Annotated in this window: 110 protein-coding genes and 1 tRNA gene (2 of these 111 cut by a window edge); 59 read left to right on the top strand and 52 right to left on the bottom strand. The window is 71.2% G+C overall.

What is annotated here, in order from left to right:
• Positions 1 to 193: the 5' portion of a hypothetical protein gene (locus ACTOQ1_RS09735; RefSeq protein WP_440065936.1), read on the bottom strand. Its footprint begins 107 nt before the window's first position; 193 of the gene's 300 nt are visible here — the first part of the coding sequence; it begins with the start codon at positions 191 to 193; its stop codon lies beyond the left edge, outside the window.
• Positions 194 to 724: 531 nt separating this feature from the next.
• Between ACTOQ1_RS09735 and ACTOQ1_RS09730 the strand changes: the two genes are divergently transcribed.
• From ACTOQ1_RS09730 to ACTOQ1_RS09720, 3 genes are all read left to right on the top strand, one after another.
• Positions 725 to 1,366: a nuclease-related domain-containing protein gene (locus ACTOQ1_RS09730; protein WP_440065935.1), complete on the top strand. Its 642-nt coding sequence runs from the start codon at positions 725 to 727 to the stop codon at positions 1,364 to 1,366.
• Between the two features lie 614 nt (positions 1,367 to 1,980).
• The gene (gene ilvD / locus ACTOQ1_RS09725; RefSeq protein WP_440065934.1) at positions 1,981 to 3,819 is read left to right on the top strand and encodes a dihydroxy-acid dehydratase; all 1,839 of its coding nucleotides are present in this window, start codon (positions 1,981 to 1,983) and stop codon (positions 3,817 to 3,819) included.
• A gap of 81 nt (positions 3,820 to 3,900) precedes the next feature.
• Positions 3,901 to 4,383, top strand: coding sequence for a helix-turn-helix transcriptional regulator (locus ACTOQ1_RS09720; protein WP_440065933.1), 483 nt, complete (start codon positions 3,901 to 3,903; stop codon positions 4,381 to 4,383).
• A 165-nt stretch (positions 4,384 to 4,548) separates the two neighbouring features.
• Here ACTOQ1_RS09720 and ACTOQ1_RS09715 read toward each other — a convergent pair whose 3' ends face one another.
• The 3 genes from ACTOQ1_RS09715 to ACTOQ1_RS09705 all read right to left on the bottom strand — a co-directional run bounded on the left by ACTOQ1_RS09715 (position 4,549) and on the right by ACTOQ1_RS09705 (position 6,269).
• Positions 4,549 to 4,770: an FmdB family zinc ribbon protein gene (locus tag ACTOQ1_RS09715; RefSeq protein WP_440065932.1), complete on the bottom strand. Its 222-nt coding sequence runs from the start codon at positions 4,768 to 4,770 to the stop codon at positions 4,549 to 4,551.
• Between the two features lie 32 nt (positions 4,771 to 4,802).
• A complete protein-coding gene (locus ACTOQ1_RS09710; RefSeq protein ID WP_440065931.1) occupies positions 4,803 to 5,624 on the bottom strand; it encodes a GNAT family N-acetyltransferase in 822 nt (273 codons plus the stop codon).
• A gap of 135 nt (positions 5,625 to 5,759) precedes the next feature.
• Positions 5,760 to 6,269, bottom strand: a complete 510-nt coding sequence (locus ACTOQ1_RS09705; protein WP_329084484.1) for an HNH endonuclease — start codon at positions 6,267 to 6,269, stop codon at positions 5,760 to 5,762.
• Positions 6,270 to 6,587: 318 nt separating this feature from the next.
• On the opposite strand from ACTOQ1_RS09705, the gene ACTOQ1_RS09700 reads away from it, so the two are divergent.
• The 3 genes from ACTOQ1_RS09700 to ACTOQ1_RS09690 all read left to right on the top strand — a co-directional run bounded on the left by ACTOQ1_RS09700 (position 6,588) and on the right by ACTOQ1_RS09690 (position 10,069).
• Positions 6,588 to 8,660, top strand: a complete 2,073-nt coding sequence (locus tag ACTOQ1_RS09700) for a prolyl oligopeptidase family serine peptidase (RefSeq protein ID WP_440065930.1) — start codon at positions 6,588 to 6,590, stop codon at positions 8,658 to 8,660.
• A gap of 180 nt (positions 8,661 to 8,840) precedes the next feature.
• Positions 8,841 to 9,647 carry a helix-turn-helix domain-containing protein gene (locus ACTOQ1_RS09695; RefSeq protein ID WP_440065929.1) on the top strand — a complete coding sequence of 269 codons (807 nt, stop codon included), beginning with the start codon at positions 8,841 to 8,843 and terminating at the stop codon, positions 9,645 to 9,647.
• Positions 9,648 to 9,721: 74 nt separating this feature from the next.
• Positions 9,722 to 10,069, top strand: coding sequence for a VOC family protein (locus ACTOQ1_RS09690; RefSeq protein WP_440065928.1), 348 nt, complete (start codon positions 9,722 to 9,724; stop codon positions 10,067 to 10,069).
• Positions 10,070 to 10,112: 43 nt separating this feature from the next.
• Here ACTOQ1_RS09690 and ACTOQ1_RS09685 read toward each other — a convergent pair whose 3' ends face one another.
• A complete protein-coding gene (locus ACTOQ1_RS09685) occupies positions 10,113 to 10,697 on the bottom strand; it encodes a hypothetical protein (protein ID WP_440065927.1) in 585 nt (194 codons plus the stop codon).
• Positions 10,690 to 11,103 (bottom strand): hypothetical protein, encoded by a 414-nt coding sequence (locus ACTOQ1_RS09680; protein ID WP_440065926.1) that lies wholly within the window; start codon positions 11,101 to 11,103, stop codon positions 10,690 to 10,692. Before ACTOQ1_RS09680 ends, ACTOQ1_RS09685 begins: the two co-directional genes overlap by 8 nt.
• A 169-nt stretch (positions 11,104 to 11,272) precedes the next feature.
• Between ACTOQ1_RS09680 and ACTOQ1_RS09675 the strand changes: the two genes are divergently transcribed.
• Both ACTOQ1_RS09675 and ACTOQ1_RS09670 read left to right on the top strand, forming a co-directional pair.
• A complete protein-coding gene (locus tag ACTOQ1_RS09675) occupies positions 11,273 to 12,643 on the top strand; it encodes a sensor histidine kinase (RefSeq protein ID WP_440065925.1) in 1,371 nt (456 codons plus the stop codon).
• Positions 12,640 to 13,242 (top strand): response regulator transcription factor, encoded by a 603-nt coding sequence (locus tag ACTOQ1_RS09670; RefSeq protein WP_440065924.1) that lies wholly within the window; start codon positions 12,640 to 12,642, stop codon positions 13,240 to 13,242. Before ACTOQ1_RS09675 ends, ACTOQ1_RS09670 begins: the two co-directional genes overlap by 4 nt.
• Positions 13,243 to 13,329: 87 nt before the next feature.
• On the opposite strand, the gene hypF is transcribed toward ACTOQ1_RS09670, so the two are convergent.
• Positions 13,330 to 15,807, bottom strand: coding sequence for a carbamoyltransferase HypF (hypF, locus tag ACTOQ1_RS09665; RefSeq protein ID WP_440065923.1), 2,478 nt, complete (start codon positions 15,805 to 15,807; stop codon positions 13,330 to 13,332).
• Between the two features lie 296 nt (positions 15,808 to 16,103).
• Here hypF and ACTOQ1_RS09660 point away from each other — a divergent pair, with 296 nt between their 5' ends.
• The 16 genes from ACTOQ1_RS09660 (at position 16,104) to ACTOQ1_RS09585 (ending at position 28,523) form a co-directional block, all read left to right on the top strand.
• Positions 16,104 to 16,886, top strand: a complete 783-nt coding sequence (locus ACTOQ1_RS09660; protein WP_440065922.1) for a hypothetical protein — start codon at positions 16,104 to 16,106, stop codon at positions 16,884 to 16,886.
• Complete coding sequence (locus ACTOQ1_RS09655; RefSeq protein ID WP_440065921.1) at positions 16,883 to 17,161, top strand: HypC/HybG/HupF family hydrogenase formation chaperone; 279 nt, start codon at positions 16,883 to 16,885, stop codon at positions 17,159 to 17,161. The genes ACTOQ1_RS09660 and ACTOQ1_RS09655 overlap by 4 nt, the downstream gene beginning before the upstream one ends.
• The gene (locus ACTOQ1_RS09650) at positions 17,148 to 17,897 is read left to right on the top strand and encodes a D-sedoheptulose-7-phosphate isomerase (RefSeq protein WP_440065920.1); all 750 of its coding nucleotides are present in this window, start codon (positions 17,148 to 17,150) and stop codon (positions 17,895 to 17,897) included. The genes ACTOQ1_RS09655 and ACTOQ1_RS09650 overlap by 14 nt, the downstream gene beginning before the upstream one ends.
• A 73-nt stretch (positions 17,898 to 17,970) precedes the next feature.
• The gene (locus ACTOQ1_RS09645) at positions 17,971 to 19,047 is read left to right on the top strand and encodes a hydrogenase expression protein HypE (protein WP_440065919.1); all 1,077 of its coding nucleotides are present in this window, start codon (positions 17,971 to 17,973) and stop codon (positions 19,045 to 19,047) included.
• Between the two features lies 1 nt (position 19,048).
• Entirely contained in the window at positions 19,049 to 20,830 is a 1,782-nt protein-coding gene (locus ACTOQ1_RS09640; protein WP_440065918.1) for a nickel-dependent hydrogenase large subunit, read from the top strand.
• A gap of 39 nt (positions 20,831 to 20,869) precedes the next feature.
• Positions 20,870 to 21,526, top strand: coding sequence for a NifU family protein (locus ACTOQ1_RS09635; RefSeq protein WP_440065917.1), 657 nt, complete (start codon positions 20,870 to 20,872; stop codon positions 21,524 to 21,526).
• Complete coding sequence (locus ACTOQ1_RS09630) at positions 21,523 to 22,188, top strand: DUF5947 family protein (protein WP_440065916.1); 666 nt, start codon at positions 21,523 to 21,525, stop codon at positions 22,186 to 22,188. The genes ACTOQ1_RS09635 and ACTOQ1_RS09630 overlap by 4 nt, the downstream gene beginning before the upstream one ends.
• Positions 22,181 to 22,813 (top strand): DUF6084 family protein, encoded by a 633-nt coding sequence (locus ACTOQ1_RS09625; protein WP_440065915.1) that lies wholly within the window; start codon positions 22,181 to 22,183, stop codon positions 22,811 to 22,813. The genes ACTOQ1_RS09630 and ACTOQ1_RS09625 overlap by 8 nt, the downstream gene beginning before the upstream one ends.
• Complete coding sequence (locus ACTOQ1_RS09620; RefSeq protein ID WP_440065914.1) at positions 22,810 to 24,255, top strand: hypothetical protein; 1,446 nt, start codon at positions 22,810 to 22,812, stop codon at positions 24,253 to 24,255. The genes ACTOQ1_RS09625 and ACTOQ1_RS09620 overlap by 4 nt, the downstream gene beginning before the upstream one ends.
• Positions 24,252 to 24,755, top strand: a complete 504-nt coding sequence (locus tag ACTOQ1_RS09615) for a hydrogenase maturation protease (RefSeq protein ID WP_440065913.1) — start codon at positions 24,252 to 24,254, stop codon at positions 24,753 to 24,755. The genes ACTOQ1_RS09620 and ACTOQ1_RS09615 overlap by 4 nt, the downstream gene beginning before the upstream one ends.
• Positions 24,749 to 24,853, top strand: a complete 105-nt coding sequence (locus ACTOQ1_RS09610; protein WP_440065912.1) for a DUF6893 family small protein — start codon at positions 24,749 to 24,751, stop codon at positions 24,851 to 24,853. The genes ACTOQ1_RS09615 and ACTOQ1_RS09610 overlap by 7 nt, the downstream gene beginning before the upstream one ends.
• Before the next feature lie 237 nt (positions 24,854 to 25,090).
• On the top strand, positions 25,091 to 25,483 hold the full coding sequence (locus ACTOQ1_RS09605; RefSeq protein WP_440065911.1) for a hydrogenase maturation nickel metallochaperone HypA/HybF: 393 nt from the start codon (positions 25,091 to 25,093) through the stop codon (positions 25,481 to 25,483).
• On the top strand, positions 25,458 to 25,709 hold the full coding sequence (locus ACTOQ1_RS09600; RefSeq protein ID WP_440065910.1) for a HypC/HybG/HupF family hydrogenase formation chaperone: 252 nt from the start codon (positions 25,458 to 25,460) through the stop codon (positions 25,707 to 25,709). The genes ACTOQ1_RS09605 and ACTOQ1_RS09600 overlap by 26 nt, the downstream gene beginning before the upstream one ends.
• Positions 25,710 to 25,715: 6 nt before the next feature.
• On the top strand, positions 25,716 to 26,843 hold the full coding sequence (gene hypD / locus ACTOQ1_RS09595) for a hydrogenase formation protein HypD (protein ID WP_440065909.1): 1,128 nt from the start codon (positions 25,716 to 25,718) through the stop codon (positions 26,841 to 26,843).
• Positions 26,840 to 28,120 (top strand): hydrogenase expression/formation protein HypE, encoded by a 1,281-nt coding sequence (gene hypE / locus ACTOQ1_RS09590; protein ID WP_440065908.1) that lies wholly within the window; start codon positions 26,840 to 26,842, stop codon positions 28,118 to 28,120. The genes hypD and hypE overlap by 4 nt, the downstream gene beginning before the upstream one ends.
• Before the next feature lie 28 nt (positions 28,121 to 28,148).
• Entirely contained in the window at positions 28,149 to 28,523 is a 375-nt protein-coding gene (locus tag ACTOQ1_RS09585) for a hypothetical protein (protein WP_440065907.1), read from the top strand.
• A gap of 72 nt (positions 28,524 to 28,595) precedes the next feature.
• Here the strand turns inward: ACTOQ1_RS09585 and purU are convergent, their stop codons facing one another.
• Positions 28,596 to 29,450, bottom strand: coding sequence for a formyltetrahydrofolate deformylase (gene purU, locus ACTOQ1_RS09580; RefSeq protein ID WP_440065906.1), 855 nt, complete (start codon positions 29,448 to 29,450; stop codon positions 28,596 to 28,598).
• A gap of 188 nt (positions 29,451 to 29,638) precedes the next feature.
• On the opposite strand from purU, the gene ACTOQ1_RS09575 reads away from it, so the two are divergent.
• Positions 29,639 to 30,097: an NUDIX hydrolase gene (locus ACTOQ1_RS09575; RefSeq protein WP_440065905.1), complete on the top strand. Its 459-nt coding sequence runs from the start codon at positions 29,639 to 29,641 to the stop codon at positions 30,095 to 30,097.
• 291 nt (positions 30,098 to 30,388) lie between these two features.
• Here the strand turns inward: ACTOQ1_RS09575 and ACTOQ1_RS09570 are convergent, their stop codons facing one another.
• Together ACTOQ1_RS09570 and ACTOQ1_RS09565 are read right to left on the bottom strand one after the other, a co-directional pair.
• The gene (locus tag ACTOQ1_RS09570; protein ID WP_440065904.1) at positions 30,389 to 30,883 is read right to left on the bottom strand and encodes a GNAT family N-acetyltransferase; all 495 of its coding nucleotides are present in this window, start codon (positions 30,881 to 30,883) and stop codon (positions 30,389 to 30,391) included.
• On the bottom strand, positions 30,880 to 31,950 hold the full coding sequence (locus ACTOQ1_RS09565) for a hypothetical protein (protein ID WP_440065903.1): 1,071 nt from the start codon (positions 31,948 to 31,950) through the stop codon (positions 30,880 to 30,882). The genes ACTOQ1_RS09570 and ACTOQ1_RS09565 overlap by 4 nt, the downstream gene beginning before the upstream one ends.
• Before the next feature lie 30 nt (positions 31,951 to 31,980).
• Between ACTOQ1_RS09565 and ACTOQ1_RS09560 the strand changes: the two genes are divergently transcribed.
• The 5 genes from ACTOQ1_RS09560 to ACTOQ1_RS09540 all read left to right on the top strand — a co-directional run bounded on the left by ACTOQ1_RS09560 (position 31,981) and on the right by ACTOQ1_RS09540 (position 36,724).
• Positions 31,981 to 32,421, top strand: a complete 441-nt coding sequence (locus ACTOQ1_RS09560) for a hypothetical protein (RefSeq protein ID WP_440065902.1) — start codon at positions 31,981 to 31,983, stop codon at positions 32,419 to 32,421.
• A 370-nt stretch (positions 32,422 to 32,791) separates the two neighbouring features.
• Positions 32,792 to 33,076: a hypothetical protein gene (locus tag ACTOQ1_RS09555; RefSeq protein ID WP_326643182.1), complete on the top strand. Its 285-nt coding sequence runs from the start codon at positions 32,792 to 32,794 to the stop codon at positions 33,074 to 33,076.
• A gap of 480 nt (positions 33,077 to 33,556) precedes the next feature.
• Positions 33,557 to 34,582, top strand: a complete 1,026-nt coding sequence (locus ACTOQ1_RS09550; RefSeq protein WP_440065901.1) for a mechanosensitive ion channel family protein — start codon at positions 33,557 to 33,559, stop codon at positions 34,580 to 34,582.
• Between the two features lie 19 nt (positions 34,583 to 34,601).
• Positions 34,602 to 35,000: a globin gene (locus ACTOQ1_RS09545; protein WP_440065900.1), complete on the top strand. Its 399-nt coding sequence runs from the start codon at positions 34,602 to 34,604 to the stop codon at positions 34,998 to 35,000.
• A 182-nt stretch (positions 35,001 to 35,182) separates the two neighbouring features.
• Positions 35,183 to 36,724: a glycoside hydrolase family 13 protein gene (locus ACTOQ1_RS09540; protein ID WP_440065899.1), complete on the top strand. Its 1,542-nt coding sequence runs from the start codon at positions 35,183 to 35,185 to the stop codon at positions 36,722 to 36,724.
• A 289-nt stretch (positions 36,725 to 37,013) separates the two neighbouring features.
• Here ACTOQ1_RS09540 and ACTOQ1_RS09535 read toward each other — a convergent pair whose 3' ends face one another.
• The 14 genes from ACTOQ1_RS09535 to ACTOQ1_RS09470 all read right to left on the bottom strand — a co-directional run bounded on the left by ACTOQ1_RS09535 (position 37,014) and on the right by ACTOQ1_RS09470 (position 56,598).
• A complete protein-coding gene (locus tag ACTOQ1_RS09535) occupies positions 37,014 to 37,454 on the bottom strand; it encodes an acyl-CoA thioesterase (RefSeq protein WP_440065898.1) in 441 nt (146 codons plus the stop codon).
• Between the two features lie 176 nt (positions 37,455 to 37,630).
• The gene (ettA, locus tag ACTOQ1_RS09530) at positions 37,631 to 39,295 is read right to left on the bottom strand and encodes an energy-dependent translational throttle protein EttA (protein ID WP_362837122.1); all 1,665 of its coding nucleotides are present in this window, start codon (positions 39,293 to 39,295) and stop codon (positions 37,631 to 37,633) included.
• Between the two features lie 60 nt (positions 39,296 to 39,355).
• Positions 39,356 to 40,654: a GGDEF domain-containing protein gene (locus ACTOQ1_RS09525; RefSeq protein ID WP_440065897.1), complete on the bottom strand. Its 1,299-nt coding sequence runs from the start codon at positions 40,652 to 40,654 to the stop codon at positions 39,356 to 39,358.
• A gap of 536 nt (positions 40,655 to 41,190) precedes the next feature.
• Positions 41,191 to 42,123 carry a single-stranded DNA-binding protein gene (locus tag ACTOQ1_RS09520; RefSeq protein WP_440065896.1) on the bottom strand — a complete coding sequence of 311 codons (933 nt, stop codon included), beginning with the start codon at positions 42,121 to 42,123 and terminating at the stop codon, positions 41,191 to 41,193.
• Positions 42,124 to 42,448: 325 nt separating this feature from the next.
• Entirely contained in the window at positions 42,449 to 44,089 is a 1,641-nt protein-coding gene (locus ACTOQ1_RS09515) for a GTP-binding protein (protein ID WP_440065895.1), read from the bottom strand.
• Positions 44,086 to 46,998 carry a GTPase gene (locus ACTOQ1_RS09510; protein WP_440065894.1) on the bottom strand — a complete coding sequence of 971 codons (2,913 nt, stop codon included), beginning with the start codon at positions 46,996 to 46,998 and terminating at the stop codon, positions 44,086 to 44,088. The genes ACTOQ1_RS09515 and ACTOQ1_RS09510 overlap by 4 nt, the downstream gene beginning before the upstream one ends.
• Before the next feature lie 995 nt (positions 46,999 to 47,993).
• Positions 47,994 to 49,226 carry a uroporphyrinogen-III C-methyltransferase gene (cobA, locus tag ACTOQ1_RS09505; protein ID WP_440065893.1) on the bottom strand — a complete coding sequence of 411 codons (1,233 nt, stop codon included), beginning with the start codon at positions 49,224 to 49,226 and terminating at the stop codon, positions 47,994 to 47,996.
• A gap of 153 nt (positions 49,227 to 49,379) precedes the next feature.
• Positions 49,380 to 50,483 carry a nicotinate-nucleotide--dimethylbenzimidazole phosphoribosyltransferase gene (cobT, locus tag ACTOQ1_RS09500; protein ID WP_440065892.1) on the bottom strand — a complete coding sequence of 368 codons (1,104 nt, stop codon included), beginning with the start codon at positions 50,481 to 50,483 and terminating at the stop codon, positions 49,380 to 49,382.
• 95 nt (positions 50,484 to 50,578) lie between these two features.
• Positions 50,579 to 51,406, bottom strand: coding sequence for a sirohydrochlorin chelatase (locus tag ACTOQ1_RS09495; protein WP_440065891.1), 828 nt, complete (start codon positions 51,404 to 51,406; stop codon positions 50,579 to 50,581).
• Entirely contained in the window at positions 51,406 to 52,365 is a 960-nt protein-coding gene (locus ACTOQ1_RS09490) for an RRXRR domain-containing protein (protein ID WP_440065890.1), read from the bottom strand. The genes ACTOQ1_RS09495 and ACTOQ1_RS09490 overlap by 1 nt, the downstream gene beginning before the upstream one ends.
• Positions 52,366 to 53,054: 689 nt before the next feature.
• Positions 53,055 to 53,597 carry a GNAT family N-acetyltransferase gene (locus ACTOQ1_RS09485; RefSeq protein ID WP_440065889.1) on the bottom strand — a complete coding sequence of 181 codons (543 nt, stop codon included), beginning with the start codon at positions 53,595 to 53,597 and terminating at the stop codon, positions 53,055 to 53,057.
• An 81-nt stretch (positions 53,598 to 53,678) separates the two neighbouring features.
• Positions 53,679 to 54,377, bottom strand: a complete 699-nt coding sequence (locus ACTOQ1_RS09480; protein WP_440065888.1) for a LutC/YkgG family protein — start codon at positions 54,375 to 54,377, stop codon at positions 53,679 to 53,681.
• Positions 54,374 to 55,780 (bottom strand): lactate utilization protein B, encoded by a 1,407-nt coding sequence (locus tag ACTOQ1_RS09475; RefSeq protein WP_440065887.1) that lies wholly within the window; start codon positions 55,778 to 55,780, stop codon positions 54,374 to 54,376. The genes ACTOQ1_RS09480 and ACTOQ1_RS09475 overlap by 4 nt, the downstream gene beginning before the upstream one ends.
• Positions 55,777 to 56,598: a (Fe-S)-binding protein gene (locus tag ACTOQ1_RS09470; RefSeq protein WP_440065886.1), complete on the bottom strand. Its 822-nt coding sequence runs from the start codon at positions 56,596 to 56,598 to the stop codon at positions 55,777 to 55,779. The genes ACTOQ1_RS09475 and ACTOQ1_RS09470 overlap by 4 nt, the downstream gene beginning before the upstream one ends.
• 70 nt (positions 56,599 to 56,668) lie before the next feature.
• Between ACTOQ1_RS09470 and ACTOQ1_RS09465 the strand changes: the two genes are divergently transcribed.
• Entirely contained in the window at positions 56,669 to 57,424 is a 756-nt protein-coding gene (locus tag ACTOQ1_RS09465; RefSeq protein WP_440065885.1) for a FadR/GntR family transcriptional regulator, read from the top strand.
• Here the strand turns inward: ACTOQ1_RS09465 and ACTOQ1_RS09460 are convergent.
• On the bottom strand, positions 57,353 to 58,846 hold the full coding sequence (locus ACTOQ1_RS09460) for a sulfatase family protein (protein ID WP_440065884.1): 1,494 nt from the start codon (positions 58,844 to 58,846) through the stop codon (positions 57,353 to 57,355). The two genes, ACTOQ1_RS09465 and ACTOQ1_RS09460, sit on opposite strands and share 72 nt — an antisense overlap.
• 110 nt (positions 58,847 to 58,956) lie before the next feature.
• On the opposite strand from ACTOQ1_RS09460, the gene ACTOQ1_RS09455 reads away from it, so the two are divergent.
• Positions 58,957 to 59,976: an LLM class F420-dependent oxidoreductase gene (locus tag ACTOQ1_RS09455; RefSeq protein WP_440065883.1), complete on the top strand. Its 1,020-nt coding sequence runs from the start codon at positions 58,957 to 58,959 to the stop codon at positions 59,974 to 59,976.
• Between the two features lie 191 nt (positions 59,977 to 60,167).
• Here the strand turns inward: ACTOQ1_RS09455 and ACTOQ1_RS09450 are convergent, their stop codons facing one another.
• On the bottom strand, positions 60,168 to 61,355 hold the full coding sequence (locus ACTOQ1_RS09450) for a hypothetical protein (RefSeq protein WP_440065882.1): 1,188 nt from the start codon (positions 61,353 to 61,355) through the stop codon (positions 60,168 to 60,170).
• Positions 61,352 to 61,870 (bottom strand): RNA polymerase sigma factor, encoded by a 519-nt coding sequence (locus ACTOQ1_RS09445; protein WP_440065881.1) that lies wholly within the window; start codon positions 61,868 to 61,870, stop codon positions 61,352 to 61,354. Before ACTOQ1_RS09445 ends, ACTOQ1_RS09450 begins: the two co-directional genes overlap by 4 nt.
• Before the next feature lie 131 nt (positions 61,871 to 62,001).
• Here ACTOQ1_RS09445 and ACTOQ1_RS09440 point away from each other — a divergent pair, with 131 nt between their 5' ends.
• Positions 62,002 to 62,652 (top strand): response regulator, encoded by a 651-nt coding sequence (locus tag ACTOQ1_RS09440; RefSeq protein WP_440065880.1) that lies wholly within the window; start codon positions 62,002 to 62,004, stop codon positions 62,650 to 62,652.
• An 83-nt stretch (positions 62,653 to 62,735) separates the two neighbouring features.
• The gene (locus ACTOQ1_RS09435) at positions 62,736 to 63,521 is read left to right on the top strand and encodes a DUF4328 domain-containing protein (RefSeq protein ID WP_440065879.1); all 786 of its coding nucleotides are present in this window, start codon (positions 62,736 to 62,738) and stop codon (positions 63,519 to 63,521) included.
• 44 nt (positions 63,522 to 63,565) lie between these two features.
• Here the strand turns inward: ACTOQ1_RS09435 and ACTOQ1_RS09430 are convergent, their stop codons facing one another.
• From ACTOQ1_RS09430 to ACTOQ1_RS09420, 3 genes are all read right to left on the bottom strand, one after another.
• The gene (locus ACTOQ1_RS09430; RefSeq protein WP_440065878.1) at positions 63,566 to 63,832 is read right to left on the bottom strand and encodes a DUF6504 family protein; all 267 of its coding nucleotides are present in this window, start codon (positions 63,830 to 63,832) and stop codon (positions 63,566 to 63,568) included.
• Positions 63,833 to 63,901: 69 nt separating this feature from the next.
• A complete protein-coding gene (locus tag ACTOQ1_RS09425) occupies positions 63,902 to 64,657 on the bottom strand; it encodes a GntR family transcriptional regulator (RefSeq protein WP_440065877.1) in 756 nt (251 codons plus the stop codon).
• Positions 64,654 to 64,839: a hypothetical protein gene (locus ACTOQ1_RS09420; protein WP_440065876.1), complete on the bottom strand. Its 186-nt coding sequence runs from the start codon at positions 64,837 to 64,839 to the stop codon at positions 64,654 to 64,656. The genes ACTOQ1_RS09425 and ACTOQ1_RS09420 overlap by 4 nt, the downstream gene beginning before the upstream one ends.
• Before the next feature lie 277 nt (positions 64,840 to 65,116).
• On the opposite strand from ACTOQ1_RS09420, the gene ACTOQ1_RS09415 reads away from it, so the two are divergent.
• The 7 genes from ACTOQ1_RS09415 to ACTOQ1_RS09385 all read left to right on the top strand — a co-directional run bounded on the left by ACTOQ1_RS09415 (position 65,117) and on the right by ACTOQ1_RS09385 (position 72,833).
• Complete coding sequence (locus ACTOQ1_RS09415; protein WP_440065874.1) at positions 65,117 to 66,286, top strand: ABC transporter substrate-binding protein; 1,170 nt, start codon at positions 65,117 to 65,119, stop codon at positions 66,284 to 66,286.
• The gene (locus tag ACTOQ1_RS09410) at positions 66,283 to 67,164 is read left to right on the top strand and encodes an ABC transporter permease (RefSeq protein WP_440065873.1); all 882 of its coding nucleotides are present in this window, start codon (positions 66,283 to 66,285) and stop codon (positions 67,162 to 67,164) included. The genes ACTOQ1_RS09415 and ACTOQ1_RS09410 overlap by 4 nt, the downstream gene beginning before the upstream one ends.
• Entirely contained in the window at positions 67,152 to 68,006 is an 855-nt protein-coding gene (locus ACTOQ1_RS09405; protein ID WP_440065872.1) for an ABC transporter permease, read from the top strand. Before ACTOQ1_RS09410 ends, ACTOQ1_RS09405 begins: the two co-directional genes overlap by 13 nt.
• Positions 68,003 to 69,148: an ABC transporter ATP-binding protein gene (locus tag ACTOQ1_RS09400; protein WP_440065871.1), complete on the top strand. Its 1,146-nt coding sequence runs from the start codon at positions 68,003 to 68,005 to the stop codon at positions 69,146 to 69,148. The genes ACTOQ1_RS09405 and ACTOQ1_RS09400 overlap by 4 nt, the downstream gene beginning before the upstream one ends.
• Positions 69,138 to 69,860 (top strand): HAD family hydrolase, encoded by a 723-nt coding sequence (locus ACTOQ1_RS09395; protein ID WP_440065870.1) that lies wholly within the window; start codon positions 69,138 to 69,140, stop codon positions 69,858 to 69,860. The genes ACTOQ1_RS09400 and ACTOQ1_RS09395 overlap by 11 nt, the downstream gene beginning before the upstream one ends.
• A 37-nt stretch (positions 69,861 to 69,897) precedes the next feature.
• Positions 69,898 to 71,790, top strand: coding sequence for a serine/threonine protein kinase (locus ACTOQ1_RS09390; RefSeq protein WP_440065869.1), 1,893 nt, complete (start codon positions 69,898 to 69,900; stop codon positions 71,788 to 71,790).
• An 80-nt stretch (positions 71,791 to 71,870) separates the two neighbouring features.
• Complete coding sequence (locus ACTOQ1_RS09385) at positions 71,871 to 72,833, top strand: quinone oxidoreductase family protein (RefSeq protein ID WP_440065868.1); 963 nt, start codon at positions 71,871 to 71,873, stop codon at positions 72,831 to 72,833.
• A gap of 139 nt (positions 72,834 to 72,972) precedes the next feature.
• Here ACTOQ1_RS09385 and ACTOQ1_RS09380 read toward each other — a convergent pair whose 3' ends face one another.
• From ACTOQ1_RS09380 to ACTOQ1_RS09370, 3 genes are read right to left on the bottom strand one after another with little or no spacing between them, the layout of a single operon-like run.
• Complete coding sequence (locus ACTOQ1_RS09380) at positions 72,973 to 74,109, bottom strand: PucR family transcriptional regulator (RefSeq protein ID WP_440065867.1); 1,137 nt, start codon at positions 74,107 to 74,109, stop codon at positions 72,973 to 72,975.
• Positions 74,109 to 74,912: an ABC transporter permease subunit gene (locus tag ACTOQ1_RS09375; RefSeq protein ID WP_440065866.1), complete on the bottom strand. Its 804-nt coding sequence runs from the start codon at positions 74,910 to 74,912 to the stop codon at positions 74,109 to 74,111. The genes ACTOQ1_RS09380 and ACTOQ1_RS09375 overlap by 1 nt, the downstream gene beginning before the upstream one ends.
• Positions 74,893 to 75,810, bottom strand: a complete 918-nt coding sequence (locus ACTOQ1_RS09370) for an ABC transporter ATP-binding protein (RefSeq protein ID WP_440065865.1) — start codon at positions 75,808 to 75,810, stop codon at positions 74,893 to 74,895. The genes ACTOQ1_RS09375 and ACTOQ1_RS09370 overlap by 20 nt, the downstream gene beginning before the upstream one ends.
• Positions 75,811 to 75,939: 129 nt before the next feature.
• On the opposite strand from ACTOQ1_RS09370, the gene ACTOQ1_RS09365 reads away from it, so the two are divergent.
• Together ACTOQ1_RS09365 and ACTOQ1_RS09360 are read left to right on the top strand one after the other, a co-directional pair.
• A complete protein-coding gene (locus tag ACTOQ1_RS09365) occupies positions 75,940 to 76,773 on the top strand; it encodes a patatin-like phospholipase family protein (protein ID WP_440065864.1) in 834 nt (277 codons plus the stop codon).
• Positions 76,774 to 76,949: 176 nt separating this feature from the next.
• Positions 76,950 to 77,984 (top strand): 1-acyl-sn-glycerol-3-phosphate acyltransferase, encoded by a 1,035-nt coding sequence (locus tag ACTOQ1_RS09360; RefSeq protein WP_440065863.1) that lies wholly within the window; start codon positions 76,950 to 76,952, stop codon positions 77,982 to 77,984.
• 15 nt (positions 77,985 to 77,999) lie between these two features.
• On the opposite strand, the gene ACTOQ1_RS09355 is transcribed toward ACTOQ1_RS09360, so the two are convergent.
• From ACTOQ1_RS09355 to ACTOQ1_RS09340, 4 genes are all read right to left on the bottom strand, one after another.
• Complete coding sequence (locus ACTOQ1_RS09355; RefSeq protein WP_440065862.1) at positions 78,000 to 78,203, bottom strand: SHOCT domain-containing protein; 204 nt, start codon at positions 78,201 to 78,203, stop codon at positions 78,000 to 78,002.
• A gap of 219 nt (positions 78,204 to 78,422) precedes the next feature.
• Entirely contained in the window at positions 78,423 to 79,970 is a 1,548-nt protein-coding gene (locus ACTOQ1_RS09350; RefSeq protein ID WP_440065861.1) for a cobyric acid synthase, read from the bottom strand.
• Between the two features lie 208 nt (positions 79,971 to 80,178).
• Entirely contained in the window at positions 80,179 to 81,081 is a 903-nt protein-coding gene (locus ACTOQ1_RS09345; RefSeq protein ID WP_440065984.1) for a cobalamin biosynthesis protein, read from the bottom strand.
• 55 nt (positions 81,082 to 81,136) lie between these two features.
• The gene (locus tag ACTOQ1_RS09340; protein WP_440065860.1) at positions 81,137 to 81,943 is read right to left on the bottom strand and encodes a phosphotransferase enzyme family protein; all 807 of its coding nucleotides are present in this window, start codon (positions 81,941 to 81,943) and stop codon (positions 81,137 to 81,139) included.
• Positions 81,944 to 82,340: 397 nt separating this feature from the next.
• Here ACTOQ1_RS09340 and ACTOQ1_RS09335 point away from each other — a divergent pair.
• Positions 82,341 to 82,414: transfer RNA gene (locus ACTOQ1_RS09335), tRNA-Arg, on the top strand.
• Between the two features lie 803 nt (positions 82,415 to 83,217).
• On the opposite strand, the gene ACTOQ1_RS09330 is transcribed toward ACTOQ1_RS09335, so the two are convergent.
• Both ACTOQ1_RS09330 and ACTOQ1_RS09325 read right to left on the bottom strand, forming a co-directional pair.
• Complete coding sequence (locus ACTOQ1_RS09330) at positions 83,218 to 83,835, bottom strand: hypothetical protein (RefSeq protein ID WP_440065859.1); 618 nt, start codon at positions 83,833 to 83,835, stop codon at positions 83,218 to 83,220.
• Positions 83,836 to 83,837: 2 nt separating this feature from the next.
• Complete coding sequence (locus ACTOQ1_RS09325) at positions 83,838 to 84,410, bottom strand: RNA polymerase sigma factor (RefSeq protein WP_440065857.1); 573 nt, start codon at positions 84,408 to 84,410, stop codon at positions 83,838 to 83,840.
• A 365-nt stretch (positions 84,411 to 84,775) separates the two neighbouring features.
• Between ACTOQ1_RS09325 and ACTOQ1_RS09320 the strand changes: the two genes are divergently transcribed.
• The 5 genes from ACTOQ1_RS09320 to ACTOQ1_RS09300 all read left to right on the top strand — a co-directional run bounded on the left by ACTOQ1_RS09320 (position 84,776) and on the right by ACTOQ1_RS09300 (position 87,734).
• Positions 84,776 to 85,156, top strand: a complete 381-nt coding sequence (locus ACTOQ1_RS09320) for a hypothetical protein (RefSeq protein WP_440065856.1) — start codon at positions 84,776 to 84,778, stop codon at positions 85,154 to 85,156.
• 47 nt (positions 85,157 to 85,203) lie between these two features.
• Entirely contained in the window at positions 85,204 to 85,818 is a 615-nt protein-coding gene (locus ACTOQ1_RS09315) for a carboxymuconolactone decarboxylase family protein (RefSeq protein ID WP_440065855.1), read from the top strand.
• 4 nt (positions 85,819 to 85,822) lie between these two features.
• Entirely contained in the window at positions 85,823 to 86,401 is a 579-nt protein-coding gene (locus tag ACTOQ1_RS09310; RefSeq protein ID WP_440065854.1) for a TetR/AcrR family transcriptional regulator, read from the top strand.
• 258 nt (positions 86,402 to 86,659) lie between these two features.
• Complete coding sequence (locus tag ACTOQ1_RS09305; protein WP_440065853.1) at positions 86,660 to 87,280, top strand: histidine phosphatase family protein; 621 nt, start codon at positions 86,660 to 86,662, stop codon at positions 87,278 to 87,280.
• Between the two features lie 118 nt (positions 87,281 to 87,398).
• Positions 87,399 to 87,734, top strand: coding sequence for an SCO4225 family membrane protein (locus ACTOQ1_RS09300; RefSeq protein WP_440065852.1), 336 nt, complete (start codon positions 87,399 to 87,401; stop codon positions 87,732 to 87,734).
• Between the two features lie 93 nt (positions 87,735 to 87,827).
• Here ACTOQ1_RS09300 and ACTOQ1_RS09295 read toward each other — a convergent pair whose 3' ends face one another.
• The gene (locus tag ACTOQ1_RS09295) at positions 87,828 to 89,645 is read right to left on the bottom strand and encodes an adenylyl cyclase (protein WP_440065851.1); all 1,818 of its coding nucleotides are present in this window, start codon (positions 89,643 to 89,645) and stop codon (positions 87,828 to 87,830) included.
• 367 nt (positions 89,646 to 90,012) lie between these two features.
• Positions 90,013 to 91,605 carry an MFS transporter gene (locus tag ACTOQ1_RS09290; RefSeq protein WP_440065850.1) on the bottom strand — a complete coding sequence of 531 codons (1,593 nt, stop codon included), beginning with the start codon at positions 91,603 to 91,605 and terminating at the stop codon, positions 90,013 to 90,015.
• A gap of 333 nt (positions 91,606 to 91,938) precedes the next feature.
• Between ACTOQ1_RS09290 and ACTOQ1_RS09285 the strand changes: the two genes are divergently transcribed.
• From ACTOQ1_RS09285 to ACTOQ1_RS09275, 3 genes are all read left to right on the top strand, one after another.
• Complete coding sequence (locus tag ACTOQ1_RS09285; RefSeq protein ID WP_440065849.1) at positions 91,939 to 92,532, top strand: helix-turn-helix domain-containing protein; 594 nt, start codon at positions 91,939 to 91,941, stop codon at positions 92,530 to 92,532.
• 128 nt (positions 92,533 to 92,660) lie between these two features.
• A complete protein-coding gene (locus tag ACTOQ1_RS09280; RefSeq protein WP_440065848.1) occupies positions 92,661 to 93,533 on the top strand; it encodes a class I SAM-dependent methyltransferase in 873 nt (290 codons plus the stop codon).
• 259 nt (positions 93,534 to 93,792) lie between these two features.
• On the top strand, positions 93,793 to 94,878 hold the full coding sequence (locus ACTOQ1_RS09275; protein WP_440065847.1) for a YihY/virulence factor BrkB family protein: 1,086 nt from the start codon (positions 93,793 to 93,795) through the stop codon (positions 94,876 to 94,878).
• Positions 94,879 to 95,000: 122 nt separating this feature from the next.
• Here ACTOQ1_RS09275 and ACTOQ1_RS09270 read toward each other — a convergent pair whose 3' ends face one another.
• Both ACTOQ1_RS09270 and ACTOQ1_RS09265 read right to left on the bottom strand, forming a co-directional pair.
• Entirely contained in the window at positions 95,001 to 97,241 is a 2,241-nt protein-coding gene (locus tag ACTOQ1_RS09270; RefSeq protein WP_440065846.1) for a family 2 encapsulin nanocompartment cargo protein terpene cyclase, read from the bottom strand.
• A 279-nt stretch (positions 97,242 to 97,520) separates the two neighbouring features.
• A complete protein-coding gene (locus ACTOQ1_RS09265; protein WP_440065845.1) occupies positions 97,521 to 97,763 on the bottom strand; it encodes a hypothetical protein in 243 nt (80 codons plus the stop codon).
• A 124-nt stretch (positions 97,764 to 97,887) separates the two neighbouring features.
• On the opposite strand from ACTOQ1_RS09265, the gene ACTOQ1_RS09260 reads away from it, so the two are divergent.
• Positions 97,888 to 98,898, top strand: coding sequence for a hypothetical protein (locus tag ACTOQ1_RS09260; RefSeq protein ID WP_440065844.1), 1,011 nt, complete (start codon positions 97,888 to 97,890; stop codon positions 98,896 to 98,898).
• Entirely contained in the window at positions 98,885 to 100,069 is a 1,185-nt protein-coding gene (locus tag ACTOQ1_RS09255; RefSeq protein ID WP_440065843.1) for a helix-turn-helix domain-containing protein, read from the top strand. The genes ACTOQ1_RS09260 and ACTOQ1_RS09255 overlap by 14 nt, the downstream gene beginning before the upstream one ends.
• Before the next feature lie 130 nt (positions 100,070 to 100,199).
• Here ACTOQ1_RS09255 and ACTOQ1_RS09250 read toward each other — a convergent pair whose 3' ends face one another.
• The 7 genes from ACTOQ1_RS09250 to ACTOQ1_RS09220 form a co-directional block, all read right to left on the bottom strand.
• Complete coding sequence (locus ACTOQ1_RS09250) at positions 100,200 to 100,424, bottom strand: hypothetical protein (protein ID WP_440065842.1); 225 nt, start codon at positions 100,422 to 100,424, stop codon at positions 100,200 to 100,202.
• 147 nt (positions 100,425 to 100,571) lie between these two features.
• The gene (locus tag ACTOQ1_RS09245; RefSeq protein WP_440065841.1) at positions 100,572 to 101,159 is read right to left on the bottom strand and encodes a TetR/AcrR family transcriptional regulator; all 588 of its coding nucleotides are present in this window, start codon (positions 101,157 to 101,159) and stop codon (positions 100,572 to 100,574) included.
• A 165-nt stretch (positions 101,160 to 101,324) separates the two neighbouring features.
• Entirely contained in the window at positions 101,325 to 101,786 is a 462-nt protein-coding gene (locus tag ACTOQ1_RS09240) for a hypothetical protein (protein WP_440065840.1), read from the bottom strand.
• Positions 101,787 to 102,024: 238 nt separating this feature from the next.
• Entirely contained in the window at positions 102,025 to 102,837 is an 813-nt protein-coding gene (locus ACTOQ1_RS09235) for an SAM-dependent methyltransferase (protein WP_440065839.1), read from the bottom strand.
• A gap of 145 nt (positions 102,838 to 102,982) precedes the next feature.
• Positions 102,983 to 103,897 carry a helix-turn-helix domain-containing protein gene (locus ACTOQ1_RS09230; RefSeq protein ID WP_440065838.1) on the bottom strand — a complete coding sequence of 305 codons (915 nt, stop codon included), beginning with the start codon at positions 103,895 to 103,897 and terminating at the stop codon, positions 102,983 to 102,985.
• 274 nt (positions 103,898 to 104,171) lie between these two features.
• The gene (locus ACTOQ1_RS09225) at positions 104,172 to 104,861 is read right to left on the bottom strand and encodes a hypothetical protein (RefSeq protein WP_440065837.1); all 690 of its coding nucleotides are present in this window, start codon (positions 104,859 to 104,861) and stop codon (positions 104,172 to 104,174) included.
• Between the two features lie 324 nt (positions 104,862 to 105,185).
• Positions 105,186 to 106,679 (bottom strand): Nramp family divalent metal transporter, encoded by a 1,494-nt coding sequence (locus tag ACTOQ1_RS09220; protein WP_440065836.1) that lies wholly within the window; start codon positions 106,677 to 106,679, stop codon positions 105,186 to 105,188.
• Positions 106,680 to 106,917: 238 nt separating this feature from the next.
• Between ACTOQ1_RS09220 and ACTOQ1_RS09215 the strand changes: the two genes are divergently transcribed.
• On the top strand, positions 106,918 to 107,406 hold the full coding sequence (locus ACTOQ1_RS09215; protein WP_440065835.1) for a PepSY domain-containing protein: 489 nt from the start codon (positions 106,918 to 106,920) through the stop codon (positions 107,404 to 107,406).
• A 181-nt stretch (positions 107,407 to 107,587) separates the two neighbouring features.
• Positions 107,588 to 108,373, top strand: a complete 786-nt coding sequence (locus ACTOQ1_RS09210) for an NIPSNAP family protein (RefSeq protein WP_440065834.1) — start codon at positions 107,588 to 107,590, stop codon at positions 108,371 to 108,373.
• A 68-nt stretch (positions 108,374 to 108,441) separates the two neighbouring features.
• Here the strand turns inward: ACTOQ1_RS09210 and ACTOQ1_RS09205 are convergent, their stop codons facing one another.
• Complete coding sequence (locus ACTOQ1_RS09205; RefSeq protein WP_440065833.1) at positions 108,442 to 109,107, bottom strand: hypothetical protein; 666 nt, start codon at positions 109,105 to 109,107, stop codon at positions 108,442 to 108,444.
• A 161-nt stretch (positions 109,108 to 109,268) separates the two neighbouring features.
• Here ACTOQ1_RS09205 and ACTOQ1_RS09200 point away from each other — a divergent pair, with 161 nt between their 5' ends.
• On the top strand, positions 109,269 to 109,517 hold the full coding sequence (locus ACTOQ1_RS09200) for a hypothetical protein (RefSeq protein WP_440065832.1): 249 nt from the start codon (positions 109,269 to 109,271) through the stop codon (positions 109,515 to 109,517).
• 110 nt (positions 109,518 to 109,627) lie between these two features.
• Complete coding sequence (locus tag ACTOQ1_RS09195) at positions 109,628 to 109,930, top strand: hypothetical protein (RefSeq protein WP_440065831.1); 303 nt, start codon at positions 109,628 to 109,630, stop codon at positions 109,928 to 109,930.
• A gap of 223 nt (positions 109,931 to 110,153) precedes the next feature.
• On the opposite strand, the gene ACTOQ1_RS09190 is transcribed toward ACTOQ1_RS09195, so the two are convergent.
• Positions 110,154 to 110,783: a uridine kinase gene (locus ACTOQ1_RS09190; RefSeq protein ID WP_440065830.1), complete on the bottom strand. Its 630-nt coding sequence runs from the start codon at positions 110,781 to 110,783 to the stop codon at positions 110,154 to 110,156.
• A gap of 291 nt (positions 110,784 to 111,074) precedes the next feature.
• Here ACTOQ1_RS09190 and ACTOQ1_RS09185 point away from each other — a divergent pair, with 291 nt between their 5' ends.
• A protein-coding gene (locus ACTOQ1_RS09185) for an isoamylase early set domain-containing protein (RefSeq protein WP_440065829.1) crosses the window boundary here: on the top strand, positions 111,075 to 111,242 show its 5' end (the start). Its footprint extends 228 nt past the window's final position; the window shows 168 of its 396 coding nt (coding positions 1-168); its start codon is at positions 111,075 to 111,077; the stop codon falls past the right edge of the window.

Below are 111,242 nucleotides of genomic sequence, written 5' to 3'. Positions count from 1 at the left end.
TCAGCACGAGGACGGAGCCGGTGATTCCCCGCTCGCTGCCGAGCGGGCCACCCAGCCAGACCGCGCCCGCCGAGGTGCTCCTCGCGGCCTTGTCACGCAGCCTGCCGGGCATCGTCACGAGCAGGGCGATGAGCAGGAACAGGCCGCCGGAGACTCCGACGAGAAAGCCGAAGACCTCGATCGCACTGTCCACACCTCAAAAGTAACCCGGCGCCGACCCCCCGTCGAGAGCTACCGGACGGCGGGCCCGCGCTCGCCCCGCGAACCCCCGCGGGCGGCCTCGATCTGCGACGACACGGAGATCGGCGTGTCGCCGGGTGAGATCTCCCCGCGCCGCGCGGCCGCCGCCGCCCGCCCCGGGGGGTTAAGATCATGAACGTGGGTCACGCCCCGCGCGGCAGGCCCGGAGCACGCGGTCATCCGGAGCGAAAAGTTCCTAAGGTACCCGGTTCATAGCAGTGCCAAGCGGGTGACGGCGGTCACAAAAGTATGAGATACGCAATACTAGGCACCCCCGAGGACGTCAGCTACCGTGAGTTACGTGGATTCCGGTCAGGTACCAGAAGACGGTAACACTACGTCACCGATTTGGGTCAGCGACCGACAGGCCGAGGACCGGCCGACGTCTCGACCCGCCGCGCCAGCGTCTACGTACGCACCTGTCGAGCGCGCCTCGCTGCGCAGCCTGCTCGACCACCCGAAGTACCGTCACCTGCGCCGACGCGTGATCATCTCGGTCGGCGTGGGCGTGCTCGCGGGCGTCCTGCTGGCCAGCTGGCCGCTGGGCCTCAGCGCCGCCGTGGTGGCCGCGATCGTCGACACGGTGCTCCGCGCCCGCTCCAACTCGTCGGTGCCCGCCTGGCGGCGCGCCTCGGTCGCGGAGCGGCGCACGGAGATGCAGCTGAAACGGCTGGAGCGCGGGGGTTACCGCACCCTGCACGCCCGCGCGATCCCCGGCAGCGAGGCCCAGATCGACCATCTGGTCGTGGGCCCCACCGGCGTCTACGCGGTCGACTCCGAGAAGTGGGACAAGCGCCTGCCGGTCCGCGTCCAGTCGCACCGCAAGCTGTTCCACGGCCCGTTCAGCCAGAAGCCCCGCCTCGACGAGGCCCGCTGGGAGGCCTCCCAGGCCGGAGAGCTGATCGGCGCCGAACTGGGCCGCGAGGTCACGATCGTGCCGTCCCTGGCGATCTACGGCCCGGCCATCCCCTGGAAGGTCCTCAACGTCCGCGAGGTCGACGTGTTCGACGGCAGTCGTGTCCGTAAATGGATCACCAAGCGGGAACGCTCACTCACCGACGCCGAAATCGACAGGATCTTCGAGGCCGCCCAGCAGGTTCTGCCCGCGCGCTACCCGGAGAACTGATCCCGGCCGTCCCGCGAGCCCGTTCCCGACCGACCGCCTCCCCCGTCGGGACCGACGGGAGTCCGCCCCGCCACGGCGCCCCGGCCAGGCGACTCCCGTCTCCCCTCCTTCCGGCGCCCTCGCGTGCTTCCCGTGCCCGAGGGCGCGCCGGGAGCCCGGCTCCTCCCCGCGCGGGCGTCGCGGCGGGCGATCGGAGGCCTTCCCTCATAAGCGTCGCGGCGTGCGACGGGTGACCGAGGCCCTTCCGGCGCGGACGTCGCGGCGTGTGGCGGGTGACCGAGGCCCCTTCGGCGCGGACGTCGCTCGTCCCGGGTTCGCCGGGCGCGGAGACCTTCGGTAGTGTCGGGGAACACCCTGGGCCTGTCGGGCCCACCGGCCGCCGCCCCGGTGCCCACCCCGTACCCCGTCGGCGTTCCGGAACCGTCCCGGACACCGGCGCGGCGCCTCGCCGCCCCCGGCCCCGTCCACCCCGTCTCGTACGTCGATCATGCTCGTGCGGTGTCGGCGGAGCATGTGGTCACCGGCCGGACGTCTCGCGGCGTGGACAGGCGTCTCACGCACCGGGCGATAGCCGTACCATTTGTAGACACGGTTTCGATGATGGGAGAAGCCTCATGCCCGCCCTCAGGTCTCGTACGGTCACTCACGGCAGGAACATGGCCGGGGCCCGGGCCCTGCTCCGGGCGACGGGCGTAGCCGGCGAGGACTTCGGGAAACCGATCATCGCCGTGGCCAACAGCTTCACCCAGTTCGTCCCCGGGCACGTCCACCTCCGCGAGGTCGGCGACGTCGTCGCCGGCGCGATCCGCGAGGCGGGCGCGATCCCGCGCGAGTTCAACACGATCGCGGTCGACGACGGCATCGCGATGGGCCACGGCGGCATGCTCTACTCGCTGCCCAGCCGGGAGCTGATCGCGGACGCGGTCGAGTACATGGTCAACGCGCACTGCGCCGACGCCCTGATCTGCATCTCCAACTGCGACAAGATCACCCCGGGCATGCTGCTCGCCGCCTTCAGGCTCAACATCCCCACGGTCTTCGTCTCCGGCGGGCCGATGGAGGCGGGCAAGACCCCCAACGGCAAGCTCGACCTGATCGACCCGATGATCGCCGCCGCCAACGACGCCGTCTCCGACGCCGAGCTGCTGGAGATGGAGGAGAACGCCTGCCCGACCTGCGGTTCGTGCAGCGGGATGTTCACCGCCAACTCGATGAACTGCCTCGCCGAGGCCATCGGCCTCGCGCTGCCGGGCAACGGCACGATCCTGGCCACCCACAAGGCGCGCAGGAAGCTGTTCGAGGACGCCGGCCGCCAGCTGGTGGAGATCACCCGCCGCCACTACGAGCAGGACGACGAGACGGTCCTGCCGCGTGCCATCGCGACCAGGGACGCGTTCGAGAACGCCATGGCGCTGGACGTGGCGATGGGCGGCTCGACCAACACGATCCTGCACATCCTGGCCGCGGCCCGCGAGGCCCAGGTCGACTTCGGGCTGAAGGAGATCAACGAGATCTCGCTGCGGGTGCCCTGCCTGTGCAAGGTCGCCCCCGCCACGGCGAAGTACCACGTCGAGGACGTGCACCGCGCGGGCGGCATCCCGGCGATCCTCGGCGAGCTCGACCGGGCGGGCCTGCTCCACCGCGACGCGTACACCGTCAACGGCGGCACCCTGGGCGACTACCTCGACGGCTGGGACCCCCGGTCGCCGCAGGTGCTGCCCGAGGCGCTGGAGCTGTGGCACGCGGCCCCCGGCAACGTCCGCACCGTCAAGCCCTTCTCCCAGGGCGCCCGCTGGGAGGAGCTGGACCTCGACCGCTCCGAGGGCTGCGTGCGCGACGCCGAGCACGCCTACACCCGCGACGGCGGCCTGGCCGTCCTGTACGGCAACATCGCCGCCGAGGGCTGCATCGTCAAGACCGCCGGGGTCGACGAGTCGATCTGGAGGTTCGAGGGCCCGGCCGTGGTCTTCGAGTCGCAGGACGACGCGGTCGAGGGCATTCTCAACAACAAGGTCAAGGCCGGCGACGTCGTGGTGATCCGCTACGAGGGGCCGAAGGGCGGGCCCGGCATGCAGGAGATGCTCTACCCCACCTCGTTCCTCAAGGGCAAGGGGCTGGGCAAGGACTGCGCGCTGGTCACCGACGGCCGCTTCTCCGGCGGCACGAGCGGGCTGTCCATCGGCCACGCCTCCCCCGAGGCGGCCGAGGGCGGCACCATCGCCCTCGTCGAGGACGGCGACCTCGTCGCGATCGACATCCCCGGCCGTTCGATCGAGCTGAAGGTCGCCGAGGAGGAGCTGGCCGCCCGCCGCGAGAAGCTCCTCGCAGACCTGGGCGGCTACCGGCCGCGCGACCGCCAGCGCCAGGTGAGCGCCGCGCTCCAGGCGTACGCCGCGCTCACCACCTCGGCCTCGACCGGCGCCTCGCGCGACCTGTCACAGCTGTCCCGCTGACCTGGGCTTCCTGTCGGGTAGAGATGCCTTACCCGACAGGAAGTTCGAAAAAATGTCGGTGCTCGGACGTATTATCAGGGTATGGCTGATGTCATGAAGCTCACCGCCCCGCTGACGACCGCCGAGATCGCCGCCCTCGCCCTGTCGATGGCGCATCTGGGGTCGGGTCCGCAGGCCAACGCCGCCCGCAGCGGCCTGCGCCACGCCTTCGAGCAGATGGAGCTCGACGACGACATCGTCGCCACCACCCTGGCGACCCTCACCGAGCCGATGTCCGCCCCGACCGCCGACCGAGCCCGCACGATCGCCACCGCCATCACCTCAGGCCTCGTCATCCGCCTCCACTACCAGGACGCCTCCGGGCGGGTCACCGTCCGCGACGTCGACCCGGTGACCTGCATGGTCCACCGCGAATACTGGTATCTCGTCGGGATGTGCCGCCTGCGCGGCGCGATCCGGGCGTTCAGGTTCGACCGGATCATCGCCACCGAGCCCACCTTCGTGCCGGCCCGCCCGCACCGGGCCGAGGCGTTCCTGCCCTTCCAGGGCAAGCGCGCCGCCTGACCGGTCGCACGCGGCCGATCACGGCGCAGGCCCGGAGCGGCCGTGTTCATCCGATCTGTCACCCGGCGGCGCGAGCCGACCCGGGTGGCGGATCCCGGCGGGGATCTCCTGCCGCGACGGTTCCGGGCCGGGGCTCCGCCGACGGCGGCGCCTAGCCGCAGGTGCCTAGCCGCAGCAGCCGCCCCCGCAACACCCGCCGCCACCGCCGGAGGACCGGGGCGCGGCGGCGGAGCCCGCGGAGCCGCCGGTCACGGCGACCGTGGAGAGCAGTTTGACGGTGTCGTCGTGGCCGTCGGGGCAGAGCGCGGGCTCACCGGAGCGGGCCATCGGGCGGGAGATCTCGAAGGTGGACCCGCAGGCGCGGCAGCGGAAGTCGTATCGGGGCATGACCCCAAGGTTACCCAGGTTGCCCGGATCACTCACGCGAAGGTGATGGAGGCGTAGTCGCTGACCGGCCGGTAGCCGATCGCCTGGTAGATCGAGTTGGACGTGGGGTTGGACAGGTCGGTGAAGAGCAGCACCTCGGCGGCGCCCTCGGCACTCACCTTGGCGCTCACCGCGTGCGAGATCGCGGTGCCGTAGCCCTTCCCGCGAAACTCCGGGGGCGTGTAGACCGGGCCGACCCGGGACATCCCGCCGAGGGGCACGGAGGCCCCGGCGAACGCGACGGGCCGCCCGCCCGCCTCCCACACGATGAGCTCCCGCCTGGCGATCCGGCTGGCCACCAGCGCGGTCAGGCCGACGTGGGCGATGCCTTCCGCCTCGGCCTGGAACTCCTCGCCCCACCGGACCAGGAGGTCGAGATCGGCGGGGCCGGCGACGCGGGAGGCCCCGTCCGCGAGGGGTTCCGGGGAGACCGGCGTGTCGAGCCGGTAGAGGCGTTCGGCGCGGCGCCCCGCCTCGGGCCGCCACCAGGAGGCGGCGAACGCCTCGGCCGGCGGGAGCGGCCCGCTCACACCGGGGATCGCCCTCTCCGCCTCGATCAGGTGGGTGGCCAGCTCGGGCACGACGTCCGCGGGGATCGCCGGGAGCAGGAGGAAGTGGGGAGGCGTCTGGATGGCCGTCGCCACGACCTCGCCGTCGCGCTCCAGCCGTCCCAGCAGCGGGTCGTCGCCCCACATGCCGTTGCGTACGGCACGCAGGACCGTGAGGGGGACGGTGTTGCGAACCGGGTCCCGCAGCAGCCACGGCTCCGCCACACCCGTGTACGCCTCGACATCGGAGGTGAAGATCCATGTCATGAGGTGATTGTGCCGATCGTGGATCTTCCGCGCCAGCGGATACGGCCTGGCGCGCGGGCATGGCAGGCGTCCGTGGCCGCCGCGGCCGCCTTCGGGAAGGCGGCCGCGGCGGGCCCCGTCATCGGATCCCGGCCCTCAGGCCGCGCTCTCCGCGAGGTAGGGCGCCCACTGGGGGTCGCCGACGATGTGCGCGCCGATCAACCGCCAATGGACGCCGCGTGGCACCACCGGGGCGACGTTGAGCGTCCACCCCAGTTCCTCCAGCATGCGGTCGGCCTTGCGGTGGTTGCACGTCGTGCACGACGCGACGCAGTTCTCCCACGTGTGGGGGCCGCCTCGCGAGCGCGGGATGACATGGTCGATGGTCTCGGCCCGCTGGCCGCAGTAGGCGCACCGGTAGTCGTCCCGGCGCATCAGCGCGGTTCGGGTCAGCGGGATCCGCGACCGGTAGGGGATCCGGACATATCTTCGAAGCCTGATCACCGAGGGGACGTCGAGCGTGCGGCTCGCCGAGCGGAACACGGCGCCCCGCCCGTCACGGTGCACGACGTCCGCCTTCTCCCTGAGCACGAGCACGACGGCCCGGTGCAGGGAGAGCGTGGTCAGGGGTTCGTAGGTGGCGTTCAAGAGCAGGACCTGGCGCATCAGCGAGCCTCTCCCGCCGCACGACACGTCAATCGAGGGGGCACGCCGATGCGTGCCCCGGCTGGCGGCCCCTCCTGGGGCCCGGGCGCTTCCGTCACGAGGACCTCCGCCGGACGGCCCAGCGGATGCTCACCACGGCACCGTCCTTCACCAAGTTTGGCTGCTGCAACGTAGTTCTCGCCACCCATAAATGACTGGAGAGACACCTGATACGTTTTATGCCCGCATTACCAGTTCTTAACTCCTCCCGCCGCAGATCGGATACGCCCCCCGCGCAATGCGCCCGTCCCGTGGTCCTGACGTCGTAGGGTTCCAGCCATGACGCGACAGCCATACCCTCCAGCCAGCCGTCTCGAGCTCGTCGAGGAGCTCCACGGTGTGCCTGTTCCCGACCCCTACCGATGGCTTGAGGACCCGGACGACCCGGCGACGAAGGACTGGCTGGTGGGGCAGGAGAGACTGCTGGAGACCGAGCTGGACGCCCTTCCCGGGCGTGAGGGCTTCAAGGCCCGGATCGCGGAGCTGCTCGGCTCGGGGTCGGTCGGCGCGCCGACGTGGCGCGGGGAGCGGCGGTTCTTCATGCGGCGCACCCCCGGGCAGGAGCACGCCGTGCTCTACACCGTGGACCCCGGCGGCGCCGAGCGTGCGCTGCTCGACCCGATGGCTCTGGACCCGACCGGGTTGACCACCCTCGACTCCTGGCAGCCCGACAAGGAGGGCCGCCTGCTCGCCTACCAGGTCTCGGTGGGCGGTGACGAGGAGTCGAGCCTCTACCTGATGGACGTCGCGTACGGCGACCGGATCGAGGGGCCGATCGACCGCTGCCGCTACTCCCCCGTGGCGTGGCTGCCCGGCGGCGAGGCTTTTTACTACGTGCGCAGACTGCCCGCCACCGAGGTGCCCGAGGGTGAGGAGCAGTACCACCGCCGGGTCTACCTGCACAGGGTCGGCACCTCCACCGAGGAGGACGTCCTGATCTTCGGCGAGGGCCTGGAGAAGACCAACTACTACGGTGTGGCGGTCTCCCTCGACGGCCGCTGGCTGCAGATCTCCGCCTCCAGAGGTACGGCGCCGCGCAACGACCTGTGGGTGGCGGACCTCCAGGCGTCCTCCCACTCCTCGCCCGAGCTGGTCGTCGTCCAGGAGGGCGTCGACGCCCAGAGCGCCCTGCACTTCGGCCGCGACGGCCGCCTGTACGTCTTCACCGACCGGGAGGCCCCGCGTGCCCGCGTCTGCGTGACCGACCCGTCCGACCCGCGGTTCGAGAACTGGCGCGACCTGATCCCGCAGGACCACGAGGCCGTGCTGACGGACTTCGCGATCCTCGACGACCTCGACCGGCCGGTCATGCTCGTCGGCTGGACCCGCCACGCGATCAGCGAGATCTCGGTGCACGACCTGGTCACCGGCGAGCGCGTCGGCGAGGTGCCGACCCCGGGGCTGGGCACCATCGGCGGCATCAGCGAGCGTCCCGAGGGCGGCCACGAGGCCTGGTTCGGCTACACCGACAACACCATGCCGCCGAGCATCCAGCGCTACGACGCCCGCACCGGCGAGACGACGCTCTGGGCCGCCTCCCCCGGCGCCGTCGAGGTGCCCGCCGTCGACACCGAGCAGGTGACCTACCGCTCGGCCGACGGCAGCGAGGTCCACATGCTGGTGATCTCCCCTCCCGGCGCCGAGGGCCCGCGCCCCACCGTCCTGTACGGCTACGGCGGCTTCGGCATCTCGATGACCCCCGGTTACTCCGCGTCCATCCTGAGCTGGGTCGAGGCGGGCGGCACGTACGCCATCGCCCAGCTGCGCGGCGGCGGCGAGCAGGGCGAGGAGTGGCACCGGGCCGGGATGCTCTCCCACAAGCAGAACGTCTTCGACGACCTGCACGCGGCGGCCGAGCACCTCATCGCCACCGGCGTGACCACGTCCTCGCAGCTGGCCATCTCCGGCGGCTCCAACGGCGGCCTGCTGGTCGGCGCGGCCCTGACCCAGCGCCCCGAGCTGTACGCCGCGGTGGTCTGCTCGGCGCCGCTGCTCGACATGATCCGCTACGAGCTGTTCGGCCTGGGCGCGACGTGGAACGTCGAGTACGGCTCCGCCGAGAAGCCCGACGAGTTCGCCTGGCTGCACTCCTACTCTCCCTACCACCACGTGCGGGAGGGCGTGTCCTATCCGGCGACGCTGTTCACCGTCTTCCAGTCCGACACCCGGGTCCACCCGCTGCACGCCTGGAAGATGTGCGCCGCCCTGCAGCACGCCCAGGCCTCGGACCGGCCGATCCTGCTCCGCAACGAGGCGGAGGCCGGTCACGGGGCCCGCGCGGTGAGCAAGACCGTCGAGCTCGCCGCCGACCAGCTCACCTTCCTCGCCCATCACACCGGGCTGACCTCCTGAAGGCGCGGCAGGACAAGGCTTGAGAGGACGGGGCGGAGGGGCACGGCTCAGGAGGCGCGGCCCGAGAGGCGCGGGTCGAAGCGGGACGGCTCGCGGAGGCGCGGGCGCATCCGGGACTCCGGGTGCGCCCCCGGCGGTCGCGGCGGCCGGATTGTCGGGGGCGGCGGCTATGGTCGGGGCGTGAACGACGCGGCGGTGGCCGAGGGCCTGACCTTCACGGAGAGCGACCCGGGGGCCTTTCTGCGGCCCTACGTCACGCACCTGTCGGCCTACACCGAGCGTCACGCCGATCCCACGGCCCAGCGGCGGCCGCCGTTCGCCGGGGTCGTCATGATCTTCGGGTTCGGTGCGCCGCTCGCGCTGAGCGGCCCCGGGGGGTCCCGGCTGCTGGCCTCCTTCGCCGGTGGCCTGCACGACACCTATGTCGACACCACCACGGCCGGGATCGCCGAGGGAGTGCAGGTCAACCTCACACCGCTCGGGGCCAGGCGGCTGCTCGGGACGCCGTTGCGGGAGCTGGCCAACCGGGTGGTCTCCCTGGAGGAGGTGCTCGGCGGCTGGGCCACGACCACGCTCGAGCGGCTGGCGGAGGCCCCCGGCAGGGCCGCCAGGATCGCCCTGCTGGACGAGGCGCTCAGCGGGCGCATCGGCGAGGCGCCGCCGCCCGACCGCCGCGTCAGCTGGGCATGGCAGCGCCTGGTCGCCACCCGCGGCACGGTGTCCGTGGCCTCGATAGCCGCCGAGCTGGGGTGGAGCAGCCGGCACCTGGTCTCCCGCTTCCACGACCAGATCGGGCTGGCGCCGAAGGTCGCGGCCAGGGTGCTGCGCTTCGAGCACGCCACCGGCCGCCTGAGGTCCGGCATGTCCCTGGCCGACACCGCCGCCGTCTGCGGCTACTACGACCAGGCCCACATGAACCGCGATTTCAGGATCATGGCTGGCGCCACTCCCCGCGAGCTGGTGCCGTCCCCGTGCGTCATCGGGTGATCAGGTCAAATTTTTCCAAGCCTCGCCGCTCCCGCCGGTGACATCGTGGTGATCACCGCAGGAAAGGAGAGGGCATGCGAACGGTGTATCCGCTGGTCCGTTACCGCGCCCCGGGCAAGGCCGTCGACTGGCTGGTCCAGGCGTTCGGGTTCGAGGTCCACGAGCTCGTCACGACCGCCGACGGGGGCGTCGGCCACGGCGAGCTGATCGTCGGCACTGGGATGATCATGACTGGTACGGGCGAGCCGGGCGGGCCCGGGATCTACGTCGTGGTGGACGACCCCGACGCCCACCACGCCAGGGCCGTCGCGGCCGGGGCGGAGATCACCAGGGAGCCGGCCGACCAGGACTACGGCTCGCGCGATTACGCCTGCAGGGATCCGGAGGGCAACGACTGGTATTTCGGAACGTACCGGCCCTGACGGTTTCGGGTGGCGTGCGCGGGTCCGCACCCGCGCACGCCACTCATGCGAGGAACACGAGCTGCGCGGCGAGGAGGATGTCGAAGACGCCGCACCACTCCGCGTACGAGCGCGACACGACCGCTTTCCTCCTGAGATGGACGAAGTCCCAGAGGCCGTGCAGGAACCAGCCGGCCGCCACCAGATAGCGGCCCAGGTCGGGCTCCACGACCAGCGCGGCCAGCGCCAGCGCCCCGAACCCGATCATCCCCAGGGCCTGCGCCCGGAACTCGCCCGAGCGGCGCAGGTCACCGGCGACGACGCCCCACACCATGACGGCCAGCGCCAGAGCGGCGAGCACGACCGGTACGGCGACCACGTCCAGTGCCCGAAGGCCCAGGTAGAGGACGACGAGGACGAGGAGCAGCGGCCACGACGCCTCCGGCCGCCGGATCTTGGCCACCAGGAGATAGAGCAGGGCCAGCAGCGGGAGGATCTCGGCGAGCGAGGTGACCTCCCCCGTCGAGGAGCCCGCGGCCAGCCTCGCCGCCAACAGCCCGACGGCGAGGGCGATCGGCCAGCGCCGCAGCACGGCCTTCCAGCGGGAACGGCTCGTCGTGACGCCAGACCTCGTCGTGACATCAGACACGGGAGGGACCTCCGTACTCGTCGCGGCGGCGGAGCATCACCAGGAGCATGAGCGGGAGCATCACGACGTGCTCCAGCAGGAGGAGCGCGTCGCCCGAGATCACGCCCGTCCACAGCAGCGGGAGCAGCGCGAGGGCGGGGACGATCATGGATCCGGCCATCTCCAGCGTCGCGGCCCAGCCGTGGCCCCGGTAGCGCATCCAGATGATCATCCCGGCGGACATGTCGACGGCCATCTCCAGGGCGGCCACCTCCGGTCTCGCCGGGAACTCCAGGCCCGCGAGCGCCAGGCCGGCGCGCACGGCGGCGCCGAACACCGCCATGCCGACGACCATCGCCGCGAGCATCTCCAGATAGTGGCGGAAGAAGGGCCACCAGCCGTGGGTATGGGCGGCTCTCGCTGTCATGTCGCTCCTCCGGGGTACGGGGTTGGGGTATGCGACACCAGACTGCGGGAGGGCAGAAGCCGCCAGTAGTGCCGAAACGGCAGGTCCCCGCATGGTCATGTCACGAAATCTCGTGACATTTGTCATTGGGGTGCTCCATACCCCCGATGGCGCGGGGGACAATGACCGCGTGCGTGACAGGCCGAGCGAGCGCGGGACGGGACTGAGCGGTTTCCGCCGATACACGTGGTGGAGCCTCACCGGGAGCATCACGGTCTCCCTGGTGCTCTTCGTCAGGGCCTGGGCCATGGACGAGGGCGTGGCCCCCTGGGTCAGGGGCGTCACCGGCCTGGCCCTGGCCGTGCTGGTCGTGGCCGTCATCGTGCTGTTCGGCCGCCGGCTGCCGCGCTCACCCGGCGAGGCGCGGGACCGGGCCGGCGCCTCGGGCGCGCGCGAAGGGACCGGCGGGCCGCCGGTGGGCTGGTTGGTGGCGGGGGGCCTGGCGGCGGCCGTGCTGGGCGCGGTCCCGCTCGCCCTGCGCGACGACGGGCTGTGGGCGGTGGCCCCGGCGGTGATGGTGTCGATCACCGCGATGTTCCTGCGGCCGGCGCACCGGCGTACCCTCATCGCCGGCGCGGTGGTCGTCGCGGCGGCGCTCGGCGGGTCCGTGGCCCTCGCCTCGGGGAACGGCGAGTGGCTCCTCGCGGGGGCCTTCCCCGCCGGCATGGTCGCCTCCGTCGCCTGGATGGCGCTGGGCACGCTGTGGGCCTGGGACGTCGCCGACCGGCTGGACCGGGCACGGCTCCTGGCCGCCGAGGTGGCGGTCAAGGACGAGCGGCTGCGGTTCGCCGCGGACCTGCACGACATCCAGGGACACCACCTGCAGGTGATCGCGCTGAAGAGCGAGCTGGCCGAGAGGCTCGCCGAGGCCGCCCCCGTCCGGGCAGCCGCGGAGATGCGGGAGGTGCGGCGGCTGGCGGCCGACGCGCTCCGCGACACGCGTGCCGTGGTGCAGGGATACCGGCGCACGACCCTGGAGGACGAGATCGCCAACGCCGCGAAGGTGCTGGCCGCCGCCGGCATCGACACGGGCGTGGACCACGGCCCGGCCACCGGGGCGGACACGCTGCCGGAGCCCGCCCGCCACGTCCTTGGCCTGGTGATGCGCGAGGCAACCACCAACGTGCTGCGCCACAGCCGGGCCCGCCGGGCGCACATCGCCTACGACGTCGAGGACGGTCGTGCCCGGCTCCGGGTCGGCAACGACGGCGTCGAGGGCGGTCGTGCCCGGCTGGAGCGCGAGGGCCCGGCGGGTGACGGCGCCCGGCCGGAGCGCGATGACGAGGGCGTGACGGGTGGTGGTGCCCGGCGGGTGGCCGGTGGCGGCGCCGAGCGGCCCGGGGCGGGGACGGGCGCCGGCACCGGTCTGCGCTCCCTGGCCGAGCGGCTGGAGCGGGCCGGCGGCACGCTGGGCTGGCGATGCGAGGGTGACCGGTTCGAGGTGGTGGCCTCGCTGCCCGCCGACGCGCGCGCGTGCCCGGCCGAGGCGGGCGCGCGGTGATCCGGCTGCTGATCGCCGACGACGAGGACCTCATCAGGGGAGCCCTGGCGGCACTGCTCGCGCTGGAGGACGACCTGGACGTCGTCGCCGAGGCGGCCACCACCACGGACGCGGTGCGCCTGGCACGCGAGCGGCGGCCGGACATCGCCGTACTCGACCTGGAGATGCCGCCCGCCGACGGGCTGCGCGCCGCGCAGGCGATCCGCGCCGAGCTGCCCGTCCGGATCGTCCTCGTCACCCGGCACGCCCGGCCCGGCGTGCTGCGCCGCGCCCTGGCGGCGGGGGTGAGCGGGTTCGTGCCCAAGACCACGCCCGCCAGCCGGCTGGCCGAGATCATCCGCGACGTCGCCGCGGGCCGGCGCTACGTGGACCCGGACATCGCCGCCTCCGCCCTGTCGGAGGACGACTGCCCGCTGTCCGAACGGGAGCTGGAGGTGCTGCGGGCCTCACGGACGGGTGCCTCGATCAACGAGATCGCGGCGCAGGTCCACCTCGCCCCCGGCACGGTGCGGAACTACCTTTCCGCGGCCATGGCCAAGCTCGGCGCCGGCTCCCGCCACGCCGCCGCGCACCGCGCCTGGGAGGAGGGCTGGATCTGACCGGCACCGGGCAGATCGTGACGGCCGGCCACGACCCGCGCGATCCACATCTCCCGGTCACCGTGCCCCCGCCGTGACGACACTTCCCTAGACGAGGCCGAGGGTGTCGCGGGCCGCGGCCACGGCGGCCTGGCCGAAGCTGACGCCGCCGTCGTTCGGGGGGACGGCGCGGTGGGTCAGGACCCGGAAGCCGCGGAGCCCGAGGTCGGCGACGAGGCCCTCCAGCAGCAGCCTGTTCTGGAAGACCCCGCCCGACAGGGCGACCGTGCCGAGGCCGGTGTCCTCGCGGAGCCGCGCGCACACCCGGGCGGTGGCGGCGGCGAGCCCGTTGTGGAAGCGGGCCGAGACCAGCGCCGGAACCGCCCCGGCACGCGTGTCCTCGACGACCGCCCGGACGAGGTCCGCGGCCTGGATCGTCACGAGTGCCCCCTCGTCGACGGCCCTGGCCGGATAGGCGCCCTTCTCCGCGGGGTCGGCGCACTGTTCCAGGGCGATCGCGGCCTGTCCCTCGTATGTGGCGGTGTCGCGGAGTCCGAGGATCGCCGCCACCGCGTCGAACAGGCGCCCGGCGCTGGAGGTGAGGGGGGAGTTCGTCCCGGCCCCGGCCACCGCGACCACCTCGTCCCAGCGCGAGCCCTGACGGGCCCTGACCGGCAGGTTCCCGGGAAGCGTGTCACCGTACGCCGCGTACAGGTGCGCGGCCGCCATCCGCCAGGGCTGCCTGATCGCCGCGGTGCCACCGGGCATCGGCACCCGGGCCAGGCACCCGGCGCGGGTGAAGCCCGCCAGGTCGGCCACCAGGAACTCGCCGCCCCAGATGGTGCCGTCGGTGCCGTAGCCGAGGCCGTCGAAGGCCACCCCGATGACCGGGCCGGTCTCCCGGTTGTCGGCCAGGCAGGAGGCGATGTGCGCGTGGTGGTGCTGGACCCCGGTCAGGTCCACCGATCCCGGCACCTCCAGGTCGAGGGCGTACTTGGTGGACAGGTATTCGGGATGGAGGTCGTGGGCGACCAGCCCAGGGGTGATGCCGAGCAGGCGCCGGAGGTGCTCGATCCCCTCGGTGAAGGAGCGCAGCGTCTCGTAGTTCTCCAGGTCGCCGATGTGGTGGGAGAGGAAGGCGTGCCCCTGTCTCGCGAGGCAGAACGTGCTCTTCAGCTCGGCGCCGCAGGCGAGCACGGCCCGCCGGGCGGGCGGTGAGAGCCTCAGGGGCTCCGGGGCGTACCCCCGGGATCTGCGCAGCGGCACCGTCCTCCCTCGCGCGGCGAGGAGCACGGAGTCGTCGGCGCGGACGTGGATCGGCCGGTCGTGGGTCAGGAAGGCGTCCGCGACCCCGGCGAGCCGGGCGAGCGCGTCGCCGTCGCGGTAGGCGATGGGCTCGTCGGAGAGGTTTCCGCTGGTGAGCACGTACGGGCGGGCGAGTTCGGCGGCGAGCAGGTGGTGGATCGGCGTGTACGGCAGCATGAGGCCGAGACGGCGGTCGCCCGGCGCGACGGCCCCGGCCACCGCGGCTCCGGGGCGGCGGGGCAGCAGCACGATCGGGCGCCGGGAGCCGGTGAGCAGCCGTTCCCCCTCGGCGTCCAGCTCGCACAGTGCCCGCGCGGCACGCAGGTCGGGGACCATGACCGCGAACGGCCTGTCCTCGCGGTGCTTGCGGGAGCGGAGGGTCCGGGTGGCATCCTCGTCGGTGGCGTCGACCGCCAGGTGATACCCGCCGAGCCCCTTGACGGCCAGGACGCCGCCCGCTCGCAGCACCTCCACCGCGGCCGCGATCGGATCGGCACCACCACCCGGGCCGGCACCGGGACGATCGGCGTGCGAGCCGTCACCCTCCCGGTCACGGGGATCCCGGCCGTGGGCGTACGAGCCGTCGCCGCCCCGGCCACGGGGGTCCGGGCCGTCGCAGGGACGACCGGCGTCCGGACCGTGGGCGGGCGAATCCTCGCCACGAAGGTCGCCGTCGAGAAGGCCGCCGTCGAGAAGACGAAGGATCGGGCCACAGGCCGGGCAGCAGATCGGCTGGGCGTGGAACCTGCGGTCCGACGGGTCGAGATACTCCCTCTCGCACTCCCCGCACATGGCGAACCCGGCCATCGTGGTGGCGGGCCGGTCGTAGGGGACGTCCCGGATGATGGTGAACCTCGGCCCGCAGTTGGTGCAGTTGACGAAGGGGTGGCGGTGACGCCGGTCGGCGGGGTCGAACAGTTCGGCCAGGCAGTCGTCACACGTCGCGACATCGGGTGAGACAAGGGTGACGCGCCGGGTCCCCCCTCGGCTGGCCGCGATACGGAACCCCCGGTCCCCGCACGCCGGTATCGCGGTGGCCGTCACGCGGTGGATCGCCGCCAGCGGCGGGGCCTGGTCCCGCAGGTCCTCCCGGAAGCGCGCGACGTCGCCGGGCTCCCCCTCGGCCTCGATGAACACGCCCCGGTCGTCGTTGCCCACCCACCCGGACAGCCCCAGGCGCCGCGCCAGGGAGTGGACGTGGGGGCGGAATCCCACCCCCTGCACGACTCCCTCGACCCTGATCCTGACCCGGATCCGTGCCCGTGCGCGTCCCGTGCCCATCCCGCCATCCTTCCCGCGACCGGCGGGAACGCCTCGGGGGCTCGCATGATCTGGACGGGAAGGTTACGTCAATGATCAGAGCTTTGCCGTTGGTTGTCGAGCCGAGGGTGTCGGGCCTGAAAGGGCCAATCGTAATGTGGCGACTACCGTGAAAAATACGGAGCGTCGACATGCCTGGCACACCGAGTAAGCAAATAACACCTCTTTCGCCATCGGCCGTCATACCGGTCACGGAGGCGGCCGTCATCGCGGCCTTCGCACGGCGGGACCACGCCGGGCACGCCCTGGCGGGTGACGTGGAACGCATCGCGTGTGCCGCCCGGGCCATGGCCGCCGGATTCCGCCTCGGCGGCAAGCTGATCGTGTTCGGCGGCACGGGCACGGATGCCGCGCACATCGCGGTCGAGTTCATGCACCCGGTCATCGTGGGCAAGAGGGCGCTCCCGGCGGTGGCGCTGAGCAACGGCGCCCCGGCGGCCGGCCGGGTGAGCGACCAGGCGGGCAGAAGGAACGGGGACGGCGCCGGGAGCGACGGGGGCTTCCAAAAAAGCGGGGACCTCCGGAACGGCGGGGACGGCGAGGGGGGTACCGAGGTCGCCGAAGTCTTCGCCCACCAGGTGCGCCACTGGGCGGACGCCGCCGACACGGCCCTGGGGATCTCCCGTGACGGCCGGTGCCCGAGCGTCCTGCGAGGGCTGGAGACCGCCGGGGAACTGGGCCTGCTGACCATCGCCCTGACCGGCGGCGGAGACCGCGGGGAGGGGGACGGCATCGCGGATGGTACGGCGAGCGGCGGCCTCCCGTCCGACCGTATCTTGACCGGCCGCTCCCCTGCCGGCCACACCATGACCGACCGCTCCCCGGCCGGCCACACCATGACCGACCGCCTCCCGGCCGACCACACCATGACCGACCGCACCTTGACCGGCCGCATCCCGGCCGACCACGTCCTGGTCGCCGCGTCCGACGACCCCGCCGTGGTCAAGGAGGTTCACGTCACCGCCTACCACCTGCTGTGGGAGCTGGTCCACGTCTTCCTCGACCGGCTCGGCCCGCCCGCGCGAGGGGCGGACCGGTGAACGGGCCCGAGGACTGCACCACCGGTGTCTGCGTCACCTGCTCCGACCAGGCGCTGCCGATGAGCGTGGTCAGGCTGCTGGAGGGAGAGCTGGCGATCGTCGACGCGGGCGGGGTCCTCGAAGAGGTGAGCGTGGCGCTGGTCGACCCGGTGGTGGGCGACACCGTCCTCGTCCACGCCCGGGAGGCGATCGCCGTGATCGCGCGCGGGAGCACCGGCGACGGCGACGGCGACGGCGACGGCGACGGCGGGAAGGACGACGATGAGCAGGCCTGACGGAACACCCGCGGAGGTCATGCACGGCCTCTACCCCTTCCTGTACGACCACGACCGCGACCACGACGGGCGCACCGGCCGGACCACCGGCCGGAACGGCCTCGGGACAGCGGAGGTGGAAGCGGAGGCCGTGCGATCGGCCGCGGAGAAGACCGGCGAGATCGTACGGCTGCGCGAGCGGATGGGTGCCGAGTCGGCGGCGGAACTGGCGGCGTGCGCCGAGGAGATGGCCGCGCGGTTCGCCGCGGGCGGGCGGCTGTTCAGCTTCGGCAACGGCGGGAGCAGCACCGACGCCCAGGAGGTCGCCACCGCCTTCCTGCAGCCCTGCGACGGCCCGGCCCTGCCCGCCCTCTGCCTGACCGGCGACGTCGCCGTGGTCACCGCGCTCTCCAACGACGTCGGCTTCGAGGTGGTCTTCGCCAGGCAACTCGCGGCGCTGGGCCGTCCGGGGGACATCGCCGTCGGCCTGTCCACGAGCGGCGGGTCGGCCAACGTCGTCCGGGCGTTCGAGGAGGCGGCCGAGCGGGGCATGCTCACCGTCGGGCTGGCCGGGGGCGGGGGCGGCAGGCTGGCCGAGCTGGCCGAGCGGGGCGTCCTGCACCACCTGTTCGTCGTCCCCTCCTCCTCGGTGCACCGGATCCAGGAGGCGCAGACCACCCTCTACCACGTCCTTCGGGAACTCACCTGGCACGCGCTCGGGCCGGCGCCGACACCGCGGGCGCACAGCCCCGGGTGAGGGAGAGCCCGCCCACCCGCGCAGGTCCTCCCCCTTCACGTTCCGCAGACATCCACCAGGAGTGGGAGGCGTCATGACAGCGCCGACGGACGCAGCGAGCAGCAGACCTCAGGAGCAGGAGGAACCCGTCGTCCACATACTGTGGATCAACGCCGGACTGAGCTGCGACGGCGACTCCGTCGCGCTCACCGCGGCGACCCAGCCGAGCATCGAGGACATCGTGCTCGGAGCGCTTCCCGGGCTTCCCAAGGTGGCCGTGCACTGGCCGCTGATCGACTTCGAGTCCGGACCGATGCAGGGCGCGGACGTCTTCATCGAGTGGTTCTTCAAGGCCAAGCGTGGCGAGCTGGACCCTTTCGTGCTGGTCGTCGAGGGCTCGATCCCGAACGAGGCGCTCAAGCAGGAGGGCTACTGGTCCGGGTTCGGCAACAACCCCGAGACCGGCCAGCCCATGACGACCAGCGAGTGGCTGGACCTGCTCGCGCCCAAGGCGACCGCGATCGTGTGCGCGGGCACCTGCTCGGCGTACGGCGGCATCCACGCCATGGCGGGGAACCCGACCGGGGCCATGGGCGTGGCCGACTATCTGGGCTGGGACTGGAAGTCCAAGGCGGGGCTGCCGATCGTCAACGTGCCGGGCTGCCCGGTGCAGCCGGACAACCTCTCCGAGACGCTCCTCTACCTGCTCTACCAGGTCGCCGGGCAGGCACCGATGATCCCGCTGGACGAGGAGCTGCGCCCGACGTGGCTGTTCACCCAGACCGTGCACGAGGGGTGCGACCGGGCGGGCTACTACGAGCAGGGCCAGTTCGCCACCGAGTACGGCTCGCCGAAGTGCCTGGTCAAGATCGGCTGCTGGGGGCCGGTCGTCCGGTGCAACGTCCCCAAGCGCGGCTGGATGAACGGGATCGGCGGCTGCCCGAACGTCGGGGGCATCTGCATCGCCTGCACGATGCCGGGCTTTCCCGACAAGTTCATGCCGTTCATGGACGAGCCACCCGGCGCCCACGTCTCCTCGGCGGTGAGCGGCGCGTACGGGACCGTCGTCCGCGCGCTGCGCGGCATCACCTTGCGGACCGTCGACAAGGAACCGAAGTGGCGCCACAAGGGGCGCGAGCTGCTGACCGGCTACAAGGCGCCCTGGAGCTGACATGACGACATCGGAGCAGAACCCCGACCTCGTGGAGATGGCCTGGGACCCCATCACCAGGATCGTCGGGAGTCTCGGCATCTACTGCAAGATCGATTTTAAGAACCGGCGGGTCGCCGAGTGTCACAGCACCTCGTCGATCTTCCGCGGCTACAGCATCTTCATGAAGGGCAAGGACCCGCGCGACGCCCACTTCATCACCAGCCGCATCTGCGGGATCTGCGGCGACAACCACGCGACCTGCTCGGTCTACGCGCAGAACATGGCGTACGGGGTGCGGCCACCGGCCCTGGGCGAGTGGATCCTCAACCTCGGCGAGGCCGCCGAGTACATGTTCGACCACAATCTCTACCAGGAGAACCTGGTGGGGGTCGACTACTGCGAGAAGATGGTCCGCGAGACCAATCCCGGGGTGCTGGCGATGGCCGAGCGCACCGAGGCGCCGCACGCGGGCGACCACGGCTACAAGACCATCGCCGACATCATGCGCTCGCTGAACCCGCTGGAGGGCGAGTTCTACCGCGAGGCGCTGGCGGTGAGCCGCCTCACCCGCGAGATGTTCTGCCTCATGGAGGGCAGGCACGTCCACCCCTCGACGCTCTACCCGGGCGGGGTGGGCACGGTCGCGACGGTACAGCTGTTCACCGACTACCTGACCCGGCTGATGCGCTACGTGGAGTTCATGAAGCGGGTCGTGCCCATGCACGACGACCTGTTCGACTTCTTCTACCAGGCGCTGCCCGGCTACGAGGAGGTCGGCCGCAGGCGGGTGCTGCTCGGCTGCTGGGGCAGCTTCCAGAACCCCGAGCACTGTGACTTCACCTACCGGAACATGAGCCACTGGGGTCGCGAGATGTACGTCACGCCGGGGGTGATCGTCGACGGCAAGTTGATCACCAACGACCTGGTCGACATCAACCTCGGCATCCGGATCCTGCTGGGCAGCTCCTACTACGACGACTGGAAGGACCAGGAGCCGTTCGTCACCCACGACCCGCTGGGCAACCCGGTCGACATCCGGCACCCGTGGAACCAGCACACCATCCCGCACCCGCAGAAGCGCGACTTCAGCGACAAGTACAGCTGGGTCATGTCACCCCGCTGGTTCGACGGGCAGGACGCGCTCGCGCTCGACACCGGCGGCGGGCCCATCGCCAGGCTCTGGTCGACGGCGCTGTCCGGCAAGGTCGACATCGGCTACGTCAGATCGACCGGCCACAGCGTGCAGATCAACCTGCCGAAGACGGCGCTGCGGCCGGAGAAGACGTTCGAGTGGAAGATCCCCGAGTTCAGGGGGCAGCCGCTGTCCAACGCCCTGGAGCGCAACCGGGCCCGCACCTACTTCCAGGCCTACGCGGCGGCGTGCGCGCTCTACTTCGTCGAGAAGGGCCTGGCCGAGGTGCGGGCGGGCCGCACCCAGACCTGGGCGCCGTTCACGGTTCCCGACGAGGCGATCAGCTGCGGCTTCACCGAGGCCGTGCGGGGCGTGCTCTCCCACCACATGGTGATCAGGAACGGGAAGATCGCCAACTACCACCCGTACCCGCCGACGCCCTGGAACGCCAGCGTCCGCGACGTGCACGGCACGCCGGGACCGTACGAGGACGCGGTGCAGAACACGCCGATCTTCGAGGAGAACCCGCCCGCGGACTTCAAGGGCATCGACATCATGCGCACCGTGCGGAGCTTCGATCCGTGCCTGCCGTGCGGGGTGCACATGTACCTCGGCGGCGGCGAGGAGCTTCGCCGGGTGCACACCCCCCACGCCTTCGACGCCACGTGAGCCGACCGTTTCCCGGCACCGGAAAGGGGGCTCGGGCAGATGCCGCAAGCCCATGACGTCCGGGCGACGGGCGATCGCGTCGAGGCGCTGATCGCCGACCTCGGCGCGCTGAGCGACGCCGTGACGCGCGCCAAGGCCGAGGATCTCGTACGGGCCCTCGTCGAGCTGTACGGCGCCGGCCTGGAACGCGTCGTCGAGATCGTCACCGAGGCCGGGGCAGCCGAGGTGCTGGGCCGCATGGTCGGCGACCCGCTCGTGGCCGGGCTGCTGGTCCTGCACGACCTGCACCCGCTGAGCACGGCCGAACGCGTCCGCGACGCGCTGGACACCGTACGCCCCCACCTGGGGTCGCACGAGGGCGGCGTGGAGTTGCTCGGCGTGGACGAGGACGGGATCGTGCGGCTCCGCCTGGAGGGGACCTGCCACGGCTGCCCGTCCTCGCGGCTCACCGTGACCGACGCCATCGAACGGGCCATCGCCCAGGCGGCGCCCGAGGTGTCGCGGGTGGAGGTCGAGGGGGTGAGCGGCGACCGGCCGGGGGTGCTGCAGATCCAGCGCCGCCCGCCCGGCCCGTGCCCGGTGCCCGAGCGGACGCCGATCTCCGAACCGGAACCGGGACCGGCGTCGGCGGCGAGGCGGGGACCGGACGCTGTCCCCGAGGCGAAGCCGGTACCGGTGTCGGAGCCGGCGCCATGACGGCCACCGGGCTGCGCAGGTTCCGCGAGCCGCCTCGGACGGGCCGGTCCGGCGCGCCTCCGGTGACGCTCTGCGAGCTGTGCGCGGCACCCGCGGGCGAGGACCACGGCCACGTCGTGAACGTCGAGAGGCGAGGGCTGCTGTGCGCCTGCCGGGCCTGCCACCTGCTGTTCACCCGCGACACGACCGGCCGGGCACGCTACCGGGCCGTCCCGCGACGCTACCTGCACGCCCCGCGGTTCCTGCTGGGCGCGGCCGACTGGGACGAGATGCAGATCCCGGTCCGCACGGCCTTCTTCTTCCGCGACTCCGCGACGGATCGGACCGTGGCGTTCTACCCGAGCCCGGCCGGGGCCACCGAGTCGCTGCTGCCGCTGGAGACGTGGGAGCGCGTCCTGGCGGCCAACCCGGCGATGGCCGACGTCCAGCCCGACGTGGAGGCGCTCCTGGTGGACCGCCGCCCCGACGGCGGCTTCGCCTGCCACCTGGTGCCGATCGACGCCTGCTACGAGCTGGTCGGCCTGGTGCGGACGCGCTGGAAGGGCTTCGGCGGCGGCCAGGAGGCGCGGGAGGCCATCGAGGGTTTCTTCGCCGGCCTGCGCGAGCGCAGCCGCACCGTACCGCCCGCCTCCGATGAAGGCCGTGGTGATGACGGTGGATGAGCTCGCGTTCGACTGCGTGGACGTGCGGGCGGAGGCGTACGCGGCCTTCCCGACGCTGATCTTCCGGCTGCGCGTCACCGACCCCTCCCCCGGCGGTGCGCACACCATCGCGCTGCGCTGCCAGATCCGGGTCGAGCCCCATCTGCGGCGCTACGGCGACACCGAGGCCGAGCTGCTCGGCGACCTGTTCGGGGACCGCGCCCGATGGGGCGACACGCTGAAACCCCTGCGGTTCGCCGATGTCTCCGTCATGGTCCCGGCGTTCACCGGGAGCACCGAGATCGACGTACCGGTGCCGTGCGGTTACGACCTGGAGGTGTCGGCGGGCAGGTATTTCGCCGCCCTGGACGACGGCGAGATCCCGATGGTCATGCTCTTCAGCGGCACGGTGTTCGCCAGGGCGCGGGACGGCTTCTCGGTGAGCCAGGTGCCGTGGCACCGCGAGGCCCGCTGCCGGTTGCCGGTGGCGGTGTGGCGGGAGCTGATGGACCGCTACTTCCCGGACTCGGGCTGGCTGCGGCTGCGCCGCGACACGCTGCGGGAACTCAGCAGGTTCAAGTCCGGGCGCGCCCTGGCGACCTGGGACGAGACCCTGGAACTACTGCTCAAGGAGACGCGGCGATGAGCGTTCCGATGGACATCGCGCGCCGGGTGGCGGACGCGGTGCTGTACGAGGGCTACCTTCTCTACCCCTACCGCGCCTCGGCGACCAAGAACCAGGTGCGCTGGCAGTTCGGGGTGCTCGTCCCGCCGGGGTTCACCGCGACCGCCGAGCATCCGGCCAGCGTGACCGAATGCCTCCTCGAAGGGGCCGCGTACGCCGTGGCGCACCTGAACCTGCGTTTCCTGCACGTCAGGACGCGCGGCGTCGAGCGCGCCGAGGACGACGGCTACTGGCCGGTCCAGCAGCTGCGGAACGGCCACCGTACCTATCTCACCTTCGACGAGGCGACCGAGCGGGAGGCGGAGGTGACACTCCCCATCGCCGGCCTGCTCGACGCCCCCGAGCGGGTGATCGAGGTACGCATTCCCGGAGACCGCGTGGTCGAGCCGATCGTGGCGCCGTCCGGAGAGGTGATAGGGCGTCTCGTCTCCGAGCACCTGCCGCTGCGCGCCGCGCTCAGGGTCTCCGCCGAGCTGGTGCCCGGACCGTACGACCTGGTCAAGCTGCGCGCCCGGGTGGAGAACACCGACGACTGGCAACCGCTGGGCGCGCCGCGCGAGCAGGCGCTGCGGCACTCGCTGGTCTCGGCGCACCTGCTCATCGCGGTGACCGCCGGGGCCTTCGTCTCGCTGCTCGACCCGCCGGAATGGGCGCGGCCCGCCGTGGAGACCTGCCGAAACGAGCACACCTGGCCGGTACTCGTGGGCGAGCCCGGCCACCGGGACGTCGTACTCTCCTCGCCGATCATCCTCTACGACCACCCGGACATCGCGCCGGAGAGCCCCGGCCCCCTGTTCGACTCCACGGAGATCGACGAGATGCTCCACCTGCGCACGCTCACCCTCACCGACGAGGAGACCCTGGAGGCGCGGGAGACCGACCCCCGGGTGACCGAGCTCATCGACATGGTCGGCAGCATGCCCCCCGAACTGCTGGAACGGCTCCACGGCGCGATCCGCTCGGTGGAGGCGTCCACCGACCGCACCGACCGCACCGACCGGCAGCCCCCCTCGTCCCCGGAGACCGGGGACTCCCCGAGCCGCCAGGACGCACCCGTGCCCTGGTGGGATCCGGCGGGTGACGCGGCGGTCTCCCCGGAGACCGACAGCGTGACGGTCGCCGGGGTGACCGTCTCCAGGGGCAGCAGGGTCAGGCTGGTGCCCGGCCGGCGGCGCGCCGACGCCCACGACATGTTCCTGGCCGGCAGGACCGCCCACGTCGAGGCGGTGCTCCTCGACCTCGACGGCGCCCACCACCTGGCCGTCACCCTCGACGACGACCCGGGCGCCGACCTGCGCCGGTCGCACGGCCGCTTCCTCTACTTCGCCCCCGACGAGGTCGAGCCGCTCACGGACGGCTCACCGGCGGGCGGTTCCGCCGCCGACGGGGAGGTGGGCGCGTGAGGGTCCTGGTGGCCGGGGTGGGAAACGTCTTCCTGGGCGACGACGGCTTCGGGGTCGCGGTGGTCAGGCACCTGGCCGGTGCCGACCTGCCCGGCGGGGTCGAGGTGAGGGACTTCGGCATCCGGGCCGTCCATCTGGCGTACGAGCTGACCGGCGGACGGTACGACACCACGATCCTGGTCGACGCGGTCTCCCGCGACGGCCCGCCCGGCACCCTGTACGTCCTCGAACCGTCGGCGGGCGGCGCGCCGGGATCCTTCCTCGACGCGCACTCGATGACGCCCGAGAGCGTGCTCTCGCTGGTGGGCACGCTCGGCGGCGAGGCCGGTCGCGTCCTGCTCGTCGGCTGCCAGCCCGCCGACACCTCGCCGGGCATGGAGCTCAGCCCGCCGGTCGCGGGCGCCGTCGGCATGGCGGCGGACCTGGTCACCGAGCTCGCGGGGCAACAGATCACGACGGCCGTCGGCGCCGCGGGGCACGAGGAGGAACGGACATGCTGAAACGCCTGCTGGCCGGGGCGGTGCTGGCGGGGGTCGCCGTACTGGTCTACCAGTCGCTCCCCGACATCAAGCGCTACCTGAGGATGCGGAACATGTGACGTCCTCCTCGGCGTGAACGCCGAAGATTCCTGCCATGTCGCTCACGCGACATCTTGGTGGGTTCCTGTTTCACAGCCAGGAGCCTGGACGAGTCCAGGTCTTACCTCAGCTCCGCAGGCGTTTGACGTCTCCGCCCGTCCAGCGGCGACTCGAACACACTACCGGAGCGTGTCCCGACCTGACGGCAAAGCCAGGAGGGTCAGGGCACGCTCGCGTCAGAACGAGAGGAAACGACCATGCACGAGTTCGGGATCGCCGAGGCGATCCTCACCGCCGTGGAGAAGCGGGCGGACGGCAGGCGGGTACGACGGGCGCGAGTCCACGCGGGCGCCCTGCTCCGCGTCACGGAGCAGGGGATCAACCAGGCGTTCTCCTCGATCTCCGAAGGGTCCGTGGCCGAGGACGCCCACGTGGACCTGGTCATCGTCCCGGTGCGGATGACCTGCCGCTCCTGCGGGAGCACGTCCACCTCCGTCGAACCCTTCGCCGTCTGCGCGGGGTGCGGCGACACCGATGTCCACGCCGAGGGCGGCGACGACCTCGTCCTCGAATCCATCCAGATGGCGGAGGCCTCTCATGTGCCTGGGAATTCCCGGCGAGATCGTGGAAATCCTGCCGGACCGTCCTGACCTGGCCATGGTCGACGTCTGCGGCGTCAAGCGCGCGATCAACGTCGGCCTGCTCGATGAGCGGAGCGTCGGGCCCGGCGACTGGATCCTCATCCACGTCGGGTTCGCGATGTCGAAGATCGACGAGGGGGAGGCCAGGGCCGCGCTCGACTTCCTCGAAAGCATCGGCCAGGCGTACGAGGACGAGATCGCGGCCCTCCGAGAATCCATGATCGAAGAGGGGTGAGGGCTGATGCGTTTCGTCGACGAGTACCGCGACGCCGGGAAGGCCCGGATGCTCGCCACGCGGATCGCCGCGCTGTGCGAGCCCGGCCGCGACTACAAGTTCATGGAGGTGTGCGGCGGGCACACCCACACGATCTACAAGCACGGCCTGGAGGACTACCTGCCCGAGGCCGTCACCCTGGTGCACGGTCCCGGCTGCCCCGTCTGCGTCATCCCCATGGGACGGGTGGACGACGCCATCCACATCGCCGGGCAGCCGGACGTGATCATGACGTCGTTCGGCGACATGATGCGGGTGCCCGGCGGGAACGGCTCGTTCCTCGACGCCAAGGCGCGGGGAGCCGACATCCGGATGGTGTACTCCCCGCTGGACGCCCTGAAGATCGCCAGGAAGAACCCCGGCAGGCAGGTGGTCTTCATGGCCATCGGGTTCGAGACCACCGCGCCCTCGACGGCGATGACGGTCCTGCGCGCCGAGGCCGAGGGGATCGAGAACTTCTCGGTCTTCTGCAACCACGTGACGATCATCCCCGCCATCAAGGCGATCCTGGACTCTCCCGACCTGCGTCTGGACGGGTTCATCGGGCCGGGCCACGTCTCCACCGTGATCGGCTGCCGGCCGTACGGGTTCGTCGCGCGCGGCTACGGCAAGCCCATGGTGGTGGCCGGTTTCGAGCCGCTGGACGTGCTGCACACGGTCTACCGCATCCTCGTACAGCTGTCCGAGGGCCGTTCCGAGGTGGAGAACCAGTACTCCCGGGTGGTCCCGTGGGACGGCAACCCCAAGGCCCTGAGCGTCATCGGCCAGGTGATGGAGCTACGGCCGTACTTCGAATGGCGGGGGCTGGGCTTCATCTCGCAGTCGGCGCTCAGGATCGCGGAGCGGTACGCCGCCTTCGACGCCGAACGGATCTTCCGGATTCCGGGCGGGCGGGTGGCCGACCCGAAGGCGTGCCAGTGCGGCGAGGTGCTCAAGGGAGTGCTCAAACCCTGGGAGTGCAAGGTTTTCGGCACCGCGTGCACCCCGGAGACGCCGATCGGCACGTGCATGGTGTCGTCCGAGGGCGCCTGCGCGGCGTACTACGACTTCGGCCGGTTCTCGCGCGAGCGCGTCAAGGAGGCGACCCGGAAGTGAACGGCGGGGAGGACGGCACCGGACGGGGCGGGGAGCACGGCGTGCGGGAGATGGATCCACCGGGACCACGCGGCGAGGAGCGGCAGGCACCGGACCTGAGGGAAGAGGCACACGACCGCGGCCGGGTACAGGACCTGAGGGAAAGGACACACGACCATGACCGGGTACCGGGCCTGAGGGAAAGCGCACGCGACCGGGAGCAGCAGGTGCTGGACCGGATCGAGCGGGTGCGGCGGCGCGGGGCGCGCGTGCGGGAGGACCGCATCACCCTGGCGCACGGCGCGGGCGGCAAGGCCACGCACACCCTGATCGAGGCGGTGTTCCTGGAGTCGTTCCGCAACCCGATGCTGGCGCCTCTGGAGGACGGCGCGGTCGCCGACGGGCTCGCCTTCACCACCGACTCGTTCGTGGTCACGCCACTGTTCTTCCCCGGCGGCGACATCGGCGACCTCGCGGTCAACGGCACCGTCAACGACCTGGCCATGTGCGGGGCCCGCCCCCGCTACCTCTCGGCCGGATTCATCCTCGAAGAGGGCTTCCCCGTCGCCGACCTGCGGCGCGTCACCGCCTCGATGGCCGAGGCGGCACGGGCGGCGGGCGTGTGGATCGTCACCGGCGACACCAAGGTCGTGGAGCGGGGCAAGGCGGACGGCTGTTACGTCACCACCTCCGGCATCGGGACGCTCGACCGGCCCGTCCGGCTGAGCGCCGCCTCCGCACGGCCGGGAGACGCGGTCATCGTGTCGGGGCCGATCGGCGAGCACGGGATCACCGTCATGCTCGCCCGCGGGGAACTCGACATCGAGGCCGAGCTGTGCTCCGACACCGCCGCGCTCAACACCCTCGTCGACGTGCTGCTGGACGCCTGCGGCGGCGGTACGGACGCAGGCGACGGCAACGGCGCGGTGCGCTGCCTGCGCGACGCGACCCGGGGCGGGGTGGCGACGATCGTCAACGAGATAGCGGAGGCCTCGCGGGTCGCCGTCGTCCTCGACGAGGACGCGGTGCCGGTCCGTCCCGCCGTACGGGGGGCGTGCGAGCTGCTGGGGATCGACCCGCTCTACGTCGCCTGCGAGGGGCGGATGGTCGCGGTGGTCGCCGGGGATTCCGCCGACGCGGCTCTGGCCGCCCTCCGCTCCCACCCGCTCGGCTCCGAGGCGGCGGTCATCGGGCGGATCAACGACGACCCGCCGGGACTGGTCCTGCTCAGGACATCCTTCGGCGGCACCCGCATCGTCGACCTGCTGGTCGGCGACCCGCTACCGAGAATCTGCTGACCACCGAACGAATCCAGAGGTACCGAACATGAACGACAAACGCGAACCCAAGCACAAGGGCAAGAAGGCGAAGCACGGCTACTCCCGCGACGTGGGCCACGCGAGCGAGGAGGTCGTGCGGTCGGGCAACCTGGCCTTCGGGCCCCCTCCGGACGACAAGGGACCGCCCCGCGTGGTGTCCGGCGCGGAGCGCGAGGGCGTCCCCTCCACCGACACCCAGGCCCGGTCCCCCCTCGGCGTCGGCACCAGCGAGAACCGCGGCGCCGAGAGGATCGCCTCCCGGCGGAAGGAACGGGGCCGCGAGAAGGTCGGCACCGACGAGCGGGGACGCCCCTACGGCGTCTCCCACCCCGAGGACGTCACCGGCGTCAGCCCGCGGAAACCCGGCCGGCGCCCAGGGTGATCGGTCACCGCGCCGGAGGGAAAGCTCGCCGTCTCGTCGCCGTCGGGCAGGACACGCCGCCCGGTCGCCGCGCTAGCGGGGAAAGACGATCGTCTTGTGGCCGTCGAGCAGGACGCGCTGCTGGGTGTGCCAGCGGACGGCGCGCGCCAGGGCCTGGCACTCGACGTCGCGGCCGATGGCGGCGAGATCCTCCGCGGAGTGGGTGTGGTTGACCCGGGCGACCTCCTGCTCGATGATCGGGCCCTCGTCGAGGTCGGCGGTCACGTAGTGCGCGGTCGCGCCGATCAGCTTCACGCCGCGCGAGTGCGCCTGGTGGTAGGGCTTGGCACCCTTGAACGACGGCAGGAACGAGTGGTGAATGTTGATCACGTTGCCCGCGAGCTTCACGCAGAGGTCTTCCGACAGCACCTGCATGTAGCGGGCGAGCACCACCAGATCGGCCCGGTAGTGGTCGACCAGGGTCAGGATCTCCGCCTCCTGTCTGGGCTTGGTCTCGGAGGTGACCGGCAGGTGGTGGTAGTCGATGCCGTACGACTGGGTCAGCGGCCGCAGGTCCGGGTGGTTGGAGACGACCGCGACGATCTCGATGTCGAGCAGGCCGGAGCGCATCCGGTAGAGCAGGTCGTTCAGGCAGTGGCCGAACTTGCTGACCATCACCAGCACGCGCGGCTTGATGGAGACCTCACGCAGCTTGAAATCCATGCCGAACTCGGGGGCGAGCGCGGCGAAGGCCTCGCGCAGCTCCTCGTCGGGCAGCGAGGAGGCGAACTGCACCCGCATGAAGAACCGCTCGGACACGACATCACCGAACTGCTGGCTCTCGATGATGTTGCATCCCCGCCCGGCCAGGAGACCGGAGACCGCGGCCACCACCCCGGGGCGGTCCGGACAGGACAGCGTCAACACAAACTCGGCCCTGGAAGTCATGCCTTCACCCTTGAGCTTGAGAGGTCGGATCGTACGATGCTTCAACCTGACGTCGGCAGAGTACAGCGAATCACGCCGCCACACCCGGCGGTCCGGTAGGTGGCAAGCAGGCGGCGGACAGGAGGCGCCGAGGCCGCCGGAAACGCGAAACCGGCGGACGTGACGGCGGGTGGTAGCGTCCCTGGCCTATGGACGACCCTCAGCCGAACGACCGGCCCGCGGCCCGGGTGATCTGTGTGGACGGGTCCGGCCGGGTGCTTCTCATGCACTGGCGCGACCCCGTCGGGGGCCAGACCCTGTGGGAGCCGCCGGGCGGCGGGATCGACCCGGGCGAGACCCCCCTCGACGCCGCGCGGCGCGAGCTCGCCGAGGAGACGGACCTGCCGGGCGAGGCGGTGCTGGACCGGTGGGTGCCGGTGCGCCGGGAGTTCCGCTGGCTCGGCGTCCACTACGCCAAGACCGAGCGGTTCTATCTGGCCAGGTTCGAGGACACCCCCGAGGTGGGCCCGGGGTCGTTGACCGCCGAGGAGAACATCACCTACCTGGGCTCCGGCTGGTTCTCACCGGCGGAGATGGCCGATCTCCCCGGCGCCCTGGAGCCCCCGGACCTGCCGGAGGTCGTCTCCCGGATCCTCCGGCTGGGGTGAACCGGAGCCACCGGAGACGGCCGGGACCGAATGGACAAGGGGTGGAAACCCGCGCGGCCCTCGATCTCGCCGATCGAGGGCCGCGGCCGTCAGAGCCGATTCTTCCGCTCGGGAAGAATCTCATCCCTTGTGGATGACGCTGGCGACGCCACCGAGCCTGGACACGCCGGTTTTGTGAACAATGATCTTTTTCATCGCACTCACCAGAGAATAGCGGTAGGTACGAAGAACAATTATTCGCTCATCTCCGAAATAGGCAACACTTAGCAGTAAAACAACCTAAAATCCAGATCATTGAGTTAAAGAGGACATAGCGGCTACTAGGTCTTTTTCTCCATAAACCACCACACATCCCCCTCGCTCTTCCCGGCGGATCTCGCGCCATCCGAACTTGCGATAAAGCTCCATCGCCGCGAGCTGATTCAGAGTGGTGTCACCACGAAGGCGCGCATAGCCGAGTTCGACGGCCCGCGCCTCCAGCGCGAGGACCATCTGGGCACCGAAACCGCGACGCTGGAACTCCGGATGGACCCGCATGCGGCACATCTCGGCGGTCTGGTCGTCGACGCGGCGGAGACCGCCCATCGTGACGACGCGCCCGGCGGGCATCTCCCCCACCAGGAACTCACCCCGGTCGGCGAGGTAGATCTCGTGGATCCTCGGGAAGTCGTCCTCGTAGTAGACGCCGTCCCCCGGCGCGAGACCGACCTGGGCCAGGCATATCTGGTGGAGCGCCCAGACCGATTCGAGGTCGGACCAGCGATAACGCCGAAGCCTTGGCTTCAACTGCCACTCCTGTCGGCCACCGGATCATCCGTTGACGCGCTGCGGCTGCGCAGCGACTCCATGTAGGTCTTGAGCTTGGGATGGCCGGGCGCCTTCACCTCGACCTGCTTGCCCACCTCGTGGGCGCGCTGCATGAGGATGTCGGGCCGGCAGGCCTCGTCGAGACCCGAGACCGTACGCTGGGCGATCTCCAGCGCCTCGTCCACGTCACCCTCAAGGATCTTGCACTGGGCCCGGTCGAACTTGATGAAGGTCGGATCGAGCCAGTCGGTCGGACCGTACTTGGTGAGCGCCTGTTCCAGGATGAGGTCGGCCTCCATCGCCTGCCCGAGCTTGACCAGCGCGTCTCCCTGGTGGAAGTAGAGCTGGCGCTCGGTGTAGCCGAAGGTCGAGTCGTCCTGGTCCGCGGCGGTCATCTGGGAGAAAGCCGCCCTCGCCCTCGACAGCGCCCGCTTCGCCTGGTCGACCACGTCCTTCTTGCCCGAGCCCGACATCATCGCCAGCGCGCGGGCCTCGACCACCGGGGCCATCGCCTGGGCCGCGCAGGGCGTCTGCCCGGCCAGGTCACGACTTTTCTTGGCGAGGTTGAGAGCCTCGCGCGGATCACCGTAGTAGAGCGGGACCAGAGCCTCCCTGGCCGTGACCCACGCCCTCAGCGCCCGGTCGCCGGTCTCGTCCGCCGCGGTCCTGCCGGTCCTGAAGAAGGACCGGGCGAGCCGGTGGTCACCGAGATTGACCATGATCATGCCGCTCAGACCGGCGAGCTGCGCCGCCATGCGGCACAACCGTTCCTGCAGGTCGACCGGCTGGCGCCGCTCCATGGCCTTGCGCACCGCGCCGAATTCGAGCATCACGTCGCACAGCAGCCTGAGCGGGGCGGTGTTCATGTACTGGCGGCCGAAGCCGATGGTGGATTCCTCCCACTGGTCGAGCATCGCGGGCGAGACGGTGGCCGAGACCAGCGTGTCGTCCATCCTCCTGCGCATGCTCTCCACCGATCCGAGCACCTGTCCGTCCAGCGCGATGCCACTGCCGGCCAGGAGCTGTAAGAGCGTCCTGCGTAGCACGTTCTCGTCCTCCTCACCCCCGTCCGCGGAATGATCGACGCCGATCGGCTGGATCAGCAGCTCACGCGGACCAGGGGACGTGTCGGGTCTTCCATCCTGGAGATCACCTCGGACGACACCGGGCATCTTGTGGCCGTGGCCACAGATGCACGGGCCGTCGTACCCGAGGGAGGCGGGTTCGACCCGGTAGGCGGAGCACAGGTAGTGCAGATATTCGGGACCGGGCCGCTTCAGCCCGCTCTCGTACGCGGACAGGAGCGTCTCACCGATGCCGGGAGCCGACTTGCCGTCGCGTTCGAACAGCGCCCGTATCTGTTCGATGACGTCCGCGAGAGCGACGCCATGCGCGAGGCGGTGACCTTTAATCCGAGTGGTCCCGAATTGCGAACTACACTTATCGTAGATTTCCTCGGCTATCTGCGCCGAGGACTTCCCGGCGGCCAGGCCACGGGCCCGGACCTGCCGCGCTAACTCTGTCTCCCTGTGCTGCCTGCCGGACATACCGGCCCCTCTCTCGTGGCCAGCTGGGCTGGCTGGCACACTGGTCCCGACCGGTCCTCTCTCCCTTGACTCAGTGTGATCTTTCCGTCGCACTGCGCCTACCGAGAATGATGGACCACGTTTGACTCATCAGGAACACACCAATAAAGCTACTGGCTAAGAATCGTCCCCCGAGGGACTGTTTCTTTCAACCTACTTGGCACATCGCCCACCCTGAACTGGGTTTTCCCCGAATTGACCCGTAGGGCCACCGTGAGTCATCTTTGGCGAGCAGCACCGTAAGCGTGATCGAACGAACACGATTCGGTGCCGGCAAGCCGAGACCACGAGGAGGGACGAGGTGGGTGAAGACGATTTCCGGCACCTTGAGCGGCTGGTGACGGAGCTTGACTGCCGCGGGCTGCACGCCCGCGTGGTGCGGACCCACTCGGGCCGGGCGTTCGTGCGTGTGATCAATCCGAAGGCGACCAGCCTGGCGGAGAACGTCACCTGCCGGGCGCAGGCCGCCCCCAGCCATCGGGATTGGTATTACTGGTGGTCCTGGGGTGAACGAATGCACACGGTGGAAGATCCCGCCGGTGCCGCGACCAAGGTCGCACGCGTACTCGCCGCGGTAGGAGAGTGAGGTGAGCGGCACAACGGGCCTTCCCGCCCGCTGTGCCGCGCCTGCCGCGGCTCGACGGAGTCGGCGGGGTGACCGGTGCGGAGCGTCCTCGGACGCTGGGCACCCCGCCGGCTCCGAATCGTCCGGCCGACACGCGCGAACTCCCACCTGCGGAAACTTCGAAGAACGCGGCCGGAACGCGGAGGCTCTCGCGAGCCGAAGCCCACGAACTGCTGTAAAGCACAGGCTGCCGTCCGGTCTCTCGTCCGGGCGGTGACCGGAGGGATCCCTTTCGGGAACGGTACGGGACACGCTTCCGGGTGCGTGTCCCGTCCGGGCCACCCGTCACCGGGGCATCCGGGTCCGCCCCCGCGGCCCTAGACCAGGATGTCCCCGTCTTCCCCGGCGTGATGTGACGGAGGCCGGTTCGATCGGCAATATGGGTGGGTCGCATGACTCATCCGGTCTGCCTGTCGATCCGATCCGAGAGGGATCCACTCCGTGTTCCTGCTTTCCCCCACGCCTGCCCCCACCCCCAGCGTCACCCCGACCTCAGGTCCGGGAGTCGTCGTCGAGGACCTTCTCGACGCGAGCGCGGGCTTAACACGGGGATGCGGGGACGGCGGGGGAGTAGTCTGCGACTTCGTGAAGATGCTCGTGCCCGCGGCCGTCGACTGGGTGGCCCCCGTGATCGCGGGCCTGATCGCCATCACGCTGGTCGTGGTCATCGCGCTGATCCTGCGCAACGTGGCGCACCGGCTGATCGGCCGGGTGGTGCGCAGGGCGTCCACCGAGCGCGCGTCCCTGGCGGGGCGGCTGCGCGGCAGGGAGACGATCACCCCCGAGGGCCTCGACGCGATCGTGGCCGAGCGGCGCAGGCAGCGGGCGGAGACCATCGGCTCGGTGCTCAGGCACATCGCCTCGATCATCATCCTGGGCACCGCCGTGCTGACCGTCCTCGAACGCCTCTCCGTCCCCATCGCCCCACTGCTGACCAGCGTCGGCATCCTGGGCGTGGCGATCGGCTTCGGCGCCCAGGAGCTCGTCAAGGACTTCATCGCCGGCATGTTCATGCTCCTGGAGGACCAGTACGGCGTGGGTGACGTGATCGACGCGGGCGCCGCGATCGGCACCGTGGAGGCGGTCACCCTGCGCATCACCCGCCTGCGCGACGCCGACGGCCGGGTCTGGTACATCCGCAACGGCACGATCACCCGGGTCGGCAACGAGTCGCAGGGCTGGTCGCGCGCCACGGTCGACGTGCCGGTGGCCTACGCCTCCGAGATCCCGGTGGTCCGCGACCTGCTCAAGGAGGTCGCCGACGAGATGTGGAACGAGCCCGCCTTCCGCGACTCGATCATCGTCGAGGAGCCGCAGGTCTGGGGCATCGAGCAGATCTCCGACACCGCCATCATCTTCCGGGTCAGCGCCAAGACCATCCCCTCCCGGCAGGCGGAGGTCGCCCGCGAGCTGCGCCTTCGCATCAAGTCCGCCCTCGACCGGGCCGACATCACGATCGCCGCCTGACGTCAATTAGGCTGGAGCCGTGTCCGCTACCCCCGAGGAACCCCAGTCCTTCTACGACGCCGTCGGCGGCGAGGAGGCCTTCAGGCGTCTGGTGCACCACTTCTACCAGGGAGTGGCGGCCGACCCGATCCTCCTGCCGCTGTACCCCGAGGACGACCTCGAAGGCGCCGAGGAACGGCTCCGCCTGTTCCTCATCCAATACTGGGGCGGCCCCAACACCTACAGCACGCAGCGCGGCCACCCTCGGTTGCGGATGCGGCACAACCCCTTCGTCATCCGCTCGGCCGAGCGCGACGCATGGCTCCGGCGCATGCACGACGCGGTGGTCTCCCTGGAGCTCCCCGACGACCTGGAAAAGCGTCTCTGGGACTATCTCGTGTACGCGGCGCACAGCATGGTCAACGCTCCCGACGCGTGAATCACCGCGCGGTCGGGGTTCCCCGCGCGCGGACCACCGCATGATCAGGGTCCCCGGCGCGTGAGCCACCACATGATCGGGACCCTCGACACGCGGACCACCGCATGGTAGAGACCTCCCGCGTACAAACACCGCATGGTCAAGGGCAGCGACGCATAAACACCGCTGAGCGGGGGCAATCCATGCACATGGAAACCCCCTGGTGGCGTGACGCCGTCGTCTACGAGATCTACGTTCGCAGCTTCGCCGACGCCTCCGGAGACGGCGTCGGCGATCTGCCCGGCATCAGGCAGCGCCTGCCCTACCTCGCCGAACTCGGCGTGGACGCGATCTGGCTGACCCCCTTCTACCGCTCTCCCATGGCCGACGGCGGCTACGACGTGGCCGACTACCGCGACGTCGACCCGCTCTTCGGCACTCTCGCCGACTTCGACGAGCTCGTCTCCGAGGCGCACCGGCTCGGGTTGCGAGTGATCGTCGACATCGTTCCGAACCACAGCTCCTCCGCCCACGAGTGGTTCCAGGCCGCGCTGCGGGGCGAGGGACGTGACCGCTACATCTTCCGCGAGGGCGGGGACCTGCCGCCCAACAACTGGCAGTCGACCTTCAGCGGCCCGGCCTGGAGCAAGACACCCGACGGGCAGTGGTATCTCCACCTCTTCGCCCCGGAGCAGCCCGACTTCAACTGGCGCAACCCCGAGGTGCACTCCGAGTTCCTGGACGTGCTGCGGTTCTGGCTCGACCGGGGGGTGGACGGGTTCAGGATCGACGTGGCGATGGGCCTGTACAAGGCCGAAGGGCTGCCGGACACCCCTCCGGAGGGACAGGCGTTCAAGGCCGTGTCGCCGATCTGGGGGCAGCCTGAGGTTCACGAGATCTACCGCGACTGGCGCAAGGTGCTCGACTCCTACGAGGGCGAGCGGATGGCGATCGGCGAGGTCTGGACCGACTCCGCCGAGGATCTCGCGCTGTACGTCCGCCCCGACGAGCTGCACCAGAGCTTCAACTTCGCCTGGCTGGAGGCGCCCTGGTCAGGGCCCGCGTTCAAGAAGATCATCGATGACACGCTGGCCGCCGTGACCGCTCCCACCTGGGTGCTCTCCAACCACGACGTGGTCCGCCACGTGACCCGGTACGGCAACGGCCTGACCAACTCCACGACGGGCCTCTCCCGGGCTCGGGCGGCCCTGCTCGCCATGCTCGCCCTACCGGGTTCGGCATATCTCTACCAGGGGGAGGAACTAGGCCTCCCCGAGGTGAAGGATCTTCCCCCGGAAGCCCGCCAGGATCCCATCTTCGCCCGCTCCAAGGGAGAGCTGCCCGGCCGTGACGGCTGCCGGGTCCCCCTCCCCTGGTCCGGCGTGGCCGAGCCCTACGGCTTCTCGCCCGAGGGGACACGGCCCTGGCTGCCCCAGCCGGTCGAGTGGGTCGTGCTCTCCGCCGAGCGTCAGGCGAACGATCCGGGCTCGACGCTGAGCTTCTACCAGGAGGCCCTGAGCGCCCGCCGCGAGCTGCGCGGCAAACTGCCCGACGAGATCACCTGGCTGGACTCCCCCGAGGACGCCCTCATCTTCAGCCGAGGCCCCCTGATCTGTGTCATCAACTGCGGTTCCGAGCCGGTACAACTGCCGCCGCACGACCGCGTCCTGATCGGCAGCGCCCCGGTGGACGGTCACCTGCTCCTGCCGGACACCGCGGCCTGGCTGTACACCCCCGACGCCTGAGGCTCCCGGTGCGCGGCCGTCCACCCGTCACGGGCGGACGGCCGCGCACCGGGCAGACGAGCGCGCCACGGGCGAGCAGGTGCCGTGACCGGACAGACCAGCACGCCACGGGCGGGCAGGCGGACGTGCCGTGGGGTGGCGGGCCGCTCCGCGAGGAGGGACGGCGGGCGCTCCAGAGGCGGATGGCGCACACCTCCGGCCCTCGCCCTGCTTCCCCTGTCCCCGTCCTGCTCCCTGTCCCCCGTCCCCCGTCCCCCGTCCTCAGGCCTCAGGCCTCAGGCCTCGGGCCTCAGGCCTCGGCGAACCTGTCCAGGTAGGCGAGCTCATCCTGGTTCAACCGCCGGGGGGAGGCGCTCGCCACGTCGTAGGCCACGAGCACCGAGCGGGCCTTGACGAAGATCTCCTCATCGTCGCGGATCTCGTACGCGAGGGTGAACCGTACCGGCCGGATCTCCGTCACCCACGACTCCACCCTGACCGGATCGGGGCGGAAGGTGAGGGGACGCAGATAGTCGACCTCGTGCCGGGCGATCACGAGCCCCTTGAACGGCTCGTTGCCCTCGCGGTGGGGGTCGACATGGAACAGCGCCAGCCGCGCGTCCTCCAGATAATCGAGAAACCGCACGTTGTTCACGTGTCCCAGCGAGTCGACGTCGGCGAACCTGACGGACCTGGGGAACACGTGCCGATGACCACGGCCGACGCCGTCTGCGATTCTCTGTCCGAACACACCCAGAACCGTAGCGAGCCCCCGGTGCCCGCCGTACGGCGGGGCACCGGGGGCTCGTCGGAAGCGCGGCCTGTCACGACCGGACCACACCGGGCCCGGGCCACACCCGTCGCGGGCGGGCCCCGGTCAGGTGTGGCGCCCCGGGCCGGAGACCAGAGCGGTCTCCGGGACCGGGATCAGTCGCGGGTGAGCTTGCGGTAGGTGACGCGGTGCGGCCGGGCCGCGTCGGCACCCAGGCGCTCGATCTTGTTCTTCTCGTAGTCGGCGTAGTTGCCCTCGAACCAGAACCAGTTCGAGCCCTCCTCCCAGGCGAGGATGTGGGTGGCGATGCGGTCGAGGAACCACCGGTCGTGCGAGGTGATGACCGCGCAGCCGGGGAACTCCAGCAACGCGTTCTCCAGGCTGGAGAGCGTCTCGGTGTCGAGGTCGTTGGTGGGCTCGTCGAGCAGCAGCACGTTGCCGCCCTGCTTGAGGGTGAGCGCCAGGTTGAGCCGGTTGCGCTCTCCGCCGGACAGGATGCCCGCCTTCTTCTGCTGGTCCGGGCCCTTGAACCCGAACGCGGCGATGTAGGCGCGGGACGGCATCTCGACCTGGCCGACCTTGATGTAGTCGAGCCCGTCGGAGACGACCTCCCAGACGTTCTTGGACGGGTCGATCCCGCCCCGGCTCTGGTCGGCGTAGGAGATCTTGACGGTGTCGCCGATGACGATCTCGCCACTGTCGGGCGTCTCGCTGCCGGTGATCATCCGGAACAGGGTCGTCTTTCCGACACCGTTCGGGCCGATGATGCCGACGATGCCGTTACGCGGGAGGTCGAAGGAGAGGCTCTCCATCAGGACCCGCTCCTCGAAGCCCTTGGTGAGCTTCTCGGCCCGGATGACCGTGGTCCCCAGGCGCGGGCCCGGCGGGATCTGGATCTCCTCGAAGTCGAGCTTGCGGTGCTTGTCGGCCTCGGCGGCCATCTCCTCGTAGCGCTGGAGACGCGCCCGGCTCTTGGTCTGGCGGGCCCTGGCGTTGGAGCGGACCCACTCCAGCTCCTCTTCCAGGCGCTTCTTGCGCTTGGCGTCTTTTTGGCCCTCGAGCTTGAGCCGCGCCGCCTTGGCCTCCAGGTAGGTGGAGTAGTTGCCCTCGTAGGGGTGGCAGCGGCCCCGGTCGAGCTCCAGGATCCAGTTGGCCACGTTGTCCAGGAAGTAGCGGTCGTGGGTGACGGCCAGAACGGTGCCCGGGTATTTCTCCAGGTGCGACTCGAGCCACTGGACACTCTCGGCGTCGAGGTGGTTGGTGGGCTCGTCGAGCAGCAGCAGGTCGGGCTGCTCCAGGAGCAGCTTGCAGAGGGCGACCCGGCGGCGCTCGCCACCGGAGAGCTGGGTGACCTCGGCGTCCGGCGGAGGACAGCGAAGGGCGTCCATCGCCTGCTCCAGCTGGCTGTCGAGATCCCAGCCGTTGCGGTGGTCGAGGGCGTCCTGGAGCTTGCCCATCTCGTCGAGGAGCTCGTCGCTGTAGTCGGTGGCCATCAGCTCGGCGATCTCGTTGAAGCGGTCGAGCATCGCCTTGGTCTCGGCGACACCCTCTTCGACGTTACCGAGGACGGTCTTGGATTCGTTGAGGGGGGGCTCCTGCTGAAGCATGCCGACGGTGAAGCCGGGCATGAGCCGGGCGTCGCCGTTGGACGGCTGCTCCAGGCCCGCCATCATCTTCAGCAGCGTCGACTTTCCGGTGCCGTTGGGGCCCAGGACACCGATCTTGGCGCCCGGCAGGAACGACAGCGTCACGTCGTCAAGGACGACCTTGTCGCCGTGCGCCTTGCGCACGCGCTGCAGTGTGTAGATGTACTCCGGCATGCCTTTAGTTTAGGGCCTGGGGAGTTCAGCTAGGGGCGGCCTCGGACAGGGCCCGGGAGTTCAGCCCGGAGTGGCGTCGGATCCTGGCCGGCGGGCCGGGGGCACGACGGTGGCGGGCAGGCAGATCTGGTCGCGGCCGAGCTCCTTCGCACGGTAAAGAGCGAGGTCGGCGGCGGCGAGCAGCTCGATCAGGTCATCTCCGTGCACACTCATGATCGCGACACCGACCGAGATGGTCACGGTGATCATGTTCTCGTCGGCGGGGACCGCCATCCTTCCCACCCGGGAACGCAGCCGCTCGGCGACCCTGCGGGCCTCGGTCACGTCGGCCCTGGGCAGCAGGACGACGAACTCCTCGCCGCCGAACCGGCCCACCACGTCGTAGTCGCGCAGCTGGCTGCGGATGGTGTCGGCCACCCCCACGAGCACCTGATCGCCGATCAGGTGGCCGTAGGTGTCGTTGACCCTCTTGAAATGGTCGATGTCGACGATCAGCAACGCGAGCGTCTCCCCCGTGCGACGCGCCCTGACGATCTCGGTGTCGGCCTCCCGCTGCCAGGCCGCGGCGTTCAGCAGGCCTGTCTTGAGATCGGTGCGGGCCGCCGCCTGGAGCTGGGCGTGCAGCAGGCTGCGCTGCAGCAGCACCACCGGCGGCAGTGCCAGGACCAGCAGGGCCAGGTTGAGTCCGCAGGTGATGGAGACGAGGACGCCGAGACAGAGCTCGACGACATCGAGGAGCAGGTTCTCCCGGTTCCACAGGACCTCCCGCCAGCGGCTGTCGGGGTCGGCGGTGTGCGCGGCGACGGCGATCAGCGCGGTGTTGATCACCGTGAACAGGACCGCGCAGCCGATGGCCACCAGGATCGGTCCTCCCTCACCCCTGGTCAGCGCGTTCAGGTCGCCGACCGCGGCATGGAAGAGCAGGGAGGCCGCGCACCCGGCCAGGCCGATCGCCGCGGAGCTGACGACCCGCCGGTAGACCACCGTCGCGCGCACCCGCTTCTGCAACAGGAACTGGAGCGGGATGGGCGCCAGGAGCGCGTAGAGGGGTGGGAGGAGCAGCGCGGCGGGCAGCCACCAGGCGGAAAGCAGATCACGGTAGACGCCCGCGGGCATGCCGAGTCTCCGGGTCGCCTCGATGCACACGGCTCCGCACGCCATCAGCGCGGCGAAGGTCAGCACATCGGACCAGCGAAAAACACCGGATATCGAGAAAAACACGATCGCGGCGAGATCCAGCACCACCAACCCGCAGAGGTAGCCGACCAGCGGGCGACGCTGCCCCAGCAGGGGCCACCGATCGACCAAGGGTGTCATGCCGTCGCGCGGTTTGACCGAGGTGTGACTGGGAGCCGCCATGTCGTCCCCCTCTCCGACTAACGATGTGTAACACAATAGTTGCGGAGTGTGCGACGCGCGATGGTAACCGCTACCTTTGGCAGAGTGAGTCAGCCCACCGGTTGACCCACGACTTGGAAACCGCTCGCTCGCGAGCGGGCCGTGTGGGAAAGGAGCAAGCCATGCTGCGGGGCGTGACCTGGACCTAACAGGTGTCTCGGCATCTGACACGGGCAAGACCATCGGCCGGTTATCTCGGCGTCACCGCGCTGTCGCGGCGAGACACCGACCGCGTCCGGCCGATGCCCCCTCACTCCGCCCGCATCAGGCCCCCTCTCCGCGAGGCCCCTGCTTCGTCAGACGCTCTTCCCAGGCAAAACCCTCATCCCCCAACCCTCACCCCCGTCTCTCCCCTCTCTCCTATTCCTCGCCTCTTCACCTCGAACGCTTTCCACACCGGCGCTCCAGGCTCGAACACCGGTCCACTGGGAGGCCCGCGGCCCGGGCCTCCCAGTAGCCGGACCTCCCAGTAGCCGGACCTCCCAGCGGAGAGCGGCTCAGGCCGCCACGCTCTCCCGCGTCGGCCAGGGCGTCTCATCGCTCGCATCCGGGCGGATCCTCATCGCACCCGGCACGCCCCCGGCCATCTCCTCCCCCGTGTCCGAGCTTCTCCTGCCCGCCGCGTCCTGCCGCCTCGTCGACGTGCTCTTCCCCGTCCTCCCCCGCCTCGCCACGGTCTCTCCCTCCACCGGCTCCTTCCCGGCGGGCTCGTGATCCGCCCCGCGTTGCGTAACCCCGGCGCCCTCTCCGGGATCGACACTCTCCCGGAGGTCGACGGCGTCTCGGAGTTCGATGACGTCTCCGGGATGGGTGATGCCCCCGAGATGGGTGATGTCCCCGGGCATCGCACCGTCTCCGGTCGCTTCGCCGCCCGGCGTGATCTCCGTCTCGCGCGGCGTGGACGTCTGGCCGTCGAGGCCGGTCTTCGGGTCGTCGAAGCCGGTCTTCAGCAGGGACAGGGCACCGACGGCCCCGGCCGCGACGGGGGCACCACCGCTCATCGCCCAGTCGGAGGTCTCCCTGTCGAGCTCGATCCGCTCCGCGCTGCCGAGAGCCGCGACCGGCCCGCCGCGCTGCGGCTTGGTGAAACTCCCGAGCCCCCAGCGCAGGTCGTGACCGAGCGAGTTGGCCTCCACCTCGGGCATGAACCGGCGCTCCCCCTCGTGGGCGAACTCGCGGATCCGCAGGCGTCCCTGGACCACGACCGGCTGGCCCAGATGGACCGACTGCGCGACGTTGTCGGCCAGCCCGCGAAAGCAGCGGACGCCGAAGTAGGTCGTCTCACCATTGCGCCACTGCTGGTTCTCGCGATCGAAGTAACGGCTCGTTGAGGCGATCTTGAGTGAGGTCACCCGGGAGCCGTCGGGGAAGGTGTGCTGGCGCGGCGGGGCCGCGACGTTACCGGTCAGCGTGACGTAGATGTCGTTCATCGTGCCTCCCATGAGAGCCGGCTGAGTGCCGGCGGCATGAAGACACGATGGCCCGGCCCACCCCCCGCACGGATTACCGAATCGCGCTCTGTGGACAAGCCCGGGACGCGTGCGAAAACTGTGGACAACCCGGCCTCAACCACCCCTGAACGAGACCCACCCCAGCGCGAGGCTCACCTCTGTACGGGACTTCACCCCTGCGCGGAGCTCACCTCTGTACGGGGCTTCACCCCTGCGCGGAGCTCACCTCTGTACGGGGCTTCACCCCTGCGCGGTGTTCACCTCTGTATGGGGCTTCACCCCTGCGCGAGGAGAAGAAGGCGGATCAACCGCGCAGACCTCGCATGGCTGAATAGAACTCGTTATAGCGGGTCAGCTCCCGCTCCACCGGCTCGATCACCATGCTCTCGGCGACACCGGCGACCCTGCGGCGCATCTCGCGCTCCAGCGCGTCACGCTCGTTGCCCGCGCCGAGCACGACGAAATTGCGGCTGGCCATCGCGGTGAGCAGGCCGAGCCCCAGGACGGAGAAGATCATCAATCCGACCCATGGCAGCGAGGCGGCGTCGCCGAACACCTCCAGCCCCTCCGGCGGGCTCCCTGCGCCGAACACTCCGTAGGTGAGAGCCGTACCGACCCAGGCCAGGCCCGCGACGAAGAGCAGGACCAGGAAGTACTGCCAGACCAGAAGCAACCGCCACCAGCCTGGAACCCTGTCCAGCCGCGGCGCGACCTCCGACAGCTCCTCGGAGAGCACCTCCGGGAGCTGCGAGGAGCGGGAACGCGCGGCGTCCCTGATCCCGTTCTGCCACGCCTCGTGCATCCCCGAGCTCAGGCCGTCGGTGAGTGCCTGGACGGCGGCCTCCACCTCGGCGGGCTGCGCGCTCACCGAACCGCCGGTCAGGCCGTGGATCTCGTCTCGCAGATCGCCCAGACGCAGGCTGTTCAGCGGGTCGGGACGGAGCTTGGCGGCCCAGCGGGTGTAGGGCCAGCCGACCCACTCGCCGGACCTCGCGGCGTACACGTTCTCCATCGCCTCGCCGACCGCGGGAACGCCGACCGCGTCGCAGAGGGCGTCGGTGAGACCGATCCTGCGGGCGTCGTCGATGGAGGAGGGCGGAGCGGACGCGCCGTCAACGGGCATGATCTTCGTGAGACGGAGCGTCAGCCGGCCGAGGTCGGCCTCCAGCCGCTGGGTCGCGGCCCTGCGCTTGGAAACGGTCTCGGCGAGGACGCCCTTGAGGTTGTCGACGCCCCGGCCCGTGATCGCCGAGGTGGTGACGATCACGGGGTCCTCGACCCCCTCGCGGCGGAGCAGGCCGTCCAGGTCCGCCACGCACTCGGCCAGTTCCTCCCGGTCGAGCCGGTCGGCCTGGTTGAGCACGAAGATCGTCACTGCCTCGTGCCCGGCCAGATCGGTCACGTAGCGCCGGTGCGTGGAGGCGTCGGCGTACTTCTGCGGGTCGAGCACCCACACGACGAGGTCGGCGACCTGGATCAGCCGGTCGGCCTCGGTGTCGGTCAGCGCCCGGATGGAGTCGTGGTCGGGCAGGTCGAGCAGGATCAGCCCGTGGAGCTGGCTCTCGCCCCGGTCCAGGGCGCTGGCCCGCGCGAAGCGGTGCCGCCACTGGATCTGCAACCAGTCGAGCAGCGGGCCGGCGCCGTCCAGACCCCAGACGCAGGCGTGCGTACGGGCCGTGGTCGGGCGGCGTACCCCTGTCGGCGACAGCTCCAGGCCGGAGATCGAGTTGAACAGTGTCGACTTGCCGCTGCCCGTACCCCCCGCGAGCGCGACCACGGTGTGGTCGGAGGAGAGCTTGAGCCTGTCACCGGCGCGAAGCAGCAGCTGACCCGAGTCGGCGAGGAGCTTGGGCTCGACCTTGCCCGGCCCCAGCTCCACGATCCGAGCCAGCGCGGCGAGCCTGCTGCCGAGACCCTGGCGTGACTGGGTGGTGCCAACACTCATCGGGCGACCTCAAGGTTGTACGTTGCCTGGTAAAGGCGGGTGGCGGCGGATTCGTCAGGTATGCCCGCACCGTCGAGAGCCTGGGTGTAACGCGCCATCTCGTCGTCGAAGAGCATGCCGATCCGGGCCCGGAGATCGCTCCGGGCCTTCACGCCGATGTTGCGCAGCGACTCCGCGCCGAGCAGCGCGTGCACCAGCCGTTGCGGCAGCGCCCCGGTGCCGTTCTGCGCGTCCGAGGAGCCGTAACCGAACAGCCCGATGGTCAGGATCAGCGACAGGGACTCGACGTCGAACGAGATCACCCTGGCCACCGACCGCTTGGTCACCCCCTCGGTGCGTATCAGCTCGATGATGTGCTCCTGCCAGGCCGCTATGGTCCGGCCGGTCCTGCGCAGGAGCTCGTCGGACGCGCGGCCGAGGCCGGGTGCCGACGCCAGGGCCTCCTGCGCGCCCGGACGGTTCAGCCAGCGCGAGGCGGCCTCCTCCGCGGCCCGGTGCGCCGCCGAGACGACCACCGACTCCAGCCCCGCCCGCAGCGCGGACTTCAGGGCGCTGAGCCGCTCGGGCGCCTGCTGGCCCGCCTTGCCGCCGAAACGGCTCGGCCTGCGCAGGTGGAGGGTGCGCATGAGGTCGCCGGACCCGGCGAAGTCCTGCCAGCGGGCGAGCACCTCGCCCCGGAGCAGCGAACCGTCGCCGGTGCTCTTGTCGATCTCGGCCAGCGCGCGGGCGTAGGCGCCGTCCACGTCACCGCGAAGGTCCCTGCGGAAGGCGACCTGGATCTCCAGTTGCTTGGCCAGCGCGGGGACACGGGTGCGGAAGCTGTTCAGCACTCCGTCCAGGGTCGCCCGTACGGCCTGCGCGCGGCGCCGGTCGTCGACCGACAGCTCGGTCAACCAGAGACGCAGCTCGCTCACCTCGTGATCGGGAAGCATCCCGTCGGTGACCTTGCTCTCGTTGATGACGAACCGGTCGACCTCGCCGAGGCCGTACTCGGTGAGCATCCTGACGAAGTGCTTGCTGATCACTTCTTGGGACCTGGGCGGAACCCGGGAGAGCACGATGGCCAGGCGGGCTCCGCGCTCCTTGGCCAGGCGGAGCAGTCGCCAGGCCGGAGCGTCGGCGTACCGGGCGGCGGTGGTGACGAAGATCCACAGGTCGGCCGCGTCGAGCATGCGGTGGGCGATCTCGTGGTGCTCCTCGACGACCGAGTCGATGTCCGGCGTGTCGAGCAGTGCCACGCCGGGGGGAAGGCGCTCGGTGGAGACGAGCACGAGGCCTCCGGAGGCACCCTCGGGATCGGGCTCGCTGAGCCGCCGGAGGCTGCCGAGCAGGTCACCCTCGGCGAACCACTCGTGGTCGTCGGGGTGGCAGGCCAGAACGGGCGTGCCGGTCGTCGGGCGGCGCACGCCGGTCGCGCTGACCTTGGCGTTGGCCAGGGTGTTGAGGAGCGTGGACTTGCCCGCGCCGGTGGAGCCCGCGACCACGACGAGGGCGGGCGCCGTGCTCGTGTGGACGCGAGGGATCACGTAGTCGTCGAGCTGGGCCAGGATCTCGCTCTGGACCCGCCTGGCCTCGTCCGCGCCGGGGAGGTCCAGGCCGAAGCTGAGGTCGGTGACACCGGTGCGTACGGCGGTGAGCGCGCTGCTCAGCGCCTCGGAGACGGCCTCGGGGAGGGGGGTCTCCCGCGTCCGGCCGCCCGGCGACCCCGCGTCCTTCCCGTCCGGGACCTCGTCGTCCTCGTCCTGGGTCTCGTCGTCCTCGCCGCGGACCCTCTCGTTCTCGGCCTCCGTGCCGCCGTCGGCGGTTCCGGTCTCGTCCCGGACCTCGCCACCGGCCGTGTCGTCGTCCTCGTCGTCGTCCTCGTCGTCGCTCTCGTTCTCGCCCCGCGCCTCGTCAGCGCGCTCGGAGGAGTCGGCGGGCTCGACCTCACTCGCGGTCTGGCGGCCGGTGGCACCGGTGCCGTCGGTACCGGCATCGCGGCGGACCTCACCGCCGCTCTCGGCCTCGTCGTCGATACCGGCGGGATCGGCGTCGTGCCCGGCCTCGGCGCCGGTCTGGCCGCTCCGCGAGGCGTTGTCACCGGCCTGCGAGGCCATGTCACCTGCCTCGGCGTCACCGGCCTCGACGTCAACGATCTCGGCCTCAACGGTCTCGGCACCGCGGCGGGTCCTGCCGTCGTCATCGATCTCAGCGGTCCCGTCCTCGTCCTGGGACGCGAGAACGCCACCGCTGTCGCTCCGGGCGCCGCCGGCGCCCTCGGAACCGGACCGGGGAGCGTCGTCGGCCCGCGAGGCGTCGCCGGTCCTGCCGCCCTCTCCGGTGGTCAGGGGCCGCTGCCCGGCCTCGCCCTCGACCTGGCCGGTGCCCGGCGTGCCGCCGCCGCTCTCCGCGCCGTCCTCGGACTCGTCGCGTCGCTCCTGCGGGGTCGTGCCGAGGATGACGATCTCATCCCGCTCCTCCCCGGCCCTGCTCGCGCGAAGGGGCGGGGCGCCTTCGGCGTGGGACCGCTCGTCCTCGCCACCGGGAACGCCGCTCTCGAACCGGGGGGAGGAACCCTCGTCGGCCGTACGGGAGGCGTCGGCGCCTTCTCTGGAGGCGGGACTCGGTGCCTCCCGAGGGGCGGGGCTCGGTGCCTCCCGAGGGGCGGGGCTCGGGGTGTCGCTTCCGGCGGCGCCGGGCGGGGGGACGGCGGGGCCGCCGGTACGAGGGACACTCGGCGGAACAGGGGCGCCCGGGCGGAAAAGAGCACCGGGCGCGGCCCCGGCGGTGTCACCGTCTTGGGGAGCGTTCGAAGAGGCAGGAGTCCCCGGGCGGAAGGCCGCACCGGGGATGGCGGCCGGGGAGGCAAGAGCACCGGAGGCACCGGAGGAAGGCCTGACAGGAGCGCCGGGAGCACTGGAGGAGGGCATGGCGGGGCCGCCGGTGCGAGGAACGCTCGGCGGGACAGGGGCGCCCGGGCGGAAAAGAGCACCGGGGGCGCCGGGGGCGGCGTCCTCACGTGAGGCGCCCGGAGGAGCCCCCGCGGGAGCACCCTGCCCTCGGGAAACGCCCGGAGGAGCCGTGGGGGCACCTCCTCGAGGAACACCCGGCGAGGCCGGGACACCGTGAGAGGCAGGGGCGCCGGGACCGGAGACGGCACCGGGCGAGGCGGGCGCACCTCCACGGGAGGCGTTCGGCGGGACGGGGGCACCCCCGCGCGAGGCGCTCGGCGAGGCGGGCGCGCCCCCGCGGGCACCCGGGGAGGTGGGAGCGCCCTGACCGGGGGCCGCACCGGGCGAGGCGGGCGCACCTCCGCGCGAGGCGCTCGGCGAGGCGGGTGTGCCCCTGCCGGGTGCCGCGCCGGGTGGAGCCGCGGCGGGGCCGCCCCGTGAGGGGCCCGCCGGACGACCGCCCTGGACGCGCGGGGAGGTGGGGTTGGGAGCCGCTTCACGAGAGGTGGTGATGGCTTCGATCTTGGCCTGGGCAGCGGCGGCGGCGGCACGGAAGGCCGCCATCGCCTCCTCGGAGGCGGGCGGGGAGGCAGGATCGCTCGCCCCGGTCTGGGGCGCGGAACCGGCGGAACCACCTGGCCGGCCTGGCCCGGCGGGGCCCGCCGTTCTGCCCGCGGGCGTGGCGGGACCGGTCATGCCACCCGGGGCCGCGGGCCCCGCAGCCCGGCCCCAAGGCGCGGCGGGACCGCCGGCCGCTCCGGGAGCGGCCGTCCCGGGCTGGGTCCCGGGGGACTGTCCGCGTGCGCGGATGGAGGCCGCGTCGTCGTCGGCGCGGATGGCGCCGAAGGTCACCGTCTGCTCGCCGGGGGATTCCTTGTCATCCGACGAGGTGTCGTCGGGTGGCTCCTGGGGGGTGCCGGCAAGGCGAGGGTCACGGCCACCACCCGAGTGGGGGGGCCTGTTGGACGCCGATTTCACGGTACTCGCTCCGCTCGAACCATCTCGACCTCCTGGCCGACCTTCACGACATCGCCGACGATCACGATCGCAGGTGGCCGGATCCCAGCCGCGCTCACGCGCTCCGCCACGGTGGATAGCGTGGCGTAAAGAGCGCGTTGGGTCGGAAGAGTACCGTCCTGTACCACCATTACGGGAGTTTCCGGCGAACGTCCGTCATGGATCAGCGTTTCGGCGATCACTCCGATCCGTTCGACCGCCATCATAAGCACCAGCGTGCCGCCGGATCTGGCCAAATTGGGCCAGTCGACGGTGGATCTCTCGTCGCCCGGCGGAACATGTACGGAGATCACGTGGAATTCCTGGCTCACCCCGCGATGCGTCACGGGCACGTTGACGGCGGCGGGCACCGCGACCGGGCTGGTGATGCCGGGAACCACGATGACCGGGATGCCCTCGCGGGCGCAGGCGAGCATCTCCTCGCCGCCGCGGCCGAAGACGAACGGGTCGCCCCCCTTGAGCCGGACCACGAACTTGCCCTGCCTGGCGTGCTCGACCAGCAGCTCGTTGATCCTCTCCTGGGCCATGTAGCGGCCGTAGGGGATCTTCGCGGCGTCGATCAGCTCGACGTCCGGGGAGAGCTCGTCGAGCAGGGCCTGCGGGGCGAGGCGGTCGGCGATGACCACGTCGGCCTGGGCCAGCAGTTGCCGCCCGCGGACCGTGATCAGGCCGGGGTCGCCGGGCCCGCCGCCGACCAGGGCGACACCCACCGGCTTGCTGCGGTTGCGCCTGGCGTCGACCGTACCGTCCCGGAGGGCTCCGACGACGGCGTCCCTGATCCCGGCGGCGCGGCGGGGATCGCCTCCCGCGGTGATCGCAACGCTGATCTCGTCCACCTTGCCGCTGGCCGGGGTCCAGGCCGCCGAGGCGTCCTTGTCGTCGGCGCGTACGCACCAGATCCGCTTGGCCTCGGCCTCAGCGGCCACCGCGGCGTTCACCGCGCGGTCGTTCGTGCAGGCCTGCACCAGCCAGGCCCCGTCGACGTCGCCGACCTGGTAGCGCCTGGTCTCCCAGGTCACCCGGCCTGTCGCGATGAGGTCGTCGAGGGCGTGCGTGACGCTCGTCGAGACGATGGTGACCAGGGCGCCCGCGTCGAGCAGCGCCGGCACCCGCCGCTGGGCGACGCGTCCTCCACCCACGACGAGCACTCGCCGCCCGGAGAGGCGCAAGCCAAGCAGGTAGGGCGACATGGCGACAGATCTCCCGTTCGCGAGGAATTGTGAAGCATGGCGTGCTAGGAGGTAAACCTACCGGCTAACAGCGCCCTCTTCGCTGCTCCCGTGTTAACAGCTGTCAAGAAAGAGCTGACCGCTGTCAACCTGCCGGCTCAAGACTTCCGTAGATCAGGCTTCCTTGTCCGTCACACCGGCGGAATCGAAGGTCGCGACCTCGTGCATCACCCTGACCGCCGCGCAGACGAGAGGGTGGGCGAGCAGGCCGCCGGTACCCTCGCCGAGCCGGAGTTCCAGCTCGACCAGGGGGCGCAGCCCGAGGTGGTCCAGGGCGACCACGTGGCCGGGCTCGGCCGAGCGGTGTCCCGCCACGCAGTGGTCGACGACATCGGGGGCGAACGCCGCCGCCGCCAGCGCCGCCGCCCCCGCGATGACACCGTCCAGGATGACCGGTACGCGAAGAGCGGCGCCGGCGAGGACGAACCCGGCGATCGCCGCGTGCTCCAGGCCGCCGACCGCGGCCAGCGTCTCCAGGGCGGACACCCCGGAGACCGGGGCAAGAGTCCCGGAGGCGCCGTTCCACTCGGGCTCCAGGCCGTTCACCCGGAGTGCCTCGCGGACCACCTCGACCTTGCGCGCCAGGGTCTCGTCGTCGACACCGGTGCCCCTGCCGGTCACGACGGCCGCGTCGTGACCGGTGAACGCGCAGATCAGCGCGGCCGAGGCGGTGGTGTTGGCGATGCCCATGTCCCCGGTGACCAGGCAGCGGGCGCCCCCCTCGACAAGGTCGCGGGCCACGGCCATCCCGGCCTCCAGAGCCGCGATCGCCTGCTCGGGGGTCATCGCCGGTCCCCTGGACAGGTCGGCCGTGCCGTACGCGACCTTGCTGATCGTCAGGCCGGGCGCGGGGTCGAGGTCGGCGGCCACACCGACGTCGACGACCGTCACCGAGGCGCCGACCTGGGCCGCGAAGGCGTTGGCCACGGCACCGCCCGCGAGGAAGTTGCCGACCATCTGCAGGGTGACCTCCCGTGGCCACGGGGTCACGCCCCTGGCGTGGACTCCGTGGTCCGCGGCGAAGATCGCCAGAGCCGCGGGAACCGGGAGCGGGGGCGGGCTGACCGCCGCGGCTCCGGCCAGCCGTACCGCCACGTCCTCCAGGGCGCCCAGCGCGCCACGGGGCTTGGTCAGGCGGTCCTGGTGGGCGCGGGCCTCGGCGACGGCCGCCGGATCCGCGGGGCGGATCGCCGCGATGGTCTCCTCAAGGATGGTCATGTGATCAGTCTCCCTTGAGAAGCGGCTTTTCGGAAAAGCGCCGAAAGGCCGCACATGGGCTGCACACGGTCACCGAGGGCGTCCCCACGGGGGGATCACCAGGCGATACCGCTGAGCGCCTCCTCGTAGCGCTCGATGACCACGTCGGCCAGGCCCTCGCAGTCGCCGATGACGTCGGCGCAGCGGACGTCCAGGTTCGAGTGGCCGGCGGCGTAGGCCATGGCCTGCGCCCAGACGCGGTCGAGCAGGCCACCGGCGAACAGCAGGTAGGGAACGACGATCACGCGCTTGGCGCCGAGGCGGCGGCAGCGCTCGATGCCGCCGGGGACGCCGGGCGGGGTGAGGGAGACGAAGGCCGTCTCCACGGTCATGTACTCGTGGGCGTGGGTCTCCCAGAAGAGGCGCGAGACCCGGTGCACGTCGGCGTTCGTCTCGGGACTGGTGGAGCCGTCGCCGACCAGCACCACGGCGGTCTCGCCGATCTCGATGTGCTCGGGCTCCTCGTCGAGCGCCCCGGCGGCGGCCGGGACCAGCCGGAGGCTGGCGACCTCGGCGGCCGCGTCGGCCAGACGCTCGGCGAGCAGCGCGAGGATGCGGGGGTCGGAGCCCAGGGGGCGGCCGTAGTCGCAGGTCAGCATGGGGTGCCTCTCCTGCTCGCGAGCCATCGCGGCGGGGATGTCCGCGCCGAGCCACACGTCGCCGGTGAGGCTCATCGGCTGGGCCACCAGCCGGTGGTGCCCGCGCGCGACCAGGGAGGCGACGGAGTCGCTGAGGCGCGGCCTGGCCCTGGCGATGTAGCCGCCGGAGACGTCCGCGGCAGTCTGGTCCAGGCGACAGCGGAGTCGATGGATGAACCTACCGAATTCAGCAGATCCATTGTCGTCGTGCGAGCCCTGCCCGATGAGCAGCAGCGGCGGTTTCATCAAATTTCTCCAGCGTGGATACCCACGCCTTCAGGCGGGGGAGGAAACGCGGCACGAGGCCACGCCTCTGAACGGAGGGTGTAGCCGTAGCCGTCCGCTCTCTGGAGCAGATGTACATGGCGGTGGCCGATGCCCTGCACGGTGCCGTGCCGGGTGGTGAAATCGAAATTGCCGGTGGAGCGGACCGCGACCCGGCCGGTGTGGACCCCGGCCTTCTTGCCGGTCGGGACGTTCGCCCGGACCAAATCGCCGGTCTGGAAGCCGCGCACGGTCTTGATCCGGGGAAGCCGCAGGCGGGGGAACACGTACTTGTCGGTACAGGTCCGGCAGTAGGTGCCACGCCCGGTCGCCTTGACCACGAGCACCCTGGACGGCCAGTCGATAACGGCTTCCATCGCGCCGACGTGCAGCGCGTCCAAGGTGTGCGACTTCGGGGCGCCGGTGCGGGTGCGGTTCCACTTCGTTCGACCGCCCGAGGCGGTGCTCACGGGCAGAGTCGTGGCGCTCAGCGCCCGCCACAACGCCCACCTGGTCGCGTTGACGGCCGCCGCGTCCCGCAACGGCGCCTTCGTCATCCTGAGAATCTTCGCCAGGAGCGCGGGCTTGGCCTTGAGGAACTCCTGGATGGAGGTGGCGTTCTTGGCCTGGTTGCAGGGGACGCACGCCAGGGTGAGGTTGCCGATGCGCTCGGAGCCGCCCCGGTGATCGAGTTGGATGCCGTAGGTGCCGGTACGAATCCCGTCGCGTTCGGTGAACACGGCGATGCCGGTGTGCTTGGAGCCGGGGTCGATGCCGACCTCGACGCCCTGGATCGTGGAGTCGGCGACGGCACGCCCACGCAGCCGGATGACGAACGGGGTATGCCGGTGGACCACGGCCCGGCCGGAGGCCGGCAGGCGGCGGGCGCGGGCCGGGTGGCACGGATCCAGCGGTTGGCCGTGTGTGTCCAGGACGAACACGACCGGGTGAACCTCACGGTTGGCTCCCTCGGGCGCCGTGGCGCCGTCGGGGTGACGCCGGAGCGGACAGAGGCCGTCCGATCCGATCTCCCCTCGCCCGTGTTCCACGCCGGCTACCGCCGCGAGGCGGTGTCCGCGTCCCGTTTCGTGCCCACCCTCGGGCGTGTCCGCTGACGTGGATTCCAGAGCAGCGGGCTGAGGAAGCACCCGCTGGTGGGTCTGCTGGCCCACATGAAACGTAGTCAATCGAATGCACCTCCTCAATGATCGACTCGGGCTGGTCAACGCGGGACTTCGAAGCGCATCGCTACACCTCAAGCCCTCTCCTTCCGGAGGGGGTCGTTGACGGAAACAGGACTCCAATGACCTTGACCTGGGGTTACGCAGTGGCGACTCGCGACAATATCCGATGACGGCACCACATGGACAGGTAACGGATCGGTAAATTCTGTCTTTTCTCGCGCGGGTGTGACGGGCCGCGAGGATCGGGCCGACGGCGGCGGGCGATGCTCCCTCACCGGCCGGGCCATCTGGATCACACGCCATGGCACGGTAGCCAGGCTCGCGGGATACGTCCAGCACGGCCACGCCGGTGTTTCACGCCCCGCGTACCCCGCCCGGCCCGTTCACCTCTCCCGACCAGGCAGGTCTTCCATCGCGCCGCCCGTGACACGAAAATCCGGCGTGTATCAGGACAGATCCGTTCTGAGCATTCCGAACACCACGATGTCACGCGGTCCGTCCTCCCCCAGCTCGGCGGCGCGCAGCACGCCCTCCCTGACGAAACCGGCCTTCTCCGCGACCCGGAGGGAGGCCGTGTTGGTCAGGTCGGCGCGGAGCTCGATCCTGCGCATCTCGGTCGTCTCGAACACCCAGCGCGCCACGCCGAGCAGGGCCTCGGTGGCGTAGCCCCGGCCCCGGTGCAGCGGGTGCACTCCGTACCCGACCTCGGTGGTCCCGGCGCCCCAGAGGGTCCTGAAGAGGCTGATCGCCCCCACGACCAGTTCCCCGGCCTCCACGGCCAGGTGCACGCCCTGGCCTGAACGGCCCAGCTCGTGCACACCGTGGGAGAGCCACTGGGAGACACCCGACGGATGACCGGGCGCGCCGGGCGGCAGGAACCTGGCACGCGCCTTGATCACCGAGCGGACGCGGGCGGCGTCGGCGGGCCGGAAGGGCCGGATCACGAGCCGGCCGGTCAGGATCGGCGGATCGGGGGTGAAGGCGGTCACGCGCCCTCCTTGCCGGGGACCGGGGGATGTGTGGCCCCAACCTCATCCCAGCGGCCCCTCCCGCGCAAGCGACGCCTGAGCTCAGCGGACGATGACGACCTCCAGCGTGCGCGGACCGTGCACGCCCTCCACCCGGTTCAGCTCGATGTCGCTGGTCGCGGAGGGGCCGCTGATCCAGGTCAGCGGCCTGGAGGGGTCGAGCCTGCCGACGGCCTCCGGGACGCCGGCCACGATCTGCCCGGCCCGTACGACGCACAGGTGGTAGTCCGGGACCAGGGTCAGCGCCCGCCGGCCCTGCCCTGGCCCGGCGTCCAGCACGATGGTGCCGGTCTCCGCGACGGCGACCGCGCACCCGGTGACGACCCCGTCCACCCCGTCCAGCTCGGCCGCGCTCAGCGGGGGGTCGTCGGTGACCGGGGCGTCCGGAACCCACTCCGGCGGCAGGCCGTCCGGGACGATCAGCCGGGTGGCGCCCCGGCGGGCCAGCGCCGCCGCGATCGTCGCGGCCACCTCGGCCGCCTCGACCACGTGCACGACGGCCCGGTAGTCGGCCACACGCTCGGCGAGCAACTCCACCACGCCCTCCGGATCGGCCGGCGGTGACGTGCGGTAGGCCCGGGTGATCTCGACGTCGGGGGCTCCGGCCACGGCGGAGCGGATCCTCGACAGGATCCGCTCCCTGCTGCCCGTGCCGGAGACGCCGCCGGTGCCGGCGGAGGCGCCGCCCGCACCGGACGAGTGTCCGGGTCCGGGCGCCGGGGTGGCCGCTCCGGCGGTCATCGGGCACCTCCGTCGGTACGGTTCCACCAGTCGCGGAAGGACTCGGCGGGGATGTCGGGAATGTCGCGGGTATCGGTCCAGGCCGACAGCGGTCCCGGCAGGCGCCCGGGAACGAATCTGCGCAGGCGGCCGCCGAGCCGCTGGGCGCGTGCCAGCCGCGCGGGGCGGTCGAACACCCACCCGGCGGCACGCATGCCCATGCGCTCGGCACGCGCGTGGCGGACCTTGCCGCGCAGGTGGACCAGGACCTCGGGGATGTCGATCGCGACCGGGCAGGCGTCGAAGCAGGCGCCGCAGAGGGTCGAGGCGTACGGCAGCGACGCGTCCAGCTCCGAGGCGGTCCCGCGCAGCTGCGGGGTGAGGATGGCGCCGATCGGGCCCGGGTAGACCGAGCCGTACGCGTGGCCTCCGGCGCGCTCGTAGACCGGGCAGACGTTGAGGCAGGCGGAACAGCGGATGCAGCGCAGCGCCTGGCGGCCGACCTCGTCGGCCAGCACGTTCGTGCGGCCGTTGTCGAGCAGCACCAGGTGGAACTCCTGGCCCTCGACCGCGCCCGTCCAGGTGGACGTGTAGGGGTTCATCCGCTCGCCGGTGGAGCTCCTGGGCAGCAGCTGGAGGAAGACCTCCAGGTCCCGCCAGCTCGGCAGCAGCTTCTCGATGCCGACCACGCTGATCAGCGTCTCGGGCAGGGTGAGGCACATCCGCCCGTTGCCCTCGGACTCCAGCACCACCAGCGTGCCGGTCTCGGCGATCATGAAGTTGGCGCCGGAGATCGCGACCTTGGTCGACAGGAAGCGCTCGCGCAGGTGGAGCCTGGCGGCCTCGGCGAGGGCGCGGGGCTCGTCGGTCAGGTCCTCGGGCGCCGCGCGGCCCCAGTCGGCCATCTTGTCCTGGAAGATCTCGCGGATCTCCGAGCGGTTGCGGTGGATCGCCGGGACCAGGATGTGCGAGGGCCAGTCGTCCCCGAGCTGGACGATCAGCTCGGCCAGGTCGGTCTCGTACGCGGTGACGCCCTCCTCCAGGAGGGCCTCGTTGAGGCCGATCTCCTGGGTGGCCATCGACTTGACCTTGACCACGCTGGTCTCGCCGGTGGCCTTGACCAGGCCGGCGACGATCCTGTTGGCCTCCTCGGCGTCGGCCGCCCAGTGGACGTGGCCGCCCGCCGCGGTGACGGCCTCCTCCATCCGGAGGAGGTAGCGCTCCAGGTTGCGCAGGGTGTGGTCCTTGATCTCCTTGCCCGCCCGGCGGAGCTCGGCCCAGTCGGGCAGCTCTCCGACCACGGAGGCCCGCCTGCCGCGGATCGTGCGGGTGGCCTTGCGGAGGTTGTATCTGAGCTGCGAGTCCTGCACGGCGACCGCGGCGTTCACCGGGAAGGCGGGCATGCCCAGGAACGTGCCGCTCATCGGGTGGCCTCCGTGGCGGCGAGGATCTCGGCGAGATGCATGATCCGCACGCCGGCGCGCTGGCGCTTCAGAGTTCCGCCGATGTGCATCAGGCAGGAGTTGTCGGCGGCGCACAGCACCTCGGCACCGGTGGTCGCGACGTTGTGCACCTTGTCGGCGCACATGGCCGCGGAGATCGCCGGGTTCTTCACCGCGAAGGTGCCGCCGAAGCCGCAGCACTCGTCGGCTCCGGGGAGCGGGACCAGCTCGAGCCCCCTGACCTGCTCCAGCAGCCGGGTGGGCCGGTCGCCCACCCGGAGGACGCGCATCGAGTGGCACGTCGGGTGGTAGGTCACCCGGTGCGGGAAGTAGGCGCCGACGTCGGTGACACCGAGGACGTCGACGAGGAACTCGGAGAGGTCGTGGACCTTGGGCGCCAGCTCGGCCACCTCGGCGGCGAAGGAACCGGGCGCCTCCCCGGCCGCGGCGGTCCCGGTGATCAGGCCCCCGGGGGTGCCGGACCCGGCCATGGCGGGGGTGGCGGAAGTGCGGGTGGCGGAGGTGCGGGCGAGCCGCGGGTACTGCTCGCGGACCATCGCGGCGCACGATCCCGACGGCGCGACGACCGCGTCGTACCCGGCGAAGACGTCCACGAAGTGCCGCGCGAGCCGCCTGCCTTCCTCGGGGTATCCCGTGTTGACGTGCATCTGGCCGCAGCAGGTCTGCGCCCGCGGGAACTCGACATCACATCCGAGGCGGCGCAGCAGCGTGACGACCGCCCGCCCGGTGCCGGGAAACAGTGTGTCGTTCACGCAGGTGATGAAGAGGGCGACGCGCACGGCACTCCTTCCTTTCAATGGTCCGACCACAGTATGGTCTGACCACATTTCCCCACAAGAGGAGGTCCTCTTGAGCGGTTGGCAGCCGGTCCGGCGCACCCGGGCGTTCGAGGACGTGATCGCCCAGATCGAGCGGCGCATCGCGGGTGACGGGCTCCGGGTCGGGGACCGCCTTCCCGGCGAGCGTCAGCTCGCCGAGCAGCTGCGGGTGAGCCGGTCGTCGGTACGCGAGGCGATGCGGGTGCTGGAGACCCTGGGGGTGGTGTCGTCACAGGTCGGACGGGGTCCGGACGCGGGGGCCTTCCTCATCTCCAGGCCCGCCGAGGCACTGAGCGACCTGCTGAGGCTCCACCTCGGGTTGTCGAACCTGTCACTGGAGGAGGTCGTCGACGCCCGGCTGATGATCGAGAAGTGGTCGGCCGCGCACGCCGCCGCCCACGGGGCCGACCTGTCGGCCCTCACCGCCGCGCTGGAGCGCATGGACGCCACGACGACGGCCGAGGAGTTCGTCGAGCACGACACGGCCTTCCACGTGGCCATCGCCGAGGCGTCGGGCAACAGGCTGACCACCGCCATGATGCTCTCCCTGCGCGACTCGCTCCGCCGCTACGCGGTCGAGGCGGTCGAGCGCCTCGGCGGCACGGCCGGGCTCATGGCCGACCACCGCCGGATCCACCGGGCCATCGCCGCCGGGGACGCGGCGGAGGCCTCGGCCGCCGTCGAGGACCACCTGCGGCGGGCCTACCCCGGCATCTCACGTCCCCCAGGGGCTGAGGACGACGAGGGGCTTGAAGGGCAGCAGGGGCGGAGTGACCGAGTCGGCTGAGCGGCAGGTGGCGCCCGAGCAGGAGACCAGGGCGTCGAGCTGCCGGTTGAACTCGGCGATCACGGGGAGCGGCGTCTCGGCGGCGAGGTTGCGGAGCTGGTAGGGATCCCTGAGGAGGTCGTAGATCTGGTACTCGCCGGTGGAGTAGCGGACGAAGGTGTGCTGGGCGGTCCGCATCCCCTGGTACGCCGGGACCGGGGTCTGGCGGGCCGAGCTCGGGCTGGTCGGGCGGTAGAACTCCAGCAGCACGTTCTGGCGCCACGAGGGAGGTCTCTCGCCCCGCAGCAGCGGCAGCAGGGAGCGGCCCTCGGCGAAGTCGGGGAGCGTGGCCCCGGCGAGCTGGGCGAACGTCGGGGCCAGGTCGATGCTCGCGGCCATGTCCCCGACGACGCGGCCCGCCTGCACACCGGGCCCCCTGACCAGCAGCGGCACCTTGATCGCCTCGTCGAAGGGCGTGGTCTTGCCGTGGGGAAGCCGGTGCTGGCCCAGGTGGAACCCGTTATCGGAGGCGAAAAAGATATACGTTTCATCCAGCTTGCCGGAGGCCCTGAGAGATTCGACGAGGGTGCCCACCATGTCGTCCACGCCGAGCATCGCCCGGAGCCGGTCCCGGTAGTGCCGGTCGATTCTGCGGATCTTCGAGGCGTCGAGCGGCGGGAGCGACCTGAGCCAGAGCGGCTCGGCGCTGACGTCGGGCTGGTTGAAGGACGGGGTGCGCGGGGCCACCACCCCGGCGAAGGCGGCCTGGTGCCGGGGGGCGTAGTTGGCCGGGTTGTGCGGGGCGACCGGGGCGAGGTAGAGGAAGAACGGATCCTGGCTGGGCTGGGAGACGAACGCCGCCGCCTTCGCGCTGAGCACGTCGGTCAGGTAGTCCTGCGGCGCGAAGCCGTAGTCGCGCAGCATGCCGTTCTCGTTGAGCGTGTAGCCGTACTCCTCGTACAGCCTGCGCACCGGTACGTCCCACTCGTCCCAGCCCGGAGGCACGTGGGTGGCGGAGGTGGCGCCGCCGGGATAGTGGTTGAGGTATTTGCCCATCAGCCCGGTGCGGTATCCGGCCGACTTCATCCACGTCGCGATGTTGGAGCGTTCCAGACCTGATGTGTAGTACTTGGTGAAGCCCCCCTCGGGGGCGGTGTTGGTGTACACGCCGTGGCTGTGCACGTACTGGCACCGCATGATCGACGCGCGCGAGGGGCAGCACCAGGAGTTGGGCACGAAGAACCTGTCGAAGCTGGTGCCGCCCTGGGCGAGCAGGCTCCAGATATTGGGAAATTTCTGCAGATCACCCGCGTCCAGGTCGTCGACGAGGATCAGCACGACGTTGGGCCGTCCCGCCGCGTGCGCCACGGCCGGGATCGTTCCGATCGCGGCGAGGGCGAGGAGCGAGATCAGGGAGAGGAGTTTGCGAGCGGCATTGAGCACATGTGCACGCTTCCCGGAAGACCGAATTTCGACACCTCACACTCGACCGACCAATGTAGAACGTGTTCTAATTGCGGAGCCCGTCCGGCGTCACGTCGCGAGGAGACCCCGTGAGCACCGACCTGAAGCTCGGCCTGAACCTCGGCTACTGGCAACGGAACGCCGACGACGCCACCGAACTCGTCCAGACCGCCGAACGGCTGGGGTACGAGTCCGTCTGGACCGCGGAAGCCTACGGTAGCGACGCCTTCACCCCTCTGGCCTGGTACGGCGCGCGGACGTCCCGCATCAAACTGGGCACATCCGTGGTGCAGATCTCCGCGAGAACCCCGGCGGCGACCGCGATGACCGCGATGACGCTCGATCATCTCACCGGCGGGCGGCTGCTGCTCGGCATCGGCGCGTCGGGGCCCCAGGTCGTCGAGGGGTGGTACGGCACGCCGTTCCCCAAGCCGCTCGCCCGCACCCGCGAGTACGTCGAGATCATGCGCAAGGTGTGGCGCCGCGAGGGGCCGGTGACGAGCGACGGCGAGCACTACCCCCTCCCCTACCCGGGAGGGGCGAACCTCGGCAAGCCGCTGAAGCTGATCACCCGCCCGCTGCGCGCCGAGATCCCCCTCTACCTCGGCGCCGAGGGCCCGAAGAACGTCGCGCTCGCCGCCGAGATCGCCGACGGCTGGCTGCCGCTGTTCGTGTTCCCCGAGAAGATCGAGCGGATGTACGGCCCCTCGCTCGCCGGAACCGGCCCCGGCTTCGACATCGCCGCGATGGTGATGACCGTGATCACCGACGACGTCAGGGCGGCGCTGGACGGGGTGAAGATGATGCTGACCCTCTACATCGGCGGCATGGGGGCCAAGAGCCGCAACTTCCACGCCGACATCATCGGCAGGATGGGCTACGCCGAGGCCGCCGAGGAGATCCAGGCCCTCTACCTGGCCGGACGCAGGGACGAGGCGTTCAACGCGATTCCCGACGAGCTGGCCGACGGCATCTCCCTGGTCGGCCCGGTGGGCCGCATCCGCGAACGCCTGCAGCTGTGGCGCGAGAGCCCGGTGAGCAACCTCCTGGTCATGGGCCCCCGCGACGAGGCGTCCCTGAAGACCGTCAGGGACCTGGTCCTGGGCTGACGGTGAGGATGGAGATGAAGGCCTCCCGGTGAGGTCTGGCTCATGGTCTGGCTGACCGTGGTGTCTTCAACGGGATCTGCCGACCTCGCACCGGGAGGCGCCACTCCTCCCGGTGCGAACCGACGTGAACCGACGTGAACCGGCGTGAAGACCGCCCGCCCCGCCTCTCCGGCGGGGCGGGCGGGGTGTGATCACCCCCGGGCCCCCGGTTCGCCGACCCAGCCGGAGTCCTCGTACGCGACCCGGTGACCGTGGCGGAGCGGGAGCCGCACGGTGCGGTCGGCGACGTGGACCTCCTCGGTGGGCCCCAGATAGGTGAAGGCCAGCAGGCGCGACCCCGACTCGTCGACGACCAGGGTGTAGTGGCCGTCGGCCGTGGTGACGGCGGAACCGGTGCGCCCGAGCGGGTCGAGGACGCCCTTGTCCAGGACGATCCCGGGCTGGGCCGCGAGGACGCGCAGCGTCGCGGCACGCGTGGCCGGGCTCGCGGGTGAGGCGAGCAGGTACCGCGCGGCGTCGAAGACGAAGGCCGGGAACGGCCCGTCCCGGTGCGCCGAGCGGAGCCACCGTTCCAGCTCTCCGGCGTCGCCGGGCAGTTCCCGCACCTCGTCCATGGTCAGTGTCTCGGTGCCGACCCGCCACTTCAGGGAGAGCCGGGAGAAATCCCTGGTGCGTGGCCCCGGCCACAGTGCCGGGGACCCCTTCGCCCTCCATGCCGCCTCCGCGGCCTCGGTGGCGAAGGTGGTCCGGACGTCCTGGTTGGACATGATCCGCCCGGCCCGGCCGTCGTACCAGGTCTCGTCGGTGTGGGCGACGGTCGCACCGGACCCGACGGGTTCGAAGGTCCTGGAGCGCTCGAACCAGTACCGGCCTTGCGGGGAGGTCTCGCGCGCCGCCGTCTCCGCGCCCGCCAGCAGGAACGACCGGGCGTCGATCGTGGCCACCGGCGTGCCGGGCGTGGCGGCCGTGAGGGAGCCGGAGGTCTCGGAGGGCCGTACCGGGGAGGTGCCTGAGGTCGGGTCCGGGGAGGTGTCCGGGGAGGTGTCCGAGGCCGGGTCCGGGGAGGCGATCGCCGCGGTCCTGCCCCCTCCCGGTCCTCGCAGCCCGATCGTCCCCGTCGTGACGGCGGACACCGCCACGGCGGCGGCCAGCCCGACGAGGGCGCCGGTCAGCACGATCCCGGGGGTGAGGCGGGGGCGGGGCAGGAGGCGGGAGGCGTCGGGAAGCACGCGAGGGGACACGGGATCGGACGTGCGATCGGACCGGGACACGGCCGTCGCGAGGGCCCGGGCGAGGTCGGAGTCGCGGCGCCGCCGGTAGGACTCCTCGGTGAGTGCGTCCGGGCGCAGCGCGCGGACACGTTCGTCGACGTCGTTCAAGGCTGCTCCTGCAAGGGGGTGGTCGGGGCGAGGTCGAGTGCCCGGGACAGGCGGCGGCGGGCGCGGTGCAGGCGGACGGTGAAGGCGCGGGCCGAGCAGCCGGCGAGCCTGGCGGCGTCGGCCGGGGCCAGGCCGTACCAGCTGGCCAGGATCACCGCCTCGGCGTCCGGCTCGGACAGGCCGGCGAGCGCCGCGAGAGCCGCCTCGCGCTCGGCGACCTGCTCGGCGACCGGCTCGGTCACGTCACCCGCCGAGGACAGTTCCGCCAGCCGCTCCACCAGCGCCTGCCGTCGCAGCCCGGAACGCCGCTGCCCGCGCAGCAGGTTGCGGGCGACGCCGAGCAGCCAGGGCAGCGGCGTCTCCGGCAGCCGCTCCAGCTGCCGCCAGGCGATCAGGAACGTCTCACTCGCGATGTCCTCGGCCGCCTGCCGCTCGGCACGCAACAGCGCGTAGCCGAGCACGCTGCGATAGTGCCGGTCGTACAGCGCGGTGAATCGCGCTTCTGGATCATCCACACCGAGTAGTGCCTTTCCCGGCCCCCCGATCACCGGCCGGGAGGAAAAATTTATCCGGTACGCCACCGTTCGCCGGCGCATCGGCCGGATGCCCGATCCGGACCCGCTCGCGGGCTGGCACAATCCATGAGGTGACGATTCGGGTGCTCATCGCCGACGACCAGGAACTGGTACGGACCGGGTTCCAGATGATTCTGGACGCCCAGGAGGACATGGAGGTCCTGGCGACGGCCGCGAACGGGGCCGAGGCCGTCGAGCTGGCGCGGAGGCTGCGGCCGGACGTGTGCCTGCTCGACATCCGGATGCCCAAGCTGGACGGCCTGGAGGCCACCCGCATCCTCGCGGGGCCGGGGGTGCAGGACCCGATGAAGGTGGTCATCGTCACCACCTTCGACCTCGACGAGTACGTCTACGGGGCGCTGCGCGCCGGGGCGACCGGTTTCCTGCTCAAGGACAGCGGGCCGACGCTGCTCATCGAGGCGATCCGGGCCGCGGCGGCCGGGGACGCGCTGGTGTCGCCTTCGGTGACCGTACGCCTGCTCGAACACCTGTCCCATCCTCGGACCGGTGCCGTCCGGCCGCCCAGCGAGCCCCTCACCGAGCGCGAGCTGGACGTCGTGCGCCTGGTGGCCAGGGGGCGGACCAACCAGGAGGTGGCCGCCGAGCTGTTCGTCTCGCTGTCGACCGTGAAGACGCACCTGGGAAGCATCCACACGAAGCTGGGTGCCAGGAACCGGGTGGAGACCGCCGCGTGGGCGTGGGAGTCCGGCATCGTCGGCTGAGGGGGTCGTTTGGGCTGATTAGCGGGAGAGCTGACGGGATAGAAAGAGGGCAGGTCCTCGGCGCATGGCGGGGGGAGATATACATGCGCTCTATCCCATCTCTACAGAAAAGGTCGGCTTCGGCCGTCTACGTCGCTCTCACCGCACTGGTGATCGCGATCGCCGCCCTGGCGGTGTTCGAACAGGCCCGTGGCCGGCGCCTCGTCCTGGAGATAGCCGAGCTCGGCGGCGACCCCCACGCCCCCGGTGCCGACGCGGTCTTCGGCGCGGTCACCGTCTTCGCCATCCTGATCATGTTCTTCGCCGCGACCGCGATCGCCGCCGTCGCCGCGTACCTGAACTGGCTGCTCCGCGCCCGGCAGGGCGCCGACCTGCCCGCGGTGGCACCGGTCCTGGTGAGCTGGTTCGTGCCGGTGGTCAACCTGGTCGCGCCCGCCGTGCTGGTCGACCGGCTGTGGTGGGCCTCCCGTCCGCCGCTGGACCGCCGCCTCCGCTGGACGGCGCTACTCACCGCCTGGTGGCTGAGCTGGCTCGTCGCGCTCGCCCTGGTGCTGGCCCGGCTGTGGCCGGGGGCGTCCCAGGGAGGCACGAACCTGACCGGCTTCGGGCCGACCGAACTGATCGCCGTCGCGGTCGCCTCCCTGCTGTGCGCGGCGACCGTACGGCAGATCACCGGGATCCAGGCCGCGGGTGCCAGGCACCGGCGGCAGGCCGACGCGGAGCACCACCTCCCGCCGCCTCCGGCGGAGGCGGTCTCGCACCTGCTCGTGAGGAGCTCCCCGCCCCCCGCGCCCGCCGCCCCGGAGGCTTCCTCGCCGGAGACCTCGGAGCAGGACCAGCCCCAGGAGGTCCACCCCGCCGGACAGTGAGCGAGGGCCGCCCCACCCGGCGGAAGTCGGGCCGGGGCGAGGCGTCAGTCCCATGCCCTGATCAGCAACCAGCCCTCGCCCGCGGTGTCGAACCGGAGCTCGTAGGTGCCGGCCTGATCACCCGTGGCGGCCTCGGTCCGCCAGAACCGCCGCTCGCCGGGATCGCTGTCGGAGATCTTCCACCACTCGCGCGCGACGACCCAGTGGTCGAGGACCCGGCGGACGGTGTAGAGGCGGTCGCGCCAGACGAACTGGACGGGCTGCCCGTCGCGGATCCACACCTCGATGGGGTCGCCGTAAAGTCTGCTCAAGACGCCTCTCCCGCGGCTTTCGAACGAGCACCCGGGGGAAGGCGGGCCTGGCGTATCGAACATACGTTCTCACGGCGCCGGGCGCAAGTCACCCATCTGCCGTACGAGCGGGTTGGCGTCCACCGAGTTGCGGATGCTGAAGGTCACGCTGCCCGCGCGGTAGCGGTCGTCGGACCACTCGACGGGCCGTCCCTCGTGGGTGGTGGTGACCCGGCGCTGGCGCAGCAGCGGGCTGCCCCTGCGCACGGCCAGCAGCCTGGCGTCCTGGACGCCCGCGGCCACCGCGTCGATGAGGTGCTCGCCGTAGGCGAAGACGAGGCCGACGCTGTCGTACAGCGCCTGGGTGACCGACTCGCAGCCCGGCTCGATGCGCTCGACGGCCGGGGCGATCCACCCGGCGTAGACCGTGCGCTCCAGCATCACCGGCTCGCCCTCCAGGGAGCGCAGCCGCAGCACGGAGAGCACCGGATCACCGGGCTGGAGCGCCAGCCGTACGGCCTCGGTGGCGCCCGCGCCCCTGCGACGCTGCTGCAGCACCTGCCCGCTGACCCGGTAGCCCATCGCCCGCGCCCACTGGGCGAAGCTGTGCAGCTCGGCGAAGCTCTGGCTGCGCTCGCGGCCGAGCACGATGCGCCTGGCCCCCTGCCGGGACCCGACCAGGCCCTCGGTGGCGAGCACGGCGACCGCCTGGCGGATCGTGCCGCGCGAGGCGGCGAAGCGGGTGGCCAGTTCGGCCTCGGAGGGCAGCTGGGCGCCCACGGGGTGCTCGCCTCGCATGATCGCGTCGCGCAGTTCCTCCGCGATGCCCATGTACCGGGCCGTCATACCCGCCCCCCTTCCTGACGGTCCGCGAGCACCCGCGCCGCCTCCAGGAAACCCGCGAACACCCGCGCCGCCTCCAGGAAACCCGCGAGCGCCCGTGCTCGTTCCTGACGGCCCGCGAGCGCCCGCGTCCCCTCCGGCGCGCCCGCGAACTCCAGGGCACCTCTCCACGCATCCGCGAACACCCGGTGACCGCGCAATCTCGCCTCGCCTCTCAAGCCGCCCTCTCGCTCCCGGCCCGGCGCGCGTCGGCGGGATCCCTCGCTGCGCGCACCTGGCGGCCGGCTCAGCCCCACCCTAAACAAGCATTAATAGCTCACATAGCCCCGGTTCACGCATTTCACCGCCGTACTTCGTCCGTTCACCAAACAGCAACTGATTCACGACAGAGGAGGTCTAGCTTGTTTGTACAAGTTCGTCTACTTTCGTGAAATATTGCGCGACACCCCCTTGGGAGACACCGTGATCGCATCCCGAGTTCGCTTTGCAGGCCTGGCGGCCTTCCTCCTGGTCGGCGCCGCCGCGTGCGGAGCCGCCCCCGGTACGACGGCACCGTCCGCGGGCGCCTCCGACGGAGGTTCCGCGGCCGGAGTGGACGCCAGAACCGCCACCTCCGCGGCCGACTTCGGCGGGCTGGACAAGCTCGTCGAGGCCGCCAAGAAGGAGGGCAAGCTCCACGTCATCGCCCTCCCGCCCGACTGGGCCAACTACGGAAAGATCATCGAGGCCTTCAAGGCGAAGTACGGCATCGAGATCGAGAGCGAGACCCCCGACGCCTCCAGCGCCGACGAGATCAACGCGGTGAAGACCCGCAAGGGCCAGGACCGCGCCCCCGACGTGCTCGACCTCGGCCAGTCCTTCGCGATCAGCGGCGCCGCCGAGGGCCTGTTCGCGCCGTACAAGGTCGAGACCTGGGACAAGATCCCCGAGAACCAGAAGGAGCCCAGCGGCCTCTGGTTCAACGACTACGGCGGCTACATCTCCATCGGCTGCGACGCCAAGAAGATCGCCAAGTGCCCGGAGACCTACGCCGACCTGCTCAAGCCCGAGTACAAGGGCAAGGTCGCCCTGAACGGCAACCCCACCAAGTCGGGCTCGGCGTTCGCGGGCGTGTACGCGGCGGCCCTCGCCAACGGCGGCTCCTTCGACGACATCCAGCCCGGCCTGGACTTCTTCAAGAAGCTGAAGGACACCGGGAACTTCAACCCCGTCGAGACCACCCCGGCCACCATCGAGAAGGGCGAGACCCAGATCAGCATCGACTGGGACTACAACAACGCCGCCTACGCCCCCAAGATGGCCGAGAAGGGCCTCGACTGGAAGACCGTCATCCCCAGCGACGGCAAGTATTTCCAGCTCTACGCCCAGGCCATCAACAAGGACGCCCCGCACCCGGCCGCCGCGCGCCTGTGGCAGGAGTTCCTCTACAGCCCCGAGGGCCAGAATCTCTACCTCGGCGGCTTCGCCCGCCCGGTGCTGCTGCCCGCGATGAAGGCCGACGGCACGGTCGACGCGGCCGCGGAGGCCAACCTCCCGCCGGTCGAGGGTGAGCCCACCTTCCCGACGGAGGAGCAGGTCAACAAGGCCAAGGAGGTCCTGGCCGGAGGCTGGGGCGCCGCGGTCTCGGGATGACCGTCCCCGCCGTCACGGCCGCCGCCCCGCGCGGCGGCGGCCGTCCTCGATCCAAGAACTGGCTGGGAGCCCTGCCGCTGCTGGTCGTGACGGCGGTGGCCTTCGGGATCCCGGCGCTCACACTGCTGGTCGGCGCGTTCACCGTCAAGGACCCGGCGACCAAGGTGTCCTCCCTCGGCACCGCCAACCTGTCCAGGAGCCTCCAGGGGCCCTACCTGAACGCCCTGCTCAGCAGCGTCCAGCTGTCGGCCGTGGTGGCGGTCGCCGCCGCGGTCGCCGGGACGTTCCTGGCCCAGGCGGTGCTGACCTCCCGGTTCACCGCGCTGCGCGAGGCCGTGCTGACCTTCTCCGGCGTGCTGTCCAACTTCGGCGGCGTGCCGCTGGCCTTCATCTGGATCGCCACCCTGGGCAACTCGGGGGTGATCACCACCGCGCTGGGCCTCGGCCCGGGGGTGCTGTACAACTTCTGGGGCCTGGCCCTGGTCTACATGTACTTCTCGGTGCCGTTGATGGTGCTCGTCGTGACCCCGGCGCTGGACGGCCTGCGCCCGCAGTGGCGGGAGGCGGCGCAGAACAACGGCGCCACCACCTGGCAGTTCTGGCGCTACGTCGGCATCCCGGTGCTGACCCCGGCCCTGCTCGGCGGCGTCGTCCTGCTGTTCGGCGGCGCGTTCGCCGCCTACGCCACCGCCTACGCCATGGTGGGCAGCACGGTCCCGCTGGTCACCCTGCAGATCGCCGAGGCCCTCACCGGGGACGTCCTCATCGGGTACGAGAACGTCGCGCTCGCGCTGAGCCTCGACATGATCGTCGTCGCGCTGCTGGTGATGGCGGTCTACCTGCCGCTGCAGAAGAGGAGCTCCCGATGGTTGCGGTAGCCACCCTGACCGACGTCACCCCGGGCCCCGCCGCCACCGCCCGCCCCGGGCAGCGCCGGGCCTGGCGGGGGATCGTGCTGGTCGTCGCGGCGATCTACTTCGTCGTGCCGATGGCGGTGTCCTTCTGGTTCACCGTCTACTCGGAGGGGCAGGGCTTCTCGCTCGCCGCCTACGGGCGGATCCTCTCGGCGCCCGGTTTCCTGCCCAGCCTGCTGCTCTCCCTCGCGCTCGCCGCCTGCACCATCGTCGCGGTGCTGCTGCTCACCCTCCCGGCGATGCTGGCCGTACGGCTCGGCGCGCCCCGGCTGCGGCCGGTGCTGGAGCTGATCTCCACGCTCCCGCTGGTAGTACCCCCGATCACCTACGTGGTCGGCATCAGCACGGCGCTGCGCGAGGGCGTCGACGCGCTGGCCGCCACACCGTTCTGGGCGACGCTGATCGCCGTCCAGGACGAGAGGTTCCCGTTCGTCCTCGTGCTCGCGTACGTGATGCTGACGCTGCCGTTCGCCTACCGGTCGCTGGACGCCGGGCTGCGCGCGATCGACGTGCGGACGCTGGTGGAGGCGGCCCGCAACCTGGGCGCCTCGTGGCCGTACGTGCTGTTCCGGGTGATCATCCCCAACATCCGCTCCTCCATCGCCAGCGCCTCGTTCCTCACCCTCGCGCTGGTGCTCGGCGAGTACACCATCGCGGCCCTGCTCGGCTACGAGACGTTCCCGGTCTGGATCGTGACCATCTCCGGGAACGACGGGCAGCTCTCCGTCGCCCTGTCGATCATCAGCCTGCTCCTCATCTGGCTGCTGCTGCTCACCCTCTCGGGTGCGGGAAGGAAACGCAGATGACCGTCGAGTTCCGGGGGCTGCGCCGCGCGTTCGGCCGTACGGTGGCCCTGGACGGCTTGGACCTCACCGTCGAACAGGGCGAACTGATGGCCCTGCTCGGCCCTTCCGGCTGCGGGAAGACCACGGCGCTGCGCTGCGTCGCCGGTTTCGAGCACCCCGACGCCGGAGCGGTGCTCGTGGACGGCAAGGACATCACCCGGGTCCCCGCCAACCGGCGGGACGCGGGCATGGTCTTCCAGTCCTACAGCCTGTTCCCCAACCTCAACGCCAGGGACAACGTGGCCTTCGGGCTGCGGGTGCGCAAGGTGCCGACCGCCAAGCGGCACGCGCGGGCGGACGAGCTGCTGGAGCTGGTCGGCCTGCCGGCGCACGCCCAGCGCTACCCGCACGAGCTGTCCGGCGGCCAGCAGCAGCGCGTCGCCCTGGCCAGGGCGCTGGCGCTGGAGCCGCGCGTGCTGCTGCTCGACGAGCCGCTGTCCGCGCTGGACGCCAAGGTCCGTGTCTCGCTGCGCGAGGAGATCCGGCGGCTCCAGCTCGAACTGGGCATCACCACCATCTTCGTCACCCACGACCAGGAGGAGGCCCTGTCGGTCGCCGACAAGGTCGCGGTGCTGCGCGCCGGGCGGCTGGAGCAGTGCGGCCCGCCGGCCGAGGTCTACGACCGGCCCGCCACCCCGTTCGTGGCGGAGTTCGTCGGCGCGATGAACCACGTCCCCGGCCGCCTGTCCGGCCAGGAGGTCACCGTCATGGGCAAGCTCATGCCGGTGGACGGCCCGCTGCCGTCCTCGCCCGACGTCGACGTGCTGGTACGCCCCGAGGCCGTGCTGGTCACCCCCTCCCCCGACGGGAACGCCACGATCGTGGCGTCGTCCTTCCGCGGCTCCACCGCGCGGCTGCGGGTGCGGGTGGGCGAGCTGGAGGTCCTCAGCGACGTGCCGGGACACGACGCGGTACGCCTGGCGCCGGGCACGCGGGTGGACGTCGCCCTCGTGCAGCGGCCCGTGCTCGTCGCCGCGCGCACCGCCCCCGCGCCCGTCCTCACCTCCGAGGACCCCGCGAAGTCCCCGGAGTCCCCGGAGTCCCCGGAGTCCTCGAAGTCCCCGAAGGCGGCCGAGTCGGAGGACGTCGCGGGTGTCGGGTGAGCTCGGAGCCGTCCTGTTCGACATGGACGGCACGCTCGTGGACACCGAGGGGATGTGGTGGCAGGCGTGCGTGGAGGTCGCCGCCGAGCTGGACCTGGAGCTGACGGAGGCCGACGCCGGCCACGTCCTCGGCCGCCTGGTCGAGGACGCGGCCGGCTACCTCGCGCGCCGCGCCCCCGCGCCGCCCGGTACGGAACAGGCCGGGGTCGAACGGGCCGGTGCGGAGCGGGCCGGGGCCGAACGGGCCAGGGTCGAACGGGTCGGGGCGCGGCTCACCGAGGCCTTCGCCGAACGGGTCTCCGGCGGGGTGACACCGCTGCCAGGCGCGATCCGGCTGCTGGACGACCTGGGGGCGGAAGGCGTGCCCACGGCCCTGGTCAGCGCCTCGCCGCGGCTCATCGTCGACATGGTCCTGCACACCGTCGGGGCGGAGCGGTTCGCCCTGGTCGTGGCCGCCGAGGACACCGCGCGCGGCAAGCCGCTGCCCGACCCGTACCTGCGGGCGGCCTCCGGGCTGGGCCTCGACCCGGCCGACTGCGTGGCCGTGGAGGACAGTCCCACCGGGCTCGCGGCGGCCCGCGCGGCCGGGTGCCGGGTGGTGTCGGTCTCCGGCGATCCGGTGGCGGAGGACGTGCTGAGCGTGGACAGTCTGGAAAAAGTGGACCTGCCGCTGTTGCGACTGCTGGCGAGCGGCAAGAGATCGATAGGCTGAGCCACTCATGTGACGGCGTATGCGGTTAGGTACAAAGGTGAACAACCTCAGTCCCGACGAACCCCTGCAGATAGGCCGATACCGCGTGCTCAGCAGGCTGGGCCGGGGCGGGATGGGCACGGTCTATCTTGGCGAGTCCCCTGACGGGCAGCAGGTCGCCATCAAGGTCATCAATCCGGAGTACAGCCAGCACGAACGGTTCCGGATGCGCTTCCGCAGGGAGGCCGACGCGGCGCAGCGGGTCCGCAGGTTCTGCACGGCCGCGGTCATCGAGGCGGCGCTCGACGACGACCAGCTCTACGTCGTCACCGAGTACGTCACCGGGCCCAACCTCGAGGAGGCCGTCGACTCCGGCGGCCCGCTCCGCGGCTCCAGCCTCGACGCGCTCGCCGTCGGGGTGGCGACCGCGCTGACCGCCATCCACGGCGCCGGAGTGGTGCACCGCGACCTCAAGCCGTCCAACGTGCTGCTCTCCCCCGTCGGCCCCCGCGTCATCGACTTCGGCATCGCCCGCGCGCTGGACACCCTCAGCGGAATGACCGGGACCGGCGAGATCCTCGGCACCCCCCGCTACATGGCGCCCGAGGTACTGCGCGGCGAGCCGGTCTCGGCCGCCTGCGACGTGTTCTCGTGGGGCTGCCTGATGGCCTTCGCCGCGAGCGGGCGGGCACCGTTCGGCGGCGAGGCGCTGCCCGCGGTGCTGTACCAGGTGCTCAACACCGAGCCGTCCCTGGAGGGCATGGAGCCCGCGCTGCGCGAACTGGTCACCTACGCGCTGACCAAGGACCCGCGGAACCGGCCCACCTCACAGCAGCTCCTCGACCACCTGGTGGGCCGCTCCGCCGCACCCGAGCAGGCCGCCCACTCTGTCCAGGCCTCCTGGCAGGAACCTCAGGGACCTCAGGGACCTCAGGGACCGCCCGGCGGCGCCCCCTGGACCGGACCCGCCGGGCCGCCCTTCCCCGGCTCCGGCAGCGGACCCGTGGGACAGAACTCCGTTCCCGGCCGAGGTCACGCGGGTCACCCGGCCGATCCCGACTGGAGCCACACCGCGCCGTCCGTGCGAGGCGGCCACACGGTCTCCGGCGCCTTCCACGACGGCCCCGGCCACACCCTCCCCGAGCGGCCACGGGACGACACCGGGCCTTTCCTCTCGCGAGGCGGGACTGCCGGACGGCGGAAACTGGTGGTCGGGGTGGTCGTGGCGGCCCTGATGGTGGCGGCCGGAGGGCTCGGCCTGCGCCTCGCGCTCGCTCCCGGCGGCCCGCCGGAGAACCTCGCCCTGCTCTACCAGGACGACTTCACCCAGAGCGGCACCGGCTGGAGCGGCGGCACCTACAGCCCGATGACCGGCACGTACGGCTACGCCCCCGAGGGCTACTACGCCGTCGACGTCAGCGGGTACTCCCCCGTCAGGCGGGAGCAGGCCCCGATCCCCTTCGTGTCCGCTCCCCCGGCCACCCCCGACCCCACGGCCAGCCCCACGCCGATCACCCCGAGCAGGATCCTGCTCGGCTCCGACATCACGATCCGCTCAGGCACCACCGGAATGGGCGAGTACGGGCTGTTCTGCCGGGGCGAGGACGACAACAAGGCGACACGGTACGAGTTCCTGCTCGACACCACGGGCAACGCCCGCATCCGCAAGACCGTGAAGAGCGCCGGGGGCGAGCTCACCAAGCCCGTCAAGGTCGACCTGCCCAAGGGCGAGGCCATCCGGCTCACGGCCGAGTGCACCGGCGTCGAGGGGGGCGTGCAGCTCACCATGTGGGTCAACGACGAGCAGACCCAGTCGTTCCTCGACACCAACCCGTTGCCCAACGGGCTGGTCGGCGTGATCGCCAGGGTGGGCGAGAACAGCAACGCGGTCCTGCGGACCGCGTTCGACAACTTCACCCTGCACGGTCCGGCCACCACCCGGCAGCCCTGACCGGATGGCCGCGACGGTGAGTGCTCCGCATGACAATGGGGACGATCGAGACATTCGACTGACCTAAGGAGTTCAGCACGATGCGCGCCATAGTCGTCTCCGCCACCGGCGGGCCCGAGGTTCTCACCTACACCGACGACCACCCGGACCCCCGGCTGAACCCGGGCGACGTCCTGGTCGACGTCGCGGCCTCCGGCGTGAACTTCATCGACGTCTACCACCGGATCGGCCGCTACCCGCTCTCACTGCCCTTCGTCCCCGGGGAGGAGGGCGCGGGCACCGTCGCCGCGGTCGGCGAGGACGTCCGTGACGTCGCCGTCGGCGACACCGTGGCCTGGGCCAACGTGCCGGGCAGCTACGCCTCCAGGGCCACGGTGCCCGCCTCCAAGCTGCTCACCGTGCCCGAGGGGGTCGCCGCCGAGGTCGCGGCGGCCGTCACCCTCCAGGGGCTGACCGCGCACTACCTGACGCACTCCACGTACGAGGTGAAGGCGGGGGACGACGTCCTGGTGCACGCCGCCGCCGGGGGCATGGGCCTGCTGCTCACCCAGATCGCCAAGCTGCGCGGCGCCCGGGTGATCGGCACGGTCTCCACCGAGGAGAAGGAGATCCTGGCCCGCCAGGCGGGTGCCGACGAGGTGTTCCGCTACAAGGGCTTCGCCGACGCCGTCCGCGACCTGACCGGCTCCGGCGTGCACGTCGTCTACGACGGCGTGGGCGCGGCCACCTTCGACGAGAGCGTCGCCTCGCTGCGACCGCGCGGCATGATGGCGCTGTACGGCCAGGCCAGCGGCCCGGTCCCGCCGCTCGACCCGCAGCTCCTCGCCAGGAGCGGCTCCCTCTTCCTGACCCGCCCGACTCTGGGCGCCTACATCGCCACCCGGGACGAGCTCACCTGGCGCGCCTCCGACCTCTACGGCTGGGTGGCGTCCGGTCAGCTGCGGGTGCACATCTCCGAGCGCTACCCGCTCGCCGAGGCCGCCCGCGCGCACGAGGACCTCGAAGCCCGCCGTACGACCGGCAAGGTGCTTCTGATCCCGTAACGGCACGGCGGACGGGCACGACGGCCGGCACGGCGGTCGGGCGACCCGGCCGGCACGGCGAACGGACGGACCGGCCCGGTCGGCGCAGCGGGTGGACGAGCCGGGCCGGTCGGCGCGGCCGGTAGGCGAGCCGTCCAGGTCAGTGCAGCGGGTGGGCGGGCCAGTCCAGGAGGCGGGCTCCCAGGACCGCCGTCTCCAGGGTGAAACGCTGGGTGGGGTCATCCGGTGAGAACCCGGTGAGGCGGCGGATCCGCTCCAGCCGGTAGGTCACCGCCCGGGTGCTGACGCCGAGCCTGCGCGCGGCGGCGGTCTGGTTGCCCTGGGAGGCGAAGACGGCCTCCAGCGTGGCGAGCAGCGGCTCGGGACCGCCCCGCGCCTCCAGCAGCGGGCTGAGCACGCTCGTCACCAGGTCCTCGATGGCCGTACGGTCCCGCAGCAGCACCGGGAACACCAGCAGGTCCGCGGCCTTGAGCACGGGGGCGCGCAGTCCCAGCCGGTCACCGAGCTCGATGGCGTTGGCACCCTCCCGGTAGGAGGTGACCACCCCGCCGGGGCCCCGGTGCGCCCGGCCGAGCCCGATCCGCCAGCCGGGCGCGAACGCCTGGCGCACGTGGTGGGTGAACTCGCCGGTCGCGACGGTGAGGCTGCCCGGCGCGACGCACACGAGCATCCCGTCGCGGACCGCGACCAGCACGTTGTGCGAGCCGAACCGGGCGACCAGCGCGTCCTCGATCCGCCGGGCCGTCCCCTCGGCCTCCCCCGCGAGCCCGCCGTCCCCCGGAGCGGCGGCCGGGGCGGCCGTGGCGACTCCGGCTCCCGCGACTCCGGCTCCCGCGGCTCCGGCTCCCGCGACTCCGGCTCCGGCTCCGGCGACTTCAGCGGCTCCGGCGGGACGCGCGACGGCGACCACGTACGTCTCGGCCAGGCGGAGCCCGAAGTGCTCGGCCCGTTCGGCGAGCCTGTCGGCGCGGCCCTGGAGCAGGTCGTCGACGAACTCCCTGCGCGCCGCCTCCTCCTGGCGCAGCGCCGACCGCTGGGCGTTCTCGTACCCCTCCATCAGGGCGGAGACCGTGCGCCGCAGGGCCGGGAGCGGGGTGGGGCTCACCGACTCGGCCATGGCCAGCGCGGCCTCGACCAGGGCCCGCGCGGACGCGCCCCGCTCGGCGGCCAGCGCACCGGCGGCGCGGCAGTCGTCGAGCTCGGCCCGGCCGGGCAGCCTGCCGGTGGCGGCCGCCTCCCGTAACACCCGGAGATGGCCGCCCAGCAGCTCGTCCATCAGACTCCCACGTCACGCCTGTCGAAGGCCGGCATCGCGATCAGGAGCAGCGCGACGGTCGCCCCGGCCAGCACGAGATAGTCCCACACCGGGAATCCCAGCTGGATCGGCCGTCCGTCGAGGTAGTAGTGGAACGGCGAGATCCAGCGCAGCCAGGACACCGCGTCCACGTTCTTGCCCATGGTCTCGACCGCGTATCCGGCCACGGCGACCGCCCCGACCGCCGCCAGGGCGACCCCCCTGCGGCCCGTCGCGGCGCCGACCGTCAGGCAGAGCGTGCCGAAGAAGAGGGCGAGCAGGAAGACGCCGGCGTGACCGGCGAAAATCCTGCCGGCGGGGACGCCCATGTCCACGGCCGCCGCCAGGCCCAGCACGACGAGGAAGGTGACCGCCGCCACGCCGAGCAGCGCGAGTGCCAGGGCGGCGAAGCGCTCCAGGACGAGCCGCCTGCGGTCGACCGGGAGGGTCAGGACCAGCTCCAGCGTGCCCGACTCCTCGGGCTGGGCGATCGCCCGGTTGCCGATCGCCGCGGCGCACGCGATGAACAGCATCGGCCCGAACAGCTGGTAGACCAGGGTCTGCAGGTAGCCGGACCCGCTGGTGAAACCGCCCTCCAGGCCGCCCATGAGGTCGCGCATGGCCCCGGGGAACTTGCTCAGCGCGATGTCCCCGTAGAGGTCGGGGTTGCTCTGGATGGTCGGGTAGTAGGCCAGGTACAGCGCGAAGAACGCGCTGATCCCGACGGTCCAGCCGAGCAGCGTCCTGCGGTAGTCACGCAGGCTCTTAGACACCAGCGTCGGCACGGCTCGCCTCTCCTTCCTCGTTCTGGCTGTAGTAGGTGAGGAAGATCTCCTCCAGGTCGGGCTGTGCGCTGACCATGTGCACCACGGTGAACCTCGCCGCCGCCTTGATCAGCGCGTCCGGGCGGCCGTCGATGGTGCAGCGCAGCCCGGCCCCCTCCATCCGCAGGTCCCGTACACCCGGCAGGTTCTCGAACGCCTCGCGGGGCACCGGGGCGTCGAAGTGGAACTCCACCCGGCGCACCGCCTTCTCCCTGAGCGCGGAGACGTCCTCCACCGCGACCAGCCTGCCGCCGCGCACGATGCCGACCCGGTCGGAGACGTCCTCGGCCTCGGCCAGCACGTGAGAGGACATCAGCACGGTACGGCCCGAGGCGCGGACCTCGCGGACCATCGCCAGGAACTCCTGCTGCATCAACGGGTCCAGGCCGCTGGTCGGCTCGTCGAGGATCAGGAACTCCGGCTCGTGCATGAACGCCTGGATGAGCCCGACCTTCTGCTTGTTGCCCTTGGAGAGCTTGCCCATGGGCACCGACAGGTCGGCCTCCAGCCGCTCGGCCAGCGCCTCGATCCGCCCCTTGGGCACGCCGTCGCGCATCGCGCCGAGGAAGGCGAGGAACTCCCCCGCCTTCTCCCTGCCCTCCAGGGCCAGCTCGCCTGGCAGGTAGCCGATCCGGCTCCGCACGCTCGCCTCGCGGGGATCCCGGCCGAGGACCGTCATCCGGCCCCGGGTGGGGCGGATGACGTCCAGGAGCAGCCTGATCGTCGTCGTCTTTCCCGATCCGTTCGGGCCGAGATACCCGAACACCTCCCCGGGCCGGATCTCCAGGTCGAGATCCTCAAGTCCCCGGCGCCCGCCGTAGAACTTGGTGAGCCCCTCGGTCTCCACTACCGCTGTCATGCATCAGATCGTGCCCGCTCGGCACCGCCGGGGTCATGACCGGACCCGGACAGCTGATCGCCCCTTCGTTGCGCGGATCCGGAACCCGCCAGGCGGCGCCGCGCTCGGCCGCGGGGCTATGGTGAGCCCATGAGCCTGGACACTGCCTTCGTACTGGGTGGCGGGGGCGTCCTCGGCGCCCACGAGGTGGGCATGCTGCGGGCGCTCGACGAGGCGGGCATCAAGCCCGACGTGATCATCGGCACGTCCGTGGGCGCGCTGAACGGCGTGGTGCTCGCCGCCGCCCCCGGTGACGCGGTCGCGCGCCTGACCACGCTGTGGGGTTCGGAGATCGTCCGTACGGCGTTCGCGGGGTCCTGGGTGACCCGGCTGTCCACCCTCGCCAGGAGCGGCACCCACCTGCACTCCTCCGAGCCGCTGCGCGACCTGCTGGCCAGGACGCTGCCGGTCTCCCGCATCGAGGACCTGTCCGTACCGTTCCAGTGCGTGGCCGCCTCCGTCGAGCGCGCCGCCGCGCACTGGTTCACCGAGGGCCCCCTGGTCGACGCGGTCCTCGCCTCCTGCGCCGTCCCCGGGCTGCTGCCGCCCGTCCGCGTCGGCGACGGCCACTACCTCGACGGCGGGCTGGTGCACAGCATCCCGGTCGGCCGGGCCGTCGCGCTCGGCGCCCGGCGGGTCTACGTGCTGCACGTGGGCAGGATCGAGCGTCCCCTGGTCGTGCCCCGGCGCCCGTGGGAGGTCGGCATGACCGCCTTCGAGATCGCCCGGCGGCACCGCTTCACCGAGGAGATGGCCACCCTGCCGGACGACATCGAGGCCCATGTCATGCCGTCCGGGGGCGAGTCCCGACCAGGAATAGACCTCTCTCAGCTGCGTTATCGGGATTCATCGCATATATCTGAATACATCGATCGCGCGTACCGGGCCTCGTCCGACTACCTGGTCCGGCAAGCGTCCCCCTGAGCCACTCCACCGTCCGCAACGGTGCCGATATAAACCAAGCCGAGTCATATATCCATATTGGGGTAGGCCCACACCGGGGGTACTCCCGAGGAGACACGTCCGGATCATCGCCTCCTGAGTCACGCCGGCCCCGCACACGCACCACGACCGCACATCCACACAGGCAGGAGCCGCTCGTGCTGCCTCCTCGCATCATCCGCCGCCTGGTCCTGGCCCCGCTCGTCATCGTGCTCACCGTCGTCGCGGTGCTCACGCTCCCGATCTGGCTGCTGGTGGTGACCGCGGCCTCGCTGCGCCTGCCGCCCCCGCAGCGGCGCGGCACCCGGCTGGTCTGGTTCGCGATGGCGTGGCTGACGCTGGAGTCGCTGGCGCTGTGCGCCTGCCTGTGGCTGTGGGTGGCGAACGGTCTGGGCGGCCGGCTCAACCGCGACGAGTACCAGGAGCGGCACTACGAGCTGATCCAGTGGTTCCTGTCCAAGATCTACGAGGCCGCGGTGCGGATCTTCCGCCTGAGCGTCGAGGTCGACGAGCCGCCGCCGACCTCCGAGGAGATCTCCCGCCGCCTCACCCGTCCCGTCATCGTCCTGTCCCGCCACGCGGGCCCGGGCGACTCGTTCCTGCTCGTCCACCACCTTCTCGCCCGGTACGGCAGGCGCCCGAGGATCGTGATGAAGGCGGCCCTGCAGTTCGTCCCCTCGCTGGACGTGGTGATCAACCGCCTCCCCAACGCCTTCGTCCACCGCAAGGCCGCCGAGAGCGGCATCCTCGGCGAGATCCGCCGCCTGTCCTCCGACATGGACGCCGACGACGCCCTGGTGATCTTCCCGGAGGGCGGCAACTTCACCCCGAAGCGCCGCTGGCGGACCATCCTGCGACTGGAGCAGAAGGGCCTGTCGGAGGAGGCCGCGCGGGCCCGCAGGCTGCGGCACCTGATGGCCCCCCGCCCCAACGGGGCCATCGCCGCCATCGAGGCCTGCCCCGAGGCGGACGTGGTCTTCGTCGCGCACACCGGTCTCGACGACCTGGTCACCCTCGGGGACATCTGGACCCGCCTGCCGCTCAGCGCCCAGATCAAGGCCAAGTGGTGGCGGGTCCAGGCCGCCGACGTGCCGCGCGACCGTGAGGACCAGATCCGCTGGCTCTTCGACCAGTGGGAGGAGATCGACGCCTGGATCACCGCGAACCAGCCGGCTCCCGCCCCTGCGGCCTGACCACGGCCGGCGGGACTACCAGTCCTGGGAGAGGCCCGACATGCGGCGGAGGTATTCGTCCTCGTCGATCTCACCGGCCGCGTAGCGGCGCTTGAGGATCTCCCGGGGACTTTCGGCGATGGACCTGCGTGCCGCCGAGGCGCGGACCGCCATGGTCACACCGAGAACCACCACCGCGATCACCGCGATGACGAAGAGCAACATCAGGATGCGGGACATGGTCGGCCTCCCATACCCCCATCAGACCTGGCGGGGGAATATCGAGTTTACCCGGCAGAGGAACCTTCGCTTTTTCGCCGGCCGAAGTGATGTGCCCGCCTCCGATCCTCAGGGGAAACAGTGCGGGAGAGCCGAGAGAGCACTCCCCCGACCTGCGGAGAGACCACTCCCGCAACCCGCGGAGGGGAGCACCGGCTCGACCGGCGAGGAAGCACCGGCTCAGCCGACGGGGAAAGCACCGGCTCGACCGGCGGCGGGAACACCGGCCGAGAAGTCCGGAGCCTCGCGCGAAGCCCCGCCGGGTGGCAGCGGCGGCAGTCCCCGAGGTGCCCCGCCCTCCAGCAGCCTGAGCAGGGCGCCGGTGTCGACGTTCCGCTCGATCAGGTCACCGAGCGCGTCCAGCCTCTCCTCCCGCAGGGCGGCGAACGACACGTCCGGTGCCGGGGTGAAGTCACGCCCGGAGACGGCGGCCACCTCGGCGAGGAAGGACCGGCGGAAGCCGTCGTTCTCCAGGGCGCCGTGCCAGGTGGTCCCCCACACCGAGCCGTCCCGGCAGCCGTCCAGGAAGGGCTCGCCGCCGTCGGCCGTCACCACGCCGTGGTGGATCTCGTACGCGGCGACCGGGTGGCCGTACGCGGTGCCGGCCGGACGGCCCAGCGTCTTGTCCGCGGCGAACTCCACCGACGCGGGCAGCAGCCCCAGCCCCTCGACCAGGCCCGCTCCCGACTCGACGTCGTCGCGGATGGTCCTGGCGAGCATCTGGTAACCGCCGCAGATGCCCAGCACCGCCCGGCCCGGCAGGGCCGCGGCCAGGCCGGTGGCGCGGAGCCACGCCAGGTCGGAGACCGTGGCCCGGGAACCGGGCAGCACCACCAGGTCGGCGTCGTCCAGCTCGCCGGGGGAGGTCACGAACCGGACCGCCACCCCGGGTTCCGAGGCCAGCGCGTCCACGTCGGTGAAGTTGGAGATCCGCGGCAGCCGTACCACCGCCACCCGCAGGGTCTGCCTGCCGTACGGGGCGCGCGCTCCGATCGCGGGCCGGTTGTCCAGGGCCAGGGAGTCCTCGACGTCCAGCCAGAGGCCGTCCAGCCAGGGCAGGACCCCGTACACCTCGCGGCCGGTCAGCTCCCTGATCATGTCCAGCCCCGGTTCGAGGAGCTCGGGCGCCCCCCGGAACTTGTTGATCACGAACCCGGCGACCAGCGCCTGGTCGGCGGGTTCCAGCAGCGCCACCGTCCCGTACAGCGCGGCGAAGACCCCGCCCCTGTCGATGTCGCCGACCACGATGACCGGCAGGTTCGCGGCACGGGCCAGGCCCATGTTGGCGATGTCCCCCCTGCGCAGGTTGATCTCCGCCGGGCTGCCCGCCCCCTCGCAGACCACCACGTCGTACGCGCCCCGCAACCGCTCCAGCGCGTCCACCGCGACCTGGCGGAGCCGCTCCTTGACGTCCCAGTACTCCATCGCGTCGACCTCGGCCATCGGCCTGCCCATCACCACGACCTGGCTGCGCCGGTCGCTGCCCGGCTTGAGCAGGATCGGGTTCATGTCCGCGCTGGGCTCCAGCCCGCACGCGGCGGCCTGCATCGCCTGGGCCCGGCCGATCTCGGCGCCGTCGGCGGTGACGAAGGAGTTGAGCGACATGTTCTGCGCCTTGTACGGCGCGACCCTCACCCCCTGCCGGGCCAGCCAGCGGCAGATCCCGGCGGTGACGACGCTCTTGCCCGCGTCGGAGGTCGTCCCCGCGACCAGCAGTGCCCCCTTCACCCCTTTCGCCCCTTTCGCCCCCTTCACGCCTTCGCCCCGGCCCGAGGAGTGGCGAACCCGGCACGACACGCGGCATCGCGACGACCCGTGACACCGGGACGGCGGGTGGCATCAGGACAGATCGGAACCACAGGCGGTTCTCCGGGGGAATCAACCATCATGGCGACCAGCATGCCGCCCCGGCGCCCGCACCGCCCACCCGGACTCCCTACCGGCGCCGCAGGACGGCCAGGACCGCCAGGGCCGCGGCCCCGAGGCCCACCGCCCGCGCGAGCCGTACCGACCTGCGGATGTCCGCGACCGAGGGCTCGGGCCCGTCGCCCATCTCCGGCCGGTGCTCCACGCGGGTGCCGTACACGTTGACCCCGCCCAGCGTGAGGTCCAGCGCGCCCGCGAAGGCGGCCTCGCAGCGGCCCGCGTTGGGACTGGGGTGGCGGTGGCCGTCCCTGCGCAGCACCGCCACCGCGCGCCGCGCCGAACCCCCCACCAGGGGGGCGCCGAGCGCGGCGAGCAGCCCGGTGATCCGGGCGGGCACGAAGTTGGCGACGTCGTCGAGGCGGGCCGCCGCCCAGCCGAAGCGCTCGTAGCGCGCGTTCCGGTGGCCGACCATCGCGTCCAGCGTGTTGACGGCCCGGTACGCGAGCAGGCCGGGCACCCCGGCCACCGCCCCCCAGAACAGCGGCGCCACCACCGCGTCCGAGGTGTTCTCCGCGATCGACTCGACGGTGGCCCTGGCGAGCCCGGCCTCCCCCAGCCCGGACGGGTCGCGCCCGCACAGGTGCGACAGCCGTCCCCGCGCCCCCGCGAGATCACCGTCCTCCAGGAACCCGGCCATCGCCGTGCCCTCGCGGCCCAGCGTCGTACCGCCGACGACCGCCCACGTCGCCGCCGCGCTCAGCGCGGCCCGCACCACCGGGTTGCGCGACCGGGTCGCGGCGTGGCCGAGCAGCGCCACCGGGACGACGCACAGGGCCACGTGGAGGACGCCCCGGGCCCGGCCGTCTCCGTACACCCGCCTCTCCACCCCGGCGGCGGCGGTACCGAACAGCGCGACCGGATGCCCGCGCCGGGGGTCGGCGAGCACGGCGTCGATCACGACCCCGGCGAGCATCCCCACCCCCTCGGCCGTCCCCGGCCGCCTTCCCCTCACCCTGGTCCCCGGCCGCCTAAACGAGATGCTCATGGAGCTCATCCTGGTGGGTCTCCAGCCACACGCGGGCCCGCCGGATGCGCTCCCCCGCCCCACCGGCCCACATCCGGGCCCATCCGCCGCTCTCACCCTGCGCCTCGACCTTGGTCCGCATCGCGTGGTACGAGCGGTCGAAGCGGAGCCGGGCGAGATCCAGCAGGCGACGGCGGTCGCGGGGCTTCAGGCCGTACTCGTCGCAGAACAGCCGGAGCCGGGGACCGACGTCGAGGCGGCGCTGGAGCGGCTCCAGATCGACGGGATCGGCGATCGGCGCCCAGTGGCGCAGCGTGGTGACCACGTCGAACAGCCGGGTCGTCGGCCGGGCCATGTCGAAGTCGATCAGCGCGGCGGGCAGCCCGTCACGGAAGATCACATTGTCGAGGTTGACGTCGCAGTGCCCGATGAGTTGCGGTGCCGCGTCGTCGTTGGACCCGGCCTCCCAGACGGCCCCTCGCGGCGGGACGAAACCCTCCGCCGCGTCGTGGAGACCGCGCAGCAGCCGCGCCAGCGCGGCCAGCGACTCCCCGGTGAGCGCGTACGAGGGCAGCGGCCTGGCCGCGGACTCCCCCTCGACATAGCTCAGGATCTCCCTGCCCCGCTCGTCGACTCCCAGCGCCCGGGGAGCACCCTCGAACCCGGAGCGCTCCAGATGGCGCAGGAGCGCGTGCACCGACCCCGTGGAGGCCCTGCTGGGCCGCCGGACGGTGTCCCCGACCCGCACCACCCCGTCGGTGACATCACCGCCCAGAAGGGGGATCTCCTCTTGGACCGTGGTGACGAACATGGCATACGAGCCTAGACCGCCTCGCCTCTTCGAGAGAACGATTCGGGCAGACCGCTCCCGCCGGACGGACAGCCCGGAAGGACTCCCGGCCCTTCCGAACGCCCGGTCCCTGCCCATCCGAACGTCCGGTCCTCGCCCATCCGAACGTCCCGCCCTGGCCCTTCCGAACGCCCGCCCCCGCCCCCGCCGCGCCCGGCGGAAGAACCACCAGGTCAGACGCACAGAGGAGCCCCTCGCCGTTCCGGCTCCCCCCTTTCGAACGGCCATCACCCACCTGAGCCGGGGCGGGTGAGCGGTCACTCTCCCCGCAGAGCGGGTGATCCACAGAGTGATCCTCACGACACCGGCCCAAAACCGTTACGTGGGCACTCCCCGGATCATGCACAATTGAGCGGGAGCACCCTTAGCTCAGCTGGATAGAGCATCGGACTTCTAATCCGACGGTCGCAGGTTCGAATCCTGCAGGGTGCGCTGCCGAGACCAGGTCATCCACGCGCTGACCTGGTCTTCTCCTTGTCCGGGGTCCGACCCCCTCATGCAGCCGCAGGCGGCCGAAAGCAGCCGTGTGCCACCGGTCGCGGAACATGCGCGGGATGGATCCCGCCCCGTTCTCCCGGGTGGGACCGAGGATTCCGGAGTGCCGAGGAGTGATTCCGGGGCCGAAACGGCGACGGACCCCGAGGAGCCCTGGGATCCTTCCAAGGCCCATGATCCGCATCACGCGACGAGCGTGGCCAAGATCCTTCAGTTCGCCACCTCGCGCCGACCGTCGATGCACCTGGCGTAGGCCCTGGGCATCACACCGAATCACTCCGGCCATGCGGGCGAGGCGAGACGCCGTCCGCGCAGGCCGACCGGTCGGCGATCATCCGGGAGCGCGCATCGGGTCTCTTCGACCACCTCCGACACCGAATGACCTCCGCGGAGGGCCGCTGTATCTGGAGCACGGCCAACAGTCGCCGAAGCAATCAACGCCGCCTGTGAAGGCATGGCCCCACGTGAACGGCTTCGCGCCGAAGGTGTGCGCATCCCCTGCTCGATCCCGGAAGCGAGCCCCATGCCACAGGTCCGGAACCACCCGGACCTGTGGCATGGCATGGACCGTCACCGCCGCTCCCGAGTAACCCAGGATCGCGGTAGCCCGGTGCCGGTGTATCCGGTGTGGCCGAGCAGCCCCTCTCATCCCGCGACCGAGGCCTTCCGCCCGCGGGTGCAACGGCAGCTGGCGTCCTGGCAGCGGCATGCCCGGCGGGACCGTGCCGGGCAAGAACCCCTCAGCCGGTGTCCGCGACGGGCGTGCACGGTCGCACGGGGGTGTCCGCCCGGGCCAGCCACTTGCCAAGTCGCCAGGGCACCTGTGCGTTCGGGTTGTCGCGGAACTCCATCACGAGCGTCTCGCCCGGCCTGATGTGCTCGGGGGAGATCCGGATCGTCCGTACGGAGGTCACCGTGGCGGCCTTGAGCGAACGCGATTCGTTCACGAGTGAACGCAACTCGTCCGGTCCCGTGGTGGGCGGCCCGTCGTAGCTCGGATCCACACCGGCGAACCGAGGAGCCACGCACCGCGTGCCCGCGGCCAGGAACGTCACGTCCGCCTTGACGCCGGCCGCGCCCAGCTTGGCCTGCAGCCCTTCGGGGTCGCGTAGCTCGTTGACGGTCACCGTGAGCGTGCCGTCCGGGCTCTTGGCCAGCGCGTAGGCGGGAGTGTCGTTTCCGATGATCAGCGGTATGACCGCGACCGCCGCCGCGGCACCGGCCGCGACCAGCAGCCGGGGGGCGGTGACGAGGCGCCGCCGGGGGTGCATCCCGTCGAGGAGCCGTCTCCGCGCTACGGCGAGCTCCCCCGGGGTGGCCGGCGGAATGGTCTCCCACATGGCCTTCAGTGTGTCCATCGTCATTCTCCTCGTTCTTCCTGGTTCAGGGCTTGGCGGATCTGGAGACGGGCCCGGTTGAGCCGCGAGGCGACGGTGCCCGGTGGGATGGCGAGCGCGTCGGCGACCTCCTGGTAGCTCAGTTCGGCCCAGGCGACGAGCAGCAGCACGTCGCGATCGGCTCGTTTGAGTTCCAGCAGGGCCCGTGCCAGCGGTCGGTTGACGGCCAGGGTGTTGACTCCGTCCTCCACCTGGAGGCCGGGTATCTCCGCCGGATGCACGCCACTGCGGATGTACGCGCGGTAGAGGTTCGTCTCGGTGCGCCGCCGCTTGCCGATCACGTTGGAGGCGATGCCGTACAGCCACGGGCGGGCGTCGGAGCGGCCCCGGTCATAATCGCTCCGGCGCTGGAAGGCGGCCAGAAAGGTGTCCGCCACGACGTCCTCCGCCTCGCTGGGGCCCAGTCGCCTGGTCACGTAGCGGTGCAGAAGCGGCGCGTGCCGGTCGAACAGGACGGCGAAGATCTCGGGCTCGTTCAGCGACCGCTCGATGAGGGTCGCGTCATCGACCTCGATGGCTTCGCGGGGGATTGTCATACATGTTGGCCTTTCCTGGCGTATGAGGTCACCTGTAGTTACCGCGCCGGGCCGAAATCCTTCATCGGGCAGTCACCGCGCCCCGGGGACGCGGCCGACACGGAACACGCAAGGAACGATCTTCGTCGCGCCCGCCCGGCGGATGACGTTCTCCCCCGACGACGGCCCTTGCGGCGCCGAAGCCGTCGAGCGGGTCTTGAACGGCCAGGTCACCGACGGTGTGGGGAGCACCCCCAGAAGTATGACGATGGTCACTATCAGCCGATTTTTCCGAAACGGACTAGTAAGTCCGGTACTGTTTGCCACTAAACGGACCATAGAGTCCGTTTCCACGTCGAGTCACCGCGCAGAAGGAAGTTCGAGTGATGAACCATTCGCGTATCAGCGAAGCCCTCCGGGAACTGGTCTTCGAGCCCAGGCTCGAACTGGACGAGGCCCTGGACAAGTACTACGCCCCCGGCTACGTCCACCGCAGTGACGGGACGTCCCTCGACCGCGCCGAGTTCGCCGAGATGGTGGCGCGCACCCGGAGCCAGATCGTCAGCGGCACGGTGACCGTGCTCGACGAGTTGCGGGACGGTCCCACCTACGCCGAACGGCACGTCTTCGAGATCACCATGCTCGACGGCTCCACTCTCCGGCGGGAGATCTCGATCTTCGGCTCCTTCGCCGAGGACGGCCGCTTCCAGCACCTCAGCGAGACGGGGTTCTCCGTCAGCCCGGACGAGACCCGCCGAACGACCTGACGAGACCTGAAGAGACCTGACAAGACCTGAGGAGAGTGGAGAAGGACATGCCCCGTCTCGCGGATCCCGATCCGAAGAACATCCCGGACGACGTACGCGAATTCCTCGCCGTCCTGCCGCCGGACCCGCTGGTCAGGATGCTGACCCACTCGGCCGGCACCGTGAAGCCGTTCATCCGGCTCGCGAAGGCACAGTTCAGCTCGCTGGAGCTGCCGGCCCGCTCGCGGGAGCTCGTGATCCTGACCGTGGCCGAGTACGCCGGGTGCGAGTTCGTCGCGGCCCAGCACCGGCCGATGGCGGAGGCGGCCGGTGTCGACGAGCGCACCAGGCGGCTCATTCGCGGCAGGGAACTCGACAGTCCCGAACTGTCGGCCTCCGACCGGGCCCTCATCCGGTTCACCGCCGAGGTGGTTCGGCGGCCCACCGTGTCCGACGAGCTCTTCGACCAGGCCCGGCGGTTCCTCACCGAGCGCGAGATCGTGGAGGTTCTCCAGGTCGCCGGCTACTACTGGTCGTTCAGCCGGGTCTGCACCGTGCTCGAGGTCGAGATCACCAAGGTGTACGGCGCCGGCGAACCGGTGCTCGCCGGCGGATCCGACGCCACCAGGCTCGGGCCGGCGGGTGTCCCAGGTGAGCACGGCGACGATGCTGGGGCACACTGATTCCATGGCCTCGTCCGACATCATCCGGCCGCCGATCGAACCGGCCCGCTCCCATCGGCGCCTGGACGCCCGGCGCAACCACGAAAGGGTGATCACGGCCGCCCGGGAGCTTCTCGCCCAGCACGGCCTCCAGATGACGGTGCCCCAGGTGGCGGAACGGGCCGGGGTCGGCCGGGCGACCGTGTATCGGAGTTACCCCACCAAGGACGACCTGATCGTCGCGATCGTCCAAGAGCAGTTCCAGCAGCTGGAGCAGCGTACGCTCGCCGCGCTCGACAGCGACGACGCCTACCAGGGGCTACGCGACTACATCCCCGACCTGCTCGAACACCTCACCCGCAACCGGGGGCTCGCCGCCGCGTTCTTCGAGGGCAGGCTCGTCCCCGCCGGCCGCCTCCTGGAGCTGATCGCCCGGCTCGTCGAAGCCGCCAAACCGTCCGGCCAGATCCGTCAGGACGCCGGCGAGCTGGACCTGCGTGTCGTCCTCTGCGGAGTGATCAGGCAGCTCATCACCCTGGACCGGTGGGACCAGGCCCTGTGGCGCCGTTACGGGCACATGGTGCTCAACGCGTTCCGCCCCTGAGCGGTCCGGCGAGACGCCCTCGCCGCACGAGACCGGCCACGCCCGGCGACTCGCTCCCGATCCGGCGGTCGCGGACCCCCGGCCCGGCCCACGCCGTCGTCTTCGAGGATGAGCACCACATCGCGCGGCGGGGCCTCCGCCTCGCCGGTCGCGTCCACGCCGCCCCGGCCGGCCTCCCCGCAAGCGAGTGGCCGTCGCCGATGGGCGCCCGGACGGTGAGAGTCGGTATGGTGTCGCCCGGAAGGCGAAAGGATCACTGTGCCGTACTCCTCCCGCTACCTGTATCTCACCCGGCACGGCGAGGCCTCGCCGGTCGAGGGCGAGCTGACGGAGAACGGCCGCCGGCAGGCCGCGCTGCTCGGCAGGCGGCTTCGGGGGGTTCCCCTGTCGGCGATCCACCACGGTCCGCTGCCCCGGGCCCGCCAGACCGCACGGCTGATCGGCGAGCAGCTGGACGGCGTCCCCCTGCACGTCTCGGAGGCCGCCGGAGACTACGTTCCCTACACGCCGGAGAGGGATGAGCTGCCGTCCGAGGCGGCCGACCACCTGCTCCGCTTCCTCGGCCTGTTCCCGGCCGAGGAGCGCGAGCGCGGCGAGGCGCTGGCCCGCGAGGCGCTGGAACGGCTGACGGGCCCGGTGGAGGGCGACGCGGACCGCCACGAGCTGGTCGTCACCCACGACTTCCTGGCCGGCTGGCTCGTGCGGGCCGCGCAGGACGCCCCGAGGTGGCGGTGGCTGGGGCTCAACCACTGCAACGCGGCGCTGACGGTCATCCGGTACGCGCCGGGCCGCCCCTCGGCCGTCCTCTTCTTCAACGACATGAGCCACCTGCCCGCCGGGCTGCGCTGGACCGGTTTCCCCGAGGTGCCGCGCGTGTGAGGCGCGGCCCGGCCGTGGCGGCGGCCGGTTCGGGCCTTCGGTTCCGAGTATCCGTACCGGGACAGGTCAGTTGTTCGTACCGTGACTCCGGCGGCGGCCCCGGGGCAGAGTCGGAGTCATGAGACCAGTTCGCGGTTTGGCCCGTTTCACTTCCCGGTACAGGCGGGGCACCCTCGCCTTCGTCCTCAGCGGCCTCTACGTCCTGCTCGTCATCGCCGCGCACGTCGTCGCCGAGGTCGGCATGCGCCAGCCGGAGAACCAGGGCCTGTCGGCGGTCATGCTGATCCTGGTGACCCTGCCGCTCTCGTGGCCGGTGATGATGATCCCCGCGGAGACGATTCCCGCCGGCGCGCATCTGCTGCTGCTCACCGCCGCCGGGGTGGTCCAGGCGTCGTTCCTGTGGTGGCTGCTGCGCGGGCCGAAGGTGGCCGTGCCCCCGGCGCGGGAGAGGTGACCGTCCGCCGGCCCGGAAGGATCCGGGTCGGCGCCGGCGGACGGTCGGCACGGGGTCCGCGGACGGGGTCACGCCCGCGGAGAGTGGGTCAGGTCAGGGATAGCTGACGACGTTGCTCGTCCCGTACGAACCGACGACGGGAGTGCCCGCCTCGTTGATCGTGCGCTCGATGCCGCCGCTGCCGTTGAGGAAGACCGTGACCATGTTGTGGAATCTGGCCCCCGGCGTCCTCGGGACCTCGATGCCGCGGTCCGCGCGGATGTCCACCCCCTGGTTGAAGAAGGAGTAGACGCCCATGCCCCACGCCTCGTGGTTCCGCACCCGGTGATCGACCTTGTACGAGGCCCAGCCCTTGCCGGTCGGGCTGTTCCAGGCGGCCTGGCTCGGCGGGTCGTAGGGGATCTCGCTCTGGTAGAAGATCGTCCGGCCTCTCTCGCCGTTCCAGATCGTCTGGTACTTCTGGTAGTGCTCGACGAACAGCCCGTACGCCGTCACGTCGTCGCCGTTGACCACGACGCCCGTGTCGGCCGTGTTCTGCGTCCAGCCGATCCCGTTGCCGTGGTCGCCGCGCCACGCCCAGATGTTGTCGACGATCGTGTCGTCGCTGTTGATCACGAGACTCGTCTTCGCCTTGCCCACCCAGGGTCCGCCGATGCGGAAGAAGACGTCCTGCAGCGAGATCGGGTTCCTGGAGTGGTCCCGGCGGCTGTGACGGTCGCCGACCTCGACGAGCGCCTCGGACTCGCGCCGCCCGGCGTCGACGAGCACGCCCGCGATCCGGACGCCGTCCACGTCCTCGATCCGCAGTGCCGCGTCGCCGGTGTCCGGAGCCAGGCTGGGCATGCCCAGGCCGAGCACGACCGTGTCCTTGTGCTTGACGCGCAGCGCCCGGTCGAGGTGGTAGACGCCCGGGGTGAGCAGGAGGTGCTTGCCGCGCGACAGCTGCTGGTTGATCCTGCTCGCGCTGTCGGTCGGCTTCGCGATGAAGAAGTCGCGGATCGGCAGCGACGATCCCTGCTGCTGCTGACCGTCGGCCCAGGTCGTGCCCGAGGTGTCGCGGCGCAGGGCCGGGACGAAGACCCGGTAGGCGCCCGCGTCGTCGACGTACAGGAAGGGCTTCTCCCGCGTCACGGGACTGGTGGGCAGCGTCGTGTAGGGCGGGTTCGGGAAGCCCTCCGCGGGGGCGCCCACCACGCCGGAGAACACCTGGTTCCAGACGCCGTTGGTCCAGGCGTCGCCGAGCTGGCTGTCGCGCGTCAGCCACTGCTGCTGCGAGCCGTTGATCGTGACCCCGTCGATCTTCGAGTCGGCGATGTACCCGCCGCTGGAGAAGCCGCCGTTCCCCGGCTCCAGCCAGAGAGTGCCGCGGATGTGGACCCGTCGCATCGGGGAGGCCTGCGACACCGCCCACTGGTTCGACCAGTCGGTCGGCGTCACGGACAGGTTCTCCGCGGAGCGCCAGAAGTTGGTGAGCGCGGAGATGCCCGCCTCGGAACTCGGGTCGGGCCGGCCGACGACCCGCACCGCGCCGTTGATGTCGACGTCGTCGGGCGACCGGCCGAGCCCCGCGACGGTGGTGTAGTAGCCGAGCTTGGCGTTGACGTCGTAGCGCCCCGGCTTGAACAGCACCGCGTACCGGTTCGTGCCCATCTCGTTGTTCTCTTGCTGCGCGAAGATCTCGTCGAGCTTGGCCTGGATCTGGGTGGCGGGTGTCGACGGGTCGTACACGAAGACGTTGGGCCCGAAATCCGGTGCCCCGCCAGGATGCGCGGCGGCGGGGCTCGCCACGGACACCAGCCCCGTGGCGGTGAGCGCCGCCACCGAGGTGGCCAGCGCGAGGAGACGGACTGAGGAGATGCCTCTGCGTGCGCGCGACGTCGCGCGCCCATCCTGGTCACGAGCTGTTCTCATCGACCTGCCTATCGAGAACGGGCGGCGTGACGTCACCGGGATGCCGAGAGAGCGCTCTCTCGCCGCCGCCGCGCTTACGTCAAGCCTTAAACGAAGTGGTGTCGTATTTCTATACGGTTAACCGCGTCTCGCGCTACGGCAGAACGACACCTTTGTCGGCTCGTTGTGGATCGGGCCGAAGCCGGGGCCCGTGCCCGGGGGCGACGGCGAGCTGCCGACTGCCACGAGAGTTCGCCGCGGCGCTGACCGTTTTGGCTGCTCGTCGGCCTTCTCCGCGCTCGGGCCGCGGATGCGGGGCGCCATCGGGTCCTGTGTGCCGGCCACGAGGACACGAGAGGTCTTCGCTGTGCGCCCGGTTCCTACGTGGTCATCGGGCGGCGACGGACTCGGGGGCTTCTGTCTTGTCCGTGACCGCGGGAGTCGTGTTCCTGGGGCCGCGGAAGGCGATGTAGACGAACAGGACGCCCATGACGGCGGCTCCTGCCCACATGGCCTGCTGCCAGCCGTCGACGAAGGACTGCTGGGCCGCGTGGAGCAGGTCCTGGGCGCGCGGGCCGGCGTTGCCGGCCGCTTCGACGGCGTTGGCGACGCCTTGGCGCGCGGTGTCCGCGGTTCCCCGGGGGATGCCGTGCAGCCGGTCGTCGATGGCGCCGCGGTAGCCGTCGGCCAGCAGCGCGCCGAGCAGAGCGACGCCGAGTGCGGTGCCGAACTCGCGGGTGACGTCGTTCAGTGCGGAGGCCACCCCCTGCTCGGCGCGCGGCAGGGAGGCGGTGATGGCAGTGGTGGACGGGGTCATCGACAGGCCCATGCCCAGTCCCATGGCGAGCAGTCCGGGCAGGATGGACAGGTAGCCGCCCTCGACGGAGACGAACAGGGCCATGAGCGTGAGACCGAGTCCGGCCAGCGCGATGCCTGCCGCCGTGGTGGAGCGGGAACCGATTCCCGCGGCGAGCTTGGGGGCCAGGCCGGAGGTGGCCATCATCATGACGGCCATGGGCATCATGGCGGCCGTGGACAGCAGCCCGGACCAGCCGAGCACGGCCTGGAAGTACGGGAAGAGGACCACGCCGATGCCCGCCTGGACACCGAAGACCACCAGCAGCGTGATCGAGCCGCTGCTCAGGCCGCGCTCGCGGAACAGCCGCACGTCCAGCAGCGCGCTGTCGCGGCGGCGCAGTTCCCAGGCCACGAAGCCGACGGCGGCGAGGAAGCCGACGGCGAGGCTGATCAGGGTGGCGGGGGCGGTCCAGCCGCGTTCGGGGCCTTCCTGCAGGACGAAGATGAGGCCGGTCACGGCGAGGGTGGAGAGCAGTGCGCCGGCGGTGTCGAAGTGGTGGGCCGAGGTCTCGCGGGAGTTGGGAACCGCCTTCAGGGTCATGGCCAGGGCCACGAGGATCAGGGCCACCGGCAGGGCGAACAGCCAGCGCCAGGTGGCGACGTCGACGAGGAGGGCGGAGAGGAACATGCCCAGGATGCCGCCGCCGCCGGCGACGCCGGTCCACACGCCGATCGCCTTGGCGCGCTGTTCTTCGGGGAAGGTGGAGGTGATGACGGCGAGGGTGACCGGCATGACCATCGCGGCGCCGATACCGCCGGCGACGCGCGCGGCGAGCATCACCTCCGCCGTCGGGGCCAGGGCCGAGACAACGGTGGCGACGCCGAAGACGCCCAGTCCGGCGAGGAGCATGGGCTTGCGGCCCAGGCGGTCTCCGACGGCGCCGAGCGGCAGCAGCAGCGCCGCGAGGGCGAGGGTGTAGATGTTGATGATCCACAGGATCGTGCTCTGCGAGGCGCTGAACTCCACGGCCATGTGGGTCTGCGCGACGTTCAGCCCGGACACCGAGGCGATGACCGACATCAGCGCGAGGGAGACGGCGATCAGGACCGTACGCAGCTGACGCGCGTCCGGCATGTCCTCGCCACTGGCCGGTGCGGCTTGCCGGGGCTGGGGTGTACTCATGATTTCCTCACAAAATGGGCATGCCGAGCCGGTGCCGGGCAGGGCCGGCCGGCGGGCGAAAGGGGTGGGTGCGGCCTGGCGGACGCAGGGCGGGGCGGGCCGGGCGGCCGGGCCCCAAGGGGATGTCAGGGGGCGGGCGTCTCGTCCCGTGCCGCGGCGCTCCCGCCGATCACCACTGCGTCGACGGTCCCATCGGGCAGTGCGTCGCTCGCGTACGGGGAAGTCGTCACAGCCATGTCCTCCTGCTCTTTCGTCGTGCGTGGTCCCAGACGGTGCGGACCCTTCGCACACGACGCTAACCCCGCCTTGCATCCAAGGCATACAATGTTGCCTATGACGCAAGAAAGTGGAGAGCTGGACAGCCTCGTGCGCAAACGCATCCGCGCGCTGCGGGTGGCACAGGGCTGGTCACTGGAGGAACTGGCCACCCGCGCCCACCTCAGTCAGTCCTCACTGAGCCGTATCGAAAACGGCCAGCGCCGCCTCGCCCTGGACCAGCTGGTCACCCTCGCCCGCGCCCTGGACACCACGCTGGATCAGCTCGTGGAGACCGCCACCGACGACGTCATCACCAGCCCGATGATCGACAGCACCCACGGCCGGATGCGCTGGGCGCTGAAGGCCGACCCCGGCATGAGCGTGGTGCGCCAGCGCCTGACCGACCCCCCGCCCGACAACCCGGCCCGCATGCGCGCCCATCCGGGGCGCGAGTGGCTCGTCGTGCTGTCCGGCACCGCGATCCTCCTGCTCGGTCAGCGCCGTTTCCGCGTCGAGACCAACCAGGCCGCCGAGTTCCCCACGATGATGCCGCACGCGATCGGCGCCGAGGGCGGGCCCTGCGAGATCTTGGGCCTCTTCGACCATGACGCCCGCCGCGGCCACCAGCGCGACGACGGCGGCGGCGACGCTCAGGGCTCTCCCGGATGACGGCGCGAGTCGCACGACCGGCTCCGCGTCAGTGACCTCTTGCGCGCCAGGCAGGACCCGCGACCATCCTCTTGCGTGAACAGCAAGATGTCACGCCTCTGGCGCATAGCGCTCCTAATGTGAAGAGCATGAACCGAACGCATACGCATACCCCCCACCACGGTGCTTCGTACGGCCACCACCACGAGCAGGACACCAGCGGCCAGGCGGAGATCCTCGACCTGGACGCCGAGGTCCTCGCCGAGCACACAGCCTCCATCACCGCATGGCTGCCGCTGAAGGCAAGCCCGCGTCAGATCGTGGACCTGGGCTGCGGCACGGGCGCGGGCACCTTCGCCCTTCTCGACCGCTTCCCCGACGCGCATGTCACCGCCGTCGACACGTCCATCGAACACCTTCGGCGCCTGCGCACCAAGGCGTGCGTCCGCGGCGCCGAGAAACGCGTGCGCACCGTGCAGGCCGACCTGGATGAAGCCGCCTGGCCCGACCTCGGCTCACCGGACCTGATCTGGGCATCGGCCTCGATGCACCACATGGCCCACCCTGAGCGCGCACTGCGCACCGTCCACGACACGCTCGCGCCCGGCGGCCTGTTCGCCGTCGTCGAACTGGCCGGCCACCCCCGCTTCCTGCCCGAGGGCGCCCCCAAGGACCGGCCCGGCCTGGAAGAGCGCGTCCATGCCGCAGCCGACCGCCGCCAAGCCGAACACATGCCCCACCGCGGCGCCGACTGGGGCCCGATGCTGACCGCCGCCGGCTTCATCGTCGAAGACGAACGCACCATCGCCGTGAACATCGAGGGCGACCACAGCAAAGCGATCGGCCGCTACGCTCTCGGGGTCCTGCGGCGCATCCACAGCGTCATCGCCGACAGGCTCTCCCCCGAGGACCTCACCGCGCTCGCCCAGCTCCTCGACGTCAGCAGCCCGCACAGCATCCTGCGCCGCGACGACCTGACGGTACGCACCGAACGCACCGTCTGGGCCGCCCGCCGTACCTGACCGCGAGGGTCTGTCAATCAAACGCCTCCGGCACAAATCCGGTAGTGACGGAGGGGCCCGTTACAAGATCACGACAAAGAGAAGCAGCGTCAGGATTCCCTCGCCGAGCTCACCCTGAGTAGCTGATCATCGAAAGTGGGCCAGAACCCGCTCTCTCGTGGCAGTCGGTAGCGACGGCGAGCCGCGTCACTCCGGATGTCACCACGATCGGCCGGTTCACAAGCGGTGAAACACCCGCTTGGGGGTAGAGTGCGCCGTCATGAAGGCCACCCCCGGGGCGAGCCGGTGGACCAGCGGGTTCGTCAGAGCATGGACCGCGATGCGGCACCGGTGCGGCTGGTTCGACCACCTTGTCCGGGCCGCCGTCCACTACGACCGCACCGACGCGGGCCGCCTGTCCGCGGGCATGACCTACTACGCGTTCTACGCCATCTTCGCGCTGGCCCTGCTGGCCTTCGTGATCATGGGTCACGTGCTGGACACGCCCGCCGCGATCGCTCAGGTGGAGGGCTACCTGAGCGACACGTTCCCGCGGCTGGACGTGCAGGCCCTGCGCCACGCGCGGGACACGGCCGGGGTGATCGCCTCATTCGGCCTCCCGCTGACCGGCCTGTTCTGGATCGACTCGATGCGCTCCTCCATGCGGGCGGTCTGGGGCCTGGAGCAGTATCCGGGCGACTTCTTCCTCCGGTGGCTGATCGACCTGGCCGTACTGGTCACGCTCGGCCTGCTGCTGTCGGTCTCGCTGACCCTGTCCTTCGGCGCCCAGACCGCACTGACCTGGCTGGCCGGGCAGACGGTCGGGGTCGAGGCACTGCCGACGCGGTGGGCGCTGTCCGCGGTCGCCTTCGTGCTCGGCATCTGCGTGAACCTCCTGCTGTCGATGGCGCTGCTGACGCTGCCCCCTCGACTGCGCCTGTCGCCACGTCGGGTGATCGGACCGGCCCTGGTCATCACCATCGGGCTGGAACTGCTGAAGACGATCGGACAGGTCTATCTCAACTTCAGCTCCGCGAGCCCGGCGTACCAGGTCGTCGCGGGCGCGGTGGGCATGCTGCTGTTCCTGAAGCTGGTGAACGTGCTCATCCTGTTCGCCGCTTCGCACGCCACGACCAGCGGTCACGGCACGGTCATCGACCTGACCACGCGGCGACCCGTCGGCGAGCCGCGCACGGAGGTCGTCACCGCGCCGGCGATCCCTGAGATCAGGGCGGAGCCGCCGGCGCAGACGGAACCGGAGACGGAGCCAGAGGCGGAACCCGAGGCGGAACCGCGACCGCGGGCGCAGGCACCGCCGCGAGCCAGGCCGCGCAGGTACGACTTCAGAACGCGGCGAGTGCGCTGACCTCGCAGGCGGGCGGCCTCGACCTTCCAGAAGGCCGGCGAGCCGACAGTGCCGCCCTCGCCCACCGGCGGCGCCGGCCCCGCCCGGGAGGCACAGCGGGACGGCCCCGGACTCCCGTACTGTCAGGGAAGCGGAGCCGGCACCACCCGTAGCGGCGATCCGGCGCGCGCGGCCGCGGTGCCGAGACCGGTGGGGGCGCCGACCGGGCGGACCGTCGCGGGCGGGTGGCGCAGCTCGGACTCGTCGTAGCGGCGCGTCTTCATGTGCCACAGCAGCACGCCGGCCATCCAGTCCTGCAGCTCCGCCACGTATCCGTTGAGCGTCTCCCTGGCCTCCCCGTCGAGGTCGAAGTCGTCGCAGAGAGCCGGGAGCTCGGTGGCGACGATGTGCTCGAACTGTCGCATCCGGGACGTCATCAGGTCGTTGACGATGTCGGCGGCCTGCCGCGCGTCGCAGTCGAGGAAGTCCTGGACCACCAGGACGCAGTTGTGCAGCTCGCCCTCGAACTGGATCTCCTTCTGGTACGAGCAGAGGTCGTTGACCAGGCAGGCGTAGTCGGCCGCCGAGTCGTCCAGGCCGCGCATCGTCCGGGTGTCGTAGATCTCGGGCGGCACCGCCTGGCCGTGGGCCAGCCGCGACAGGCTCATCGTGAGGTCGGAGCCGAAGGTCCTGCGGCGCATCTCGATGTAGTCGACCGGGTCGGGGACCCGATTCTGGATGTGGTTGGCCAGCTCCCACAGCCAGCTCTCCGTCATGTCCTCGACGGCCCGGCGGAACCTGGCGCGCGCGGCCTCCGACATGGGTGCCGCCGTACGGAACCACAGGTCGGCCAGGCCCCGCTCGATCGGGTTGACCGGCGGCGGGGTGGCGGAGAGGTCCAGCGGCATGAACGCCGACAGCCGCTCGTTGAACACCTTCGCGCCCGCCATGTCGCGGCGCGGCCCGAACACGACCGGGAAGTAGTCGTCGGCGTAGGTTCCCCAGGTGAGCCAGAACGTCGAGATGTCCAGCTCGGGACCGGGGGCGTCCGGATTGATGGCGCCGGCGCAGATGGCGAAGTCGTAGGTGTCGAGCTTGTGCTCGGTCCAGACGGCCAGGCCGGGGAAACCGGGGAGCTGCTCGAACATCCCCATCTGGCGCGCCCATTCCACGGCGTTGCGGCGGGAGGCGTCGAGGTGGGGATTCATCCGGGCGGTGTACGGCATGTAGATCTCGGGCAGCGGCAGCGGCCCCACCTTCCGGAGGGGGACGTGGGTGTGGCTTCTGAGGCCCCCCGGCCCCGTGATGCCGGGCGCCAGCCTGATGCGCGCCGCCGAGACGCCCAGGCCGGTCGGCCCGCCGAGCAGGGCCGGGGCCACCGGGGCCGCCCGCGAGGCCCCGTTCATGTAGCGGCTGGAGCGCATGTGCCACTCGTGGCCGCCCGACTGCCAGTCCTGGAGCCCCTTGACGTAGGCGAGGACGTCGAGGCGGGACCTCAGGTCCAGGCCGTGCTCCTCGAAGAGCGGGGGCAGCTCGGTGAGAACGGTGTTCTCGAACTGGTGCAGCCGGGAGGTGATCAGGTCGTTGACGGCGTCGGCGGCCCGCTGGGTGTCGTAGCCCAGGAAGCGCTCGAAGACCAGCACGCCGTTGCTGAGCTCACCCTCCTCGCCGACCTCCCGCTCGTAGGAGAAGAGGTCGTTGCGCAGGTGCACCGCGTCGGAGAAGGTGTCTCTCAGCACGCGCATCGGCCTGCTCGCGGCGACGGCGGCCGGCACCTCGGCGCCCGCCGCGTGCTCGACCAGGTTGGCCGACCAGGGGGCACCGCCGACCTTGCGCCGCATCTCGACGTACTCGATCGGGTTGGCGACGCGTCCCTCGTTGATGTTGGCCAGCTCCCACAGGGACTCGTCGAGGAGGTTCTTTGTGCTCTCGACGAACCTGGCCCGCCAGTCGGCGGACATGGCCGGGATCGTGCGGGCCCACAGGTCGGCGAGGCCGCGCTCCACCGGGTTCTCCGGCTCGGGGGGTGGGCCCGTGGGATGCACCGGCATGAAGGCCGCCAGCCTGTCGAGGTATTCCTTGGCCCCGGTCAGGTCGCCGCTGCGCTTGAAGGTCTCCAGGAAGTGGTCGTCGAAGAAGAACACCCACACGTACCAGTCGGTGATGAGGTCGAGCTCGGCGGCGGGGGCGTCGGGGTGGGTGTAGGCGCACAGCAGGCCGTAGTCCATGGCGTCGAGCTTGTGCTCGTCCCAGATGCCGAGCTCGGGGTCGAGGATGCCCATGTCGTACGCCCAGGCCCTGGTGTGCTCGCGCGCGGTCTCCACGTGGGGGTTCAGCCTGGCCGGATACGGCAGGTAGAAGTCAGGGAGCTCGAAGGGTTGCATGTTCTGTCCTTCCATATCTGACTTCGACGCTTTCGGGAACGCCCTGGGCATCGGACGCCGGGACCGCGACGGAGTAGCGGGTGGGCGGATCGGCGAGACGTCCTGCCCTCCGGAAGCCTCGCCAGCCAGAACGTTACGCAATGACCACGGAGAGTGAAAGGGATTGCCACGAATACCCGCCCTCGCCCGTCCGGGACCGGGGACCGGCGAGGACAGGCGAGGGCGGGCGAGAACGAGCGGGGACGGGCGAGCACCCGGCCAGGACCGGGAAGGCCTCGATCAGGACAGCCGATGCGCGCCGGCCGACGTTACGGCCAGGACGGGACGTCGCACGCCGGTCGCGAGGTCACGGAGCATGTCGGCGAACGCGAGCGCCTGCTCCGGTGTCATGCGAGGCTCGGTGCCGACGTAGAAGACCACGATGTCGCCGCTCGGGGACGTCGTGGCGGTGAACGGAAGGGACGGGGAGATGACCATGATGGGAGCAATCATTGCCTGTCCCACCGACAGTTCACAGTTCATTTACCCCCCGGCTCCTCACCCCCTACCCCTAATCCTCGCCCCTGCCGGCCAGGACCGGCCCGCGACACGAGAGGCGCGCAACATCAACTAGAGCTTCGGCGGGAGTATGATGCGCGGAAATGAAGTGCCGGCGACGATCGCCCGGCACGGAACGAAGTCCGAGCGGAGGTCGCCGATGGGCGCGGGGTCGTCGTTGCCGTCCCAGGAGTCGTCCCCGAAGCCGTCCCGGGAGGGGCCGGGCCTGACGAGGCCGAGCCGGGTGCCCGGCCAGGGGGCGGACCGGGTGCCGGGCCGGGTGTCGAGCTGGGCGGGCGAGCGGTTCGGCGACCGCGCCGACGCCGTACGCGGGCGGCTGGCCGCGTCGCTGCTGGAGGCGATGGGCAACGCGCAGGACGCGCAGAGTTCCGGGCACAGCGACAAGCGGTACACCTACGGCTTCACCATGATGGCCAGGCGCTACGAGGCGATCGCCGAGGGGCTGCGCGACGAGCCGGGCTTCCAGCTGGTCAGGCCGCACGGCTCGCCGCACCACCTGGTGGTCCTGGGCGGCAACCTGCTGCTGCCCTTCCGCTACGCCGAGGACGACCGCACGCCGATCTCCGAGGCCCGCGTCAGCGACGGCCGGATCTCCTCGCTGGTGCGCGAGCTGTTCGACCGGTTCGGCCCGGCGACCTCCTACCGCCAGGAGGAGCTGGACCTGGCGCTCGGGGAGGAGTCCGTCCAGCCCGCCCAGGAGGAGCTGGACCTGTCCGCGGGGGCGGACGGGCAGGCCACGGTGCGTCCCGCCCTCACCGGGCTGCCCGGCGACACCCGGCTGGTCCCGGTCGCCTACGCGGGCAACGCGCAGGCCGGCCTGCTGCGGCTCTACTGGGGCGAGGCGGAACTCATCGACGAGTTCGGCAGGATCCGGTGGCTGCACCACGAGCCGATCCCGCTGCCCGCCGCCTCCCCCGGTGCCGTCCGTGGCCTGTGGACGGCCGAGCCCGGTGCCGCGTCACGCTTCGACGACGGCCTCGTACCCGCCCTCGCGTTGAGCACGAGGTCTCCGGCCGAGCGGAAGAGTGGCAAGATCTTCCCCGTAAGCAGCGAGGCACCCGAGGAAACCGTGGTCACCGGCGACAATGAGCAACCGTAACCAGCCCCCTCCGTTCGGCGCTCCCGGCGTCTCCGGGAGCGGCGGGCCGAGCCCGCAGGCCGTGGCGGACGCCTTCGACCAGGGGCGGCTGACCCAGGCGCGACAGCTCGCGGGGATGACCAAGAAGGACCTGGCCGAACGGATCGGCGTCACTCCCGCGGCGGTGGGGCAGTACGAGACGGGCATGACCCGTCCCCGGCCCGACCTCGTTCCCCGCCTGGCCGACGCGCTCGGCGTACCTCCGGCGTTCTTCCTGCTGGGCAGGCCGCACGGCAAGCTGGACGGGTCCATGGCGCATTTCAGGAGCCTGCGCTCCACCCGCGCGCACCAGCGGGCCAAGGCCGCGGCCTTCGTCGAGCAGGTGTGGGAGCTGGCCCACGCCCTGGAGAGGCAGGTCAGGCTGCCGCACGTCGCCCTCCCCGGCTTCTCCGGCGGCGAGGTCCACTCCGGCGTGGAGCTTCCCAGCGACCCCGCCCAGGCCGCCCGCGCCCTGCGGCGGCTCTGGGGGCTGGGCACCGGCCCGCTGTCGCACATCGTCCGGCACATGGAGGCCCACGGGATCGTCGTGGTCCTCCCGCCGCCCGACGAGGACGCCACCACGGTGGACGCCTTCTCCACCTCCCAGCTGCCCCGTCCGATCGTGGTGCTGACCGCCAACCGGTTCGACGACATCCACCGCTACCGCTTCACCGCCGCCCACGAGCTGGGGCACCTGGTGCTGCACGGCGACACCGCGTCAGGAGACACCCAGCAGGAGCGGGAGGCCGACGTCTTCGCCGCCGAGTTCCTGACCCCGCGCGACAGCATCCTGCCGGAGCTGCCCGGCCGCCTCGACCTGCGCAGGCTGGTCGAGCTCAAGCACACCTGGGGCGTGTCGGTCGACTCCCTGCTGTACCGCTGCCGCGAGGTCGGCCTGATCTCCGATTCGGCGGCGAGCCGCGCCTACCAGCGGCTCAAGACGCTGCGCGACCAGCCGGGCTTCGCCGCCGAGCCGATCAGTGGCTATCCCGGCGAGCAGCCCGTGCTGCTGCGCAGGGCCTTCGACCTGGCCGTCTCCGAGACCGGCCTCACCATGGCGCGACTCGCCGCCCAGCTGGCCTGGCCCGTCTCCCGGGTGCGCGAGCTGCTCGACCTGCCCGACCAGCGCCCCGCGCTGCGCCTGGTGCCCTGACTCCCCGTCCCGGCGGGCACCGGCCCTGAATGTCCGTGCCCGCAGGAAGGCGTCCAGGATCCGGCTCCGCCCCGGAGTTCCGCGTGCGGCGCGGCGAGTATCGGGGCCGCGGATCCCCGGCCGGACCGCACTACTCGTCCTCGACCCGCTCCTTGATCCATTCCAGGCCGTCCTGCCAGGAGGCGAAGGCCTGGAGGTAGCGGCCGTCGCGGGCGTGGAAGATGTGATAGCGGAAATCTCCGTTGCTGCCCGTGCGAATCAGGTCGTAGAGATCGCCCTTGGAGCGATACCACACGCACTCGCCGTCAGCGGGACGCGAGGGCGATGCGTAGGCGAACTCACGTGTGATGGACATGGGACGGATGCTACGGACCGGCGAATCAGCAGGCAATGCCGTATCTATTTCATTCAGGGATAAAGTTCGCCCTCCCTGAGGACCCGGGAACCCGGCGGGAAACGCGTGCGCGAGACCACCGGCACCGGGCGAGGGGGAACCGAGGGACTACCGCCGGCCGGCGGACGCGGCGAGCTGGTCGACCAGCATCGCCAGCCGTCGCTCGTGGTGGTCCTCCGGAAGACGGCCGCTGCGGGTGAGGGTGACGAGACCGTGCACGGAACCCCAGGCGACCTCGGCCAGGATGCCGGTGTCGCGGCCGGCGGCGAAGGCGGCGATCGCCTCGCGGAACTCGGTGAAGGCGGCCTGGAGCGGGGCGGGGGTGTGGGGACGGCCGAAGGGCAGGTCGACGGCGAGGGTGAGCATGGCGTCGTACAGCGACGGGTTCAGGCGGGCGAACCCGGCGTAGGCGTGGATCAGGGCGGCGAGCGCCTCGCGCGGGGTACCGGCCGTCGCGCGGGCCTTGCCCAGCTCGGCGGCGAGCTCGGCGAAGCCCTCCAGGGCGACGGCCGCCACGATGGCGTCCTTGCCCGCGAAGTGGCTGTAGAGGACCGGCTGGCTGTATTCGATACGCTCGGCGAGACGGCGCGTCGTGACCGCCTCCCACCCCTCGGCCTCGGCCAGCTCGCGAGCGACCGTCACGATCAGCCGATGGCGTCGCGCCCGCTCGCGCCCGCGGCGCTCCTGTGTGGACATCCCGCAGATGCTAGCACCGCTATCGAGCCGATCCCCGCTAGCAATAATGCCGCTCGCATATCTAGCGCCGCTATGGCAAGCGATGCCCCGGCGGGCGGTGACCGGACGTGCCGCGGCCCCGGCCCGCGCCGGGCGCGTTCGCCCGGCGCGGGCCGGCCGCGCTCGTCACCCGGCGGGCGGCGTGGGGGTCGGGGTCACCCGGTGGTCGGTCAGGTGCAGGTCTCCGCCCAGCGTCACGCGCAACTCGTCCAGGACCTTCCTGGCGCCGAGCACGGTCCACAGCTCCCCGACCAGGTGCGGGTTGTACTCCGGAGCCTGGTCCATCCACTGGTCCTTGCCGGACTGGGTGACGAAGGTGCTGATGAAGAACTGGCCGACGGAGGTCTTGCAGGCTCCCGTCCGGATGTCGACCGCGTCGACCTGGATCCGGGGCTTGCAGTCGACCTTCTTGGCGAGCTGCTCGACGGTTGGAGGCGGGCCCGCGGGGGCCGCGATTCCGGCCGCGGCGGCGGGGGAGCTCACGGGCTGGTCCGCGCTGCAGGCGAGGGAGAAGGACAGGGCGAGAATCACCGTGGCGACCACCCGGGCGTTCCTGGCGACACCGGTCTGGCGCGAATGTGTCAACATCCTTCAGATACGCTCACCGGCTCCGGCGGGTTCACCGTTTCCCTGCCCGGTGTCGGCCGAGGGGAGCCGGAGGGAGCCGGGGCGCCGGCGGGGCCGCGGCCTCGTCCGGTTGCGAGGTCCCGGTGTCTCGGACGGCCGCGCCCGGGGGTCGCCGTCCGTGCGCCCCGGGGATCCTCGTCGGCGCTCCCCGGGAGGAACGCGGACGGGGGGTGGACGTCCTACGGGACGCGCCCGACGGCTACGGGACGCGCCCGACGGCACCCACGGTGACGGCTCCGGCTCCCGGCGGGATGACGACGTCGCCGGAGTCGGGCCGCCAGTCGTAGACGGGCACCAGGCCGGGTTCGAGCATCTCCAGCCCGTCGAACAGACCGCGGATCTGGGCGAGGGTACGGGGGAAGATGCCGCCCGCCGTGGTCGTGCCGTAGACGCCGCGGCCCTGGCGGACCTGCTCCTCGGTGAGGTCCCCCGAGGTGACGTGGGAGATCACCACGTGGCTGCCGGAGACCAGCCGCTTCCCCAAGGAGGCGGCGATGCCGGAGACCTCCTCGTCGTCGGCGACGAAGTGCAGGATGGACACCATGAGGACGGCGACCGGCCGGTCGAAGTCGATGCGCTCGCGGACGTCCGGGTGGTCGAGGATCGCCTCCGGCTCCCGCAGGTCCCCGGGGATCACGATGGTCTGCGCGTTGTCGGCGAGCAGCGCGCGGGCGTGGACGAGCACGATGGGATCGTTGTCCACGTACACGATCCGGGAGTCCGGCGCCTCGCGCAGGACGACCTGGTGCACGTTCTCCTGAGTCGGCAGACCCGTGCCGATGTCGATGAACTGGTGGATCCCCGCGGCGACGAGATGCCGCACGGTGCGCCCGAGGAAGGCGCGGTTGGAGCGCGCCACGTCCTTGACGTTGGGGACGAGCTCAACGATCTTCTCACCGGCGATCCGGTCGGAGGCGAAGTTGTCCTTGCCGCCCAGGTAGTAGTCATACATACGGGCCACACTCGGGACCGCAGGGTCGATTCCCGGCGGAGCCTGCTCGTGCTCAGTCATGTCCTCGCCTTCACCACGTCTTTCCCGCATGGTAGACGAGCGACCGACCCCTTTAGATCATGAACTGATATTTCACCTGATAACTGGACAAGCCAGCTTCCAGTCAGCAGACATCGCAATTCCCGTGAAACCATGGCAAGACCGGTCAGTCCGAGAGCTCCTCGCGGAGGTCGCGCAGGAACTCCCTGCTCTCGGAGACGGAGTACGCCTGGATGCACAGGCGGTCCATGACCTGCATGTAGTGGTCGGTCTCCTCAAGCTTGTCCACGTACAGGGCGCTCGTCAGCTGCTCCATGTAGACCACGTCGGGCAGGTCCCGCTCGGGGAAGCGCAGGATGGAGAACGGGCCACCGGCCGCGGCGTGACCGCCCCGATCGAACGGCATGATCTGCAGCCTGACGTTGGGCATCTCGACGACGTCGAGCAGGTGGTCGATCTGGGCGCGCAGCACCTGGGGCCCGCCGATGGGCCGGCGCAGCACGGCCTCGTCCATCACGGCCCAGAGCGTCGGGGCGTCCGGCCTGGTCAGGCGCTCCTGGCGGGCCATGCGGAGCGCGACGCGGCGGTCGACCTCGTCCGCGGTGGCGCCGCCGTGCACGAGCATGATGACGGCCCGCGCGTATTCGGGACTCTGCAGCAGGCCGGGGATGAACTGCACCTCGTAGGTCCGGACGATCGTGGCGGCCTCTTCGAGCCCGACGTAGACCTCGAACCAGTTGGGGAGCAGGTCTCCGTACTTGTGCCACCAGCCGGGGGCGTTGGCCTGGCGGGCCAGCGTGAGCAGCGGGGCCCTTTCCTCGGTATCGGTCACCCCGTACATCGTCAGCAGGTCCGCGACATCGCGTTCCTTGAAGCCGACCCTCCCGAGCTCCAGCCGGCTGATCTTGGCGTGGGAGGCGCGGATGGCGTAGCCGGCCTGCTCGCGGGTGATGTCCCTGGCGACGCGCAGCCTCCGCAGCTGGGCGCCCAGAAGAATCCGCAGGATGGTGGGGCCGCCACCGCCCGCGTACGCGAGAACGCCACCTTGCTCGCCGCTGTCTTCCGCGGTCTGTCTGGCCATGTGGGCTCCCTGTCGCACCTTTCTACGGTGCCACAGTTTCACATATACAACGCGTTTCGCACAGCTCCGTCGCACAAGCACTTGCGTATGCACTTGCAACCGCAAGTGCATACCGAGACAAATCTCCTTTCCGCCGCTTTCCCGCCCGGCGGACCGCGTCCGAAACCCCTCGGCAACCCCTCGGCGCCACGGTCCCGGCGCGAGGTCGCTCAACGCCACTGTCCCGGCGCGAAACCTCTCGTCTCCACGGGTCCCGGCGCGAGGTCGCCCGGCGTCACAGTCCCGACGCGAGGTCGTACGTGTCCTCGCGCATGTCGCCGCGCGCGTCGCCGCGGAAGGCTCCCCGGCTCGCGGCGGCACGGCGCGACAACATGCCGCGCACGATGTCGCACAGCTCGCTCATCTCCCTCGGCGACAGCACCCGGCTGAGACGGCGCTCGACCACGCCACCGCTCAACGGTTCCGGCGCCCTCGTCATGTTGAGATAGCCGGACAGGAACGCGATCCTGAACAGCTTCTCCTGCGAGGGCGACCCGGCGGAGGACCGGCCGGGCACCTTGACCGGCCTCGCCGCGTCCCCCCCGTCACCGGACACCTCCAGCCCGGGAAGCAGCAGGTGGGCGGCGGCGCGTTGCAGGGCGAGCCCGTACGCGCGCATGGATCCGTCAGGCGAGAAGGAGACGATCGAGCGCCCGACCGCCTCGGCGGAGTCCGGCGACAGGTCGGCGATGCCGGTCTCCTCACCGAGGCAGGTGTAGACGCGCACCACCTGCTCCCCCACGTACCCCGGCTGGACGTGCTGGGAGAGCGTGACGGTCACCGTGGACCCGTCGGGGTTGCGCAACTCGGCGATGTCGGCCGCGTGGGTGACGTACGTGGTGGAGTGCTCGCGCTCGCACCACGAGGGGCACGAGGCCCCGGAGCGGGGGCGAAGAGTCCCGACGGAGGCCGTGATGTCGTCCATCCCAATCCTTCCAGCGTGGAGATCCGCGTCATCGAGGGCGTGCGGGCGCGACGGCGGATCGCGCCCGGCCGCGAGCCGGGACCACAGCTCGGGTCCAGCCTCGCGCCACCGGTTTCGAGGTCGCTTTCGCCAGCAGGTACGCAGGATCGGCGTGCCGGGTTCAGCCGACGTCACCCGCCCCCTTCACCGCCGTCCTCCCCCGCCGTCGCACCGCGTCCCCGCGACGGAGGTCCGGCACGGGGACGCGGGGACGGGGGACGCGGGACATGACCGGCCAGGACAGGAGCGGCCGGGCCGGAGAGGGATCGGCGGACTCGGGAGGGGTCAGAAGGTGACCAGCGGATCGCCGATGAAGTCGGCGATGAAGTTGACGAAGAAGAAGCCGAAGAACAGGAAGTTCAGCACCAGGATCACGTAGTGCCACCAGCGGGGACGTGCCGGGCGGGGCAACCTGGCGTTGAGGTACATGAGCATGAACGGATAGATCAGCGCGCCCAGGTTGGACATGTTGGCCGACCACTGCACCAGGCTCACCGGGAGTGCCAGGTGCAGCACGACGGCGATGACCACCAGCAGCCCGAACATGAACGGGTAGTAGAACCTGCGGGGATCACCCTCGATGAGAACCCTCAGCCGGGGGCTGGTGGCGTGGGCGGCGTCGGTCACCACCCGGACCATCGCCTCGAAGATGCCGAGCTGGGTGGAGAAGAGGATCAGCACTCCCAGGACCAGCGCGCCGACGAACATGGCCTGGCCGTATTCGTCGCCCAGGGCGCTCGCCACGAACGTCGGGACGTTCTCCTGGGTCGGCCGCTCGCCGGACAGCTCGACCGCCCTGGACATCAGGATGGTGGGCAGCAGCATCCCGAGGACGGCCCCGACGAAGAAGACGCCCCACATGTCGACCAGCAGCAGGCGGTACCAGCGGCGCCAGCGGCCCGCGTTGGCGGCGTCGTCCGGGAAGGTCACGCCGCTGGCCAGCAGCTCGCTCTTCGGCCCGCGCATCCCGGCGATGAACCCGGTCCGGTAGCCCATGCCGTAGCCCTTGTCGCGGTAGTGGCCCATGACGTACCAGTTCAGCCCGGAGGCGAGCGCGGTGAACCCGGCCAGCCCGCCGAGCTGGGTGGCGGTGATCCCCGCCGGTGGCGCCGCGGGGGTGACGAAACCGCGGATCGCGTCCCACCAGATCTCGAACGGCACCACGAACAGGTCGACGACCAGCAGCGCGACCAGGATCGCGCCGATCATGCCCCAGTTGGCGAGTTCCAGGGCCCGGCTGATCTTGCGGGCGGCGGCGGTGATGACGAAGACGAGCAGGAGCAGGCCGATCGCCCACAGCCGGGGTTCCTCGGCTCCGGCGGGCGCGACCTCCCCGTGGACGAGCGCGTAGACGCCCTGCCCGGCGGCGGCGGCCCAGCCTCCGGCGATGAACGCGAAGATGACGACGAAGACCGAGAGCGGCACCCAGAGCCGGAAGCCGGGCGGGACCCGCCCCCAGCCGACCACCGGTGTCTCACCGGTGGCCACGACGTAGCGCGAGCACTCGACGTTGTAGAAGGTCTGCAGGATGGCCGAGACCAGGATGACCCAGCCCACCCCGACGAACCCGTACTGGCCGACGGCCTGCGGCCCCAGCAGCCACTCGCCGCTGCCGATGGAGATGCCGAGCGCGATGAGGCTGGGACCGACGGCGTACTTGAACAACTCCTTCTTGCCGAGCCGGGAGACTCCGAAGACCTCCTCGGGCTCGGGCAGGTCCGCGACGGCGAGATCCGGGCGGCTGACTCCGAGCGGATGGGACCGGGTGACTTCAGTCATGGCGATCCTCCAGGGTTGGAACCCCCCTGCTCCGACAGTGATCCTCTGACCGCACTTCGGCAAGACCCCATTCGTGATGTTCCTGCGGTCATCTCCCGGATTCCCGTGCGGTCCTCGTCGACGGATCGCACCGAGGCGGGTACGGGAGGACAGGGAACCGGAGCCGCTCGACGGCCTTAACCTGCCTTTAGGGTTTCCGCAGCGTGCCGCTAACGGGAGCCCCGGCAGGCTTGGGGACATGCGAAACACGACGAAACTCACCATCGCCGCCGCCGGACTTCTCGCCGTCGTCTCCGGAGGCGGCGCAGTAGCCTTCGCCGGAACCGCGACGCCCACCCCGGCCCCCAGCGGTACGGCGACGACTCCCGCACCGGTGACCGAGACGCCCGGGACCCGGACCACTCCCGCGACCCCCGCGCCCGGCGAGGCGGAGGCCAAGGTCAAGCGGGACGCGGCCATCAAGATCGCTCAGGACAAGGCGCCCGGCGCCAAGCTCGTCAAGGCCGAGTTCGACGGCGACGAGACTCCCGCCAGCTGGGAGATCGAGCTCCTCGAGGGTGACGTCGAGCACGAGTTCGACATCGACGCCACCAGCGGCGCGATCCTGGAGCAGGACCAGGAGACCGAGACCGCCGCCGAGCGGGCCGCCGACGACGCCGACGACGCCGACGACACCGACGACACTGATGACGCCAACGACACCGACGACGACCAGGACGACGACTGACAGGGATACGACTGGCGGCGAAGGAGCCCGTGACACCTCGCGTGTCACGGGCTCCGCGCTCGAACCGGCCGGACACGACGGTGGCGGCCCGGCCACGGGAGCAGGTCACTGACGCAAGGTGTCAGTGACCTGCTCCTAGCATGCGGGCACCACTGAGCAGTTTCGGGAAGGACCGACCACGGTGACGAACGACGCCCGTCACGGGCAGGCGGAGAACACCTGCTGCCCGATCCTCGAACTGAGGCGGTACACGCTGCACCCCGGCAGGAGGGATGACCTGGTCACCCTGTTCGACAGGGAGTTCGTCGAGTCCCAGGAGGCCGTGGGCATGCGCGTCGTCGGCCAGTTCCGCGACCGGGACGACCCGGAGAGGTTCGTCTGGCTGCGCGGGTTCCGTGACATGGAGTCGCGGGCCGGGGCGCTGGCGGCCTTCTACGGAGGACCGGTGTGGAGGGCCCACCGCGACGAGGCCAACGGGACGATGATCGACTCGGACGACGTCCTGCTGCTCCGCCCGGCGGCCCCGGGAGCGGGCTTCGACCTGTCGGGCGCCGCCCGCCCCGCGGCGGACGGCGCGGCGACGGCCGGCCCCCCGGCCGGCGACGAGGCGACCTCGTCGTGGTTCACCGCGACGGTCTGCCACCCGGACGTACCCGGCGACGAGTTCGCCCGGTTCTTCGACGACCGGGTGGCACCGCTGCTGGCGGAGACGGGCGCCGCCCCGCTGGCCCGCCTGCGGACCGAACACGCCGAGAACACCTACCCCGCCCTGCCGGTACGGACCGGCGAAGACGTCTTCGTGTGGTTCTCCGCCTTCGCGAGCCGGGAACGGCACGACGAGCACGCCGCGCGGCTCGCGCGGTCGGCGAGGTGGACACGGGAAGTGCTTCCCGAGCTGTCGGCGCGCCTGGTCGCTCCTCCCGAGCGGCTGAACCTGGCGCCGACGGCGAGATCCCTGCTCCGCTGACCCGGAGCGCGGGCGAGACTCCACCGACCCGGGCCATGCGCGAGACTCCGCCGTACCCGCCCCGGCGGTCAGCGTCGCCGTACCCGGTAGGCGAGAGCCGTGAGAGCGGCGATCCCCACAAGCGCCGCCGGCACGTACGGGGGCCGCCACCAGGTTTCCCCCTCCACGACCGCGACGGTGGTCGTCTCCACCGGTGAGCCTCCGGCGGGCGCCGCCGCCGGAGTGGGGACGGGCGTGGGGCCGGCGAACTCGGAGGGAGTGCCGTCGCCGACGGGGACGCCCGGCGGGCGGATCACGCCCCAGTAGTCCCGCTGCGGCTGGGCGGCGATCGACCGCTTGAGGTCCTCGGGAAGCGGGGCGACCTCCAGCCGGCCGGGCACCGTCAGGGTGCCGATCCGGTGGGGCGCGAACCAGCCCTGAATGCCCTCCACCTCCCAGGTGCCCTTGGGCAGGGAGACCGCGGCGGCGTAGTGGGCGGGCTCCTTCAGCTCCACGCCGGAGAACGTGAAACTCCTCGTGCCGTCGGTGAACTTCAGCGCGACCTCGCCCAGGTCGCCGCCCTCGTACGGGTGGGTGCCGTGCTGGAGCAGCCAGAAGCCGAGGGTGTACGTCGTGTCCGGGCTCGTCGCCGGGACCGGGTCCATCACGGTGAGTGCCCAGCCTCCCGCCCGCGCCGGGGCGCCGAGGGCCAGGAGGGGGACGATGAACGCCAGGAGGAAAAGGATTCTTCTCATGCGGGAGGTACACCGGCCGGGCCTGCCGGGTTCCCGCCGCCGCGCGGAGCGCCTCCCGGCCACCGAGGCCTCGGAACCGGCGAGCGGGACCGGGTGAGCGGGACCGGGTGAGACGGCCGGAACCGTGGAGTCGAGGCCGAAAGCAGGGGTATGGACAGTGAATGAGCCTTCAGGAAGAACTGCGGCAGGTCGAAGAGGACCTGGAGAGACTGCGTGCCGAGGTCGCCGACATGCGAAGGCAGGTCGGGGAGGTCGGTCCCACCGACCCCACCGAGCGGTCGATGATGATCAACCAGGCCGACGAGCAGGAGATCCTCGTCGGCGAGCTCGAAGCCAGGCGCGAGGACCTCCTCAAACGCCTCGGCGGGGAGAGCGAGCGCGACCACGCGAGACCGCGCGAGACGACGTAGGACGGCGGGACCCGCACGCCCGGAGATGGCACCACCTGCGGTTCGTCACATTCGGTTATCCGTGATTTCCCGGGGTAACCATAAGAACGAACCATCATCAGGGGGATGAAATGATCAATATGCTTCACAAGATGGGCGTGAAGTCCAGCATGATGTACGTCGCCGGGCTCGCCTCGATCGGCGCGTCGGTCGCGGTGTGGTTCACGTCGAACTCGAAGGAGAAGGCGGGAGTCGACCGGGCGGACCGGTGGGGGATCTTCATCGGCGAGTGGGCGCCGACCTTCTTCGCGATGGGAGTCGCCCTGCGTCTGGAGGAGAATCGCGAGGAGATGCGGTCCTCCATCGAGCAGGAGTCGCTCCGCGGCTCGTACGCCGACTCCGAGGGCAGGATGCCCTCGCGCGCGGGCGTGTAGCGCCGCCGCCGTTGGACGATCGGAGGCAGGACGCGTCCGAGGGACGCGTCCTGCCTCCGCGTGCGCTCGTCACCCTCGTCCGGGTTCCCGCCCCGCCCGTCCGGCCCCTGTCCCCGCCGCCGCTCCCGCCCGGCTCCCACGTCCGGCCCCGTCGCGCTCCCGGCCCGGCCTCACGCCCGGCTCCCCCGTCCCGGTCCCGGGTTCCGTTCCGCCCGGAGACGCGTCATGACAAGGTGACCAGGGCCGGGTGTCTCGGGTCGTCGACGCGGACGACCACGTCCGCGACCTCCGCCGGGGTCACCTCCTCCTCGTAGCGCGCGTAGGCGGGCAGCGTCCAGCGCTGCTCGTCCGGGGTGCGCCGGGCGAGCGCGCCCGGTGAGAGCCGCAGATGCACGGTCAGCTCGAACGGCAGCCCCCGGCCCAGCAGCAGGGGTCCGGCCAGCAGCAGCACCCCGCCCGGGGGAACCGTGACGTAGGGCGCGCGGGTGGCCCTGTCGACGACGCTGTCCCACAGCGTGGGCAGTACCTTCCCCGACCGCCCGGGGTCGAGCGGTCTCAGGACCTCCCTGGCCAGCCCCCCGTAGTCGAACCACTCGGCGTAGAAGGAGTCCGGGTCGGTCCGGCCGTACTCGAAGCGGAGCGAGGCCGGGCGCAGGAAGTCGGCGGTGGAGACCCGGAGCACCTCCCTGCCGCGGAGCCGGAGCGGGTCGGCGAGCGCGTCGGCGAGGTTCTCCGGCCGCGCCGCCGGAGCCCCGTCGAGCGCGACGCGCACCCAGGAGTCGCGGGGTCGCGCGGCCACCCGGTCAGCGAGTTCCTCCACCAGCGACGACGGGGAGATCGGCCTTATGTTCACCCCACCATCCTGGCCGACGCGCGCCCGCCTCCGGCCGGGGCCGGTCAACCATCATGGCCGGGTCAAGGTCGGACGTGATGCCGATCAAATATCGGTCTGTCCGGGTTGTCCTGCCGCTACGGGCGGTAACGATCCATATGGATCGACGGCTCGGCCGTGACTGGGCGTCGGCCTCCTGGTCGCGTCACGTCCATGTCGGCGCGATCCGGTAGTTGGCGTGATCTTCACGTCTTTCCGCAACCAAGATCACGGCACGTTACGCACGGAGACAGTGATGTCAGGAGGATTTCAGTGATCAAGCGCGGTAAGCCGACCAAGAACGGCCAGGTCAAGCTGACTTTCAGCATAACGGAGAGCCCGACCGTCGGAGGAGTCTCGCTGGTCGGCGACTTCAACGACTGGGACCCCTATGCCCATCCCATGCAGCGCAGGGACGACGGCACCTACCAGGTGAGCCTG

The sequence above is a fragment of the Streptosporangium sp. OZ121 genome, assembly GCF_051918885.1.
In the GTDB taxonomy this organism is placed as follows: Bacteria; Actinomycetota; Actinomycetes; order Streptosporangiales; family Streptosporangiaceae; genus Streptosporangium.
The sequence above is the reverse complement of the archived record's forward strand: the minus strand, read 5'-3'. Positions and strand labels throughout refer to the sequence as shown.

What these genes read in the sequence shown, in the direction of transcription:
- ACTOQ1_RS09560 (WP_440065902.1), top strand. Translation starts at nt 31,981, where the DNA reads ATGATCGACGCCGATCGGCTGGATCAGCAGCTCACGCGGACCAGGGGA.
- ACTOQ1_RS09265 (WP_440065845.1), bottom strand. Translation starts at nt 97,763, where the DNA reads ATGAACTGTGAACTGTCGGTGGGACAGGCAATGATTGCTCCCATCATG.
- ACTOQ1_RS09680 (WP_440065926.1), bottom strand. Translation starts at nt 11,103, where the DNA reads ATGACAGCGAGAGCCGCCCATACCCACGGCTGGTGGCCCTTCTTCCGC.
- ACTOQ1_RS09220 (WP_440065836.1), bottom strand. Translation starts at nt 106,679, where the DNA reads ATGACTGAAGTCACCCGGTCCCATCCGCTCGGAGTCAGCCGCCCGGAT.
- ACTOQ1_RS09520 (WP_440065896.1), bottom strand. Translation starts at nt 42,123, where the DNA reads ATGAACGACATCTACGTCACGCTGACCGGTAACGTCGCGGCCCCGCCG.
- ACTOQ1_RS09290 (WP_440065850.1), bottom strand. Translation starts at nt 91,605, where the DNA reads ATGAGTACACCCCAGCCCCGGCAAGCCGCACCGGCCAGTGGCGAGGAC.
- ACTOQ1_RS09510 (WP_440065894.1), bottom strand. Translation starts at nt 46,998, where the DNA reads ATGCCCTCCTCCAGTGCTCCCGGCGCTCCTGTCAGGCCTTCCTCCGGT.
- ACTOQ1_RS09715 (WP_440065932.1), bottom strand. Translation starts at nt 4,770, where the DNA reads ATGCCCCGATACGACTTCCGCTGCCGCGCCTGCGGGTCCACCTTCGAG.
- ACTOQ1_RS09405 (WP_440065872.1), top strand. Translation starts at nt 67,152, where the DNA reads ATGGTTGCGGTAGCCACCCTGACCGACGTCACCCCGGGCCCCGCCGCC.
- ACTOQ1_RS09710 (WP_440065931.1), bottom strand. Translation starts at nt 5,624, where the DNA reads ATGACATGGATCTTCACCTCCGATGTCGAGGCGTACACGGGTGTGGCG.
- ACTOQ1_RS09270 (WP_440065846.1), bottom strand. Translation starts at nt 97,241, where the DNA reads ATGCAACCCTTCGAGCTCCCTGACTTCTACCTGCCGTATCCGGCCAGG.
- ACTOQ1_RS09370 (WP_440065865.1), bottom strand. Translation starts at nt 75,810, where the DNA reads ATGACAGCGGTAGTGGAGACCGAGGGGCTCACCAAGTTCTACGGCGGG.
- ACTOQ1_RS09330 (WP_440065859.1), bottom strand. Translation starts at nt 83,835, where the DNA reads ATGGACACACTGAAGGCCATGTGGGAGACCATTCCGCCGGCCACCCCG.
- ACTOQ1_RS09385 (WP_440065868.1), top strand. Translation starts at nt 71,871, where the DNA reads ATGCGCGCCATAGTCGTCTCCGCCACCGGCGGGCCCGAGGTTCTCACC.
- ACTOQ1_RS09690 (WP_440065928.1), top strand. Translation starts at nt 9,722, where the DNA reads ATGCGAACGGTGTATCCGCTGGTCCGTTACCGCGCCCCGGGCAAGGCC.
- ACTOQ1_RS09700 (WP_440065930.1), top strand. Translation starts at nt 6,588, where the DNA reads ATGACGCGACAGCCATACCCTCCAGCCAGCCGTCTCGAGCTCGTCGAG.
- ACTOQ1_RS09340 (WP_440065860.1), bottom strand. Translation starts at nt 81,943, where the DNA reads ATGTTCGTCACCACGGTCCAAGAGGAGATCCCCCTTCTGGGCGGTGAT.
- ACTOQ1_RS09200 (WP_440065832.1), top strand. Translation starts at nt 109,269, where the DNA reads ATGAGCCTTCAGGAAGAACTGCGGCAGGTCGAAGAGGACCTGGAGAGA.
- ilvD (WP_440065934.1), top strand. Translation starts at nt 1,981, where the DNA reads ATGCCCGCCCTCAGGTCTCGTACGGTCACTCACGGCAGGAACATGGCC.
- ACTOQ1_RS09250 (WP_440065842.1), bottom strand. Translation starts at nt 100,424, where the DNA reads ATGTCCATCACACGTGAGTTCGCCTACGCATCGCCCTCGCGTCCCGCT.
- ACTOQ1_RS09605 (WP_440065911.1), top strand. Translation starts at nt 25,091, where the DNA reads ATGCACGAGTTCGGGATCGCCGAGGCGATCCTCACCGCCGTGGAGAAG.
- ACTOQ1_RS09230 (WP_440065838.1), bottom strand. Translation starts at nt 103,897, where the DNA reads ATGGCCAGACAGACCGCGGAAGACAGCGGCGAGCAAGGTGGCGTTCTC.
- purU (WP_440065906.1), bottom strand. Translation starts at nt 29,450, where the DNA reads ATGACTTCCAGGGCCGAGTTTGTGTTGACGCTGTCCTGTCCGGACCGC.
- hypD (WP_440065909.1), top strand. Translation starts at nt 25,716, where the DNA reads ATGCGTTTCGTCGACGAGTACCGCGACGCCGGGAAGGCCCGGATGCTC.
- ACTOQ1_RS09195 (WP_440065831.1), top strand. Translation starts at nt 109,628, where the DNA reads ATGATCAATATGCTTCACAAGATGGGCGTGAAGTCCAGCATGATGTAC.
- ACTOQ1_RS09400 (WP_440065871.1), top strand. Translation starts at nt 68,003, where the DNA reads ATGACCGTCGAGTTCCGGGGGCTGCGCCGCGCGTTCGGCCGTACGGTG.
- ACTOQ1_RS09480 (WP_440065888.1), bottom strand. Translation starts at nt 54,377, where the DNA reads ATGACCGCCGGAGCGGCCACCCCGGCGCCCGGACCCGGACACTCGTCC.
- ACTOQ1_RS09475 (WP_440065887.1), bottom strand. Translation starts at nt 55,780, where the DNA reads ATGAGCGGCACGTTCCTGGGCATGCCCGCCTTCCCGGTGAACGCCGCG.
- cobA (WP_440065893.1), bottom strand. Translation starts at nt 49,226, where the DNA reads ATGTCGCCCTACCTGCTTGGCTTGCGCCTCTCCGGGCGGCGAGTGCTC.
- ACTOQ1_RS09650 (WP_440065920.1), top strand. Translation starts at nt 17,148, where the DNA reads ATGAGCAGGCCTGACGGAACACCCGCGGAGGTCATGCACGGCCTCTAC.
- ACTOQ1_RS09225 (WP_440065837.1), bottom strand. Translation starts at nt 104,861, where the DNA reads ATGGACGACATCACGGCCTCCGTCGGGACTCTTCGCCCCCGCTCCGGG.
- ACTOQ1_RS09720 (WP_440065933.1), top strand. Translation starts at nt 3,901, where the DNA reads ATGGCTGATGTCATGAAGCTCACCGCCCCGCTGACGACCGCCGAGATC.
- ACTOQ1_RS09215 (WP_440065835.1), top strand. Translation starts at nt 106,918, where the DNA reads ATGCGAAACACGACGAAACTCACCATCGCCGCCGCCGGACTTCTCGCC.
- ACTOQ1_RS09325 (WP_440065857.1), bottom strand. Translation starts at nt 84,410, where the DNA reads ATGACAATCCCCCGCGAAGCCATCGAGGTCGATGACGCGACCCTCATC.
- ACTOQ1_RS09380 (WP_440065867.1), bottom strand. Translation starts at nt 74,109, where the DNA reads ATGGACGAGCTGCTGGGCGGCCATCTCCGGGTGTTACGGGAGGCGGCC.
- ACTOQ1_RS09515 (WP_440065895.1), bottom strand. Translation starts at nt 44,089, where the DNA reads ATGAGTGTTGGCACCACCCAGTCACGCCAGGGTCTCGGCAGCAGGCTC.
- ACTOQ1_RS09635 (WP_440065917.1), top strand. Translation starts at nt 20,870, where the DNA reads ATGCCGCAAGCCCATGACGTCCGGGCGACGGGCGATCGCGTCGAGGCG.
- ACTOQ1_RS09295 (WP_440065851.1), bottom strand. Translation starts at nt 89,645, where the DNA reads ATGAGAACAGCTCGTGACCAGGATGGGCGCGCGACGTCGCGCGCACGC.
- ACTOQ1_RS09320 (WP_440065856.1), top strand. Translation starts at nt 84,776, where the DNA reads ATGAACCATTCGCGTATCAGCGAAGCCCTCCGGGAACTGGTCTTCGAG.
- ACTOQ1_RS09645 (WP_440065919.1), top strand. Translation starts at nt 17,971, where the DNA reads ATGACAGCGCCGACGGACGCAGCGAGCAGCAGACCTCAGGAGCAGGAG.
- ettA (WP_362837122.1), bottom strand. Translation starts at nt 39,295, where the DNA reads ATGCCGGAGTACATCTACACACTGCAGCGCGTGCGCAAGGCGCACGGC.
- ACTOQ1_RS09365 (WP_440065864.1), top strand. Translation starts at nt 75,940, where the DNA reads ATGAGCCTGGACACTGCCTTCGTACTGGGTGGCGGGGGCGTCCTCGGC.
- ACTOQ1_RS09255 (WP_440065843.1), top strand. Translation starts at nt 98,885, where the DNA reads ATGAGCAACCGTAACCAGCCCCCTCCGTTCGGCGCTCCCGGCGTCTCC.
- ACTOQ1_RS09410 (WP_440065873.1), top strand. Translation starts at nt 66,283, where the DNA reads ATGACCGTCCCCGCCGTCACGGCCGCCGCCCCGCGCGGCGGCGGCCGT.
- ACTOQ1_RS09315 (WP_440065855.1), top strand. Translation starts at nt 85,204, where the DNA reads ATGCCCCGTCTCGCGGATCCCGATCCGAAGAACATCCCGGACGACGTA.
- ACTOQ1_RS09235 (WP_440065839.1), bottom strand. Translation starts at nt 102,837, where the DNA reads ATGACTGAGCACGAGCAGGCTCCGCCGGGAATCGACCCTGCGGTCCCG.
- ACTOQ1_RS09285 (WP_440065849.1), top strand. Translation starts at nt 91,939, where the DNA reads ATGACGCAAGAAAGTGGAGAGCTGGACAGCCTCGTGCGCAAACGCATC.
- ACTOQ1_RS09300 (WP_440065852.1), top strand. Translation starts at nt 87,399, where the DNA reads ATGAGACCAGTTCGCGGTTTGGCCCGTTTCACTTCCCGGTACAGGCGG.
- ACTOQ1_RS09310 (WP_440065854.1), top strand. Translation starts at nt 85,823, where the DNA reads ATGGCCTCGTCCGACATCATCCGGCCGCCGATCGAACCGGCCCGCTCC.
- ACTOQ1_RS09275 (WP_440065847.1), top strand. Translation starts at nt 93,793, where the DNA reads ATGAAGGCCACCCCCGGGGCGAGCCGGTGGACCAGCGGGTTCGTCAGA.
- cobT (WP_440065892.1), bottom strand. Translation starts at nt 50,483, where the DNA reads ATGACCATCCTTGAGGAGACCATCGCGGCGATCCGCCCCGCGGATCCG.
- ACTOQ1_RS09610 (WP_440065912.1), top strand. Translation starts at nt 24,749, where the DNA reads ATGCTGAAACGCCTGCTGGCCGGGGCGGTGCTGGCGGGGGTCGCCGTA.
- ACTOQ1_RS09575 (WP_440065905.1), top strand. Translation starts at nt 29,639, where the DNA reads ATGGACGACCCTCAGCCGAACGACCGGCCCGCGGCCCGGGTGATCTGT.
- ACTOQ1_RS09630 (WP_440065916.1), top strand. Translation starts at nt 21,523, where the DNA reads ATGACGGCCACCGGGCTGCGCAGGTTCCGCGAGCCGCCTCGGACGGGC.
- ACTOQ1_RS09345 (WP_440065984.1), bottom strand. Translation starts at nt 81,081, where the DNA reads ATGCTCGCCGGGGTCGTGATCGACGCCGTGCTCGCCGACCCCCGGCGC.
- ACTOQ1_RS09525 (WP_440065897.1), bottom strand. Translation starts at nt 40,654, where the DNA reads ATGGCGGCTCCCAGTCACACCTCGGTCAAACCGCGCGACGGCATGACA.
- ACTOQ1_RS09705 (WP_329084484.1), bottom strand. Translation starts at nt 6,269, where the DNA reads ATGCGCCAGGTCCTGCTCTTGAACGCCACCTACGAACCCCTGACCACG.
- ACTOQ1_RS09585 (WP_440065907.1), top strand. Translation starts at nt 28,149, where the DNA reads ATGAACGACAAACGCGAACCCAAGCACAAGGGCAAGAAGGCGAAGCAC.
- ACTOQ1_RS09495 (WP_440065891.1), bottom strand. Translation starts at nt 51,406, where the DNA reads ATGAAACCGCCGCTGCTGCTCATCGGGCAGGGCTCGCACGACGACAAT.
- ACTOQ1_RS09620 (WP_440065914.1), top strand. Translation starts at nt 22,810, where the DNA reads ATGAGCGTTCCGATGGACATCGCGCGCCGGGTGGCGGACGCGGTGCTG.
- ACTOQ1_RS09435 (WP_440065879.1), top strand. Translation starts at nt 62,736, where the DNA reads ATGCGCTCTATCCCATCTCTACAGAAAAGGTCGGCTTCGGCCGTCTAC.
- hypF (WP_440065923.1), bottom strand. Translation starts at nt 15,807, where the DNA reads ATGGGCACGGGACGCGCACGGGCACGGATCCGGGTCAGGATCAGGGTC.
- ACTOQ1_RS09205 (WP_440065833.1), bottom strand. Translation starts at nt 109,107, where the DNA reads ATGAGAAGAATCCTTTTCCTCCTGGCGTTCATCGTCCCCCTCCTGGCC.
- ACTOQ1_RS09540 (WP_440065899.1), top strand. Translation starts at nt 35,183, where the DNA reads ATGCACATGGAAACCCCCTGGTGGCGTGACGCCGTCGTCTACGAGATC.
- ACTOQ1_RS09245 (WP_440065841.1), bottom strand. Translation starts at nt 101,159, where the DNA reads ATGTCCACACAGGAGCGCCGCGGGCGCGAGCGGGCGCGACGCCATCGG.
- ACTOQ1_RS09240 (WP_440065840.1), bottom strand. Translation starts at nt 101,786, where the DNA reads ATGTTGACACATTCGCGCCAGACCGGTGTCGCCAGGAACGCCCGGGTG.
- ACTOQ1_RS09355 (WP_440065862.1), bottom strand. Translation starts at nt 78,203, where the DNA reads ATGTCCCGCATCCTGATGTTGCTCTTCGTCATCGCGGTGATCGCGGTG.
- ACTOQ1_RS09425 (WP_440065877.1), bottom strand. Translation starts at nt 64,657, where the DNA reads ATGACGGCCCGGTACATGGGCATCGCGGAGGAACTGCGCGACGCGATC.
- ACTOQ1_RS09640 (WP_440065918.1), top strand. Translation starts at nt 19,049, where the DNA reads ATGACGACATCGGAGCAGAACCCCGACCTCGTGGAGATGGCCTGGGAC.
- ACTOQ1_RS09280 (WP_440065848.1), top strand. Translation starts at nt 92,661, where the DNA reads ATGAACCGAACGCATACGCATACCCCCCACCACGGTGCTTCGTACGGC.